This is a genomic window from Pseudomonas marvdashtae, assembly GCF_014268655.2.
GTDB classification, from domain to species: Bacteria; Pseudomonadota; Gammaproteobacteria; order Pseudomonadales; family Pseudomonadaceae; genus Aquipseudomonas; species Aquipseudomonas marvdashtae.
Map to the genome: position 1 here is coordinate 2,878,761 of NZ_JABWQX020000001.1, position 115,343 is coordinate 2,994,103.

The 115,343-nt window shown below is 61.3% G+C and carries 90 protein-coding genes and 1 pseudogene (1 of these 91 only partly in view); 43 read left to right on the plus strand and 48 right to left on the minus strand.

All coding sequences use genetic code 11. The features are described from left to right. Positions 1 to 142 precede the first annotated feature (142 nt). From HU742_RS12920 to HU742_RS12940, 5 genes are all read left to right on the plus strand, one after another. Complete coding sequence (locus HU742_RS12920; RefSeq protein WP_225923568.1) at positions 143 to 952, plus strand: MipA/OmpV family protein; 810 nt, start codon at positions 143 to 145, stop codon at positions 950 to 952. Next, positions 952 to 1,638, plus strand: coding sequence for a response regulator transcription factor (locus tag HU742_RS12925; RefSeq protein ID WP_186632538.1), 687 nt, complete (start codon positions 952 to 954; stop codon positions 1,636 to 1,638). Before HU742_RS12920 ends, HU742_RS12925 begins: the two co-directional genes overlap by 1 nt. Next, on the plus strand, positions 1,607 to 2,992 hold the full coding sequence (locus HU742_RS12930; protein ID WP_186632541.1) for a sensor histidine kinase: 1,386 nt from the start codon (positions 1,607 to 1,609) through the stop codon (positions 2,990 to 2,992). Before HU742_RS12925 ends, HU742_RS12930 begins: the two co-directional genes overlap by 32 nt. Positions 2,993 to 3,139: 147 nt before the next feature. After that, complete coding sequence (locus HU742_RS12935) at positions 3,140 to 3,613, plus strand: (2Fe-2S)-binding protein (protein ID WP_186610296.1); 474 nt, start codon at positions 3,140 to 3,142, stop codon at positions 3,611 to 3,613. Positions 3,614 to 3,626: 13 nt separating this feature from the next. Next, the gene (locus tag HU742_RS12940) at positions 3,627 to 5,867 is read left to right on the plus strand and encodes a xanthine dehydrogenase family protein molybdopterin-binding subunit (protein ID WP_186642740.1); all 2,241 of its coding nucleotides are present in this window, start codon (positions 3,627 to 3,629) and stop codon (positions 5,865 to 5,867) included. Positions 5,868 to 6,028: 161 nt separating this feature from the next. Here HU742_RS12940 and HU742_RS27105 read toward each other — a convergent pair. Beyond that, positions 6,029 to 6,550: pseudogene (locus HU742_RS27105) on the minus strand (methyl-accepting chemotaxis protein); the annotation flags it as partial. 1,166 nt (positions 6,551 to 7,716) lie between these two features. On the opposite strand from HU742_RS27105, the gene HU742_RS12950 reads away from it, so the two are divergent. Next, positions 7,717 to 8,865 (plus strand): MalY/PatB family protein, encoded by a 1,149-nt coding sequence (locus tag HU742_RS12950; protein ID WP_186642741.1) that lies wholly within the window; start codon positions 7,717 to 7,719, stop codon positions 8,863 to 8,865. Positions 8,866 to 9,006: 141 nt separating this feature from the next. Here the strand turns inward: HU742_RS12950 and HU742_RS12955 are convergent, their stop codons facing one another. Continuing rightward, entirely contained in the window at positions 9,007 to 9,411 is a 405-nt protein-coding gene (locus HU742_RS12955; RefSeq protein ID WP_186632552.1) for a VOC family protein, read from the minus strand. 185 nt (positions 9,412 to 9,596) lie between these two features. Here HU742_RS12955 and HU742_RS12960 point away from each other — a divergent pair, with 185 nt between their 5' ends. Then, positions 9,597 to 10,454 (plus strand): SDR family oxidoreductase, encoded by an 858-nt coding sequence (locus tag HU742_RS12960; protein WP_186632555.1) that lies wholly within the window; start codon positions 9,597 to 9,599, stop codon positions 10,452 to 10,454. A 142-nt stretch (positions 10,455 to 10,596) separates the two neighbouring features. Here HU742_RS12960 and HU742_RS12965 read toward each other — a convergent pair whose 3' ends face one another. Genes HU742_RS12965 through HU742_RS12975 form a run of 3 tightly spaced genes read right to left on the minus strand, consistent with a single transcriptional unit; the run spans position 10,597 to position 12,079 of the window. Further along, the gene (locus tag HU742_RS12965) at positions 10,597 to 11,040 is read right to left on the minus strand and encodes a DUF421 domain-containing protein (RefSeq protein ID WP_186642742.1); all 444 of its coding nucleotides are present in this window, start codon (positions 11,038 to 11,040) and stop codon (positions 10,597 to 10,599) included. 7 nt (positions 11,041 to 11,047) lie between these two features. Continuing rightward, on the minus strand, positions 11,048 to 11,566 hold the full coding sequence (locus tag HU742_RS12970) for a hypothetical protein (protein WP_186642743.1): 519 nt from the start codon (positions 11,564 to 11,566) through the stop codon (positions 11,048 to 11,050). Positions 11,567 to 11,578: 12 nt separating this feature from the next. Then, positions 11,579 to 12,079 carry a CinA family protein gene (locus HU742_RS12975; RefSeq protein WP_186642744.1) on the minus strand — a complete coding sequence of 167 codons (501 nt, stop codon included), beginning with the start codon at positions 12,077 to 12,079 and terminating at the stop codon, positions 11,579 to 11,581. Between the two features lie 169 nt (positions 12,080 to 12,248). Here HU742_RS12975 and HU742_RS12980 point away from each other — a divergent pair, with 169 nt between their 5' ends. Both HU742_RS12980 and HU742_RS12985 read left to right on the plus strand, forming a co-directional pair. Then, positions 12,249 to 12,860 (plus strand): Yip1 family protein, encoded by a 612-nt coding sequence (locus tag HU742_RS12980; RefSeq protein WP_186632567.1) that lies wholly within the window; start codon positions 12,249 to 12,251, stop codon positions 12,858 to 12,860. A gap of 154 nt (positions 12,861 to 13,014) precedes the next feature. Beyond that, entirely contained in the window at positions 13,015 to 17,160 is a 4,146-nt protein-coding gene (locus tag HU742_RS12985; RefSeq protein WP_186632570.1) for a CheR family methyltransferase, read from the plus strand. Positions 17,161 to 17,484: 324 nt separating this feature from the next. Here the strand turns inward: HU742_RS12985 and ligD (HU742_RS12990) are convergent, their stop codons facing one another. Genes ligD (HU742_RS12990) through HU742_RS13005 form a run of 4 tightly spaced genes read right to left on the minus strand, consistent with a single transcriptional unit; the run spans position 17,485 to position 23,646 of the window. After that, entirely contained in the window at positions 17,485 to 20,118 is a 2,634-nt protein-coding gene (ligD, locus tag HU742_RS12990; protein ID WP_186642745.1) for a DNA ligase D, read from the minus strand. Further along, a complete protein-coding gene (locus HU742_RS12995; protein ID WP_186642746.1) occupies positions 20,115 to 21,278 on the minus strand; it encodes a carboxylate-amine ligase in 1,164 nt (387 codons plus the stop codon). The genes ligD (HU742_RS12990) and HU742_RS12995 overlap by 4 nt, the downstream gene beginning before the upstream one ends. Continuing rightward, a complete protein-coding gene (locus tag HU742_RS13000; protein WP_186642747.1) occupies positions 21,250 to 22,251 on the minus strand; it encodes a methyltransferase in 1,002 nt (333 codons plus the stop codon). The genes HU742_RS12995 and HU742_RS13000 overlap by 29 nt, the downstream gene beginning before the upstream one ends. A 9-nt stretch (positions 22,252 to 22,260) precedes the next feature. Next, the gene (locus HU742_RS13005; RefSeq protein WP_186642748.1) at positions 22,261 to 23,646 is read right to left on the minus strand and encodes an iron-containing redox enzyme family protein; all 1,386 of its coding nucleotides are present in this window, start codon (positions 23,644 to 23,646) and stop codon (positions 22,261 to 22,263) included. A 264-nt stretch (positions 23,647 to 23,910) separates the two neighbouring features. Here HU742_RS13005 and HU742_RS13010 point away from each other — a divergent pair, with 264 nt between their 5' ends. After that, complete coding sequence (locus HU742_RS13010) at positions 23,911 to 25,254, plus strand: cation:proton antiporter (protein ID WP_186632584.1); 1,344 nt, start codon at positions 23,911 to 23,913, stop codon at positions 25,252 to 25,254. On the opposite strand, the gene HU742_RS13015 is transcribed toward HU742_RS13010, so the two are convergent. After that, positions 25,251 to 25,787, minus strand: a complete 537-nt coding sequence (locus tag HU742_RS13015) for a hypothetical protein (RefSeq protein WP_186632587.1) — start codon at positions 25,785 to 25,787, stop codon at positions 25,251 to 25,253. The two genes, HU742_RS13010 and HU742_RS13015, sit on opposite strands and share 4 nt — an antisense overlap. A gap of 143 nt (positions 25,788 to 25,930) precedes the next feature. Between HU742_RS13015 and HU742_RS13020 the strand changes: the two genes are divergently transcribed. Beyond that, a complete protein-coding gene (locus tag HU742_RS13020) occupies positions 25,931 to 26,161 on the plus strand; it encodes a hypothetical protein (protein ID WP_186632590.1) in 231 nt (76 codons plus the stop codon). A gap of 91 nt (positions 26,162 to 26,252) precedes the next feature. Here HU742_RS13020 and HU742_RS13025 read toward each other — a convergent pair whose 3' ends face one another. From HU742_RS13025 to HU742_RS13035, 3 genes are all read right to left on the minus strand, one after another. Continuing rightward, positions 26,253 to 28,190 (minus strand): hybrid sensor histidine kinase/response regulator, encoded by a 1,938-nt coding sequence (locus HU742_RS13025; protein ID WP_186642749.1) that lies wholly within the window; start codon positions 28,188 to 28,190, stop codon positions 26,253 to 26,255. Positions 28,191 to 28,258: 68 nt separating this feature from the next. Beyond that, entirely contained in the window at positions 28,259 to 30,571 is a 2,313-nt protein-coding gene (locus tag HU742_RS13030) for an ATP-dependent DNA helicase (protein WP_186632595.1), read from the minus strand. Then, the gene (locus HU742_RS13035; protein WP_186632598.1) at positions 30,568 to 32,220 is read right to left on the minus strand and encodes a VRR-NUC domain-containing protein; all 1,653 of its coding nucleotides are present in this window, start codon (positions 32,218 to 32,220) and stop codon (positions 30,568 to 30,570) included. Before HU742_RS13035 ends, HU742_RS13030 begins: the two co-directional genes overlap by 4 nt. Before the next feature lie 222 nt (positions 32,221 to 32,442). Here HU742_RS13035 and HU742_RS13040 point away from each other — a divergent pair, with 222 nt between their 5' ends. Then, entirely contained in the window at positions 32,443 to 32,667 is a 225-nt protein-coding gene (locus HU742_RS13040) for a YgdI/YgdR family lipoprotein (protein WP_186610275.1), read from the plus strand. Positions 32,668 to 32,738: 71 nt separating this feature from the next. Here the strand turns inward: HU742_RS13040 and HU742_RS13045 are convergent, their stop codons facing one another. After that, positions 32,739 to 33,626 (minus strand): LysR family transcriptional regulator, encoded by an 888-nt coding sequence (locus HU742_RS13045; RefSeq protein ID WP_186632601.1) that lies wholly within the window; start codon positions 33,624 to 33,626, stop codon positions 32,739 to 32,741. A 131-nt stretch (positions 33,627 to 33,757) separates the two neighbouring features. Between HU742_RS13045 and HU742_RS13050 the strand changes: the two genes are divergently transcribed. Together HU742_RS13050 and HU742_RS13055 are read left to right on the plus strand one after the other, a co-directional pair. Then, a complete protein-coding gene (locus tag HU742_RS13050; protein WP_186642961.1) occupies positions 33,758 to 35,221 on the plus strand; it encodes an MFS transporter in 1,464 nt (487 codons plus the stop codon). Positions 35,222 to 35,413: 192 nt separating this feature from the next. Then, complete coding sequence (locus HU742_RS13055) at positions 35,414 to 35,692, plus strand: DUF1652 domain-containing protein (protein WP_186610273.1); 279 nt, start codon at positions 35,414 to 35,416, stop codon at positions 35,690 to 35,692. Positions 35,693 to 35,756: 64 nt separating this feature from the next. On the opposite strand, the gene HU742_RS13060 is transcribed toward HU742_RS13055, so the two are convergent. From HU742_RS13060 to HU742_RS13080, 5 genes are all read right to left on the minus strand, one after another. Then, entirely contained in the window at positions 35,757 to 38,225 is a 2,469-nt protein-coding gene (locus HU742_RS13060; protein ID WP_186642750.1) for a UvrD-helicase domain-containing protein, read from the minus strand. Between the two features lie 211 nt (positions 38,226 to 38,436). Next, a complete protein-coding gene (pgm, locus tag HU742_RS13065) occupies positions 38,437 to 40,083 on the minus strand; it encodes a phosphoglucomutase (alpha-D-glucose-1,6-bisphosphate-dependent) (protein WP_186642751.1) in 1,647 nt (548 codons plus the stop codon). A 91-nt stretch (positions 40,084 to 40,174) separates the two neighbouring features. Then, complete coding sequence (locus HU742_RS13070; protein ID WP_186642752.1) at positions 40,175 to 41,572, minus strand: aminotransferase-like domain-containing protein; 1,398 nt, start codon at positions 41,570 to 41,572, stop codon at positions 40,175 to 40,177. Between the two features lie 75 nt (positions 41,573 to 41,647). After that, positions 41,648 to 43,135 carry a hypothetical protein gene (locus tag HU742_RS13075; protein ID WP_186642753.1) on the minus strand — a complete coding sequence of 496 codons (1,488 nt, stop codon included), beginning with the start codon at positions 43,133 to 43,135 and terminating at the stop codon, positions 41,648 to 41,650. 683 nt (positions 43,136 to 43,818) lie between these two features. Continuing rightward, the gene (locus HU742_RS13080) at positions 43,819 to 44,844 is read right to left on the minus strand and encodes a zinc-dependent alcohol dehydrogenase family protein (RefSeq protein WP_186642754.1); all 1,026 of its coding nucleotides are present in this window, start codon (positions 44,842 to 44,844) and stop codon (positions 43,819 to 43,821) included. A gap of 256 nt (positions 44,845 to 45,100) precedes the next feature. Here HU742_RS13080 and HU742_RS13085 point away from each other — a divergent pair, with 256 nt between their 5' ends. Further along, complete coding sequence (locus HU742_RS13085) at positions 45,101 to 46,015, plus strand: LysR family transcriptional regulator (RefSeq protein WP_225923569.1); 915 nt, start codon at positions 45,101 to 45,103, stop codon at positions 46,013 to 46,015. A gap of 121 nt (positions 46,016 to 46,136) precedes the next feature. On the opposite strand, the gene acuI is transcribed toward HU742_RS13085, so the two are convergent. The 3 genes from acuI to HU742_RS13100 all read right to left on the minus strand — a co-directional run bounded on the left by acuI (position 46,137) and on the right by HU742_RS13100 (position 49,093). Further along, positions 46,137 to 47,123 (minus strand): acrylyl-CoA reductase (NADPH), encoded by a 987-nt coding sequence (acuI, locus tag HU742_RS13090; RefSeq protein ID WP_186642755.1) that lies wholly within the window; start codon positions 47,121 to 47,123, stop codon positions 46,137 to 46,139. A gap of 73 nt (positions 47,124 to 47,196) precedes the next feature. Then, positions 47,197 to 48,009 (minus strand): oxidoreductase, encoded by an 813-nt coding sequence (locus HU742_RS13095; RefSeq protein WP_186642756.1) that lies wholly within the window; start codon positions 48,007 to 48,009, stop codon positions 47,197 to 47,199. Between the two features lie 199 nt (positions 48,010 to 48,208). Then, entirely contained in the window at positions 48,209 to 49,093 is an 885-nt protein-coding gene (locus HU742_RS13100; RefSeq protein WP_186632627.1) for a LysR family transcriptional regulator, read from the minus strand. A 149-nt stretch (positions 49,094 to 49,242) separates the two neighbouring features. On the opposite strand from HU742_RS13100, the gene HU742_RS13105 reads away from it, so the two are divergent. Beyond that, a complete protein-coding gene (locus HU742_RS13105) occupies positions 49,243 to 50,475 on the plus strand; it encodes an MFS transporter (protein ID WP_186642757.1) in 1,233 nt (410 codons plus the stop codon). A 67-nt stretch (positions 50,476 to 50,542) separates the two neighbouring features. Here the strand turns inward: HU742_RS13105 and HU742_RS13110 are convergent, their stop codons facing one another. The 4 genes from HU742_RS13110 to HU742_RS13125 all read right to left on the minus strand — a co-directional run bounded on the left by HU742_RS13110 (position 50,543) and on the right by HU742_RS13125 (position 59,422). Further along, positions 50,543 to 54,931, minus strand: a complete 4,389-nt coding sequence (locus tag HU742_RS13110; protein ID WP_186642758.1) for a M10 family metallopeptidase — start codon at positions 54,929 to 54,931, stop codon at positions 50,543 to 50,545. Positions 54,932 to 55,022: 91 nt separating this feature from the next. Beyond that, on the minus strand, positions 55,023 to 56,366 hold the full coding sequence (locus HU742_RS13115) for a TolC family protein (protein WP_186642759.1): 1,344 nt from the start codon (positions 56,364 to 56,366) through the stop codon (positions 55,023 to 55,025). Position 56,367: 1 nt separating this feature from the next. Then, positions 56,368 to 57,687, minus strand: coding sequence for an HlyD family type I secretion periplasmic adaptor subunit (locus HU742_RS13120; RefSeq protein WP_186632638.1), 1,320 nt, complete (start codon positions 57,685 to 57,687; stop codon positions 56,368 to 56,370). Beyond that, positions 57,674 to 59,422 carry a type I secretion system permease/ATPase gene (locus HU742_RS13125; RefSeq protein WP_186642760.1) on the minus strand — a complete coding sequence of 583 codons (1,749 nt, stop codon included), beginning with the start codon at positions 59,420 to 59,422 and terminating at the stop codon, positions 57,674 to 57,676. Before HU742_RS13125 ends, HU742_RS13120 begins: the two co-directional genes overlap by 14 nt. Positions 59,423 to 59,833: 411 nt before the next feature. On the opposite strand from HU742_RS13125, the gene HU742_RS13130 reads away from it, so the two are divergent. The 8 genes from HU742_RS13130 (at position 59,834) to HU742_RS13165 (ending at position 72,249) form a co-directional block, all read left to right on the plus strand. Further along, a complete protein-coding gene (locus HU742_RS13130) occupies positions 59,834 to 60,589 on the plus strand; it encodes a substrate-binding periplasmic protein (RefSeq protein ID WP_186632644.1) in 756 nt (251 codons plus the stop codon). Between the two features lie 176 nt (positions 60,590 to 60,765). Further along, the gene (gene mexE / locus HU742_RS13135) at positions 60,766 to 62,019 is read left to right on the plus strand and encodes a multidrug efflux RND transporter periplasmic adaptor subunit MexE (protein WP_186642761.1); all 1,254 of its coding nucleotides are present in this window, start codon (positions 60,766 to 60,768) and stop codon (positions 62,017 to 62,019) included. A 15-nt stretch (positions 62,020 to 62,034) separates the two neighbouring features. Next, complete coding sequence (locus HU742_RS13140; protein ID WP_186642762.1) at positions 62,035 to 65,214, plus strand: efflux RND transporter permease subunit; 3,180 nt, start codon at positions 62,035 to 62,037, stop codon at positions 65,212 to 65,214. Beyond that, positions 65,211 to 66,635: an efflux transporter outer membrane subunit gene (locus tag HU742_RS13145; protein ID WP_186642763.1), complete on the plus strand. Its 1,425-nt coding sequence runs from the start codon at positions 65,211 to 65,213 to the stop codon at positions 66,633 to 66,635. Before HU742_RS13140 ends, HU742_RS13145 begins: the two co-directional genes overlap by 4 nt. Before the next feature lie 192 nt (positions 66,636 to 66,827). After that, a complete protein-coding gene (locus HU742_RS13150) occupies positions 66,828 to 67,883 on the plus strand; it encodes a tetratricopeptide repeat protein (protein WP_186632656.1) in 1,056 nt (351 codons plus the stop codon). A 152-nt stretch (positions 67,884 to 68,035) separates the two neighbouring features. Beyond that, a complete protein-coding gene (locus HU742_RS13155) occupies positions 68,036 to 69,538 on the plus strand; it encodes an ATPase domain-containing protein (protein ID WP_186642764.1) in 1,503 nt (500 codons plus the stop codon). Continuing rightward, entirely contained in the window at positions 69,535 to 71,205 is a 1,671-nt protein-coding gene (locus HU742_RS13160; protein ID WP_186632662.1) for an ATP-binding protein, read from the plus strand. Before HU742_RS13155 ends, HU742_RS13160 begins: the two co-directional genes overlap by 4 nt. A 144-nt stretch (positions 71,206 to 71,349) precedes the next feature. Beyond that, positions 71,350 to 72,249, plus strand: coding sequence for a halovibrin HvnA (locus tag HU742_RS13165; protein WP_186642765.1), 900 nt, complete (start codon positions 71,350 to 71,352; stop codon positions 72,247 to 72,249). An 11-nt stretch (positions 72,250 to 72,260) separates the two neighbouring features. Here the strand turns inward: HU742_RS13165 and HU742_RS13170 are convergent, their stop codons facing one another. Genes HU742_RS13170 through HU742_RS13190 form a run of 5 tightly spaced genes read right to left on the minus strand, consistent with a single transcriptional unit; the run spans position 72,261 to position 78,780 of the window. After that, the gene (locus HU742_RS13170; RefSeq protein WP_186632668.1) at positions 72,261 to 72,638 is read right to left on the minus strand and encodes a response regulator; all 378 of its coding nucleotides are present in this window, start codon (positions 72,636 to 72,638) and stop codon (positions 72,261 to 72,263) included. Continuing rightward, positions 72,631 to 73,896 carry a hybrid sensor histidine kinase/response regulator gene (locus tag HU742_RS13175; RefSeq protein WP_186632671.1) on the minus strand — a complete coding sequence of 422 codons (1,266 nt, stop codon included), beginning with the start codon at positions 73,894 to 73,896 and terminating at the stop codon, positions 72,631 to 72,633. Before HU742_RS13175 ends, HU742_RS13170 begins: the two co-directional genes overlap by 8 nt. Positions 73,897 to 73,901: 5 nt before the next feature. Continuing rightward, on the minus strand, positions 73,902 to 74,489 hold the full coding sequence (locus tag HU742_RS13180; protein ID WP_186632674.1) for a chemotaxis protein CheB: 588 nt from the start codon (positions 74,487 to 74,489) through the stop codon (positions 73,902 to 73,904). Beyond that, a complete protein-coding gene (locus HU742_RS13185; protein ID WP_186632677.1) occupies positions 74,486 to 75,301 on the minus strand; it encodes a CheR family methyltransferase in 816 nt (271 codons plus the stop codon). Before HU742_RS13185 ends, HU742_RS13180 begins: the two co-directional genes overlap by 4 nt. Continuing rightward, positions 75,301 to 78,780, minus strand: coding sequence for a response regulator (locus tag HU742_RS13190; protein WP_186642766.1), 3,480 nt, complete (start codon positions 78,778 to 78,780; stop codon positions 75,301 to 75,303). The genes HU742_RS13185 and HU742_RS13190 overlap by 1 nt, the downstream gene beginning before the upstream one ends. A gap of 258 nt (positions 78,781 to 79,038) precedes the next feature. Here HU742_RS13190 and HU742_RS13195 point away from each other — a divergent pair, with 258 nt between their 5' ends. The 10 genes from HU742_RS13195 to HU742_RS13240 all read left to right on the plus strand — a co-directional run bounded on the left by HU742_RS13195 (position 79,039) and on the right by HU742_RS13240 (position 90,524). Then, positions 79,039 to 79,410, plus strand: coding sequence for a response regulator (locus tag HU742_RS13195; protein ID WP_186642767.1), 372 nt, complete (start codon positions 79,039 to 79,041; stop codon positions 79,408 to 79,410). Between the two features lie 74 nt (positions 79,411 to 79,484). Then, entirely contained in the window at positions 79,485 to 80,777 is a 1,293-nt protein-coding gene (locus HU742_RS13200; RefSeq protein WP_186642768.1) for a glycosyltransferase, read from the plus strand. 93 nt (positions 80,778 to 80,870) lie between these two features. After that, the gene (locus HU742_RS13205; protein ID WP_186610243.1) at positions 80,871 to 81,776 is read left to right on the plus strand and encodes an AraC family transcriptional regulator; all 906 of its coding nucleotides are present in this window, start codon (positions 80,871 to 80,873) and stop codon (positions 81,774 to 81,776) included. Between the two features lie 305 nt (positions 81,777 to 82,081). Then, a complete protein-coding gene (locus HU742_RS13210; protein ID WP_186632688.1) occupies positions 82,082 to 83,392 on the plus strand; it encodes an ABC transporter substrate-binding protein in 1,311 nt (436 codons plus the stop codon). Positions 83,393 to 83,470: 78 nt separating this feature from the next. Next, positions 83,471 to 84,403: a carbohydrate ABC transporter permease gene (locus tag HU742_RS13215; protein WP_186632692.1), complete on the plus strand. Its 933-nt coding sequence runs from the start codon at positions 83,471 to 83,473 to the stop codon at positions 84,401 to 84,403. 10 nt (positions 84,404 to 84,413) lie between these two features. Beyond that, positions 84,414 to 85,244, plus strand: a complete 831-nt coding sequence (locus tag HU742_RS13220) for a carbohydrate ABC transporter permease (RefSeq protein ID WP_186610240.1) — start codon at positions 84,414 to 84,416, stop codon at positions 85,242 to 85,244. Between the two features lie 39 nt (positions 85,245 to 85,283). Then, the gene (locus HU742_RS13225) at positions 85,284 to 86,387 is read left to right on the plus strand and encodes an ABC transporter ATP-binding protein (protein ID WP_186632695.1); all 1,104 of its coding nucleotides are present in this window, start codon (positions 85,284 to 85,286) and stop codon (positions 86,385 to 86,387) included. Positions 86,388 to 86,403: 16 nt separating this feature from the next. After that, a complete protein-coding gene (locus HU742_RS13230) occupies positions 86,404 to 87,885 on the plus strand; it encodes a mannitol dehydrogenase family protein (protein WP_186642769.1) in 1,482 nt (493 codons plus the stop codon). A 200-nt stretch (positions 87,886 to 88,085) separates the two neighbouring features. Then, positions 88,086 to 89,573 (plus strand): xylulokinase, encoded by a 1,488-nt coding sequence (gene xylB / locus HU742_RS13235; protein ID WP_186642770.1) that lies wholly within the window; start codon positions 88,086 to 88,088, stop codon positions 89,571 to 89,573. 12 nt (positions 89,574 to 89,585) lie between these two features. After that, a complete protein-coding gene (locus HU742_RS13240; RefSeq protein WP_186632704.1) occupies positions 89,586 to 90,524 on the plus strand; it encodes a carbohydrate kinase family protein in 939 nt (312 codons plus the stop codon). A 73-nt stretch (positions 90,525 to 90,597) separates the two neighbouring features. Here HU742_RS13240 and HU742_RS13245 read toward each other — a convergent pair whose 3' ends face one another. The 4 genes from HU742_RS13245 to HU742_RS13260 all read right to left on the minus strand — a co-directional run bounded on the left by HU742_RS13245 (position 90,598) and on the right by HU742_RS13260 (position 94,029). After that, positions 90,598 to 90,891 carry a DUF1652 domain-containing protein gene (locus tag HU742_RS13245; RefSeq protein ID WP_186632707.1) on the minus strand — a complete coding sequence of 98 codons (294 nt, stop codon included), beginning with the start codon at positions 90,889 to 90,891 and terminating at the stop codon, positions 90,598 to 90,600. 383 nt (positions 90,892 to 91,274) lie between these two features. After that, positions 91,275 to 92,279, minus strand: a complete 1,005-nt coding sequence (gene ilvA / locus HU742_RS13250) for a threonine ammonia-lyase, biosynthetic (RefSeq protein WP_186642771.1) — start codon at positions 92,277 to 92,279, stop codon at positions 91,275 to 91,277. 224 nt (positions 92,280 to 92,503) lie between these two features. Continuing rightward, positions 92,504 to 93,652 (minus strand): PQQ-dependent sugar dehydrogenase, encoded by a 1,149-nt coding sequence (locus HU742_RS13255; protein WP_186642772.1) that lies wholly within the window; start codon positions 93,650 to 93,652, stop codon positions 92,504 to 92,506. A 35-nt stretch (positions 93,653 to 93,687) separates the two neighbouring features. Next, positions 93,688 to 94,029, minus strand: coding sequence for a hypothetical protein (locus HU742_RS13260; RefSeq protein ID WP_186642773.1), 342 nt, complete (start codon positions 94,027 to 94,029; stop codon positions 93,688 to 93,690). 213 nt (positions 94,030 to 94,242) lie between these two features. Here HU742_RS13260 and ku point away from each other — a divergent pair, with 213 nt between their 5' ends. Together ku and ligD (HU742_RS13270) are read left to right on the plus strand one after the other, a co-directional pair. Continuing rightward, positions 94,243 to 95,133, plus strand: coding sequence for a non-homologous end joining protein Ku (gene ku, locus HU742_RS13265; RefSeq protein ID WP_186632719.1), 891 nt, complete (start codon positions 94,243 to 94,245; stop codon positions 95,131 to 95,133). A gap of 33 nt (positions 95,134 to 95,166) precedes the next feature. Then, positions 95,167 to 97,137: a DNA ligase D gene (ligD, locus tag HU742_RS13270; RefSeq protein WP_186642774.1), complete on the plus strand. Its 1,971-nt coding sequence runs from the start codon at positions 95,167 to 95,169 to the stop codon at positions 97,135 to 97,137. Between the two features lie 4 nt (positions 97,138 to 97,141). On the opposite strand, the gene lpxO is transcribed toward ligD (HU742_RS13270), so the two are convergent. Then, complete coding sequence (lpxO, locus tag HU742_RS13275) at positions 97,142 to 98,044, minus strand: lipid A hydroxylase LpxO (protein ID WP_186642775.1); 903 nt, start codon at positions 98,042 to 98,044, stop codon at positions 97,142 to 97,144. 401 nt (positions 98,045 to 98,445) lie between these two features. Between lpxO and HU742_RS13280 the strand changes: the two genes are divergently transcribed. Together HU742_RS13280 and HU742_RS13285 are read left to right on the plus strand one after the other, a co-directional pair. Next, a complete protein-coding gene (locus tag HU742_RS13280; protein WP_186610222.1) occupies positions 98,446 to 100,035 on the plus strand; it encodes an ABC-F family ATPase in 1,590 nt (529 codons plus the stop codon). A 192-nt stretch (positions 100,036 to 100,227) separates the two neighbouring features. Further along, positions 100,228 to 101,421: an MFS transporter gene (locus tag HU742_RS13285; RefSeq protein ID WP_186642776.1), complete on the plus strand. Its 1,194-nt coding sequence runs from the start codon at positions 100,228 to 100,230 to the stop codon at positions 101,419 to 101,421. On the opposite strand, the gene HU742_RS13290 is transcribed toward HU742_RS13285, so the two are convergent. After that, the gene (locus tag HU742_RS13290) at positions 101,415 to 102,452 is read right to left on the minus strand and encodes an alpha/beta hydrolase family protein (protein WP_186642777.1); all 1,038 of its coding nucleotides are present in this window, start codon (positions 102,450 to 102,452) and stop codon (positions 101,415 to 101,417) included. The genes HU742_RS13285 and HU742_RS13290 overlap by 7 nt on opposite strands. A 184-nt stretch (positions 102,453 to 102,636) precedes the next feature. Then, positions 102,637 to 103,245, minus strand: coding sequence for an FMN-dependent NADH-azoreductase (locus tag HU742_RS13295; protein WP_186642778.1), 609 nt, complete (start codon positions 103,243 to 103,245; stop codon positions 102,637 to 102,639). Between the two features lie 130 nt (positions 103,246 to 103,375). Between HU742_RS13295 and HU742_RS13300 the strand changes: the two genes are divergently transcribed. Next, the gene (locus HU742_RS13300) at positions 103,376 to 104,284 is read left to right on the plus strand and encodes a LysR substrate-binding domain-containing protein (RefSeq protein WP_186632736.1); all 909 of its coding nucleotides are present in this window, start codon (positions 103,376 to 103,378) and stop codon (positions 104,282 to 104,284) included. Then, positions 104,281 to 104,631, plus strand: a complete 351-nt coding sequence (locus HU742_RS13305) for an MmcQ/YjbR family DNA-binding protein (protein WP_186642779.1) — start codon at positions 104,281 to 104,283, stop codon at positions 104,629 to 104,631. Before HU742_RS13300 ends, HU742_RS13305 begins: the two co-directional genes overlap by 4 nt. A 16-nt stretch (positions 104,632 to 104,647) precedes the next feature. On the opposite strand, the gene ubiT is transcribed toward HU742_RS13305, so the two are convergent. The 7 genes from ubiT to norR all read right to left on the minus strand — a co-directional run bounded on the left by ubiT (position 104,648) and on the right by norR (position 111,248). Continuing rightward, positions 104,648 to 105,118: a ubiquinone anaerobic biosynthesis accessory factor UbiT gene (gene ubiT, locus HU742_RS13310; protein WP_186642780.1), complete on the minus strand. Its 471-nt coding sequence runs from the start codon at positions 105,116 to 105,118 to the stop codon at positions 104,648 to 104,650. Next, on the minus strand, positions 105,112 to 106,002 hold the full coding sequence (locus tag HU742_RS13315) for a U32 family peptidase (RefSeq protein ID WP_186632744.1): 891 nt from the start codon (positions 106,000 to 106,002) through the stop codon (positions 105,112 to 105,114). The genes ubiT and HU742_RS13315 overlap by 7 nt, the downstream gene beginning before the upstream one ends. A 10-nt stretch (positions 106,003 to 106,012) precedes the next feature. Beyond that, positions 106,013 to 107,008, minus strand: coding sequence for a ubiquinone anaerobic biosynthesis protein UbiU (ubiU, locus tag HU742_RS13320; protein WP_186642781.1), 996 nt, complete (start codon positions 107,006 to 107,008; stop codon positions 106,013 to 106,015). Between the two features lie 80 nt (positions 107,009 to 107,088). Then, positions 107,089 to 108,324, minus strand: coding sequence for a molybdopterin molybdotransferase MoeA (locus HU742_RS13325; protein WP_186642782.1), 1,236 nt, complete (start codon positions 108,322 to 108,324; stop codon positions 107,089 to 107,091). Then, on the minus strand, positions 108,321 to 108,875 hold the full coding sequence (gene moaB / locus HU742_RS13330; RefSeq protein WP_186642783.1) for a molybdenum cofactor biosynthesis protein B: 555 nt from the start codon (positions 108,873 to 108,875) through the stop codon (positions 108,321 to 108,323). The genes HU742_RS13325 and moaB overlap by 4 nt, the downstream gene beginning before the upstream one ends. A 90-nt stretch (positions 108,876 to 108,965) precedes the next feature. Beyond that, positions 108,966 to 109,613 carry a pyridoxamine 5'-phosphate oxidase gene (gene pdxH, locus HU742_RS13335; RefSeq protein WP_186642784.1) on the minus strand — a complete coding sequence of 216 codons (648 nt, stop codon included), beginning with the start codon at positions 109,611 to 109,613 and terminating at the stop codon, positions 108,966 to 108,968. A gap of 114 nt (positions 109,614 to 109,727) precedes the next feature. Then, complete coding sequence (gene norR / locus HU742_RS13340) at positions 109,728 to 111,248, minus strand: nitric oxide reductase transcriptional regulator NorR (protein ID WP_186632759.1); 1,521 nt, start codon at positions 111,246 to 111,248, stop codon at positions 109,728 to 109,730. Positions 111,249 to 111,408: 160 nt separating this feature from the next. Here norR and ytfE point away from each other — a divergent pair, with 160 nt between their 5' ends. After that, positions 111,409 to 112,083 (plus strand): iron-sulfur cluster repair protein YtfE, encoded by a 675-nt coding sequence (gene ytfE / locus HU742_RS13345; protein WP_186610178.1) that lies wholly within the window; start codon positions 111,409 to 111,411, stop codon positions 112,081 to 112,083. 47 nt (positions 112,084 to 112,130) lie between these two features. Here the strand turns inward: ytfE and HU742_RS13350 are convergent, their stop codons facing one another. Together HU742_RS13350 and HU742_RS13355 are read right to left on the minus strand one after the other, a co-directional pair. Further along, on the minus strand, positions 112,131 to 112,568 hold the full coding sequence (locus tag HU742_RS13350) for a CopD family copper resistance protein (protein WP_186632762.1): 438 nt from the start codon (positions 112,566 to 112,568) through the stop codon (positions 112,131 to 112,133). Positions 112,569 to 112,593: 25 nt separating this feature from the next. Further along, entirely contained in the window at positions 112,594 to 113,784 is a 1,191-nt protein-coding gene (locus tag HU742_RS13355; RefSeq protein WP_186642785.1) for an NnrS family protein, read from the minus strand. A 586-nt stretch (positions 113,785 to 114,370) separates the two neighbouring features. On the opposite strand from HU742_RS13355, the gene HU742_RS13360 reads away from it, so the two are divergent. Further along, on the plus strand, positions 114,371 to 115,054 hold the full coding sequence (locus tag HU742_RS13360; protein WP_186632768.1) for a Crp/Fnr family transcriptional regulator: 684 nt from the start codon (positions 114,371 to 114,373) through the stop codon (positions 115,052 to 115,054). Then, a complete protein-coding gene (locus HU742_RS13365) occupies positions 115,051 to 115,239 on the plus strand; it encodes a protein DnrP (RefSeq protein WP_186632771.1) in 189 nt (62 codons plus the stop codon). The genes HU742_RS13360 and HU742_RS13365 overlap by 4 nt, the downstream gene beginning before the upstream one ends. Before the next feature lie 4 nt (positions 115,240 to 115,243). On the opposite strand, the gene HU742_RS13370 is transcribed toward HU742_RS13365, so the two are convergent. Then, positions 115,244 to 115,343: the end of a nitric oxide reductase activation protein NorD gene (locus HU742_RS13370; RefSeq protein WP_186642786.1), read on the minus strand. It continues 1,739 nt past the right edge of the window; 100 of the gene's 1,839 nt are visible here — the last part of the coding sequence; the start codon falls outside the window, past its right edge; it ends in the stop codon at positions 115,244 to 115,246.

A 115,343-nucleotide genomic window follows, 5' to 3' on the forward strand; every position in this document is an offset into this window, starting at 1 on the left:
TTGAGGCGGCCACTATCCGACAGGGAACCTTTCGGAACTCTTACCAGCGAAAAGGTTGTTATCCAGACCCAACGGTAAGTGTCCAGTAAGAAGAAGTTTTCAACGATAGGGACGCTTTCATCCTATTGATCTGGAGACCGTCATGCGTTCCATGCCCTTGCCCACCTCGAAAAATTCAATTGCGACACGGCTGACTACGGCCACCTCTGTGTTTGTGCTGGGCTTGTGCGCGTCAATGGCGGCCAGCGCCGACGAGCCGGAAGGTTCCCAATGGGGGCTTGGCGTGGGTGCGGTCAGCAGCCAGCAGCCGTACAAGGGCATCGACCGGGACAGTGAAGCCCTGCCGCTGATCTACTTTGAGAATGAATATGTGCGGGTATTCGGCCCTACCGCCGAGATCAAGTTGCCGGGCCTGGACCTCAGCGAGACCCAACAGCTCGAATTCAGCATCGTCGGCGAGTACGACTTCAGCGGCTACGACGACGATGACGCGCGGATTCTCGATGGCATGAGCGATCGCGACGGTGGTTTCTGGGCAGGCGCCAAGGTGAAATGGCTCAACGAGGTGGCCGATGTCAGCGCCGAGTGGCTGGCCGACGTTTCAGGCAACAGCAAGGGCCAGCGCTTTGCCCTGGGACTGGAGAGGTCGTGGACATTTGGCGAGCACATCATGCTGACGCCACGCCTGGCGGCCCTATGGCAGGACGATAAATACGTCGACTACTACTTCGGCGTTCGCGAAAGTGAAGCTCGCGCCGACCGGGCGGCCTATGATGCGAAGTCCGGTATCAATACCGAATTCGGCGTTCGTGGAAATTATATGTTCGATGATCATCACTCCGTATTCCTGGACCTCAAGGCGACGCGCCTGTCCGATGAAATCAAGGACAGCCCGCTGGTGGATCGATCAACCGAGAACAGCGTGCTGTTCGGCTACCTGTACCGTTTCTGATGAGCCGCATTCTGCTGGTCGAGGACCATGAACGCCTGGCGCACCTGGTGAGCAAAGGCTTGTCGAGCGCCGGGATCGCCGTCGACGTCATCAGCCGCATCGATGCCGCCTGGGCGGCCATCCAGCAGGTGCCTTACCAGGCGCTGATCCTCGATCGGGGCTTGCCGGACGGCGATGGGCTGGTCCTGCTGCAGCGTTTGCGCACTGCCGGGCTGGGCCTGCCGTGCCTGGTCCTGACAGCGCGGGACGCGCTGCATGATCGGGTCGAAGGCCTCGACGCCGGGGCGGATGATTATTTGCCCAAGCCGTTCGCCATGGACGAAATGGTTGCCCGCGTACGGGCATTGCTGCGTCGCCCGGCGGAACACCGGCCATTGGCGCCTGCCCACGGCGACCTCAGCGTGCAACCCGACACGGGCATCATGTGCAGCACCGAAGGCAGCGTGCCGCTGGCGCCTGCGGAAATGCAGATCATGCTGTTGCTGCTGCGCAAACCCGGTGAAATCGTCCGCCGCAGCGCCATAGAGGCGGCTGCGTGGGGCCTGAGCGAAGCCGTGACGCCGAACGCCCTGGACGTGGCCCTGCATCGTATCCGCCGAAAGCTGCTGGCGATCGGCTCCCATCAACGGATAGTCAATTTGAGAGGCCTGGGTTATGCCCTTCGTCAGGACGACTTGGCGCAATAGCATCAGCTTCAAGGTGCTGCTCGCCTACGTCGCGGGCGTGGGATTGAGCATTTTGCTGATTGCACTCGGCGTGTTCGCACTGGTCACTTCCAGGAGCGACATCCTGCTGAGTACGGACGTCGCCGAGCGCACCCATGAACTGTCCGGCAAGCTGCTGTTCGACGCTACCGGCCGGCCCACCGGGTTCGACAACAGCGAGGGTGACCGGATCTGGACCTTCAAGAGCCTGGGGGCAGAAATCGGCTACCGCGTGCTGGATTCGGAGGCAAACGTCGTCCAGACGTCCACTGACGCGGCGTTCTGGTCGTCCGTTGCAACGGAGCATCCGACGAAGCAGTCGCGCTTCAAATTCGAGCGAGAAGGCATCCTGATGTACGCCGCCACCGCCCCGCTGGAACATGACGGCAAGGTCTGGTATCTGCAATTCGCCGCCAGCGAACGGCTCATGGAACTGCTGCATGAGGGGTTCGCCTGGCCGTTCATGGGCGCCGGAATCGTCCTGTTCAGCCTGGTGCTGCTTTTCGTCTTCGGCGCCTGCGCCTACTTTACCTTGGGCTATGCGCTCAAGCCCTTGCGGGAGGTCTCGGAATCAGCGGCGGCCATTTCCCCGCGCTCCTTGCACTCGCGGCTGGAGGTCAAGGCCGTGCCGTCCGAGGTGGCGCCGCTGGTGACCAGTTTCAACAGTGCGCTTGAGCGCCTGGCGCATGGCTACCGCGTCCAGCAGGAATTCCTGGCGACCGCGGCGCACGAGCTCAAGACGCCCCTGGCGTTGATCCGCGCCCAGATCGAATTGATGGAACCCAGCAAGGGCCGCGACTCGCTGCTCGACGATGCCCGGCACATGACCCGCCAGGTCCAGCAACTGTTGCTGCTGGCCGAGACGAGCGAAGCGCACAACTACAGCCTCGCCGCCGTGGATGTCATGGAGGTCGCCCAGGAAGCCGCCAGTTATCTTCAACGCATGGCCGATGCGGCCAATGTGCGCGTCGTCCTGGCGGGCCATGTAGATGCGCAAGCGCCTTGGCAGGCCGACCGCAGCGCCCTCTTCACCCTGCTGAAAAACCTTCTGGAAAACGCCATCCAGCACGCCCCAGCCGAAACCGAGATACGCGTTGAGCTGAGCGCAGATACGTTGACCCTGCGCGATTGGGGCCCCGGGGTTGAACAAGGCCAACTCGCTCAGATATTCACCCGTTTCTGGCGCGGCGCTCATCGACGCGACCACGGCGCGGGACTGGGCCTGACGATCTGCCAGGAGATCGCCCAGGCCCACGGATGGACGCTCGTCGCGCGCAGGGCCGAGCCGGGGTTGTTGTTTTGTCTGTCCCGGCCCGCCCCTGAGCAACCCGCCTGAGCGCATGCGCTCAGGCGTGCTCACTGCCAACCAAACCTACAGGGTATTTCTGCAAGATTGGGCAATCATCGGACCGGATCGTGCAAGCTATCCCAGCCGATGCTTTCTATATTAATCGGTGCCAAACCTTCTGGAGCTGGTCCGACAATGAGCGCCCTCAATATCAATGGCCGTGAGCACACGGTAGACGTAGACCCCGGTACCCCGATTCTTTGGGCCTTGCGCGACACGCTGGGCATGACCGGTACCAAATTCGGCTGCGGTGCGGCCTTGTGTGGCGCCTGTACCGTTCACTTGGATGGCCAGGCCATCCGGTCCTGCGTGACGCCGATCGCCGCGGCGGTTGGCAAGAAGATCACCACCATTGAAGCGGCGACCGATGGCAGCGACCCGGTGGGCAGCGCCGTGCATGAGGCCTGGGTCAAGCACGATGTGGCGCAATGCGGTTACTGCCAGAGCGGCCAGATCATGAGCGCCACGGCGTTCCTCAAGGCCCAGCCCAAGGGCAAGCAACCTACGCCGGCCGAGATCGATTCGGCCATGGCCGGCAATATCTGCCGCTGCGGCACTTACGCCCGCATCCGCGCCGCAGTGGCCGATGCCGCCAAAGCCCTCGCCTGACAGGAGCTAGCCCATGCTGAACGAGATTTTTCCAAATGAGCTGCCGCGCGCGCTGCAACACCTGCTGGATCGCGACGGGACTGAAGGCCCAGCCACCCTGCCCCGGCGCAGCTTTCTCAAGATCGTCGGCATCGGCGGCCTGGCCTTGGGCGCGTTCCCTCACCTCGCCTTGGCGCAACAGGCCAATGGCGCGAGCGAAGGACCGCTCAAGCCCACTCAGCAACCTTTGGCCTTCGTACAGATCGCGCCCAACGGCGAAGTTACCGTGACGATCAATCGCCTGGAGTTCGGCCAGGGTGTGCAGACTGGCTTGCCAATGATCCTCGCCGAAGAACTCGACGCCGACTGGACCCTGGTGCGCACGCGCAACGGCAGCAACGATGCGGCCTACATGGACCCGGCGTTTGGCATCCATCTCACCGGCGGCTCCAATTCGATCAAGAACAGCTACACCCAGTACCGCGAACTGGGCGCCCGCGCCCGCGCCATGTTGCTCGCCGCCGCAGCCGCGCGCTGGAACGTCGACGCCGCGAGCCTGACCACGCAAAACGGCAAAGTGCTGGGCCCGGGTGGCCGCAAGGCGACTTACGGCGAGCTGGCCGAAGCCGCCATGGCGATGCCCGTGCCGGAGAAAGTCACGCTCAAGGATCCCAAGGATTTCCGCATCATCGGCCAGGCCACGACCCGCCTCGATGCCAAGGTCAAGAGCAGCGGCCAGCAGGATTTCGGCATCGACATGCGTCTGCCGGGACAACTGACCGCCGTGGTCGCTCGCCCGCCGGTGTTCGGTGCCAGGATCGCGTCTCTGGACGACAGCGCGGCGCGCGCAACCAAAGGCGTGAAAGCCGTGCTGCGCGTGCCGCTGGATGGCGGTGCCGAAGGCGTTGCCGTGGTCGCCGACGGTTACTGGCAGGCAAAACTTGCGCGTGATGCGCTGAAGGTCGAATGGGACGTGGCTAAAGTCGAAAAGGTCGACACGGAAAAACAACTGGCCCAGTACCGGGAGCTGGCCGGCCAACCCGGCGCGCTCCATTTCGATGCCGACATGACACCCCTCGCCTCGGCCCCGCACCGGTTGGAGGCTGAGTTTGTGTTCCCCTATCTGGCCCACGCCCCAATGGAGCCGTTGAACTGCACTGTTCAGCTATCCGAAGGCCGCGCCCAGTTGTGGGTCGGCACCCAGTTCCCAGGCGGCGACGCCGCGGCAGCGGCGAAGGTGCTGAACCTCAAGCCCGAGCAAGTCCAGGTAAATGTACAGACGGCGGGCGGCGGTTTCGGTCGTCGTGGCGTGCCGACCAATGATTTTGCAGTGCAGGCTTGTGAAGTGGCCAAGGCCGCGCGCGCTGCGGGGCTTGATGCGCCAATCCGCACCCTGTGGAGTCGCGAGGACGATATCAAGGGCGGCTACTACCGTCCGCTGAATCTGCACCGCGCGCGCATCGGCTTTGATGACAGCGGCAAGGTGTTGGCGTGGGATCACGCCCTGGTCGGGCAGTCCATCCTCGTCGGCACCCCGTTCGCGGGGCAGATAAAGAACGGCATCGACCCCACCGCGACGGAAGGCATGCGTGATCCCTATCCCTTGCCGATGCGACTGACCGTGCATCACCCCAAGCTCAACGTGCCTGTGCTGTGGTGGCGCAGCGTGGGTTCTACTCATACCGCGTTCGTGATGGAGACGCTGATCGACGAAATCGCCCGTACGACGAAACAGGACCCGGTGGCATACCGGATGAAGCTGTTCGGCGACCAGAACCCCCGCCATCGCGCCGCGCTGCAACTGGCGGTGGACAAGAGCGAGTACGGCAAACGCCAGCTGCCGGCGGGCCAGGCCTGGGGCGTGGCGGTGCACGAGTCGTTCAGTTCGGTGGTGGCCTATGTGGTGCAAGCCTCGGTGCAGGATGGTCGTCCCGTGCTGCACAACGTGACGGCGGGCGTGCACTGTAATCTGGTGGTCAACCCGCGCAGTGTCGAGGCCCAGGTACAAGGCGCAGCCCTGATGGGCCTGTCGATGTGCTTGCCCGGTGGCGCGATCACGCTCAAGGATGGCGTCGTGCAACAGAGCAATTTCGCCGACTTCAGCGTGCCGCGCATTACCGACATGCCGCAGATCGCCGTCCACATCGTCCCCAGCGCAGAGCCGCCGACCGGAATGGGCGAGCCCGGCCTGCCCGCCTTGGCCCCGGCATTTGCCAACGCCATTGCGAGCCTGACCGGGAAACCGCTGCGGCAGTTGCCGTTCAACCTGGCGTAGTCGCAAGCAAGTGACAACCCGTCGATCGTCGATCGTTCCCACGCTCCTGCGTGGGAACGCCGCCAGGGACGCTCCGCGTTCCGCTTCTGGGGGGTGACGCGGAGCGTCACGGGATGCATTTCCACGCAGAGCGTGGGAACGATCATCAGTTCGTATCGACGCTATTTTCGCCCAAGCTGCCGGTCTGTCCCATGAAACGCCTGCCCCAGCGCCGCCAGCCGCTCCGCCAAAGGCGGCAGGCATTGGCTGCTGCGGGTCAGCACGGCGATGTTGTCGGCGTTGCGCTCGGCCACGGCCTGCACGGTTTGCAGCCGCTCATTGATGCCCATTGACGCCGCGGACTGTTGCTGGGTCGTGCTGGCGATCAGATCGTTGAAATGGTTGATCACCGCGATGTCCTCCACGACGGCATGCAGCAGCTGCGAGGCCTGCTGGCTGGCGGACACGCAACGCTCGACCCCTTCGCGGCTGTCTTGCATGGCGATGGCGGCCTGGCGGCTGCCCTGTTGCAGCTTGGCGATGATCTGCTGGATTTCCGTGGTGGATGTCGAGGTCCGTTGTGACAGCGTCCGGACCTCGTCGGCCACCACGGCGAACCCGCGCCCCTGCTCACCGGCGCGGGCCGCCTCGATGGCGGCGTTGAGGGCCAGCAGGTTGGTTTGCTCGGCGATGCTGTTGATCACGTCCAGCACCTGGCCGATCTGCTGCGCCTGCTCGGCGAGCAGTTGCACGGTTTCATTGGTCAGGTTGATGCGCCCCGCCAATTCGAGAATATCTTCCCGGGTCTGGTCAACGGTGGTGCGCCCCCGGTTGACTTGCTCGTTGGCCTGTCCGGCGCGTTGCAGCGTCTGGCCGACATGGCCGGTAATATTTTCCATGGCCTGCATCAACTGGCCGATCGCGCCGCTCATCTGCGCCACTTCGTCCAACTGGTGCCGGGCACCGTTTTCCAGGGTCTGGCCGACCTGGGACAAATCCTGGCCGAGGTCCGACAGCTGGCGGGTGTCGCGTACCACGCCGTCCACCAGGCGGGTCACTTGCGCGAGGAAATGGTCGAAACGCTCGCCGGACGAGACTTTCACGCCCTGGCTGCGTTGTGTACCGGGGTCACGGCTCAACTGCGCAGCGGCGGCCAGCACCTTGTCGAGCACGTCCTGGTTGTCCGTTGCATCGGCCAGGCTCTGGTTCGCCAGGTAGATCAGAATCACGCTTTCGACAACGACATAAAAGGCATGGACGAAAATCATCGTCCATCCACCGTGGGCATCCATCACAAATACCGGGTATCCCAGATGCTGGAGCCAATGAAAACCGACGTGGTGAACGGCAATGGTGGCGGCGGCCACGACGATCGGCAGCCAATCGCGATAGAACGTCAACACCGCCAGCAGCACGAAGATGCCGAAGTGGAACTCGATCACGCCGCGAGTCTGGTTGATGTGCAGCGCCGCCATGACCATCAGCGCCATGGCGATGATGCAGCGCATGGCACGGGTGCCGCCAAGGCCGCGGTAGAGCAGCGTGGCCAGCAGGCACGTCGGTGCACCGATCAGCAATGCCTGGGTGAAGGTCGAATGAAGAAATGCCAGGCCCAGCGAATACAAGAGCGTGAGCCAGAGCAGCCCGAGCATGATGCGATCGGCTTTGCGGTAGTGATCGTTAAAGCGCAGGGGCGATGTCATCGGGGCTGTCCTTGTCATGAACGGGTGTCCGTCGTCGGCGTATCGACGTCTCGGGACGAAACTGTAGCGCATTGCGGCCAATTAATGGCAATTAGCTACCAACCTTTTTGTTCAGCTTCTTTGCTTTATGATGGCGCGATTCCGACTCCCTGACTGATGGAACCACGATGACTTTCGATTTCGACCTGGTGTTCGAACGCCACGGCACCGGCAGCACCAAATGGAGCCGCTATCCAGCCGAGGTATTGCCGATGTGGGTGGCCGATATGGATTTCGCCGCACCGCCAGTGGTCATCGATGCGCTGCGCAAGCGCCTGGAGCACCCGATGCTCGGCTACAGCGTGGCCCAGGACAACCTGCGCGCCGCCATCGTGGCGGATCTGTGGAGCAAATACGCCTGGCGCGTCGAGGCGCAGCAGATCCTGTTCCTGCCGGGGGTCGAGCCGGGGTTCAACATGGCGTTGCATTCCTTGGTCGAGCCGCAGCAAAACGTCGTGGTGCAGGTCCCGAACTACCCTCCTCTACGGCAGGCGCCGGGCCATTGGCACCTGAACAAGGTGGAGCTGGCGTTCACTCCGGTCGATGGCGAGTTCCATACCCCCCTGGCCGAACTGCGCGACGCCTTGCGCGGCGGCGGCGCGCTGTTGCTGAGCAACCCGCACAACCCGCTGGGCAAGGTGTTTGGGCGCGAAGAACTCAAGGCCGTGGCGGACATCTGCCTGGAGCAGGACGCCTGGATCATCTCCGATGAAATCCATGCCGAGCTGTGCTTCGATGGCCGCGTGCACATCCCCACCGCGTCCCTCAGCCCGGAGATTGCCGACCGGACCATCACGCTGATGTCGGCCAGCAAGGCCTACAACATCGCAGGGCTGAAGACTTCGTTCGCGATCATCCAGAATGCCAAGCTGCGCGAGCGCGTCAACGGCGCCAGGGCCGGCATGGTCGACAGCGTCAACGCCCTGGGCCTCGAAGCGACCCGTGCCGCCTACAGCGAAGCGGGCCCGTGGCTCGACGCGTTGAAAGGCTACTTGCAGGCCAACCGCGATTATCTGGTCGAGGCGGTCAAGACTCGCCTTCCCGGCATCACCATGACCGTGCCCCAGGGTACTTACCTGGCGTGGCTGGACTGCTCGGCGCTGGGGCTGGACGATCCGCAAGGGTTTTTCCTGAAGGATGCCAAGGTCGGACTGAGCGCCGGGCTGGATTTTGCTGACGACGCAGGACAATTCGTGCGCCTGAACTTCGGTTGCCCGCGGGCGTTGCTGGAAGAAGGAATCGCGCGGATGGAACGCAGCCTCAAGGCCAGGAGCTGATCAGGCCGACAATGAGCCCTTTTGTGGCGAGGGGATTTATCCCCGCTGGGTCGCGCAGCGGCCCCGTTTTCCTTACGGTCGCTGCGCAACCGAGCGGGGATAAATCCCCTCGCCACAGGAGCGGATCACTTCAGACGGGGGTCAGTCATGCATATCCGGCGTATGCACGAAGCACAGCTTGTTTCCCTCCGGATCCCGGCAATAGGCGCCGTAGTAATCCTTTGAATATTGCGGCCTCGGGCCCGGGGCGCCTTCGTCGAAGCCGCCCATGTCGATCGCCGTCTCCCAGGCGTCGCGTACGGCCTGCTGCGAGTCGGCGGCGAAGCTGACTTGCATGCCGTTGCCCCACGTGGCCGGCAGGCCGTTGATGGGCACCTGGACGAACACCTGCGGCCAATGTTTGCCGGGCTGATGCCAGCCTTCCCCGGGCGGGCCCGAATCGTCTTCGCTGGGCATGCGCTCCAATCCCAGGCAACCGAGGACGGCATCATAAAACGCGACCATTCTAGTCAGGTCACGTGCACCGATTTGTATGTGACTGAACATGCCCTTCTCCTTTTCAAGCCGTATCCCGTTTGGAGAATACGGCGTCGCCTGCGTTCACCGATAGCCCCTGGGCAGTCGACGAAACGCCTCTGCCACGCTCATCGATTGTTGGGGAAATCCGACCGAACTCTGGCCAAAAAACCGCAGTCCACCCTCCATCGCAACCACTTGGATGGAGAACGACAATGGCCAACTACCCAACCCCACCTTTCCCGAAACAAAGCCAACCCGTGCCCGGCAGCCAACAGAAGATGGACCCGTACCCGGACTGCGGCGAACAGAGCTACAAAGGTTCCGGGCGCCTGGCGAACAAGATCGCCCTGATCACCGGCGCCGACAGCGGCATCGGGCGCGCCGTGGCGATTGCCTTCGCCCGAGAAGGCGCGGACGTAGCGATTTCCTACTTGAATGAACATGAGGACGCCAAGGAGACCGCACGCTGGGTCGAAGAGGCCGGTCGCCAATGCCTGTTGCTACCCGGTGACCTGGCGGACAAGGGGCAATGCCGCAAGGTCGTCGATGAGACCGTGGCGCGCTTCGGGCGCATCGACGTCCTCGTCAACAATGCCGCGTTCCAGATGACCCATGAGACCCTGGAAGAGATCCCGGACGAAGAATGGGTGCGCACGTTCGATATCAACATCACGGCGATGTTCAGGATCTGCCAGGCCGCCGTGCCACACATGAAGGCCGGGGGTTCGATCATCAATACCACCTCGGTCAACTCCGACATGCCCAAGCCGACGCTGCTGGCCTACGCCACCACCAAGGGCGCCATCGCCAACTTCACCGGTGGCCTGGCGCAAATGCTCGGGTCCAAGGGCATCAGGGTCAACAGCGTCGCGCCAGGACCGATCTGGACGCCGCTGATTGTCGCCACCATGCCCGAAGAAGAGGTGCAGAATTTCGGTTCCCAGACACCGCTCGGCCGTCCTGGCCAGCCGGTGGAAGTGGCGCCAATTTTCGTGCTGCTGGCGTCGGATGAGTCCAGCTACATCTCCGGCTCGCGGTACGCGGTGACGGGCGGCAAGCCGATCCTCTAAGGTAAGGAAGCGCACGTTCCACCGTGGCGAGGGAGCTTGCTCCCGCTGGGCTGCGAAGCGGCCCCAAGATTTTGCGGCCGCTGCGCGCCCGAGCGGGAGCAAGCTCCCTCGCCACAAAAGCACTGCGCGCCAAGGCTTAGGCTCACTCCTTGGCAATCACCGAAATCTTGCCGTTGCGCTCGATAATCGCAAACTTGATCTGCTCCAGGGTCTCGATGCCCTGGCTCGAGCGTGCCGCCTCCATGATGTCCGCTTCCGCCAGCCGGGCGTGGCGCATGCGCCCCTGAAGGATGCGGCCGTCCTCGACGATGATCGTCGGCCCGCCGTCGATCAGCCGCGACACCCAATTGGAACGCAGCTTGAGCAACGAAAATCCGACATCGATGGCGATCAGTGTGACGATGACCATGAACGCGTTGGTCAGCGAGAAATCGTCCCCCAGCAACGCCTGCTGGGTAGCCTCGCCAATGATCATCAACAGGACGAAATCGAAGGTGGTGATCTCCGCCAGCGAACGTCGGCCGGCGATCTTGAACAACACCATCAATACCGCATACATAACGGCGGCTCGCAGTACCGAATCCATACGTCACCTAAGGGAAGATGAATTGATTGAAGCTCACTGTCGCCCCGCCAGGAATAACGATGCGGCTGTGATAAGTCCCGACGCCTTCGCTGAGCAATGACAGGTGCAGGTTGGCCTGCCCCTGGCTATCCGCCTGGATCCAGAGCTTTACACCCTGCCCGGCGGCAGCTGAGCGTATGGGCTGCGGTTGCACGCTCTGGACATCGAACGCCTCCAGCCAATCGCCCCCGAGCTCGACTTCCAGCACCGCGTTGGGCGCGCCTTTGAGACGCAGGACCATCGGATTGGTCGAGCCGTTGCGATGGAACGCCTCGTATTCGACGCCAATGTTGCCGTCAGCGCTTTGCAGTTCGCGGCTGCTCAACGGCCCGCGGGAAAACAGCCCGAGCAAAGTCAGGATGACCAACAGCACCAATACGTACCAGCCCACCCGCTCGAACCGCCAGACCTTATGTTGGTACACCATGTCTTCGCGCACCGGAAATTCGCGGCTACGGTGGTCGTCTTGCTCCCATTGATCGGTCATGGGCGCACTCTCCTAGCGGCGTTCACCCGCCACGGCACGTTGGTGATACCGGGGCAACTGCTGCAAGACGTACTCGCTGGCCTGCAGTTGCACCTGGTGACGGTCGCCAAAAAAGCGTTCCTGGCGGCTGAACAGCGCGCGCTGGCCGTTCACTTGGAACGCCCAGGCAAAGCAGATCGTGCCGGCGGGTATGCCGTCCTTATCGTCCGGCCCGAGCAGGCCAGTGGTAGCGACGGCGACGTTGGCGTTGGCGTCGTGCAGCGCGCCAAGGGCCATTTCCTCGGCGACTTCGCGACTGGTGAGATTGAAGGTGTCGATGGTGCGCGGCTTAACGCCGAGCAAGCGCTGCTTGGCTTCCGGGGAATACACCACATAGCCGCTTTCGATCAGCGAACCGCTGCCCGGCACTTCGGCCAGGAGCGTGACGATCAGCCCGGCAGTGCAGGACTCAGCGGTGGTCAGGCGCAAGTCATGCTCGCGCATGTAATCAACCAGGGATTGGGCAACAGTCATGGCATACAGTCCTTCATGGATGCTGATGGGTTGACCCCTGCCGTTTTGAATCATTCCCTTTATCGCGCCGTCGCGCCGCCCGGCCAAATAAATGAAACCCCCGGCCGATCCCGTACCTCATAACGGTATGAGCCTCATTGCGGAGGCTGTCCCTGATCAGGAGGTCGTCATGTCTGTACTTTTCGTCAAACTGTTCACCCATCCCGAATTCGCCTGGGTGGACATTCGCGAGCAGGAACAGGCTCATCCACACCACTACCTGGCCCATTTGTTGTTGCTCGCACTGATTCCGGCGGTGTGCCTGTTCATCGGCACCACCTGGACCGGTTGGAGCCTGGCCGAGAACGAAACGGTGAGGCTGAGTCGCGCCAGCGCATTGCAGTTGTGCGCGCTGCTGTACCTGACCATTGTCATTGGCGTCACGTTGATGGGGCTGTTCATCCGCTGGATGTCGCGCACGTTCGAAGCTCGCCCCTCGATCAACCAGTGCATCGGATTCGCGGCCTACACCGCTACACCGTATTTCCTCGCCGGGATCTGCGGCCTCTATCCCAGCCGATGGCTGGCCGTAGCGGTGCTGCTGGCGGCGTCGGCCTATTCGACGTTCTTGCTGTTCGTCGGGCTGCCGAAATTCATGAACCTGAAGAAGGAACAAGGCCTTTTGTACTCGGCCAGCGTCTGGGGTGTCGGCTTGCTGGTGCTGGTGACGATCATGGTGGAAATGATCCTGCTGTGGTTCAACTACTTGCAGCCGGAGTACCTTCGCGTGCCGGTAGGCTGATTCGCCTTGAAGGCGCACAATGCCTGAAGGGGCGGCGTTGCAGGCGTCCGTTTTCGCAATCTTCGCGCAACCCGACTATCCTGCGAGTTTTTGTATCAATGAAATCGAGTCGGCAGCGCCGGACCGCCCCGCCGCCCTTTAAGGCCAAACTTATATGTCATCTCCTAGCAAACGCTCTCCCAACGTGCCGCAACGACGAGAGCTGAGCCCCAGCGAATTGGACTTCCCCGTAGTGGGAATCGGTGCCTCCGCGGGTGGATTGCAGGCCATCAAGCAATTTTTCGAACACATGCCCAAGGACAATGGCATGGCGTTTGTCGTCGTCTTGCACCTGGCACCGGATCATCAAAGCGTCGCGGATAAAATCATCCAGGAATCGACCAAGATGACCGTGCTGCAAGTCACCGAGACGGTGCCTATCGAGAAAAATCACGTCTACGTGATCTCCCCGGCCCATCAACTGTTGATGAATGACGGTTACTTGAAGATTTCCCCGGCCGAACCACGCCAGGGCGGACACGTGGCCATCGACCTGTTCTTTCGTGACCTGGCCGACGTGCACAAGGAACGGTCCTTCTGCCTGGTGCTGTCGGGTACCGGCTCGGACGGCGCGGTGGGGCTGTCGCGAATCAAGGAACAAGGCGGCGTGACCCTCGCGCAATCCCCGGAAGACGCGGAATTCGATGGCATGCCGCAAGCGGCCATCGACACTCAGATGGTCGACCTGGTGTTGCCCGTTGCGGAGATGCCGCAGAAACTCCTGGAGATCTGGCGCAACTCCCAGGCCATCCGCCTGCCGACCGCCAATGACCCGGAGATCCATACCCAGCCTCCTACGTCGGAACGTGAGGCCGCCGTCGCCGAACAGTTGCTGCATGACATCCTGGTCCAGCTGCGGTCCGGCACCGGGCACGACTTCAAACACTACAAGCGGGCCACCGTGCTGCGCCGCATAGAACGGCGCATGCAGGTTACCGCCCAGCCGGACCTGAGCGCCTATTACGCATATTTGCAGGGCCATCCGGAAGAAACCAAGGCGCTGTTGGGCGACCTGCTGATTGGCGTGACCAATTTCTTTCGCGACCGCGATGCGTTCGAGGCCCTGGAACGGGACGTCTTGCCCCTGCTGCTGCAACCGCTCGAGCCGGCCAGTGCGCCGCCCGAGGAAATACGCGTCTGGTCGGCCGGCTGCTCCACCGGTGAAGAAGCCTATACCTTGGCAATGTTGGTCAGCGATCAGCTGCAACACGAGAACAGCTCGGCCAAACTGCAGATCTTCGCCACCGACATTGATGAACGCGCCATAGCCGTCGGGCGTAACGGCGCCTACCCGGAAGCGATCATTACCGACGTGCCGCCGACGCGCTTGCGTCAGTACTTCATGAAGGACGGCGCGTCTTATCGGGTGCGCAAGGAAATCCGCGAGCGCGTGCTGTTCGCCAAGCACAGCCTGCTGTCTGACCCGCCCTTCTCCCAGATCGACCTGATCGTCTGCCGGAACCTGCTGATCTATCTTGATCGCGAGGTGCAACGCGAAATCCTGCAAATGTTCCACTTCGCCTTGCGACCGGGCGGCTACCTGTTCCTCGGCTCCTCGGAATCGGCCGATGCCTGCCACGAACTGTTCGCCCCGGTGGACAAGCGCAACCGGATTTTCCGCGCCAAGTACGGCACCGCCAGCAGCCGCCGCACGCCAACCATGCCCCGTGGCGGTTACGTGCGCAGCAGCGCCTCGCCGGCCGCGCCGCTGGCACCGGTGGTGCGCAAAGTGTCATTTTCCGATATCCACCTGCGCGCCATCGAGCACGCCGCCCCGCCCAGCATGATTGTCGATGCCAACGCTGACATCATGCACATGTCCGAAAGCGCCGGTCGTTTCCTGCGCCATGTAGGCGGCGAGCTGTCGCGTAACTTGCTGACCTTGGTCAACCCGCAACTGCGCCTGGAGATCCGCACCGCGCTGTTCCAGGTCCAACAGAACGGCCAGCCGGTCAAATCCCGCCAGGTCAATCTGGAACGGGACGGACGACGCTACCTGGTGGATTTGCTGGTGCAGCCTTATCGCGACGACCAGTCCGACGGCGAGTTCGTACTGGTACTGTTCGAGGAGGAGGAAGCCGATCCCATCCTGCAGGCCGACGCCATCACCAGCCAGACTGAAAACCAGGTGTTGGCGACCCTAGAGCGCGAGCTGCAGCGGACCAAAGTGCACCTGCAGGACACGATCGAGCAGGCTGAGGTATCCAGCGAAGAACTGAAGGCCTCCAACGAGGAAATGCAGGCCATCAACGAGGAACTGCGCTCGGCCACCGAAGAGCTGGAAACCAGCAAGGAAGAGCTGCAGTCGATCAATGAAGAACTGCTGACGGTCAACTACGAGCTCAAGACCAAGGTCGAAGAAACCGACAAGATCAACGATTACCTCACCAACCTGATCGCCTCCACGGACATCGCCACGGTGTTTGTCGATCGCAGCATGCGCATCAAATGGTTTACACCGAGGGCCACGGATATTTTCAGCATGCTGCCGGTGGACACCGGCCGCTCGCTGCTGGACATCACCCATCGCCTGGACTACCCGGGCATGGCCGCGGACGCAACCCAAGTGTTCGAGTCGCTGAACATGATCGAGCGCGAGGTCAGCAGCAACGACAGTCGCTGGTACATCGCCCGACTGTTGCCATACCGCTCCAGCGAGGACCATATCGACGGCACTGTGCTGACCTTCATCGATATCACCAAGCGCAGGTTAGCCGAGGACGAGCTGCGCATAGGAGAGGAGCGCATGCGCCTGGTAGCCGAAAGCACCCGGGACTACGCCATCATCCTGCTGGATGAGCATGGTGTGATCACCAGTTGGAACACCGGGGCCGAGTTGATCTTCGGCCACACCAAGGCTGAAGCCGAAGGGGCCTATTACGATTTTCTCTTCACCCCTGACGACCGCGCGCTTGGCGCTCCGGAAACCGAACTGAGCACCGCCCGCGTCAACGGCCGCTGCGAAGATGAGCGCTGGCACCAACGCAAGGACGGCAGCCGTTTTTATTGCAGTGGCGAAGTGACGCTACTCAAAGGCGACCACTTGCAGGGCTACGTGAAAATCGCCCGTGACCTCACCGGCCATAAGCGCATGCACGAAGAACAGACCCAGCGGCTGATGGAAACCCAGAACACCAGCCACCTGAAAGATGAATTCTTCGCGGTGATGTCCCACGAACTCAAGCACCCGCTGAACCTGATCCAGCTCAACGCCGAATTGCTTCGGCGCCTGCCCGTGACCAAGTCGGTCAGCGCGGCGGCCAAGGCGGTCAACACCATTTGCGACGCGGTCACCAGCCAGGCGCGGATCATCGACGACCTGCTGGACGTGGCGCGGGTGCGCACCGGCAAACTCAAGCTCAAGCGCCAGGCAGTCAACCTTGCCCGCGTGCTGCAAGACATCTACACCGTGGTGATCAACGACAACCACCCGAACAAGGTCACCCTGGAATTACCCGAAGGGCCCGGCACCGAGCTGATCATCAACGCCGACCCGACCCGGTTGGAGCAGATCATCTGGAACCTGGTGAACAACGCACTGAAATTCACCCCCAGCGGTGGCCGCGTGCAACTCGTCGCCAGCCACGACGGCCGCATGGCGCGCCTGGACGTGAAGGATTCCGGCGTCGGCATCGCGGCGGAGCATCTGAGCGAGGTGTTCGACCTGTTTGGCCAGGCCGAGACCCAGCACGCCACGCATCAACGCGAAGGGCTCGGTATCGGTCTGTCCCTGGTACGGCAGTTGACCGAAGCCCATGGCGGTAGTGTCGAAGTCAAATCCGAAGGGCTGGGCAAAGGCTGCACGTTCACCATTCGCCTGCCGTTGAGCAACGCCGAGATGGTCCCCGCGCCGCAAGCCTGCGAGGAGCAATCCGGACGCCTGAGCGGCTTGACGGTGCTGCTGGTGGATGACTCCCCCGAGGTGCTCGATACCCTGAAGTTGCTGTTGGAGATGGAAGACGCCCATGTCCTCGCTTTTGACCAGCCGCAGGAAGCCTTGAAAGCAGCCAGGGACGCCCGTTTCGACGTAGTGATTTCGGACTTGGGCATGCCAGTGATGAACGGCCATGAATTGATGGAGGCGTTGCGGCAGTTGCCCCACGTCAAACATATCCCCGCCATTGCCCTGACCGGGTACGGCGCGTCCAACGACCTGAAAAAATCCAAGCAATCGGGCTTCGACCAGCACATCGGCAAGCCGGTGTCCTATGACGAACTGATCGACGCGATCGAGCAGTTGCGGCGTTCGCAGGTTTATTAAAGGGTCGCTGGAGGCTAAAGGTGCTTGGTGGCTGGAACGGCTCTTGTGGCGAGGGGATTTAGCGAAACGTCGCACCGCCCCGCTACTGATCGTTCCCACGCTCCTGCGTGGGAATGCCGCCAGGGACGCTCCGCGTTCCGCTTCTGGGGGGGTGACGCAGAGCGTCACGGGATGCATTCCCACGCAGAGCGTGGGAACGATCAAACGATCAAAAAACCGACATCTCGTAGACGGCGCTCCAGTTTCCTGCGCGACAGCGCAGCGTCGCAGACGCGGCGGCCACTCCCTCGCCACAAAAGCAAACCGACCGCGAACATATAGGGGCTATTTAGCGGTTTTCTTCATGCCGATCCGCCGGCGCATCTCGGCGGTGATGCCCTGGCGGGTCTTCTTCAGATCCGCCCACGGCTCATGCCCGACCTCTGCCAGCCGCTCATGCACGTTGTGCACGTTCCACAAGTTGGCGCCCTTGAGTTCGGCCATTTCTTCGCGGTAAATCGGCACCGACACCGGCAGCCCCTCGCGGGTCCGAGCCGCGTAAGCGCAGATGGTCGTAGCGCCGAGGCCGTTGCGCAGGTAATCGATGAAGATCCGCCCTACCCGGTTTTTCGGCCCTGACACCGCCGAGAAGCGATCAGGCAACAGCTTGGCCATGTGACTGACGATGGCGTGACTGAAACCCTTGACCTCGTCCCAGCCAAGTTTACGCGTGAGAGGCACCACCACGTGGATGCCCTTGCCGCCGCTGGTCTTGAGAAACGCCTTCAGGCCCAGCTCATCGAGCACCGACAAGGTCAACTGCGTGGCTTCCACCATGCTTTTCCACGGCAATGCTGGGTCTGGGTCGAGGTCGAGGACAAAGCGATCTGGCTTGTCCAGGTCGATGGACGTTGCGTTCCAGGTGTGCAATTCCACGGTGCTCATCTGTACCGCGCCAATCAGCGCTTCGGCGTTATTGATGATCATCACCGGTTGCCCGGTCAGGTCCTTGTCCAGGCTGGTGATGCCGGGAATGCCCAGCCGCTCGGGGTTTTTCTGGAAGAATAGCTCGCCGGCGATGCCATCCGGCGCCCGTACCAACGCCACTGGACGGTCGGCCAGCTCCGGCAGGATGAAGTCGGCGACGCTGGCGTAATACTCGGCCAGCTGCATTTTTGTCGTGCCGCTGGTCGCATCGATGATCCGGTCCGGATGGGTAATGCGCACCTTGCCCTCCAAGGCCGGCGCCTGGGTGGTCTTGGGTTTGGCTTTGGCTTTTGCCTTGGGTTTGGCGGGTGCTGGTTCCGCTTCGTCCTTGGCTGCGGCTTTTTTCCTAGCGGCTTTTTCGACCGGTTTCGGCAGTTCCTGGGTAATTGCCTTCGCCGGCTTGTCGTTGCGCAAACCGTGGAACACCGCGTGGCGCACCGAACCTTCCTTGGTCATTTCGGCAAACGCCACTTCGGCCAGCAACTGGGGCTTGAGCCAGTGAACGCCCTTGGCGTCGTAGCCGGTGGGCGGGTTGACCACGGCGGCTTTTTTCGTTTCCAGTGGCAATAACTGCTGGTAGATGCTTTTTAGCGTGGTTTCGTTGAAGCCGGTGCCGACCTTGCCGGCGTAGCGCAGCTCACCGCTGTCGACGTCATGCAGGCCCAGCAACAGCGCGCCAAACGCGCTGCGGGCGCCCTTGGGGTCGCTGAAACCGACCACGACGAATTCCTGGCGATTCTTGCATTTGAGCTTGATCCAGTCGTTGCTGCGGCGCGACACATACGCACTGCCCTGACGCTTGCCGATCAACCCTTCCATCTGCATTTGGCAGGCACTGTTGAGCAGCGCCTCGGGAGTTTCCTCGAAGGCATCGGAGAAGCGCAGCAGCGGATCTTCGTTGGGCTCAAGCACGGCGGCCAGCGCGGCCCGGCGCTCTTCCACCGGGACGTTGCGCAAATCCATGCCGTTGAGGTACGGCAAGTCGAACAGGTAATAAGCGATCTTGCCGCTGCTGCCGGCGTCGAAGGCGTTTTGCAGGGCCTGGAAGTCCGGCACGCCTTGCTCATTGGCGACGACCATTTCGCCGTCGAGCCAGGCCGATTCCAATCCCAGCCCGGCCAAGGCCTCGGCCTGTTTCGGCAGTTTGTGGGTCCAGTCGTGGCCGTTGCGCGTGATCAAGCGCACATCGCCGTTGTCGATGCGCGCCATGACCCGGTAGCCGTCAAACTTGATCTCATAGAGCCAGTCACCACTGGGTGCGCTTTCCACCAAGGTCGCCAGTTCCGGCTTGAGGGTCTCGGGGATCGGGCCGGCCACCGCGCCGCTGAGGGTGGTCTTCGCGCTTTTTTTCGGTGGCTTCGGTTTGGCGGCTTTTTCCGGCTGTTTCACGGCTTTGGCGGCGGCAGCCTTGCCCCGACGCTTAGGCACGATGGTGCGGTCGCTGAGCACGCTGTCCGGCTCGGCCTCGACCACGTCGTACTCGCTTTCCGGACGAGCTGCGTCGTCCTGGTGCTTGATCAGGAACCATTGCTCCTGCTTCCCTGGCATGTGGGTGCGCACCAGGTTCCACAAGCCGGCGAGTTTTTCCCCGCGCAGTTCGAACTTGAGCCGGCCCTTTTCGTAGGCTTCGTGCACATCGCCCTGTGGGATCCACACGCCACGGTCCCAGACGATCACCTCGCCAGCGCCGTAGTGCCCCTCCGGGATACTGCCCTCGAATGTGGCGTAATCGAGCGGATGGTCTTCGACGTGCACGGCCAGGCGCTTGACCTTCGGGTCCAGGGACGGTCCCTTGGGCACCGCCCAGCTCTTGAGCGCGCCGTCCAGCTCCAGGCGGAAGTCGTAATGCAGTCGCGTGGCGTCGTGTTTCTGGATGCAGTACTGCAGGGCGTGGGCGGTTTTCGCCGACTTGCGCGAACGCTTCGCCGCCGGCTCCGAGGTGGCGGCGAAATCGCGCATGCGGTTGTAATCATCAAGGGTTTTGCTGGTCATGGGCCACCTGCAACTTGCGCAAGGGTGGGATCGGCCACGGGCATGCCCGCGGTTTCCGACAGCAGTTGATCGACCACTCGACTCAAGGCCTGCTCGATGGTATCGCCCAACAACAGGCCCTGTTCATACAGGACCACTTGGCGATCGGCGCTGGTGCCTTCCTGGATGATCCGGCGGGCTTGCTTGAAAACGTCCTGCACGCCCAGCGCCGTCGCGGTGTCGGCAAAGGTCTGCTCGGCGAGGTTCAGCCATTCGCCGATAAGCATGGGTTGATCCTGCCCTTCAACGATGAACTCCGCGAGGATGCCGTGGCGCTTGGCCCGGTAGCGGTTTTCCTTGAGGATCCAGTGGGACATCAGGCTGTAGTCGGCCCCCGGTTTGGGCTGAGCGACGGCATGGGCCACCATCAGGCGAAACAGCGATACGAGACACAGGACATCGTCGATTCGCGGGCAGGCATCGCAGATGCGCAGCTCGAGGGTCGGGTACCGCGACGAAGGCCTGAGCACCCACCAGCAGTCGCTGGGCTGGCGAATGGAACCGGTGCGCGTGAGCATGTCGACGTAGCCATTGAATGCCGGCTCGCCGTCGAAAAACTCCGGTATACCCATGCGCGGCCATTCATCGCAGGCCACTTGGCGATAACTGCTGAAGCCGCTGTAGGCGCCATTCCAGAACGGCGAAGAGGCACTCAATGCCAACAGCATCGGCAGCCAGGGCAGCACTTCGTTCATGATCCGGACCCGGTCTTGGCCGGTCGGCACCTCTACGTGCACGTGCAGGCCCGACAACACACTGCGTCGCGCCACCCGCTGGTAATCGTCGAATAGTTGCTGGAAATGCAACTCGTCGGTGGGCTGCAAGCCAACGGTGGTCATCGGATGTGAGCCGGCGCTCAACAATCCCAGGCCATGGGGTGCGAGGCGTCGCGTCAGGCCGCTACGCACCTGGGCCAGGTAATCGGCCGCCTCGGCCAGGCTCTGGAAGATCGGCGAAGCCATCTCTACCTGGCTCAGGAACATCTCGTGGGCAAAATGTTCGCCCAGCTCCTCCCGGCATGCCGCAACCGCCGCCGCGGGAGGCTGGTCGGGCATGCGCCGGGATTGCAGGTCGGTGATGAAATATTCTTCTTCAATGCCGAACTTCAGACGCCTGTTCATCGATGTTCCCTCCGATACCCGCACCCGTGCGGGTGACAACCAACGCCACCACGGCGATCCTTTCCACGTCCTGGTAACCCGGGGTCAGCAATTCCTCGCCGAAGACGTCCGGGTCCAACTCCCTGTAGGTCCAGCCGAACTCGGCCGAGTCGCGCCACGCGCCCAGGGCTTCGAGGAACGGATCGCGGCCATCGACCATCGCCACACCGGTATAGAGCACCAGCGAACCGCCAGGCGTAAGCCGGGGCAACGCCTGCTCGACGATGCGCAGCGACAACCCGGCGCCCAGTGTCCCGCCGCCATGGCGGTAGGCACGCTCGGCCGGGTCGGCCATGTAAGGCGGATTGGCGACGATCAGGTCGAAGCTGCCGTCCACGTCTTGCAGCACATCACTGTGGGCAATCTCGACGTTGGCAACCTCAGCCAGCGCCGCGTTGACCGCGCACAGGCGCAAGGCCAGGGGATTGATGTCCACCGCCAGGACCTGAGCCTCGCGCCGGGCGCGGGCAATCACCATCGCCCCGACGCCGGCACCGCAGCCAATGTCCACGGCCCGATGCACCGCGCTGAAGTTCTGTTGCAGATGAGTGTGGATCAGTTGGGCAAAACGGTAGCTGTCCGGACCAAAAAAAACCGCATCGGTAGCCTGCGTAGGAAACGGCGAATGAGCGAACAACATGCCGTCCAGGCTCGACCAGCGTACGCGGCTGTAGAGCAGGCCATCGCGCGCTTCGAGCACTTGGGCGTCCTGCAATTGGCGCTGTTCGTCGGCGGAGACCAGCCCCGGCGCAAACGGCCGCGACCAACCGAACACGTCTCGCAGGGTCTTCGAGCGCTCGTTACCGGGCCGTTGGTTGACGCGTTCGTGGGTCAACGGTGTCGGGGTGATAAAACGGTAGCCGTCGGCGTGCAGGCGACGACCCAGTTGCAACAGCGCCAGGTCAGGTTCGGACAGGCGATCTTCCTGATTCATGCAAGGCTCCTAACGAAGGGCGGATTTGAGTTCGATGAAGCGGCGGGTCGCCAGCAACCCGGCCGGATGGCTGTGGCAGCGGGCCGAAAGCCAGGGCGTCAGGATCTGCATCTGCTCGTCGGGCGCCTTGCCCCGCAGCGTTTGTTGCAAGTTCTGCACGTCCGGGTCCTGCGCTGGTGTCGGCGGCTCATGGGCCACGCCATGACTGCGACGGGCTCCGGGGCGGCCACGCTCGTCCAGCCAGTCACCGGCGATCCAATCGTGCAGCAGCTGTTTCTCATAGGGGCTGAACACCCCGAACATCGCGGCGCCGGCGCCTTCGATGAGGGTCCAGAACCGACTGTTTTGCGGGTCTTCGTGACGCCGGATCCAGCCTTTGCCCTGCATGGCCTTCAGGAAGCCCTCCAGTTGCCCGGGTTCCGCCAGCCATTGATTGACGGTCCGGCCTTCGAATTTGCAGTAGTCGGAATGCATGTGCTGGCCGAACGGGCGCTTGCGCTCGAGCATGTCAAGCAGTTCGCGATCCAGGTCAAACGACTCGATGACCGCACGACTGCCCTGCCCCAGATCATTGAGGCGATAGCCCCGGGTGACCCGGCGCCAGAACGATTCGCGGTCCGCCTCCATCGGCATCAACTGCATCAGCGACTGCACGGCTTTGTGGGCGTGGCCGGTGCTGGCGTTATCGATGGTCACGTGCAGGGTGAAATAATACGGGTCAATGTCGAGTTCGCTCAGCTCGTAGGCGCTGATCAACAGGTGCAGGGGCAGTTGTTCGTAGCCCAGGTTATAACCAATGACTTCGGGCAGGTAATCATCGCCGGCGTAGCCGAGGGCCAGTTGCACCGCGCCTTGCAGGTAGCGATCGTCATCGATGTCGGGCATGTCCGGCAGGCCGTGTTCGGCGAGCAATTTGCGGTAGAGCACCACATGGTTCTGCGCGGGCACGCCGTCACCGAGTTCTTCCAGATAGGTGCACAACAGCCCCTCGAAACGGTGGTCATGCCAGTGTTTGAGCACGCCGTACAACCAGGCGCCGTCCACCAGTTTGGTCGGCGCCACGGACTGGAGGAAATACAAGGCGTGGGCCTTGCTGGTGAAGAACTCCCGACGGCCGCCGTTTTTCCGACGTTCCAGGTAGTCGGCATATTGCAAGGCCACGTCAGCGCTGTGCTGCTCGACCCAGGCAAGCAACGCCGCGGGATCGTCGGGCATTTCCTGCGGCAGTGCGCCGGCCTGTTCGAGGCAGGGTTGCAGGAAGGCCTGGGCGACCGCTTGTTTATCAGCATCGTCGGGGCCTTGCAGCAACCGCTCGTAGCATTGGCGCACGTTACCGACCGTGGAGAATGGCTGCGCGTCGGCAGGCCGGGATTGAAGGGGTGTCAGCGCAGTCATAAGGGCCTCTTGGAATTCTCGGCAGGACGCTGGATCAGTACGTCTCTTCCTTTGCAGAGCCCTGCGCGGGGGAAAAAATTCCCCACAATCGAAAAGCGGCCGGATAAACGGAACCGCCTTCAGAAACGCGGAACCCTCGCTTCGCTCCGGCCCTCGAACCCTAGGCAACGACGACTCCTCCATGTAGCGAGGCAGCCTTTTGTGGTGAGCCACAGGGAATCGTGGTCATTGCCACCCGACACAGGCGTTATTCAAGGAGCAACCATGATCTTCACCGTGTGGGTGGCCGTGCTCGGAGCCGTGTTGCTGACCCTGGCCCTGACGTCTTCCTACCTTCGCTGGATGCCGGTCACGACTTCGGCGGTGTGCCTGGCCTTGGGCGTCGCCATCGGGCCGGCGGGGCTCGGACTGCTGAGACTCGAAGTCGATGATTCTTCCGTATGGATGGAGCACCTGACCGAAGTCGCGGTGGTGTTCTCGCTGTTTGTCAGCGGCCTCAAGCTGCGCCTATCGCTCAAGAACCGCAGTTGGCGCGTGGCCTATGGCCTCGCCGGCCCAGTGATGATCCTGACCATCGCCGGCTTGTGCCTGGTCCTGCATTATCTGTTTGGCCTGGGCTGGGGAGTCTCGCTATTGATCGGCGCAATGCTGGCGCCCACCGATCCGGTGCTGGCGGCCCTGGTACAGGTGAACGATGCCCGCGACGATGACCGCGTGCGTTTCGGCCTGTCCGGGGAAGCCGGATTGAACGACGGCACTGCATTTCCCTTTGTCATCCTTGGCCTGCTCATGCTGCGCGAACCCGACGGCGGTTTTCTCGGTGAGTGGGCTTTACGCAATGTCTTGTGGGCCGTGCCGGCGGGCTTGCTGATTGGCTATTGGCTGGGGCGCGGCATCGGTCGACTGACCTTGTCGATGCGCATCAAGAACGCCGACAGCACCTTGTCGCCCAATGACTACCTGGCCCTGGCCTTGATTGCCCTTGCCTACGTCGCGGCGGAAGCCGTCCAGGGCTACGGCTTTCTCTCCGTTTTCGCCGCCGGCCTGGGGCTGCGTCAGGCCGAGGTCGACTCCGGCGATGAAGACGCGCCACCGGCCGAGCATCTGGTGCAAGCGGTGGTCGGACACGAAACGGTGGATCCCGAGCAGGCGGTGGTGGGCGACGCGCAGGGGTTGGACGACGGCCAGGTGGCGGCCGGTGTGATGATGAGCGACATGCTGGCGTTCGGCAGTTTGGTGGAGCGGTCCATGGAGGTCTTCCTGGTAACGCTCTTGGGGGTCGTGCTCGCCAGTCACTGGGATTGGCGCGCCTTGATCGTCGGCGGACTGCTGTTCGTGGTGATACGCCCGCTGAGCGTGCTGGCGATGCCTTGGGGGCGCTTGTTGAAAGGACCGCAACGGATGTTGATCGGCTGGTTCGGCATCCGTGGCATCGGCAGTCTGTTCTACCTGTTCTATGCCTTGAACCATGATTTGCAGCCAGAAGTCGCGGCGCTGTGCATCGACCTCACGTTGTCGGTGGTAGCGCTGAGCATCCTGGTGCACGGGGTAAGCACCCAGCCCGCGCTGGCCTGGTATGAGCGCCATAAAGCGAAGCCCGACGATTAGCCGCCCGGATCGGTGACTTGGATGAACACTGAGTACACCCCCAGCAGCACCCAGAACGCGGCAAAAATCCACGGCGTGCGCAACGAAAACAGCAGCGACTTGCGATAGCCCTTGTGCGTGGACTCGCGCTCGCTGAACAGCGGCGATTCATCGTAGGCCAGACCCATCAGCGGTTCACTGCGCAGCAGTTCGCTTTGCTTGAAATGCCAATGATCGATGATCTCGTAGGCGGCGCGGATGCCCGGCCAGGCATTGAGCGAACTGAGGAAACCCAGCAGCGCCAGGAATGGCGGCACGATCAGCGTAAACAGCTTGCCCCACTCCGGATTGAGGTTGGCCATGCAGGAGGCGAAGGCGATCACCAGGAAAGACTGGGCGGTCAGGTAGGCATCGGTTCGATTGGCCAAAATGCTGGTTTCGTACTGGATTTCCCGACGGTAAAAGTCCAGCCGTTCCTTGGGCGAGCCGAACAGCTTGGCGTTGTGCTCGGTGAGTTCTTCTTCCGGGGTCTGGCGGGTAAGGATTCTGGGCATTGCGTAAGTTGTCCCTCGGCGTGGTAGAGGGCCATTAGAAGGGAGCGCCGCGAGGCAAGTTCAAGCGGATGGACCAAAGGTCCGAGGAAACGCTACGGCGCCGTTGGGGTCTCTAAAGACAACGAGGGCAAGAGGAAAACCGCGTGGATTATCTGGGATGGGTCCAATGGCCCGCGATGGGGGTAACGGTGCTGGCCGCTTGGCTGATCGGCTCACGCCAGCCGCGCCGGCGGGTGGCGGGATTCAGCTGTTTTATCGTCAGCAATATCTTGTGGGTGGTGTGGGGCCTGCATACCAGCGCTTATGCGCTGATCGTCTTGCAGTTCTGCCTGTGTGCGATGAATTTGCGCGGGTTCAAGAAAAACACACAGTAGTTCAAGTGCGTGGCGCCCACGGATTTTGGGGGTCGCTACGCAACCCAGCGGGAGCAAGCTCCCTCGCCACATTGGATCTACGCCGGGTGTTTTATTTCATTGTCTGCCCAATGATCTGCACCAGGTCGATCTGTTTGAACGGCTTGGTCAGCCGTGGCAGCTCGGTGGCGAAGCCTTCCAGGCGTTCGGCATAACCGGTCGCGAGGATGATCGGCAGGTTCGGCTGGCGCATACGCAGCAACTTTGCCAGCTGCGCGCCATCCATTTGTGGCATGGCCATGTCGGTGATCACCAGATCGATGTCCTGGTTGCGCTCATACAACTCCAGCGCCTGGGCGCCCGACGGTGCGCAGAGAACCCGATGGCCCAGGTCTTCGATCATCAGGCGGGTGCTGGTCAGCACCAGGCTGTCATCGTCCACCACCAGCACGCGCAACTCCTCGACCGGGGGCGCCTGCGCCGGCGTCGCAGGCGGCGTCTGCGCTACCGAATCATCCGCCACCGGCAGCCAAAGCTCGGCGGTGGTGCCGACACTTTTTTCGCTCCTGAGTATCAGCCTTCCGCCCAACTGCTCGGCGAGACCATGCACCATGGACAAGCCCAGGCCGGTGCCCTTGCCCACGCCCTTGGTGGTGAAAAACGGATCAACCGCCGAGGCCAGCGTCAGCTCATCCATGCCCTCGCCCTCGTCCGTGATCGCCAGGCAAATGTACCGCCCGGGGGCCAAGGGCTTGTCCAGTCCCGTTACCTCGGTCGCCAACCGTTCCTGCGCCTGGATGAGTATCCTGCCGCCGTGTGGCATGGCGTCCCGGGCGTTGGTCGCCAGGTTGAGGATCGCCAGTTCGAGTTGATTGACATCGGCCAGCACCGGCGCCAACGCCTCGGCGAACTGGGTCTGGATATGAATCGAAGGCCCCATGGAGCTTTGCAGCAGACCGCTGATGCCCTGCACCAACGCCGACAGCTCCACCGATTCGGAGGTGAGCTTCTGCCGGCGGGCAAACGCGAGCATGCGCTGGGTCAGCGACACGCCGCGAAGCGCGCCTTGGGTCGCGTTATCCAACAGCTGGCTGAGCTTCGGCTCGCTGGGCATGCGCTTGCGCACGATCTCCAGGTTGCCGAGGATCACCGTCAACAGATTGTTGAAATCATGGGCGATGCCGCCGGTAAGCTGCCCGATGGCTTGCAGTTTCTGGGACTGGAACAGCGCCTCGCGGGCCTGTTCAAGGGCCTGCTGAGCCTGGGTGGCATCGGTGATGTCGCGGGTGATCTTGGCAAAGCCCAGCAGCGTTCCGGTATCGCTGCGAATCGCATCGATGACCACATGCGCCATGAATCGCGTGCCATCCATGCGCACGCGCCAGCCCTTCTTTTCGAACCGGCCCTCACTGGCGGCGATGCTCAGGGCACGCTGCGGCTCACCGGCTTCGCGGTCTTCGGGCGTATAGAACATTGAAAAATGCTGGCCGATGGCTTGCGCCGGCAAGTACCCCTTGATCCGCTGCGCGCCCTGGTTCCAGTTGGTCACCTGGCCATCCGGGTCGAGCATGTAGATGGCGTAGTCGGTGACGCTCTGCACCAACAGACGAAACTGTTGCTCGCTTTGCTTGAGGGTTTCTTCGGCCATCTTGCGATCGGTCAGGTCGCGGGTGATCTTGGCGAAACCGAGCAGTTCTGCGCTCTGGCTGTCGATGATCGGATCAATGACCACATGGGACCAGAACAGCGTGCCGTCCTTGCGCACCCGCCAACCCTCGCCTTCGAAGCGCCCCTCGCTCACGGCCGTATCCAGCGCCCGCTGCGGCAGGCCGGCGGCACGGTCCTGGTCGGTGTAGAAACGGGAAAAATGCTCGCCCAAGATCTCGGACTCTTCGTAGCCCTTGAAACGTCGGGCGCCGGAGTTCCAACTGGTGATGATGCCCGAAGGGTCAGTCATGTAGATCGCATAGTCGACCACCGCGTCGATGAGCAGTCGAAAGCGCTGGTCTTCACTGATGACGGGGGCGGTCTTTGGGTCGTTCTCAAGCATGGTGGCCGAGGAATCCTTGGGGATTTTCGTGGAGTATGAAACAAGTCCCGCGCCAGGAAAAACCTGCTTTATGTGGGGTTATGGTGATATTTGTCGGGGGATGGGGCTTGTTCCGGCCTGACCGACCACCATTGCGGTAGCAGCCGTTGCACCTTGGCCTCGCCAAACCGGTCGTCGATGAGCATGACGACGCCTTGATCCTGCTGGGTGCGGATGACGCGACCCGCCGCTTGCACGACCTTTTGCAGGCCGGGGTACAAATAGGTGTAATCGTAGCCATCGCCAAAAATGACCGCCATGCGTTGCTTGATCTGTTCGTTGACCGGGTTGAACTGCGCCAATCCCAAGGTGGCGATGAAGGCGCCGATCAGTCGCGAACCCGGCAGATCGATCCCCTCCCCGAACGCACCGCCCAGCACCGCGAAGCCGACGCCCTGGCTGTGTTCCATGAATCGGTCGAGGAACGCCTGGCGAGGCGCCTCGCCCATGCCGCGCGATTGCGTCCAGGTGACAATGTGCGGGTGCCGTTCGGCGAACAGTTCGGCCACTTGCTGCAAATAATCGAAGCTGCTGAAGAACGCGAGGTAGTTGCCAGGACGTTCTTCGAACTGGCGCGCCATCAGCGCGACGATAGGCTCCAGGGATGCCTGGCGATGGGCAAACCGAGTGGAAATCCGGCTGATCACCTGCACATCCAGCTGTTGCGCCTGGAACGGCGACTCGACGTCGATCCATACAGTGTCGGCCGGTGTTCCCAGCAGGTCCGCGTAATACTGGCGCGGGCCCAGGGTCGCGGAAAACAGCACGCTGCTGCGCGACGCCGTGAACCTGGGCCGCAGGAAACCGGCCGGCACGACGTTGCGCAGGCATAACGTGGAGAGGCTGCGCTGGCGACCGGACTCGCGCTTGTGGATGTCGAACAGGAAATGCTCGTCGAACGACTCCGCCACGCGGCCGAATTGCAACGCGTCGAAGTAGAACGCTTGCAGCCCGCTGTCGAGTCCCTGGGGATGGTCGTTGAGGTAATCACCGAAGGCCGTGACGCAGGATCCCAGCGCCTGGAGCAGCTTTTCCGGGGGTTTTCCATAGGCTTGGTAAGCGGCGATTTGCGGTTCATGCAAGGCGTTCCACTGCCGATTGACTTTCTGCAGCGCCTTCTTCAAGGGCGCGGGCGCGGTTTTCAGCACCGCCGTCAGCGCCGGCTGGTCAAGGGTCGCGCTGTACATCTGGCGGCCTCGCTCCACCAGGTTGTGCGCTTCGTCCACCAAGGTCGCGACCGTCCAGGCATTGGCCTGGGCAAGGCCGAAGAGCAAGGCGCTGAAGTCGAAGTAATAGTTGTAGTCGGCCACCACCACATCCGCCCATCGGGCCATTTCCTGGCTCAAGTAGTACGGACAGACCTCATGAGCCAGCGCGATGTCACGCAACGCCGCCTGATCGAGCAGCGTGATCTGGCTCGCCGCCTCGCGGGCCTGCGGCAGCCGATCGTAAAACCCGCGGGCCAGGGGACACGACTCGCCATGGCAGGCTTTGTCCGGATGCTCGCAAGCTTTGTCCCGGGCGATCATTTCCAATACCCGCAGCGGCAGCGCGGGGTCGCTTTGGGTGATCAGCCGAGCCGCGTCCAGCGCCAGCTTGCGTCCCGGGGTTTTCGCGGTGAGGAAAAATACCTTGTCCAGGCGCTGCGGCGCGAGAGCCTTGAGCATCGGAAACAGGGTGCCAACGGTCTTGCCGATCCCCGTGGGCGCCTGGGCCATCAGGCAACGACCGGTGCTCACGGCCTTGAACACCGACTCGGCCAGGTGCCGTTGCCCGGGCCTGAAACCGGCGTGGGGAAATGCCAGGGCCTGGGCCCCCAGGTTACGTGCCAGGCGATGGCCCATTTCCTGTTCGGCCCAGGCCAGGAATAGCGCGCACTGCTGCTCGAAAAACGCCTGGAGTTGCGGCGCGTCGAAGCTTTGCGCCAGGCAGGTCTCCTTTTCACTGACAATGTCGAAATACACCAAGGCCACGTCGATGCGCGGCAGTTGCAGCTTCTGGCACATCAGCCAGCCATAGATCTTCGCCTGGGCCCAATGCAACTGGCGATGGTTGTCGGGTTGTTTGCCCAGGTCGCCCCGGTACGTCTTCACCTCTTCGAGGCAGTTGCGGACCGGGTCGTAGCCGTCCGCCCTGCCCTTGACTTTCAGCGCGTGATAGACGCCCTCCAGGCTCACTTCGGCCTGATAGCCCTCACTGCGCCGCGATGCCACGGTGCGGTGGCCGACAATGCCTTCCAGCGCCGTGGGCGACGGGGTGAAACGCAGGTCCAGATCGCCGACCTTGGCAGTGAATTCACACAACGCCCGGACCGCGATGCTGTAGCTCGGCGCCTCGGTCATGCGCCCTGCTCCGCCCATTGCACGTAACAGACTGCAACGGGCATCCGGTGCTCATGGCAGAAGTCCAACCAGCGCAATTGGTTGTCCTGCAGGCGATCACCCGGGCCTTTGACTTCAATCATGCGGTAGGTCTTGTGCTGCGGCCAGAACTGGATCAGGTCGGGCATGCCGGCGCGGTTGGCCTTGATATCCAACAGCAGGCGGTTGAACCAGTGCCTGAGGTGTTCAGCCGGCAAGCAATCGAGCGCTTGGTCCAGCAGTTCCTCGGACAGCGCGCCCCAGAATACGAAAGGCGATTGCACGCCCGATTTTTCTGCGTAGCGGCGGCGGATGGTGTGCCGATAGCGACCGTCCTCCAGCTCGGCGAAACACGCCGCGAACAGCTCGGCGCGGCGGTCATGGAAATCTTCATGGAGCAGGTCCACCGGGCCGCGCTGGAACGGGTGGAAAAAGGCGCCCGGCAGCGGCGCGAAGATCGCCGGCCAGCACAACAGGCCGAACAGCGAGTTGACCAGACTGTTCTCGACGTAATGTACCGGCGCGGCCTCATCATGCAGATGCGCCTGGACGCAATACTCCACCGACAGGGCCGGGTCGACGCGGGGCAAATGCAGGTCCAGCCGCTCCACCGCCCGAGCCATCGCCCGTGGCACCGGTGGCCCACCCAGTTTGCGTCGCAATCGAGGCACTATCCTCAGCACGGCCTGATGTTCGGCGCCATTTTGCGGCGACTGGGCTGCCGCTTCGCCCAGCTCGAGGGCCAACGCATATTCGCCGATCCGCTCCAGCACGCGGATCATCCGCAGCCGCGCGCCGGGGTACGTGCAATCGCGATAAATGCGCAGGGCCAAGGCAAAATCGCCGATACGCTCGCCGTGCTGGCCGATCTGGAACAACAATTTGCCCCGGCGGCGCTCCAGCCAAGGGTTGTCCAGAACCAGGCTGTCGACCTGGGTGACGATCGATTCGAGCGGCTCGCCAGCCTCGAAAGCTTGCTGGCATTGATGCAGGAAAAAACACGCATTGATGTCCTGTCGGCTGCGCAATCCCCGCGATTCGACGCTGAACTCGACCGTTTCATAAGTAAAGATGCCCAGGTCCGCCAGCACGAACTCCGACCAGTCCTGGTAAAGATTACCGAAAAACATCAGTCGCAAGCGGTCGCATAGCGCCATGACCGTGACGCTGAACAGTCGATCCTCGAGCTGAGGGCACCAATCGCGAAACGGCTGGGGTTGGCTGCAATGATCGCTCAATGCTTGCAGCCATTGGGTCTTCTTCGCCTTGGGGTGCTCGATCAAATGACCCAGGCAAAGGAGGACTTCCTGCTTGAGCAACACGTCAAACAGCTCGACCAGAGTAAGATCGGCGTGCTCCTCGACCCAGCCCAGCGCCAACAACGGCGCCACGGCGAGGTCGATTTCGCCGATTTCGCCGTAGTGCAGTTTGTTGCGGCGAAAGTGCAGCCCCTTGCGCATCACCAACCGTACCAACAACCCCTGGGACGAGCGCGGCAATGCCGAGAAATCCTCGATGAAGCGCAGTTCTTCGCTGCCGAGCACATCGGCGTAACGTTGCGTCAGCCATGCGAGTACTCGCTGGAAGTTGTTCAGATAGTAAAAGGGATCGTCGAGGGGGTTGGCTGTCACGGAAAAGCGCCACGCATGCGGGAAGTACTGGTTATGCGTACAGATATCAGCTACTCGCGGCCCAAGCAACTGCAAAAGATGAGCGGTCTTCTATATTTAAAGGTGAAATCCTTCAATCGGCGATGAACTTTCCTACGGCAAGCGAGACCAATGGCGGTTAACTCAGTGATGGCCTGGTCGAATCAGCCAGGCTCGCGTCTTTTTGACTAGAGGTTATGGACTATGAACATCAGGTTTCTCGGGCTGCCCTTGGTCGCCGTGACATTCCTGGCGCTGGCCGGCTGTTCGACACCGACCGTAGTGACCTTGCAGAACGGTACCCAGTATTTGACCGAGGACACCCCCAATACCCGTACCGCCGACGGCTTCTACGAGTTCGAAGACATTTCGGGCAAGAAAGTCCGGGTGCGCGCCGATGAGGTGGCGACGATACGCAAGGAAGACTGACTGTAATCGAGCCCTCTCCGTGAGGGCTGGCCTCTTCTGGCCCGGGGCAAACCGGCCCGAGCCTGTCAGCATCACGCACACACCTCCCGCAGACAGCCCCTTAGCCAACGGTGCACGGGGTCGGCATCCATCCGCGGGTGCCAAAGCATGGCAATGGTGAATTCGGGCACCGCCACTGGCAGCACGAAACTGTGCATGCCAATTCGCAAACGGGCGGTGTAGCGTTCCGGCACGCTGGCGATCAGGTCGCTTGAACGGGCGAGGCCCAGCGCGGTGGAAAAGCCCGGTACGGTGGTAATGATTTGGCGAGTCAAATCCATCGAGCCCAGGGCCTTGTCGATCAGGCCATGCTCAAGGCCACGCATGGAAACTCCGATGTGCTGGCCCGCCGCATAGTCGGTAACGTTCACCTCGCCCCGACTCAGGGGATGCCCCGCCCGCACCACACCCATCAGGCGGTCGGTGAACAGCGCTTGCGTGCGCAGCTCCGGGCGGGTGTCCTCGCCCACCACGGCGGTCTCCAGATCCACGCTGCCTTCGCGTAGCGCCGTGCTGTCGCGGTCCGCCTTGTCGACAAAACGCAGCCTAATTCCAGGGGCTTGCCCACCAATGTGGGCAAGCAGCTCAACCGCGAAGTTTTCCACGAACCCTTGGCGGGTGCGCAGCGTGAAGGTGCGGTTGATTCGTCGAAGATCCGGGGCCTGCACCGGGCGCAGCGCCGCCTGGACGTCCTGTAGCAGTTGACCGACCTGCTCGCGCAACTCCTGCGCCCGTGGCGTCGGAACCAGCCCACGCCCCGCCCGTACCAACAATGGATCACCGGTCGCCTGCCGTAGACGCGCCAGCGCTCGGCTCATGGCCGAGGGGCTCAATCGCAGCCGTCGGGCCGCACCGGCCACGCTGCCTTCGGACAGCAAGGCGTCAAGGGTAACGAGCAGGTTGAGGTCAGGTGTGGACATGGTCGGCCCCGGATCTGATAGATGGCGTTTGACGCAGCTATAACATGCAACTCGTGCGTCTTCCGTCATGTTATGCCTCGGCGTACTGTTCCGACAGCTCCAATGCGAGAGCAGCAAACAGAGGGAACATGATGAAGCCAGCCGATACAGAGCAACGCGTGCTATCGGACGCATTTCGCCATCAGGGTGTTTCTACACGCTGGGCCCTGGCCAGCCTGGCACTTTCCACACTGCTCGCCGCCTTGGGCGCCAGCGTAGCCACCGTGGCCTTGCCGGTGCTGGCCCAGGCATTCGATGCATCTTTCGCGCAGGTGCAATGGGTGGTGCTGGCTTACCTGCTGGCGATCACAACGCTGATCGTCAGCATGGGACGCCTGGGAGACCTGATGGGCCGCCGCACGCTTTTGCTGATGGGCATTGCGTTGTTTACGCTAGCGTCAGCCCTGTGTGGCTTGGCGCCCTCGTTGTGGTTGCTGATTGCCGCCCGGGCGCTGCAAGGCCTGGGGGCGGCCATCATGATGACCCTGACGATGGCGCTGCTTGGCGAAACGGTCGAGAAGTCCAAGACCGGTGCCGCGATGGGACTGCTGGCCACGCTATCGGCGGTGGGCACCGCCCTGGGCCCGTCGGTAGGTGGCCTGTTGATCAGCGGGTTCGGTTGGCATGCGGTGTTCCTGATCAACGTGCCACTCGGGCTGCTGACGCTGCTGCTGGCTTGGCGATCCCTTCCGGCCGGACCCACGGCAACAAAGGCCGGGCATGTGCGCTTCGATGGCCTGGGCACATTGCTCCTGGCAACGACGCTGGGCGCTTATGCCTTGGCGATGACGCTTGGGCGCGGGAGCTTTGGTGGGTTGAATGCCGGATTGCTGCTGACGGCAATCCTCAGCGGTGGGCTATTCGTCCGGGTGCAGCGTCGGCTGGGGTCGCCACTGATCCCCTTGGCGATGCTTGGCGACCGTTTGCTGGTGTCGGGCCTGGCGACGAATGCGCTGGTCGCAACGGTGATGATGGCGACCTTGCTCGTCGGGCCGTTCTATTTGTCCATCACGCTCGGCCTGCCTTCGGCCATCGTCGGGCTGGTATTGGCAGCGGGACCGTGCGTCGCGGCCCTTTCCGGGGTTCCCGCCGGGCGCCTGGCTGACCGATTCGGTGCGCGCCCCATGCGGCTGGCCGGGTTGGCGACAATGGTCCTTGGCACCTCGCTGTTGTCATTGCTCTCCCCGGCGCTTGGCATCGGTGGCTATGTCGCTGCGATCGTGGTGACGACCCTTGGCTACGCGATGTTCCAGACGGCCAACAATACGGCGGTGATGGCACCCGTCGCCGATAACCAGCGCGGCGTCGTCTCGGGTCTGCTGAACTTGTCCCGCAACCTCGGCTTTTTTACCGGTGCCTCGGTGCTCGGCGCGGTTTTCGCGGCCACGCTTCCGACCAACGGTATCTCTACAGCCAGCCCCGACGACGTTGCAAACGGCTTGCACATGACCTTCGGCGTAGCGCTGGCATTGACGGCCCTGGGATGGCTTATCGCGTTTAAACACCGCGTCCCAGAGCCATCGCAGGCCTATCAGGAAAGCACAGGCGAACGATGATGGCACTCTGAACATTTGCCTTTAGGTCATGACGCAGATCAAAAAAACTGAACCAATCGCCAAACGGACTGAAAAAATCCACGTGACGTTCATTTTCAGGTGCTATTTTTAGTTCTCATTGGTAGAGCCATGATGGCTCTTCCTTCCTGACATGAGCAAAAGGAAGCGCTTGATGAAGAAGGCGGGCCGCAAATGAATAAAGGATCTTTCAGCAAGGTGACGTTCCCCAATGCCTGCCAATTGATGCGCTGGCATTTCCATCCTATGGGCTTCGAAGCCAGCATGGACGCGCCAGGCAGCATGGTTGCCCGGTTGTTCGACCGCGCCAGCGGCGAAACCATGATCGCGATTGCAGGCATTCCCTGCGCAACCGTAATGAACGCTCCCGACGTCGAGCGAATCATCGAAGCGGTGGAAGCCGAGCTTGAAGCCTTCGTGCCGCCAGTTGGCTTGCAACGATTCGCCTCCTGACGCGTCCTGGCAAACCAAAGCCCACAATTGATGTGGGCTTTTTTATGGGCGATTCAATCTGATCTCAACCTCGGGCACGGCGATGGTCGAGGAAGAACGGCTTGCCCGCGCCGATCCGGTCCGAAGCCTTCGGTGCATTGACCGCCTGGCCTTCCTGGGAGTCGACATACCAGTAGCAATGCTGGATCGCACGGGTGATGCCCACATAGGCCAGGCGCAGGACCTCATCTTTCTGCGCCGTGTCGTACGGTTCGATGTCACCTTTTTGGCCCAACCCGGCCATCCGGTAAACCTGATTCTTGTAGGGCGAACGGGTGAGGTGCTGGCAATCCCCTAAGAGGAACACCGCATCGGCTTGAAGACCTTTGGCGCTGTGATAGGTCATCTGCCTGAGCCGCCGCTGCGGGTACGGCAGGCTAGAATCCACATTAACTATTTGGCTAATGTTCTTTTCCATCAAGGATTTATCGCTGCTTTTTCGATACAACATCAAGATCGAATCACCGTTGCGGTAATGTTCTTCGAGTCGCCGCGCCAACCCTTCGTCGTCCCGGTCCAGCACCGTGACCGGATTGGGTACACGGGGCTTGCCGCTTGCCTTGGCTTTTTTACCGGGGATGGATTGCGCCGAGCGAACGATGTGCTCGGCCGCATCAATGATGTATTGGTGGCTACGGTAGTTTTCAGTGAGCATCACCCGAGTTGTGGCCGGTGACGGGAACTGCTTGTCGAAGCCCATGAAGAAACTCGGCGAACTGCCGCGCCAACCGTAGATTGACTGCCAGTCATCGCCCACGCACAGCAAGGATGAACGTTGCGCACCGCGCCCCACGTGCATGGCGGGTCCGCGCCTGCGCACCTCGTCCAGACTCGCCCGTATCCAAGAGACGATTTGTGGAGAAACGTCCTGGAACTCGTCGATCATCAGATGCGAAAGCGGCCTCAGTAATGTGTCGTCGAGCAGCTTGAAGTTTTCTGGCGAATGCTCGCTGAACAGCGCAAACATTCTGTTGTAAGTCATCACTGGTGGCGACTGGTCGAGCAAATGGTCTTCAAACGCCCGCCAGAATCGACTCAAGGCTTCAAAAAAATACCGATCGGGATCGTCTTGGGCGAAACACATTTTGCCAACCGCATCCGGGACGTCCAGGCCGAGGTTTTCGATAAAGCCTGCCGCCGAGACGAAACAATCCAGCAACGGTGCTGAACTCAATTCACCCTTGACCCGGTAATCGAACCCGGGCCCCGAGCTGGCGTTCCCCGCCAGCGAGGTCATGACGCGTTTGGAATCTTCATAGCTGTCTAACCAAATCAATGGTTTACGCGAAAAAGCTTGAAACAAGGTTCGCTTTACAGCCCATTCGGCGCGCAGGCTCAGCTTGGCACCGGGTCGGCTCAGTTGGGAATTTTCACGGGGATCGAATCCCAACATCACCCATGCATCGAGCGACTGACTATAGCCATGGCAATAGAACCGTGATCCGTTGATCTCGAACACCTGGCGCTTGGGCTCAATGCCCTTGATCGGCCAGGCACCCGCGCGAAACCATAGGTCTTCAATCGCATCGCACAACGCTTCATCGCGCTGAGCCGCCAACTCAGTCACTGCCACACGCTTTTGCACATCCGGGTGGTCACGTTCCAGCGCCTTGAGTTGCAGCGCGTGGAGGGAAAGCGGCTTGATCAGCTCGCGGAAGCGCTCGTCGCGCTGGTAGAGTTTGTGATAACAGGCATTGAGTTGCTGGCGCTGGGCATCGTTGATACGTAAATCGAACGGATTGCCCTGGGTGTCGTCGTCATCCGCCCCGGTGCGGTGGCTCAGCGTCTCGAACGCCTGCAGCCGCTCAAACCCCGGCAGGCTACGGACCATGGGCAGGAGACGGGAATGGAAGGTGCGCACTAGGTCGCGCGCCTCCTTGAGGCTGATGGTGCGCCCCCAAAGCGCAAACACCGCGACCAGTTTTTCGATGAAGTCCTTGCGCGACTCCCGGGTAAACGTCACCACGGTCATCGAATCCAGCTCGAAACCCAAGTACTGGGAGAGCAGCACAACCCGCAGCACCAACGTCGTGGACTTGCCCGCACCCGCGCCGGCTATGACCGAAGTCGTGGGCGTGTCGCTGAAAATCATTTTCCATTGCGCACTGCTGGGCTGCTCATCCGTCGGTAAACGTCGCGCAACGTCGGCCTTGACGCGCTTCTTCAGCTCAGCGGTGACGGGCAGGCGCCAATCGTCGAATAACAGATCATCGACCTTGGGAGGCGGGTGCTCGGTACTTCGTGAGTCACGGATCAACAGGACCTGACGGCCCTCCTCCAGTCCTTCGGCTTTGCCTTCGCCGAAACCGTAGTCGAATCCGGCGGCATGACCGCTGCGAAAACCATCAGCCTGGCCGTGCAGCCAGGATGCGCGATGCTGGGCGCGCAGACGGGTCAGGCCGTGGCCGAAAAATCGCGCGGCCAGGCGTTTTAACCAGGGCATCTGAGCCAGGGGCAAAAGTTCGGGAGGAAGATCGGGGCTGTGTTGCGACACGCTGGAAACTCCGGTGTTCAGAACCATGGCGACCATGGTGTCTGGATTTGCCAGCGGATTCCAGCCAAAAGCTTTTAACTCAGGGATTTAGGCGATGAAATGAAAGTGTCGTATCAGGATGCCCATTGCCAATTACAAGCAGCCTCGCCCCCATAAAACGATTTGCATCGTTGCAAATCGTATCGTGTGGGTGAGGCTGCTTAGCTGTTTATTACCGTCCGGAAATAGCCCCGTCCACCAGTGCCTGGGCCTCGACCACCAATTGTTTCAGGTGCTCGTCGCCGATGAAGCTTTCGGCGTAGATCTTGTAGATGTCTTCGGTACCGGATGGACGCGCCGCGAACCAGCCGTTTTCGGTCATGACCTTCAAGCCGCCGATGGCCTGGTCGTTGCCTGGCGCATGGCTGAGGATGCTCTGGATCGCCTCCCCGGCCAGCTCGGTGGATTGGACCTGATCCGGCGACAGCTTGCTCAGCAGTGCTTTCTGTTGCGGGCTGGCCTTGGCGTCGACGCGCACCGAGAACGGTTCGCCCAGCTCATCCGTCAGGGCACGGTAGGCCTGGCTTGGGTCACGACCGGTACGAGCGGTCATTTCAGCAGCCAGCAGCGCCGGGATCAGGCCGTCCTTGTCAGTACTCCAGACGCCGCCGTCCTTGCGCAGGAACGAAGCACCAGCACTTTCCTCGCCACCAAAACCCAGGGAGCCATCGAACAGACCGTCGGCAAACCACTTGAAGCCCACCGGCACCTCATAGAGGCGTCGCCCCAGGCGCTTGGCCACGCGATCGATCAGGCCGCTGCTGACCACGGTCTTGCCGATGGCGGCATCGGCCCGCCATTGCGGACGATTCTGGAACAGGTAATCGATGGACACCGCCAGGTAGTTGTTCGGGGCAAGCAGGCCACCACTCGGCGTCACGATACCGTGGCGGTCGTGATCCGGATCGCAGGCAAAAGCCACGTCGAAGCGTTCTTTAAGGCCAATCAGGCCTTGCATGGCGTGACTCGAAGAAGGGTCCATGCGGATTTGCCCATCCCAGTCGACCGTCATGAAGCGGAAGGTCGAATCCACATGGGTGTTGACCACTTCAAGATCCAGCCGGTAGTGCTCGGCAATGGCTGGCCAGTAGCATACGCCCGCGCCGCCCAGCGGGTCGACGCCCAGGCGCAACCCGGCACCACGGATGGCATCGAAATCGATGACGTTGACCAGGTCAGCCACGTAGGTATTGAGGAAATCGTGGCGGTGGGTGGTCTCGGCCTTGAGCGCCTGTTCATAGCTGATGCGCTTGACGCCAGCCAGCTGATTGGCCAGCAGCTCATTGGCCTTGGCTTCGATCCATTTGGTGATGTGGGTATCTGCCGGACCGCCATTGGTGGGGTTGTATTTATAGCCACCACTCTGCGGCGGATTGTGGGACGGTGTGATGACGATGCCGTCAGCCAGGCCGGTGGTACGGCCACGGTTGTAGCAAAGGATGGCGTGGGAAATCGCCGGCGTGGGCGTGTACTCGTCTCCTTCGGCGATCATGACGGTCACGCCGTTGGCGGCCAGCACTTCCAACGCGCTGGCGCCCGCCGGGGTCGACAACGCATGGGTGTCGATACCGACGAACAACGGCCCATTGATGCCCTGGGCTTCACGGTACAGGCAGATCGCCTGGCTGATGGCCAATACGTGCCATTCATTGAAGCCCAGGTCGAAGGAGCTTCCCCGGTGGCCCGAAGTGCCAAAAGCCACGCGTTGGGTCGAAACCGAAGCATCGGGCCGGCCAGTGTAATAGGCCGTCACCAGTCGCGGGATATCGATCAACAACTCTGCCGGTGCCGGCTTGCCCGCAAATGGACTGACTGTCATGCAAAACCTCGGAATGGAGTGGCTCGAGAAATGAACGCAGTTTACTGACAGTTCGACCATCAAGCGATGGGTTCGATCCATCGCCCTGTCATCATGATTGTTCGGCCCTCAACGCATCGGCCAACGCGCAGAAGGCTGCGTCTGGATCCTCGGTCCCGCTGACCACGTGAGCCAAACGCAAATGCTGATCGTATAGTCCCTGTATGCTGAACAACTCCCCCGGCGCGATAACGATTCGCTGGGCAAGAAGGCGCTGGAAAACGCGCCGCAGATCAGCTTGGCGCGATGACCGCACCCAGATCGTCGCGCCACCTTCAGGCTCCACCCATTGCAGGCAGTCCCCTAGCCGCTCGCCTATCCACTGCGTCGTCGAAACGGCACTTTCACGCAGCAAGCGCCGCAGCACCTGCAAGTGCTGGTCGATCCGACCATTGCTGTACAGGCGAGCAATCGCCTTCTGGCGAATTGGCGACAGACGAAACGCGCGCAACAGAAAATGCCGCTGCAGCGACAGCGTCAATTGCCGCGACAGCAGATAACCGTAGGGCGCTTCGGCACCGATGGTTTTTTCGAAAGTGGAGTAGACAATCAGCCGATCCGGGTCAAGCAAGTCTCGGTAAGGCGTTCCTCCTGGCTCGAATATCAGGTCGGTATAGCTGTCGTTTTCCAGCACCCATGTGCCGTACGAATCCAACAGCCGCGCCACCGCGTGGCGATTGCCTTCACTTGCCTGCGTACCCATGGGCATGCTCAGGACCGAGGACAGCACCACCAACCTTACCGTTTCGCTCGCCAGTAAACGGGCCAGTTGATCAACATCGATTTCGCCCCCTTCCTGCAACGACAGTTCGATGACCTGGACGTCGGCCGCTTGCAACAAGCGCAGGATCGTCCAGTCGCAGGGCGATTCGATCAACACCGTTGCGCCCTTGAGGGCCAGCACGGCAATCAGGATTTCCAGGACCCCTCTCAGGTCGGCCCCGATATACACGTCGTCGGCATTCCAGCATCTAGCCGGCGACGAGGTGTAGCGCGCCGCCAGCGCCATGCGCAGCTCCTGCTCGCCCCAAGGCTGCGAAGGCAGCTGCGAAGCGCGTGGATACTGGCGTAGCAACTCGCGCTCAAGCAACAGGAGCGGACTGTCCAGCGGCTGCAAGGACGCCGGTTCGTCGTCGCTCAGCGCCAGCATGCCTGGCCGGCGTGCATTGACATACAAGGTCTCAAGCAAATCGTCGCTACCGCCGAGTGTAGCAACGCAGGGCACCGGCAACGCGTAATAACCGGACTTGGCGATCGAATACACACGCCCTTCTTTCTCCAGCAAGGAATAAGCGTACTGGATGGTCGAAATGGATACGTTCAAGCGCTCGGATAATTGCCGCAACGACGGCAGGCGCACCCGGGCGTCGGTGCCCAACTCATTGATCAGGCTCGTCAGGTATCGATAGACCGCCTGGTAAGCAAAATCGGTTTCACGGCCACCCTTCATGAAGAAAGGCCAACAAAATGTGCCATGACCGGACATGGCCGGATGATGGAGCAGAAATCGTTCAAGCAGTGCTCCTCAACGCCAAGCCGATCGTCCACACAGGCCGTCGCCCTCCTGCTCGTCGTCCTCCGTAGCAACGCTTCCGACAGCCGATTGCAGGTCGCTCGTCAAGACGCTTTCCGCTTCCGCCGGGCTAATACGCGTCCGGTACAACTTGCCCAGCATGGGAATGGGCAGGCCGCTGACATCAACCATCCATTGCGCAACCTGATCGGCCACGGCTCCGCCCCGCATGGCCTTGTGCAAATCTGGCATCGCCACCAGCATGCCGGGATGGCAACAGCGCAGGAAATGCTCCAGGCCGGCGCCGTTTTCCACGAAGGGTGCGAACAGCATGCAAACCAGTTGCGTTTCGTTGAGGCCCAGCGAGTTTTGCGCTTCGACAGCCGCCTGGGCGCGGCGCTCAGGAATGGCCGCCGGCGTGCCGAACAATTCCTGGACCTGCTGGCAGACGTGCATGGGCAGTTGCTTGCGATGCATGATCATGATGGTTCGCTGCACATAGTCGCTGTAGCCCGTTTCATAACTGCGCCCTTGCAGGTAACAAGCCTGCAAGCCGTACAAGTGGGCGGATAGATACGGACTGAGGTACTCATGTTCAAGCGTTGGCACGATCAGTCCGTGGGAGCGCACCCCCAGGAACTCGCTGAACAATGGCCAGTTGTTTTCTTCCGACCGGTCGACAATCAGGTCTTCGATGCTGATATGCCCTATCCGCCGACGGGCCTCGAACTGCCCCTCGGGCTGCCACGGCCCCAGGCATTCCTGCCCGTAGAAACCCCGGAAGACCTCGCCGCCCAAGGTCTCGAGATGGGAGAAAAGGCCGTCATAGCCACAACCTGGGTCAATGGCCCGGCCGATCTTGTGCATCGAGCGTTGGAGGCCCGTCATGAATTGCTTTTGCTGGCGTGGCGTGTCACAGGTGACCCATGAGTCCACGCCCGACTCCCAGCGCGCCATGTGCCTGTAGAACTCCGCCATCGCCAGGTAGCCGTCGTCGCCCATGCCCAAGAGGCTGTCATTCGACCGCAGGTGCCCGAAGACCAGCATATCCAAGCGATTGGCCTCGTGCCCCGCCGTCGACAACGCTTTGTTGTGGTTGAACGGCACCACTTCACGATTGTCCGCCATCAGCAGCTCCACACGCGGATCATCGTAGACAAACAGAGCGCTATAGCAGCGATGGATATTTTCCAGGCTGGCCTGCGTGGTCTCGCCCAGGCGAGGCGTGGCGACGCGCAGATCGAACGTCGTCGGATGCCGGCCAGCAATGCTCAACTGCGCGGCGCGCAAGGCCGTGAGAACATAGAATCCTTCCCGGCTTCCGTTCTGGACGGTCAACACGCGGTATTCGCCTATGCGGTCGATGCCTCCGGCTGCGACGATCAAGCGCTGAATCAAAAGCTGCAATGCAGTCCGTTCCGCACGAGAATAAAAATCCAGCAAGCGCTGCAATACTTGCTGATATACGTAAGTCATCGCCTGCTCATGAATTGCACTCATAACCATTTACCTGGAAATTCGATTATCGGCGTCGCGCCCGCTTGATTTACACGACGTGTTGGTCTGGAGGATTGTTTTGCTATTGCCCGAAGTATTGGCGACAGGCTTGAATACTGTCCTGCGTAATTATTTGACACATACGAGCAGTGCCACCCCTTCTCCGCCACTGGCGCTGGCAATCCCCCCGGAAACATGGGGCATCGCCAAACGTTTAAAGTGTCCTAGGAGATTTCTTACAACTTCCCACAGACAGGGGATACAACAAATAAGGAAGATGCCGAGCGGCGACCTGCCTGCTGCCCCAGCCACTCTTCCCCTTTGTCGACGCACAGCCATGAAGGAAATAACGCGGAAGTCACTTGGAACATGCGCAGAAGATTCGAAATCAGTACAAAGTCTGTATCGCGCCACGACTTCTTCCTTGAGTTGGAAACAAGCGCTCAATTATCAGGACTTAAATAATGATTAGAAGATACAGATTAACGGCAAAAACCAGTTCAGTTGCCGTTCTCGCGGGGTGAGCCTTCAACGCGCCGTAGTGAAACGGCCTTGCGTCACGCGTGCCAGGCGCAGGTGCGCACTTTCCGGCGGACACGATGGATTACGAACGAGGAAGAAAATGGTCGGTACGACCAGGGCAGCGCAAGAGTCGAAGCCCGTGACTCTTGCGCAAGGGGGGATAATCAGGCGGGATCGACTACCTGAAGGGCAACACGTTCACGGCAAGGGCATTCGCCCATGTAACGGTGAGCTTCGACAAACTCGGAGAACGGAAACACCCGAGTCTTGAGCGGCAGCAGCACGCGATCAGCAGTCAGCTGATTGATATCGCGCAACGCCCGCTGCAACGCCACCTGGTCCTGGACAATGCCCAGCTCCGGCTTACCGGTGAAATTGCCGATGCAGTGCACAAAGAACTGAATGTTCTTCTGGAACGCCGCGCAGGCTGGAAAGGGTGTCTGGTTACCGCCCTGCAAGCCATATAGCACCAGGCTGCCACGGGGTGCCAGCACGTCGCCGAGAAGCGACATCTGCGGCCCGCCGAGACCATCGAACACGACATCGACGCCACGACCATCAGTGAGCTTGTTGATTTGCATCAGCAAGTCCTGTTCTTCGGTGACGATGACCTTTTCAGCGCCAAGCGACAGAAGATAGTCGCGTTCGTCGGAAGTCTTGGTCGCCGCAATCACCCGTACGCCCAAGGCCTTGCCCAATTGCACAAAGGATGGGCCGGCGCAATGGCTGGCGTCGGTCACCAAGGCAAATTGCCCGGGTTTCACCCGCGCCAGATCCATATAGGCAAAGTAGGCGATCAGCAGCGGCGTGTAGTGCACTGCGGCTTCGATCGGGCTGAGCACGTCGGGGTAACGAGTCAACGCCGTACGGGGCAGCACGATGATTTCACCGTACACCGGGTAATCGTTCGGGCTCTCGGCGGGGAAGCTGGCGACCTTGTCGCCCACGGCCAGGTCATCGACACCCCCGCCAACCGCCGTCACCACCCCAGCCATCTCATGACCCAGCCCGGAAGGCAGGCGGGCCTGGGACGACGCCAGGTTCTGGCGCCACAGGGTGTCATACCAACTGATGCCGATCGCTTCGACGCGGACCTGCACTTCTCCTGGCGCAGGAAGAGCCGCCGCATGCTCTTCGCATTTGAGCACCTCGGCACCACCAAACTTGTGAAAACGGATCGTGCGGGACATCGCAAACCTCGTCAAAGTTACCTCTAATGCCATGAACTCTATCCGGGCTTTGTACCCAAGACCATCAGTGGCTATTAATAGTCGACATGCCTGTCATTGATTCCGCGTAGGAAAACCGAACCAGTCCGGTAAGACTTATCCCTAAAAAATGCAATTAGCCGATGCAGAGTACCAGCCTTTCCCCGTAAGATTCACGCCGGTCATTGTTCTCATATGGCCGCCCACGTCAAGCTTGCCGAATCTGCCAGGACCCCAGATGAATCGTAATGACCTGCGTCGTGTCGACCTGAACCTGTTGATCGTGTTCGAAACATTGATGCATGAACGCAGTGTGACCCGCGCCGCCGAGAAGCTGTTTCTCGGCCAGCCGGCCATCAGTGCCGCGCTGTCGCGCCTGCGCAGCCTGTTCGATGACCCGTTGTTCGTGCGCACCGGGCGCAGCATGGAGCCCACGGCCCGGGCGATCGAGATCTTCGCCCTGCTGTCCCCGGCCCTGGATTCGATTTCCACGGCCGTCAGCCGGGCGGCGGAGTTCGATCCGGCCACCAGCACGTCGGTGTTTCGTATCGGTCTGTCAGATGACGCCGAGTTCGCCCTGCTGCCCATGCTGCTCAAGCGCCTGCGAGCGGAAGCGCCAGGCATTGTGCTGGTGGTGCGGCGAGTCAACTACATCTTGATGCCAGGTCTGCTCGCCTCAGGTGAAATTTCCATTGGTGTCAGCTACACCGACGACCTCCCGGCGAACGCCAAGCGCAAGGTATTGCGCCGCAGCTTACCCAAAGTGTTGCGCGCCGACACCGCGCCGGGACGATTGACCCTGGACGAATTTTGCGCCCGCCCCCATGCATTGGTTTCCTTTGCCGGCGACTTGAGCGGCTTCATCGACGAAGAGTTGGAAAAACTCGACCGCAAGCGCCATGTGGTGCTGGCCGTGCCGCAGTTCAACGGCTTGAGCACGTTGCTGGCGGGCACCGACATCGTCGCTACGGTGCCCGACTACACCGCCGACGCATTGACCGCCGCTGGCGGCGTACGCGCCGAAGACCCACCGATCCCGGTGCGCAGCTTCGAGCTGCACATGGCCTGGCGCGGATCCCAGGACAACGACCCGGGCGAACGCTGGTTGAGATCGCGGATTCAGATGTTTTTTGGCGACCCTGAGAGTCTCTAACTGCGGGCAGCTTCAGCGACGTCCACGCAGTTGGTGCGCAAGAATTGCCGGCGCGTATCGCTCGCGCCGTGAAAGCGTCATGGATGACTCCTCAGTTCCAAATGGCCGCGAGAAGCGTAGGTCACGCGTTCACATCGACGACCGTGCGCCCCCGGACCTTGCCTTCCAGCACCTGACTGGCGACCGCTGGAACCTGTGCCAAACCCACCACCTGAGTGGTTCGGGCGAGCTTGCTCAAGTCGAGGTCCCGCGCCAGTCGTGACCATGCCTGCAACCGGACGTCTTGCGGCGCATTGACAGAATCGATACCGGCCAGGGTCACGTTACGCAAGATGAAGGGCAACACCGATCCGGGCAGGTCCGCCCCCTGGGCCAGGCCGAAAGCAGCGACAACGCCACGGTATTGAGTCTGCGCCAAGGCGTTGGCCAAGGTATGGCTGCCGACCGAGTCGATGACGCCCGCCCAGCGCTCCTTGGCAATGGGTGCGCCCGGCTCTGACAAGGTGTGGCGATCGATGACTTGTGTCGCACCCAGATCGCTCAGGTAGCCGGCTTCCTCTTGACGCCCGGTCGAGGCCACCACCCGATAGCCAAGGCCCGAGAGCAGCGCGATCGCCACCGAGCCGGCGCCGCCGCTGGCGCCCGTGACCAGGATATCGCCGCGCTCCGGGGTCAGTCCGCCATGCTCCAGCGCCAAGACGCTGAGCATCGCCGTATAACCTGCCGTGCCGATCGCCATCGCTTCCCGGGTCGAAAATACCTCGGGGACTTTTACCAGCCAATCGCCGCTCACCCGTGCCTTCTGGGCAAAACCGCCGTGATGGGTCTGGCTCAGCCCCCAACCGTTGACCAGCACCCGGTCGCCAGCCTGGAAACCGGCGTGGCTGGAGCTTTCGACGATGCCGGCGAAGTCGATGCCTGGGATCAATGGAAACTGGCGGATCACCGGCGTGCGGCCACTGAGGGCCATGGCGTCCTTGTAGTTCACGGTGGAATATTCGATCGCGACAGTGACGTCTCCGGGCATCAAGTCCTCGTCGTTGAAGTCGACAAGGTTGGTGGAGATGACATCGCCAGTTTTATTGGAAAGCAGCGCTTTGAAGGTCATTGTTGTTTTCCTGTCCGTTTGAGCGAATTCGGGCCAGCGCTTGTGCTCCAGAGCGCTGGACAGCGTAGGCGATTCAGGCCAATTGCATGGCTTTGCGAATGCCCGAGTCCAGCAGGCCTGCCGGAGCGAAGCGGCGCATGAATTGCAACTGGGCGGCGGCCTTGCCAGCGGTATAGCGCAATTTCGGCCGATCGGCACGAGCAGCCTTGAGCACCACGTCGGCGACCACATCGGGCCCCTCGGCAGACGCCATTGCCTGATTGACGACTTTGGTTACCTTTACCCGAATATCCTCATACAGGTCCAGCTTGGCGTCGGCCTGGAAGCTGTTGCTCTCGAATGCGGTTTTCGTATAGCCGGGCTCGATGACCACAACCCGGATGCCATGGGTACGCAGTTCGTGATCCAGCGCCTGGGAATAGCCATCCACCGCATGTTTACTGGCCACATAGAGCGCGACATAAGGCACGGGGACAACACCGAGTATCGAACCGATGTTGATGATTCGACCGACACCTAGGCGTCGCATGTGAGGCACGACGGCGCGGGTCATTCGCACGACACCGAGGAAATTGGTATCGAGGAGCGCCTTGGCTTGCTCGATCGAGCTCTCTTCGGCTGCGGCCGGGGCGAGTCCGAAGCCCGCGTTGTTGATCAACAAATCGATGCGCCCTTCCAACCGCAACAGCTCTGCGACGGCGGCTTCGACGCTGGCATCGTCAGTCACGTCCAGGGCCAGCATCGCAAACGCCTGACGTTCCGCCCGAGCTCCTCGTCGACTGGTGCCGTACACACGGTAGCCAGCGGCCACGAGTTTGTTGGCAATGGCTTCTCCGATGCCAGACGAAGCGCCTGTCACCAACGCTACGGGTTTAGGGATTGTCATAGGAACTCCTCGGGCTGGGTCGGCCCGGCATCGAAGCGTGTCGGGCGAAGCTATGATGATGGTCATAATCTTCGCCGTCAATATTTTGATTTCGATCAACATCTAACTGATGACTCGAATACCCGCTCTACCGGGCGCCACCCCGTTGTCAGGCCGCTCTTACTAGCTGTTCCGGTTGTTTTGATCCGCTGTGCTGCGCTTATCGCTTGAATAACTCAGTGCACATGAAATCAATGAACACCCGCAACTTGGGCGCCAGATGTTTGCTGGAAGGCCAAAGCATGCGGAACGTGTTCTGGTGCTGATTGAAGTCATCCAGAACGGTGACCAATTCCCCAGCGGCGAGCGCATCGCGTACGGTGAAGTCCGGCACACAGGCAATCCCCAGTGCATCGCGTACAACGTGTAGCAACGCTTCGGTGGTGTTGCAGATCAGAGCCGCCGGCAGAGCGAGATCCGCCTCCCCTTCCCCGGCGACCGGCCAAACCTGCAATCTGCCGGAGCTCGGAAATCTGTACAGCAGGCAGGCATGCTGCAACAAATCCGCCGGGACCTGCGGCCGGCCATGTTCGACGAAGTACCGGGGTGAACCGACCACCAACAGTTTAAATGTGCCCAACGGCCTGGACATCAGCCGGGAATCGTTCGGTTCGCCGGTACGAATAACCGCGTCAAAACCTTCCTCGACGATGTCCACCAATCGATCAGAAAAATCCAGGTCCAGCTCAATACTCGGATAGCGGCGCATAAACGCAATCAGCGTCGGCATGACCAGCCCCGCCACCAAAGGCAGGCTCACCCGCAATCGCCCGCGCGGCGCTTTTCGGGTTTCGGACAACTCGAACTCCGCCGCTTCGATTTCGCACAGGATGCGCCGGCAGCGTTCCAGGAAAAGCGCGCCCTCCGCCGTCAGCGTGATACTTCGCGTGCTGCGATGGAACAGACGCACGCCCAATCTTTCTTCAAGGCGAGCCACGCTTTTGCCCACCGCCGACGAGGAGACCCCGAGTACCCGGCCCGCCTCTGAAAAGCTTCGAGCCTCGGCGGCCCGAACAAAAAAATCTATCCCGCTTAACGATTCCATGGCAGATCCATTAGAGACAATTTGTCCGTTGTGTTCCGAACCTTAGCATTATTGTCTTCACTCTGAAGCGCACTTACCGTAGCCGCCAGATAGTCATCCTTGAGGGACGGAATCATCCAGTCCACCAGCGGCTTACAGGAAGGTGAAACATGACGATTGCCAATACCCGGATCGGCGCAGATCGAAACGACGGCGAAGATGCCGCACCACTCCCCCTCGGATCGCTGTTTGCCTTGGCACTGGCAGCGTTCGTCACTATCCTCACCGAAGCACTTCCCGCTGGCCTGTTGCCGCAGATCAGCGAAGGGCTGGCGGTCTCGCAAGCTCTCGCAGGCCAACTCGTTACTGTCTATGCGCTCGGTTCGTTGCTCGCAGCCATCCCGTTGACGGCAGCCACCCAAGGCATGCGCAGAAGGCCCTTGTTGTTATTGGCCATCGCCGGCTTCGCCATCGCCAATACCGTCACGACACTGTCCACCAGCTACGGTTTGACGATCATCGCTCGGTTGCTCGGTGGTGTTTCAGCCGGGCTGCTCTGGGCATTGCTGGCCGGTTATGCCGCCCGCCTGGTGCCAGAACGCCAAAAAGGTCGGGCAATCGCGATTGCGATGGTTGGAGCGCCGCTGGCACTGTCCCTGGGCGTGCCGGCAGGCACTCTGCTTGGCAACCTGATTGGCTGGCGGATGAGCTTCGCCATCATGAGCGTGTTTGCGATTGCCTTGATGGTCTGGGTACGTCTCAAGGTGCCTGACTTTACTGGGCAACCCCGGGCGACGCGGCTTGAATTAGGTCGGGTGTTTGCTATGCCCGGTGTCCGCAGCGTGTTGTTCGTGGTGCTGACCTTCGTATTGGCGCACAACATCTTGTACACCTACATCGCTCCCTTCCTGGCAGCGTCCGGGTTGGCCGAACGAACGGATCTTGTATTACTGGTGTTTGGCGTCGCCTCGCTACTCGGCATCTGGATCGTCGGCGTATTGATTGATCGACACCTTCGGGCCCTGACGCTCGCCAGCACAGTCCTGTTTGCCATCGCCGCGTTGATGCTAGGGATGATGCGCGACATGCCGGTCGCGATCTATGTCGCGATGGCAGCGTGGGGAATCGCTTTCGGTGGGGCCGGCACGCTGTTCCAGACAGCCATTGTCAAGACGGCGGCACAAGCAGCTGATCTCGCCCAGTCCATGCTGGTCACCGCATGGAACGTTGCGATTGCCGGCGGTGGAATCATCGGAGGCGCCATGTTGAATCATCTGGGGGTCGTTGCGTTTGCGCCTGCGCTGACGGTCCTGCTGCTTTTGGCACTGGCGGTGGCGTGGTCGTCGCAACATGGCTTTGCGGCACACGCCAAGCGTGACGCCGCTGCCGCTGCGGTGACCTGATATCCGCCCAAGGCAAAGCCTTCAAATCGCTCAGCCGCCCCTCATCGAAGGCAGGCTGAGCGATTGATCAAGCAACCAGATCGTTGGCACTGAACGTGTTGACACCGAGCAACTGAATCTCGAAATCAGCGTTCAGGTCGCCGTTGACGTTGCCATACAGCACATGGTCAATGAAGCGCAGTTGCCCTGCTCCGGTGAAATCGTTCGCGTCGATAAAGCTGAACTTACTGAATAACGGTGTCAGGGCATTGGCATCCAATTTCGACAGATCGATCTTGTCGCCCTGCAGGCGGCTGAAATCGAGAATGACGTCACCGGTACCGTCCTTGCCCAGCTCACTCAACGTGCTGAAGACGAAACGGTCGGCTCCGGCGCCACCGATCAAGGTGTCGGTGCCAACACCGCCCATCAGCGTGTCATTGCCGGCTCCGCCATCGAGGCGATCATTGCCTGCGCCGCCGTTGAACACGTTGTTGCCAGCATTGCCGGTCATGACGTTATCCAGCGCATTGCCGCTGCCGTTGATGTGAGCGACGCCCGTCAGCGTCAGGTTTTCCAGATTGGCGCCCAAGCTCCAGCTCACCGAGGAACGCACGGTATCGATCTCGCCGTCCAACGTACTGGTTTCGCTGACGATGTCCTTGAGGTTGTCGACCACGTAAGTGTCGTTGCCGGTGCCACCGATTAAGGTGTCGATGCCGGCGCCGCCGTCCAGGAAGTCCGCGCCATCCAGGCCATTGAGCACGTTGGCCGCGGCGTTGCCGACCAAGCTGTTGTTCGAGGCGTTGCCGGTTAAATTGAGCGCGGCAACGCCGAGCAGCTGGCCGTCCTCGACGTTGGCCGACAAGACATGGCTGACCGAAGTGCGGACCACGTCGCGGCCTTCATCGGCGAGTTCGACAACACTGTCGCCAACGTTATCGAGCATATAGGTGTCGTTGCCCGCACCGCCGATCAACGTGTCGCGTCCGGCCAGGCCATTGAGTAGGTTGTTGCCGGCATTGCCGGTCAGCACGTTGTTCAAGGCGTTGCCGCTGCCGTTGATAGGGGCAATGCCAGTCAGCGTGAGGTTTTCCAGATTGGCGCCCAGCGTCCAGCTCAGGGAGGAACGAACCGTGTCGATTTCGCTGGCCAGGACACTGGTTTCGCTGATGACGTCCCGGAGGTTATCGACCACATAAATGTCGTTGCCGGTGCCGCCAACCAACGTGTCGATACCGACTCCGCCGTCCAGCAGGTTCGCCCCGGTGTTGCCGGTGATGCGGTTGTTCAGGGCGTTACCGGTGCCGTTGAGGCTGGCGGCGCCGAGCAGCGTCAGGTTCTCGAAGTTGGTGCCCAGGTTGTAGCTGATGCTTGAAAAGACACTGTCAATTTCAATCAGCGACGCACCCCGCTCAATCACTGTGTCGCCAAGATTATCGATGTAATACGTGTCGTTGCCCGCACCACCGTCCAGTTGGTCGACGCCTGCGCCACCATTCAACACGTTATTGCCGGCATTGCCGGTCATGACGTTATCCAGCGCATTGCCGCTGCCGTTGATGTGGGCGACGCCCGTCAGCGTGAGGTTTTCCAGGTTCGCGCCCAAGCTCCAGCTCACCGAGGAGCGCACGGTGTCGATCTCGCCGTCCAGCGTACTGGTTTCGCTGACGATGTCCTTGAGGTTGTCGACCACGTAAGTGTCGTTGCCGGTGCCACCGATTAAGGTGTCGATGCCGGCGCCGCCGTCCAGGAAGTCCGCGCCATCCAGGCCATTGAGCACGTTGGCCGCGGCGTTGCCGACCAAGCTGTTGTTCGAGGCGTTGCCGGTTAAATTGAGCGCGGCAACGCCGAGCAGCTGGCCGTCCTCGACGTTGGCCGACAAGACATGGCTGACCGAAGTGCGGACCACGTCGCGGCCTTCATCGGCGAGTTCGACAATGCTGTCGCCAACATTATCGAGCATATAGGTGTCGTTGCCCGCACCGCCGATCAACGTATCGCGTCCGGCCAGGCCATTGAGTAGGTTGTTGCCGGCATTGCCGGTCAGCACGTTGTTCAAGGCGTTGCCGCTGCCGTTGATAGGGGCAATGCCAGTCAGGGTGAGGTTTTCCAGATTGGCGCCAAGGGTCCAGCTCAGGGAGGAACGAACCGTGTCGATTTCGCTGGCCAGGACACTGGTTTCGCTGATGACGTCCCGGAGATTATCGACCACATAAATGTCGTTGCCGGTGCCGCCAACCAACGTGTCGATACCGATGCCGCCGTCCAGCATATTCGCCCCGGTGTTGCCGGTGATGCGGTTGTTCAGGGCGTTGCCGATGCCGTTGATATTGCCGGAACCGCTTAACGTCAGGTTTTCGAGATTGGCGCCCAGGGCGTAGTTGACGGACGAAATAACGCTGTCGATTTCAACCAGCGAAGCGCCTCGCTCGGTGACCGTATCGCCGAGATTATCCACGTAGTAGGTATCGTTGCCGGCACCGCCGTCCAGTTGGTCGACGCCTGCGCCACCATTCAACACGTTATTGCCGGCATTGCCGACCAGCACGTTGGCGAGCGCATTGCCGCTGCCGTTGATGTGAGCGACGCCCGTCAGCGTCAGGTTTTCCAGATTGGCGCCAAGGCTCCAGCTCACCGAGGAGCGCACGGTGTCGATCTCGCCGTCCACAGTGCTGGTTTCGCTGACGACGTCCTTGAGGTTGTCGACCACGTAAGTGTCGTTGCCGGTGCCACCGATCAAGGTGTCGATGCCGGCGCCACCGTCCAGGAAGTCCGCGCCATCCAGGCCATTGAGCACGTTGGCCGCGGCGTTGCCGATCAAGCTGTTGTTCGAGGCGTTGCCGGTTAAATTGAGCGCGGCAACGCCGAGCAGCTGGCCGTCCTCGACGTTGGCCGACAAGACATGACTGACCGAAGTGCGGACCACGTCGCGGCCTTCATCGGCGAGTTCGACAATGCTGTCGCCAACATTATCGAGCATATAGGTGTCGTTGCCCGCACCGCCGATCAACGTATCGCGTCCGGTCAGGCCATCCAAAACGTTGTTGCCGGCATTGCCGGTCAGCACGTTGTTCGAAGCGTTGCCAAGGCCGTTGAGGTTGGCGAGCCCGGTCAGGGTGAGGTTCTCCAGGTTGGCGCCCAGCGTCCAATTCAAAGAGGAACGTACGGTATCGATTTCGCTGGCCAGGGTGCTGGTTTCGCTGATCACGTCCTTGAGGTTGTCGACCACGTAGGTGTCGTTGCCGGTACCACCAACGAGCGTGTCGATACCGATGCCGCCGTCCAGCACATTCGCCGCGGTGTTGCCGGTGATGCGGTTGTTCAGGGCGTTGCCGGTGCCGTTGATATTGCCGACACCACTGAGCGTCAGGGTCTCGATGTTGGCGCTCAAGACATAATTGCTGGAGGCCAGGACTGTATCGACTCCGCTATTGAGCGCACTGCTTTCCTGAATAACATCGTCGATATTGTCGACGACGTAGGTATCGTTACCTGCCCCGCCAATCATCACGTCCTTGCCAGCGCGACCGTTCAGCACGTTGGCCAGCGCGTTGCCAATCAGCGTGTCGTCATTGGCCGAGCCGACTGCGTTTTCGATTTTGGTGCCATAGGCGATCGCCAGGCCTTCATTGAAATCAGTGTCGGTACTGAGGTTCACGAATGCCTGGCCGATCTTGCTGAACTGCCCTTCGTTCAAGTTGATACGCACAGCTTGCGCCTGGCTGCTCGCATCAATGGTATCGATGCCGCCCGCGTCCCAGATCGTCTCGAACACAGACTGGTTGGCAGTCCAGCTATAGGTGTTATTACCGATTTGCCACTGGTTGTTCGCGCCGTAAAGACTCTGGATCGCGGCGATATCCAGCAACATCGGTGTCGTGGGCTGATACGAGTAATTGTTGTTGTAGCTCATGATCGTATAACGAACGTCATCGAACTGAGCGGACAGGACTGTGGCGTTTGAATCGCTTGGCGAAAACGGATGCTTGAGGCCTAGCCCGTGGCCGATCTCATGCATGAACGTCATGTAGTCGTAGGTGCCTTTGACAGGACTCGGGTCATTGGTGACTGGACCGATCCACACATCACCCCCGCTAGGGCTATTGGCCGGGTAATAGCCCCAGGCAGCGAAGCTATCGGGCATATCCATGTAGCCGCCGAATCGCAAGTCTCCAGTGTTGGCGAGTGTATCGGAGACCTGTTTGAACTTGAGGTTGGAGACCGAGCTCCACGCACCTAGCGCGCTGGTGATGCTGTTTTGCTGTGCCGAGGTGAGGGAGTAGCTGGCTCGATATTCGTCGAAATCACTGTAGTTCCTGGCGAAATAGGAATTCGTACCCAAGAAGCTGTACGTCAACGACGTACCCGTGGTCGCGCTGCCAGCCCAATAAGTGCCGTATAGCAAACTGTTGACCTGCACATTGCTAGTCAGCTTTGCATACGAAATCGAGGAATAACCAAGTGGACTGGGCATACGAGCTTCCTATGGGCGATCTGCGGCCTTTCCCGGGTGCGGCCGCGACAAGTGGTTCATTTTGCCCGAAAAATGGCGTCAATAATATTACTTAGCCATCATTTTTTGACCGTATATCCGACGAGGCGGGGGCAACGAGCCATTCGTTGGCTTTGCGGATATCCCCCTCCCCCAACCTTCCGCTCCAGCGGTGCAGGACCAGCAGGCTGGTGACGAAGCGGTATTGGGACTGAAGGAAATCACGCCGCGCGCGAAACTCCTCCTTGATGCTATCGAGTACATCCACGGCATTCTTGACGCCGTAGGTGAAGGCTTTTTCGGTGGCGACCCGGGACTTTTCAGCGGAATCCAAAGCGCGGCGCGTCGCCTTGATACGACTCAGCTCGGCGCTCATGCCCAGGTAGGCCGTACGGGTTTCCTTGATGACCTGGCGTCGCAAGGCTTCCAGTTCCTGCTGGGCGACTTCCTTGTCGCTTTCGGAACTTGAGACTCGGGCACGGGTGGCGCCGCCACTGTAAAGCGGAACTTGCAAATCGAGGGACGCGACGAGGTTGTCCGAGCGAGGCGCCAACGCGCCTTCATAGCCGATGTCGCTGCGTTGCGCCATCAGGTTGAGGCCCAGTCGGGGCAGATGCCCGGCCCTGGCTTCACCGATAGCCGCCTCGGCGGCGCGGATACTGTGTTCGCGCGCATGCAGCGCCGGGTTGCTGTCCAGCGCGGTCTGCACCCAATAATCCTGCGCTTGTGCCGGCAAGCTGAACGCCGGATTATCGGCGATGCGCTTGAACGGCTCGGTGACGGCGCGCCCCACCAGTTCGGACACTGCTTCGCGGCTGACCTCGACCTTGTTGCTGGCCTCGATCTCATCAGCCTTGAGCGCATCCACGCGCGCCTCGAGGTCCAACGTATCGGTCACCATCGCCATCTGGCGCGCATAGAGGGCGTTGAGACGCTTGAGGTTGCGCTCGGTCGCGCCGAGCTCGCTGCGCACCAGAGCCAGTTCGTCTTCCGCTGCGAGCACCGCAAAATACCGCTCGGACAGGTCAATGCTGGCCTGCACCTGGGTATCGTCGGATTCGTACTCGCTTTGCCGGGCCAGCTCCACGTACCGCTGATAACTGCGCCAGACCTGCGGGTCGTAGATCACCTGATTGAGCATCACCGCCATGCGCTTGCCGTTGTACTGGATACGGCTCAGATCATCGTCGCGCCGACTGCGGTTGACGCTACCGCTGGCGTTGAGCTGCGGCAACAACTGACCGAAGGCCGCTCGCTCGTTGCCCTCTCCGCTGCGAATCAGGGCTTGTGCCCGAAGGATGCGCGGATCCGCCCCCTGCGCCTCTTGATGCAATTGCCAGAGGTCCAGGTAAGCGTCGTTGTCAGCTAGAGCGCCAAACGGCATGAGCGCCAGGCACAGCAGGACCAGAGGCTTCATATCAATCCTCGATCAGCGAGCGGGCGAATGCATTGCTCGCAGGCTGCATCAAATACTCCAGCAGCGTCCGCGCGCCGGTATTGATCAGCACCTCCACCGGCATACCCGGCACCAAAGCGAGGTCGCCCAGCGCCAAGCGCCCGTTGTCGGTCAACGCCACCCGCGCCAGGTAATAAGGCGCGCCGGTGTCTTTGTTGACCAGGCGATCGGCGGATACCTGCACCAGCTGCCCTTCCATGACGGGCGTGGTGCCGCTTTTGAACGCGCTGAAGCGAATACCCGCCAGTTTGCCGACCTTGATCCGGTCAATGTCCATTGGCGAAACCTGCGCCTCGACGATCAATTCCTCATTGGCCGGGACAATGTCCAGCAGCGCGGTGCCAGGGCTGACCACGGCGCCCAGGGTGTGCACCGTCATGCCCATGATCCGGCCTGATTCTGGCGCAAGGATATCGGTGCGCTGGTCGCGATCCTGCAAGGTGGCCAGTCGTTCACGCAGCTCGTAGACCTTGGTCCGCGCATCGCCGAGCAAACCCGCGACTTCGGTAGCGAAGGTTTTTTTCAGCTGAAGTATCTTCAGCCGCGCTTCGTCGACATGAACCCCCGCTCGCGCGCTTTCGGACTGGCTTTCGGCAATTTCGGCGTGCAGGCGCGCAAGGCTGCGCTCCTGCTCGCGAAGGCGTTGCTTGTCGACGTAGCCTTCAGCCAACAACGCACGCAAATCGGAAATTTCTTCCTGATAGGACACCGCGAGCAATTGTTTGCTGGCGACGATGGCCTTGTAGCCACGAATCTGTTCTTCGATCTGCCCGATGGACTTCTCCAGCAAGGCGATCTCGCCGAGCAACGAAGTGCGGCGGGTCTGGAAAATCCGCGCCTCGCTGTCGCGGGCCTCGCGTACGCGCAGGTCGGCAGGATCCAGGGTCGGGACGGCCAACGGCTCGGGCAATGCATCACGTTCAGCCACCAGCCGGGCTTCGAGTTCGAGGGCGGCAATCAGCTGGCTGCGCATCGCCTCCATCTCCGAACGTGCCTGGGTGTTGTCGAGCACCAGCAGCACATCGCCCAACTTCACCAAGTCGCCGTCATGCACGCGCAGTTCACGGACGATGCCGCCTTCCAGATGCTGCACGGTCTTGCGATAGCTTTTGACCGTGACCACGCCCGGCGCAAGCGCCGCGCTGTTGAGCGGCGCCAGGGTCGCCCAGCCGCCGAACAGGCCGAAGGTCACCAGCAGCATCAGATAACCCACTCGGCGCACCGGTTTGTCGTCGATAGGCAAGCCGACCCTGTCGACGGATGAGGGACTACTGTTTTGCATAAAGCTGTTCACCCGTTTTCTGCGCTTCAACCGCGGCGACCTGCTGGGTGGCTGGGGCTGCGCCCTGCAACCGCGCCAGCACCTTGTCCCGTGGACCGAACAGGCTCAGCTCGCCTTGATTGAGGACCAACAGTTTGTCGACCTGCGCCAGCACCCCGGAACGATGGGTGATGACGAACACCGTGGCCCCACTCTGCTTGAGCTTTTTCAGCGCCTCGGTGAGCATCTTCTCTCCGGCGTCGTCCAGGTTGGAGTTCGGTTCATCCAGCACCACCAGGCGGGGCTCGCCGTAAAGCGCGCGGGCCAAACCGATGCGCTGGCGCTGGCCACCGGACAATCCACCACCATTGGCGCCGATCACGGTGTCGTAGCCATCGGGCAGTTGCAGCACCAGCTCGTGGACCCCGGCCATGCGTGCGGCAGCGACCACCGCGGGCGCGTCCACCGGGCCGAAGCGTGAGATGTTCTGGCTGATCGTGCCCTCGAACAACTCGATGTCTTGCGGCAGATAACCAATGTACGGGCCCAATTCGTCCCGGCGCCATTGGCTGATGTCCGCGCCGTCCAGGCGCACCGTGCCGGACTGGCCAGGCCAGATCCCGAGCAGCGCTCTGGCGAGGGTCGACTTACCGGCGCCGCTGGGACCAATGATGCCCACCACCTCTCCCGCCGGCACTTCGAAACTCAGGCCACGAATGATCGCCTGGCGGCTGTTCGGCGATCCGACACAAAGCCCTTCGACGCGGATCGCTCCTTCGGGTGCCGGCAACGACATGCGTTCCGGTTCGGCGGCGATCTTGAGCAGTAGTTCATGCAGCCTGGCGTATTGCCCCCGCGCACTCAAAAAGCCTTTCCAGACGCCGATCAACTGATCGATGGGGGCCAGGGCGCGGCCGAGCAAAATCGAACCGGCGATCATCAGTCCCGGCGAAATCTCCTGATTGATCGTCAGGTATGCGCCAAGGCCCAGCACCAGCGATTGGACAATCTGGCGGAACGTCCTGGACACCGCGGCAACGCTCGTGGCGCGGTCACTGGCCAGACTTTGCAAAGACAGGATGTTGTAGGTTTGTCCATCCCAGCGCTGGCGCAGACTGCCCAGCATGCCCATGGATTCAACCACTTCGGCGTTGCGCAGGCTTTTGTTGGTAAACGCGGTGGCCGCCATCTGTTCACGGTTGGCGGCTTGCAACGGCGCGTGGGTCAGCTTCTCGTTGACGAAGGCCAGCGCCCCCAGCAATAACGCGCTCAGCAGCCCCATCCAGCCGTACCAGGGATGGAAAATGAACATGACGGTGAGGTAAATCGGAATCCACGGCGTGTCGAAAAACGCGAACAGACCATTGCCAGTCAGGAACTGGCGCAACGCATTCAAGTCACTCAGCGGTTGGGCCGTGGCGTTCATGCCACAGGAGTTGAGTGCCTGCTTGAAGCTCGCATCGAACAGACGCCGCCCAAGCAGCGTGTCCAGGCGCGTGCTGATCCGCACCATGATCCGAGAGCGAACCCATTCCAGGCCGCCCATGGTAGTCATCATCAGCAGCATGATCAGCGTCAACATCAATAACGTCGACAGGCTGGTGCTGGCGACTGCGCGGTCGTAGACCTGCAGCATATAGAACGAGGGGACCAGCATCAGCAAGTTGACGAAAAAGCTGAAAAAGGCAACGGAAAGAAAACTGCCTTTGCACGCGGCAAGGGCGCCTTCCAATTCGGTCCGGGGATGGGCTGACATGGTTCTTTCCCTGAGGTCCGCTTATGTTCATACCTGCGAAAATCGTAGGGAGTACAAGTACACGAACGCCTTGATTTTCCTGGCTGGGGCGCTCGAAAGCGACCGCGCAATAGAAGTTATGTGCGCTGTATCGGCATGGGCGCGCGGTTCTGAAGGGGCGCTGCTTTACAAGGTTCGATGGAGTGCACCCGCCTGACATCAAATCCCGCGCACCCGGGTTTTTATCGTCGGGATGATCTATACCTTCAGGAACACGCAATCAGGCCGGATGACAAACGCGGACATGTCCACACAAGAACGCGCCGTGTATGCAAGCGCGTCCCCATGACACAGCGGCCTGCAAGACGATGTGACTGGCGCCCGGCATGCGTAGAATGGCGCCCCGCCCTTTCAATGCCTGAAGTATCGATCATGAGCCGGATCAACCGCGTTTTGAATGGCCGTACCCAAGCATTGTGCCTGCTCTGCCTGTTGCTGCTGGTAGTCGATCACGCCCGCAGCGAGTCCCAGGTGCTTGAACTGCACATCCTCGACGCGCCCCCGCTGACCTTCGTCGACGACCCCAGGGGGCACGGGATTATCGGCGATGTCGCGGTGCAAGCCATGACCCGGGCCGGGTACACCGCGAAGATCCATCTGCTTCCCTGGGCCAGGGCACAGAAACACGTGAGCGAAGAACACGATTACTTGATAACGCCCCTGTCGCGCATTCCGGGGCGAGAGGATCGCTTCACCTGGATCGCCCGGATCATGCCCATGGAGCGAGCCTTCTTCAGCCTCGACCGGCAGGTGGACAGCTTCGCCCAAGCGAAAGAAACCTTCCGCAAGATAGGCGTCGGCCTGGGCAGCGCGCAAGAGGAGATCCTGCGCACCGAGGGCTTCCGGGACGACCAGATCTACCCCCTGGCCATCGGCGACAACCCTGCCCAGATGCTACTGATGGGGCGTATCGATGCCTGGTTCAACGGTGTCCCGGAGAGTCGCTACATCTGGCCGAAAGTGTCCAAGCGCAAACTGCTGATGAGTTCGGTCGGCAGCAGCGCCGACCTTTACCTGGCCTGCTCGCGGCGCTGCTCGGCGAAGATTGTCGACGACTTGCGTGAGGCGGTGGAAGCGTTGCGCAAGGAGGGTGCGATCAAGCGTATTCATGATGTTTACCTGCCATAAGACGTGCCCGAAACATCATTGCAAATGATAGCCACCTAACGAAAGCCCCGCTCCAGAGGGCTCGCCAATGGCTTATATCATTCCGAATGATAGTTACCTTTGCTTCATTCGATTCGTTCCTCTGCGCCTCGCCACGCATCATCCGGCCATCTCAATACACTTGGCGGATGCTATCCATGGAACATTCACTTTCTAAACTGCGCTTTCCCCTCGCACTGTTGGCAGTGCTGGTGATCAGCGCTTGCGGCAAGACTCCCGACACGGCAGCTTCCATGCCGGCGGCCAAAGTCAGCGTGGCCAAGGTGCTGGAGCAGCCCGTCAACGAATGGGATGAATTCACCGGACGCCTCGAAGCGCCGGAAACCGTCGAGATTCGCCCGCGTGTTTCCGGGCAGATCGATGAAGTGGCCTTCACCGAAGGTGCGCTGGTCAAGAAAGGCGACCTGCTGTTCCAGATCGACCCGCGCCCCTTCCAGGCAGAAGTGCGTCGTCTCGAAGCCCAGTTGGCCCAGGCCCGCGCCACTGCAACCCGCAGCGAGAACGAAGCCCAGCGTGGCGAACGCCTGCGCTTGAGCAATGCCATCTCCGCCGAACTGGCGGATTCGCGCACCACCGCGGCCCAGGAAGCTCGCGCCGCCGTAGCGGGCATCCAGGCGCAGTTGGACCTGGCGAAACTGAACCTGAGCTTCACCCGAGTCACCTCGCCCATCAGCGGCCGCGTCAGCCGTGCGGAGATCACCGCTGGCAACCTGGTGACCGCCGACGTCACGCCGCTGACCAGCGTCGTGTCCACCGACAAGGTCTACGCCTACTTCGACGCCGACGAGCGCGTCTTCCTCAAGTACACCCAACTCGCCCGCCAGGGCCAGCGCGGCCAGGCCACGCCGGTCTACATGGGCCTGTCCAACGAAGACGGCAACCCGCACCTGGGCCAGATGAACTTCGTCGACAACCAGGTCAACCCGCAGACCGGCACCATCCGCGGTCGCGCGGTATTCGACAACAAGGACGGCGCCTTCACGCCAGGCCTCTACACTCGCCTGAAGCTGGTGGGCAGCGGCACCTACTCCGCCGTGCTGATCAACGACGAAGCCGTCGGCACCGACCTTGGCAAGAAATTCGTGCTGGTGATGGACGCCGAGAACAAGCCTGCGTACCGCGCCGTCGAGCTGGGGCCGAAGATCGAAGGCCTGCGCATCGTGCGCAACGGCTTGAGCAAGGACGACACCATCATCGTCAAGGGCCTGCAACGCGCCCGTCCAGGTTCGCCGGTTACGCCTGAAACGGTGCCGATGGCCAGCGAAGCCACCCTCGCCGCCCTGGCACAACAACGCAAAGCGCTCGAAGCCAGCAACTTGCCTCAGGTCGCGCCCGCCAAGGCGCCGTCCGGATCGGCAGGCAAACTGGCCTCTGCGTCCCCACGCGGTTAAGGGACTGAACTCAAGATGAAATTTTCCCAGTTCTTCATTTCACGGCCGATCTTTGCCGCGGTGCTCTCGCTGCTGATCCTGATCGCCGGCGCCATCTCGCTATTCCAGCTACCGATCAGCGAATACCCGGAAGTCGTGCCACCGACCGTGGTCGTGCGCGCCAACTTCCCAGGCGCCAACCCCAAAGTGATCGGCGAAACCGTTGCCGCGCCCTTGGAGCAAGCCATCACCGGTGTCGAGAACATGCTGTACATGTCCTCGCAGTCCACCGCCGACGGCAAGATCACCCTGACCATCACCTTTGCCCTGGGCACCGACCTGGACAACGCCCAGGTGCAGGTGCAGAACCGCGTCACCCGAACCGAGCCCAAGTTGCCGGAGGAAGTGACCCGCATCGGTATCACGGTGGACAAGGCATCGCCCGACCTGACGATGGTCGTGCACTTGACCTCGCCGGACCAACGCTACGACATGCTCTACCTGTCCAACTACGCCTTGCTCAACATCAAGGATGAGCTGGCGCGCCTCGGCGGCGTGGGTGATGTGCAGCTGTTCGGCATGGGCGATTACTCCTTGCGGGTCTGGCTGGATCCGAACAAGACCGCTTCGCGCAACCTGACCGCCACCGACGTGGTCACGGCGATCCGTGAACAGAACCGCCAGGTTGCCGCCGGTGCCCTGGGCGCCCCGCCAGCGCCGAATGCACAGGCGTTTCAACTCTCGGTCAACACCCAGGGTCGCCTAGTGAGCGAAGAAGAGTTCGAGAACATCATCATCCGTTCTGGCGCCAACGGTGAAATCACTCGCCTGAAAGACATCGCACGGATTGAGCTGGGTTCCAGCCAATACGCCCTGCGCTCGTTGCTCGACAACCAGCCGGCGGTAGCGATCCCGATCTTCCAGCGCCCAGGCTCCAACGCCATCCAGATTTCCAACGATGTGCGCGAGAAAATGGACGAGTTGAAGAAAGGCTTCCCGGCCGGCATGGACTACAGCATCGTCTATGACCCGACGATTTTCGTGCGCGGCTCCATCGAAGCGGTGGTCCACACCCTGTTCGAAGCGCTGATTCTCGTGGTGCTGGTCGTCATCCTGTTCCTACAGACCTGGCGCGCCTCGATCATCCCGTTGGTGGCCGTTCCGGTGTCGCTGATCGGTACCTTCGCGGTCATGCACCTGTTCGGCTTCTCCCTTAACGCGCTGTCGCTATTCGGCCTGGTATTGGCCATCGGGATCGTCGTGGACGACGCCATCGTGGTGGTGGAGAACGTCGAACGGAACATCGGCCTCGGGCTCACGCCGGTGGAAGCGACCAAGCGCGCCATGGGCGAAGTGACGGGGCCGATCATTGCCACGGCACTGGTGCTGTGCGCGGTGTTCGTGCCAGCGGCCTTCATCAGTGGCTTGACCGGACAGTTCTATAAGCAGTTTGCCTTGACCATTGCCATCTCGACGGTGATCTCGGCGTTCAACTCGCTGACCCTGTCGCCAGCGCTGGCCGCGGTATTGCTCAAGAGCCATGACGCGCCCAAGGACCGTTTCTCGCGGTTCCTCGACAAGATCTTCGGCGGCTGGCTGTTCCGACCGTTCAACCGTTTCTTCGACCGCGCCAGCCACAGCTATGTGGGCGCCGTCGGCCGCGTAATCCGCAGCAGCGGCATTGCCCTCGTCCTGTACGCAGGCCTGATGGTGCTGACGTTCTTCGGCTTCTCGAGCACACCGACCGGTTTCGTGCCTGGCCAGGACAAGCAATACCTGGTGGCCTTCGCCCAATTGCCGGACGCCGCGAGCCTGGACCGCACCGAAGACGTGATCAAACGCATGTCCGACATGGCCCTCAAACAGCCAGGCGTTGAAAGCGCGGTGGCCTTCCCGGGCCTGTCGATCAACGGTTTCACCAACAGCCCGAACTCCGGCATCGTGTTCGTCACCCTCAAGCCTTTTAACGAGCGCAAGGACCCGAGCATGTCGGCCGGTGCGATCGCCGGTGCGTTGAACGGCCAGTACTCGGAAATCCAGGAAGCCTACATGGCGATCTTCCCGCCGCCGCCAGTACAAGGCCTGGGCACTATCGGTGGTTTCCGCCTGCAAATCGAAGACCGGGGCAACCTGGGCTACGACGAGCTGTACAAAGAAACCATGAACATCATCACCAAGAGCCACAACGTGCCGGAACTGGCCGGTCTGTTCACCAGCTACACCGTGAACGTGCCCCAGGTCGATGCCGCCATCGACCGTGAAAAAGCCAAGACCCACGGCGTGGCTGTCAGCGATATCTTCGACACCCTGCAGATTTACCTGGGTTCGCTGTATGCCAACGACTTCAACCGCTTCGGCCGCACCTATCAGGTCAACGTCCAGGCCGAGCAGCAGTTCCGCCTCGAGTCGGACCAGATCGGCCAGCTCAAGGTACGTAACAACCGTGGCGAGATGATCCCGCTGGCGACCTTCATCAAGGTCAGCGACACCTCGGGGCCGGACCGCGTGATGCACTACAACGGTTTCATTACCGCTGAAATCAACGGTGCCGCCGCCCCGGGCTACAGCTCCGGCCAGGCTGAAAAAGCCATCGAGAAACTGCTCAAGGACGAACTGCCCAACGGCATGACCTACGAGTGGACCGACCTGACGTACCAGCAGATCCTCTCGGGCAACACCGCGCTGTTCGTGTTCCCGCTCTGCGTCCTGCTGGCGTTCCTGGTACTCGCGGCACAGTACGAAAGCTGGAGCCTGCCGTTGGCGGTCATCCTGATCGTTCCGATGACCCTGCTGTCGGCCATCACCGGTGTGATTCTGTCGGGCGGTGACAACAACATCTTCACGCAGATCGGCTTGATCGTACTGGTGGGGCTTGCCTGTAAGAACGCGATTCTGATCGTCGAGTTCGCCAAGGATAAACAGCTCGAAGGCATGACCCCGCTGGCCGCCGTGCTCGAAGCCTGCCGCCTGCGTCTGCGGCCGATCCTGATGACCTCGTTCGCCTTCATCATGGGTGTGGTGCCCCTGGTGTTCTCCAGCGGCGCCGGTGCGGAAATGCGCCATGCCATGGGTGTCGCGGTGTTCTCGGGGATGCTCGGCGTGACGTTCTTTGGTCTGCTGCTGACGCCCGTGTTCTATGTATTGATCCGCAACTTTGTCGAGCGCAGCGAGGCCCGCAAAGCGGCCCGGGCCTTGAAACTGGAGGCGCAACAATGAGTTTGAAAGTGTTCATTCCGAGCTTGCTGGTCCTGGCACTGAGTGCCTGCGCCGTGGGCCCGGACTACAAGGAGCCAGAAACGGAGGCGGCGAATATCACCACCGCCACCGACGGCGCCGCCGGCCAGAAAAACTTCGACCGCGCGCGCTTCGAAGGCATCTGGTGGCAGCAGTTCGACGACCCGACCCTCAACGCGTTGGTGACCCGCTCCCTGGAAGGCAACCGCGAGTTGCGCGTGGCCTTCGCCCGTCTGCGGGCCGCCCGTGCGATTCGCGATGACGCCAGCAATGACGCCATGCCGACCATCACCAGCCGTGCCAGCAGCGAGTTGGGCAAGGGGCAGAACCCGATGGGCCAGACCGATGATCGGGTCAACAGCGAGCGCTACGACCTGGGCCTGGATATGGCCTGGGAGCTGGACTTGTTCGGTCGCATCCGGCGTAACCTGGAGGCCACCGACGCCGACCAGCAGGCCACCGAAGCCGACCTCTACCAGTTGCAGGTGACGATGATCGCCGAACTGGTGGATGCCTACGGCCAACTGCGCGGCGCCCAGCTTCGGGAGAAGATTGCCCTGGCGAACCTGGACAACCAGCAGGCGTCACGCAAGATCACCGAAAGCCTGCGCGATGCCGGCGTCGGCGATCAACTCGATGTGGTCCGTGCCGATGCTCGGCTGGCCGCAGTGGAAGCCAGCGTGCCGCAACTGCAAGCCGAACAGGCCCGCCAGCGCAACCGCATCGCGACATTGCTGGGCGAGCGGCCGGACAAGCTGAGCGTGGACCTGAGCCCCAAACAGTTGCCGGCCATTGCCAAGGCCCTGCCGATTGGCGACCCCGGTCAACTGCTGCAACGCCGCCCGGACGTGCTCAGCGCCGAGCGTCAGTTGGCAGCCGCCACGGCACGCATCGGCGTGGCCAAGGCCGACCTGTTCCCACGGGTCAGCCTCAGCGGCTTCCTCGGCTTTACCGCTGGACGCGGTTCGCAGATCGGCTCTTCGGCGGCCAATGCCTGGGCACTGGGTCCGAGCATTACCTGGGCAGCTTTCGACTTGGGCAGCGTGCGGGCTCGCCTGCGCGGTGCCAGCGCCGAGGCGGATGGCGCCCTGGCGAACTACGAGCAACAAGTGCTGCTGGCCTTGGAAGAATCGGAAAATGCTTTCAGCGACTACGGCAAGCGCCAGCAACGGCTGATCTCGCTGATCCGCCAGAGCGAATCGAGCCGCGCGGCCGCCAACCTCGCCGAAATTCGCTACCGCGAAGGCACGGAGGATTTCCTCGTGCTCCTCGACGCCCAACGTGAGCGCCTGGCTGCGGAAGATAGCCAGGCCCAGGCCGAAGTCGACCTGTATCGCGGCATCGTCGCGATCTACAAGGCCCTCGGCGGCGGCTGGCAACCGGAAACCGTCGCCCGCAACTGACCAGCCGGCTCAACCGAGCTCCTTTGGTTGGCCGCAACCAGCCAAATTTTTGCCCCGCCTCCCATCTGGACGCGGGGCTTTTTTTGGTCGATCGCCGATACGTTTCGTGCGCGGATAGCCACAAGGTTTGACTAAGGTCGCGGCCTGACCGAAGCTTGCGACATTTCACGCTCCTGGTTATGGATTACCTGCATGCCCTCGCCTCGCCGCTACCTGCTCCTCAGTCTTGCCGTTGTGTTGGCGATCGGTCTTGTCGCGATATGGCAGCGCGGTACGACGCCGCAGATTCCCGAGGCTATCAAGCGCGGTTACAGCGAAGCCCTGGAACAAGCACGCAATGGCCAGCCCGGCGCCGCGCGGATGTTGTATCAGCAATTGGGACGTCCGGACCTGTCGCCCAAGCGTCGGGTATGGCTGCACGCGGAACTGCCCAACTACCCCAGCCCCCAAGCCCTGAAACTGGCACAGGCGGACCTGCAAAGCGAAGCGCCAGAAGTGCGGCGAGCGGCCATCGGCAGTATCGTCGGGCTGGTGCCGAACGCCCATCGCAGCCTGTTGCTCGGCCCGCTGCTGGATGACAACGAGCCAAGCGTCCGATTCGCTGCGGTGGATGCGCTGCTGGGGTCTTCGCCGGATGAACTGGGCCTGTATTTCGCAGCGATGCAGATCGCTGTCGATACCTGGAAACAGGTGTTGAACGACGGGCCACCGACTACCGAATCGCTTTATCAACTCGCCCGCCTGTATTTGCACAACGCCGAGCTGAAAAAAGCCCAGCAGGCACTTGAACAGGCGCTGCGCCTGCAACCGGACAACCTGCCGGCGCTGGTCATGCAGGTCGACGTGCTGGACAAGCAAGGCCAGGCTGAAGCCGCACGACAATTGCTCGCCCGCCAGTTGCAAACCCAGCCGGCATCCGCCTATCTGCAACATGCGCTGGGCATGTGGCTACTGCAACACGGCCAGAGCGAATACGCGGTGCTCGGCCTGGCAAAAGCCGTGGAGCTGGAGCCTGAGAACAGGCATTACCGTTATGACCTGGCAACCACGTTGCACGCCGAGCAGGAAGTGGAAGCCGCGCAGAAACAGCTGCAGGAAATCGTCCAGCGCTACCCCGCCGACCGCAAGGCACGTGTGCTGCTGATCAACTATTGGAAAGAGACTGGACAGTTGCAGAATGTCCAAATCCTGCTGGCCCAATTGGAACAACTGAACCCCGACGACCCGGCGCTGCAGCAAGGGCTCTAGGCCAATCGACGCGAGCCGAAAGTTGCGCAGCAGTGCGCGTTTTGTCAAAGAAAGCGGAACCGCCATCACTGCCAAAGGTCAAGTGTTCAGGCAGTTCATTTCAGGCGATACCCCGCCTACTGCCCACTCCCCTAGTCATGAGAGGGTTATTTTTGATTACATCTAACGAGTCGATCAGCGCAAAAGCCGCCACCGGTATCGAGGGACTGGACGACATCCTTTCCGGTGGTTTGTCTCGGGGTCATGTGTTCCTCCTGGAGGGCGAACCGGGTACCGGTAAAACCACGGTTGCGTTGCACTTCCTGATGGCCGGCGCCCAGGCCGGCGAGCGCTCGTTGTACATCACGCTATCGGAAACCGAGCGTGAACTGCGCCAGGGCGCAGCCTCCCACGGGTGGACACTGGATGAAAACATCCATATTTTCGAACTGACCCCGCCCGAGAGCCTGCTCAATGCCGAGCACCAGCAAAGCCTGCTGTATTCCTCGGACCTGGAGTTGGGCGAAGCTACCCGGCAGATCTTCGAAGTGGTCGAGCGATTCAAGCCGACCCGAGTCGTGCTCGACAGCCTCTCCGAGATCCGCCTGCTGGCGCAAAGCTCCCTGCGCTATCGCCGCCAGATCCTTGCGATCAAACACTATTTCGTGCGTTACGACGCCACGGTATTACTGCTGGACGATCTCACCACCGAATCCTTGGACAAAACCGTGCACAGCGTGGCCCACGGCGTTATCCGCCTTGAGGAATTGACCCCCAGCTACGGCGCAGAGCGGCGCCGGCTTCGGGTGGTCAAGTATCGCGGGCAGAAATACCGAGGCGGTTACCACGACTTCACCATCATGAGCGACGGCTTGCATGTCTTCCCTCGCCTGGTGGCTGCCGAGCACCGTGGCCAGTACCTGCGCCAGCAACTGTCCAGCGGCATCGCGGAAATGGACGCCCTGCTGGGCGGTGGCATCGAGACCGGCTCCAGCACGCTGATCCTTGGCCCGGCCGGTACCGGTAAATCCCTGATTGCGTTGATCTTCGCGGCAGCCGCCGTGCGACGTGGCGAAAAAGCTGCGCTGTTCATCTTCGATGAAGAAATGGGCTTGCTGTTCGAACGCATGAGACACATCGGGATTGATTTGAGTGCGCTGCAAGAAACCGGGAACCTGCTGATCGAACAGGTGGACGCTGCGGAACTGTCGCCCGGCGAGTTCTCCCACCGCGTGCGTCGCTGCGTCGACGAGGGCGACATCAAGACGGTCGTGATCGATAGCATCAACGGCTACCAGGCCGCCATGCCGGAAGAAAACGCCCTGGTCCTGCACATGCATGAACTGTTGCTCTACCTCAATCGCAAGGGCGCGGCAACGTTCATGACCGTTGCGCAGCACGGTCTGGTGGGCGACATGCAGGCGCCGGTGGACATTACCTACCTGGCCGACACCGTTATCCTGCTGCGTTATTTCGAGGCGCTGGGCAAGGTTCGCCGAGCGATATCCATTATCAAGAAACGCACCGGCAGCCATGAATCCACTATCCGTGAGTACCGCATCAGCAAGAAGAGCATGACCATTGGCCAACCATTGGAGGCTTTCCAGGGCGTGTTGCGTGGCGTACCGACTTATATGGGGTCGGACAACCCGCTGCTCGAGGATGCCCCCCAGTGACTTCGGCGACGCCACTGTCCGAGCGGGCGCTGATTCTCGCGCCGCTGGGACGGGACAGCCAGATTGCCCTGATGATTCTCAACGAAGCCGGTTTCGGCGGAGTCGTTTGCAGCCATTTGGGTCGTTTGTGCGAAGAACTGGAGCATGGGGCGGGCGTGCTGGTAGTGTCCTCCGAAGCCCTGGTGGGGCCAGATATGGAAACGCTGTTCCAGCACATCGAACAGCAACCGGCCTGGTCCGACCTGCCCATCGTCCTGCTGACTCACCACGGTGGCCCCGAGCACAACCCGGTCGCTCGCATCGGCGCACAATTGGGCAACGTGACGTTCCTGGAACGGCCCTTCCACCCGGTAACGCTCGTCAGCCTGGTGACCACCGCGCTGCGTGGACGCCGAAGGCAATATGAAGCACGGGACCGCCTGATCGACCTCAGCAACAGCGAACTGCGCCTGCAAAATACCCTCGAAACCCTTGAACTACAGGTCGAGGAGCGCACCGCCCAACTGCGTCATAACGAAGAAGCCCTGCGCCAATCACAGAAAATGGAAGCGGTCGGACAGCTCACCGGCGGCATCGCCCATGACTTCAACAACATGCTCACCGGCATCATCGGCAGCCTCGAACTGCTGCGCCGACGCCTGGCCCGCGGCCGTACCGAAGACCTCGACAGTCTGATCGACCTGGGGGTGACGTCGGCCAATCGGGCGGCAGGCCTGACGCATCGGTTGCTGGCCTTCTCACGCCGGCAATCGCTGGACTCCAAGGCCGTGCAAATGAACACCCTGGTGTTGTCCATGGGCGAGTTGCTGCAACGCAGCCTCAACGAGAGTATCCGCCTGGACATGCAGCTGGACGATCAGCTCTGGATCGCCGAAGCCGACCCCAACCAACTGGAAAGCGCCCTGCTCAATCTGGTGCTCAACGCCCGGGACGCCATGCCCGATGGCGGGAAACTGGTGGTGCAGACCTTCAATCAATACCTGGACACCGGTTTCACCGACGCCTACACCAACCTGGAGCCCGGTGACTACGTGGTGCTGAGCGTGCAAGACAGTGGTTGCGGGATGCCTGAAGCGGTGATCAACCGAGCGTTCGACCCCTTCTTCACCACCAAACCCATCGGCCAGGGCACCGGCCTGGGTCTTTCGATGATCTATGGTTTCAGTAAGCAGTCGCGGGGCCATGTGACCATCGACAGCGAGGTCGGCAAAGGCACCACGGTGAACCTTTACCTGCCGCGCTTCGTGGGCGAAGAAATACACGAACCGTCGGCCGTTGCCCAACAGGCCCCTTATGCACAGGATGGCGAAACCGTGCTGATCGTCGAAGATGATCCAGCGGTGCGGGTATTGGTCTGTGCGGTGCTGAGCGAGTTGGGCTATGCCTTCGTCGAGGCCGGCGACGCCAACGGCGCGATGCCGATCCTGCAATCGAGCCAGCGCATCGACCTGTTGATCAGCGACGTGGGCCTTCCTGGGATGAACGGGCGGCAACTGGCGGAAATCGGCCGGCAGATCCGCCCGGATCTCAAGGTACTGTTCATCACCGGGTACGCCGAACACGCAGCCGTGCGCGGTGGCTTCCTGGACCCTGGCATGCAAATGATCACCAAGCCGTTCACGTTTGATCTATTGACGGCGAAGGTGCGGGAAATGATCAAGGTTTAGAAGACGCAATATCTTGAATGCAGATCGCACTGATGGATAGCTGTAAGAGTTGACAGTTATCCGGACGGTTTTTTCCTGATTAGATCTTTAACGCACAGCCCTGGAGAACCCTCCAAGGCATGAATAATGCGTTTGAGGTGGATCATGAAAAAAAAAATTGGCATATGGGCGTTGCTGATCGCATTGACAGGTGGTGCCGTAGAGTTTGCTTCCGCATCGGATTGGCGCCGCTCGGGTGGCCAAGTGGCAGTCGAACTGAATCAACGATACAACGATCTTCGGGATGATTGCGGCTCCGCTACAAGGCCGAGCTTTCTTTGCTCTGGTGTAATGTTGCGTGCGGCAAAAGGCGGATCCAATTACTTCGCTTGGAATCCAAGTCCATACTCGCAAGGTAGCGGCGGGGTTTCGTTTTCCTTCCTGAGAAAGGATGTGAAATTCCAGGGGTTGGTTTATGGGCAACGCAGCGGTTACATTTTTTATCCGGACTTGATCAGGGATCCCGACACTCTCCACGTAAAGGTCCTATGCGCCTTCCCTATGGACGGAGCAACCAACAATCGGGAGAAGCCCGGCTGTGGCGCTTACCCTTTCACTGATGCTACCCAACGCCATCAAAGTCAACGTTGCCAGACACTGGGCATCACTACCGCAGAGCAATGGGTACAGAACCGGGATGCCCACGGTGCATGGTGCGGTTTTGACGTCGATAACCGAACGAACAATGCCAGCGCGAGATCCTTTGCAGAGACCATTCGAGCCCACAACCTCGCCGGTTTTTTCGAGGGAAACTATGCCTATATCGAGCTCATCCTCGCCACGTGGCCACAGTTGAACAACCCCGCTTCGGTTCCCATTGAGGCTTTTTTTTATACCGAAGGCGGACTGGAAGACGCCCAGCGAGACCAATGGGCCCATTACATTCAATCCGGAGGAATGGTGGTGGTGCCGATTATCAGGCTGACACTACCGGCGACACCTTCTGACGATGCAGTGTTCAGTTACATAGGCATCGAGCAGAGAATATTGAGTGGGTACCCCTGAAGTGTTTGAAGTCAGGACAACATTTTTTGCATGATTTTCTGCAGCACATCCAAGTCAAACGGCTTGTCCAGGATCGGCGCCTTGCGGGTGATCGGGCTGTCGGTCTCGCGCACTTCCTGGGCGTAACCGCTGATGAAGATGACCTTCAGGTCAGGACGCAACCTCACCGCCGGCTCGGCGATCTGCACGCCGGAAATGCCGCCGGGCAGGCGGAAGTCGGTAATCATCATGTCCAGATGGGGCTTGCTCGCGAGGATCTCGAACGCCTGCTCACCGTTTTCGGCCTGCAGCACGCGATAGCCTTCGCCGGACAGGTAAGCCGACAGCACCATCAGGATCGAGGGGTCATCCTCGACGATCAGAACAACGTCTTGCGCATCTTCACTCATGAGAAGCCTTTGTTGGATCAATAGCTGCTGATACGACCCTGGGGTCACTCAGAGGTTGCGTCCGTTCGCCAGTTTTCTGAAAAGGCAGACAAACGCGAAACAACGCCCCTTCGTTGAGGCGGCTATCGACCGTGATGCTGCCGCCATGGGCGGTAACGATCTGTTCGGAGATGAACAAGCCCAACCCAAGGCCCGCCGTGGCGGCCTTGGAGGAAACCCGCTCGAATTGCTGGAAGACGCGCCTCTGATTCTCTTCGCTGATACCGATGCCCTGGTCCTGGACTTCGACGCAAGCATGGTCGGGCGTCTTGTAGACCCGCACGTCAATTGGACTCTTGCTGCCATAGCGCAGCGCATTCGTCAGCAGATTCGACACCACCTGCTCGATGCGGAACTCATCCCAGTGCCCTTCTACCAACGGTTCGGCCGTGCAGCTCAGCGTGCATTCGGCGGCAGCGATCTGCGGCTGGAAGTTGCGCAGCAGGTTCTGCACCAGCGCCGTCAGGTTGAAGCGGGTCGGACGAATGGACAGCTTGCCGGTTCGAATGCGAGAGACGTCCAGCATGTCCTCGATCAAGCGGATCAGGCTTTTGATCTGGCGTTCATCGCGCTCCACCATCGCCTTCACCTTATCCAAGGTGAACGCCGCTGCGTTGTCCCGCGCCAGGTGCATCTTGCGCAGCTGCGTTTCGAGGATCAAGCCATTGAGCGGCGTACGCACCTCATGGGCGACGATCGACATGAAGTCGTCACGCATGCGCACCGCCTGCTCGAGCTCGCTGCGGGTGGCTTGCAACTCCTTGAGCAACTGCTCCTGCTCCCGACGGCTTTGCTCGAGGGCAATCACTTGTTCCTTCATTGCCTTGCGCTGGCGATAGAGCTCGACGAACACGTTGACCTTGCTTTTGACCGCGTGGGTGTCCAGCGGCTTGTGCAAGAAATCCACCGCGCCATTTTCATAACCGGTGAACGCGTAATTGCGCTCGCGGCCGGCGGCACTGACGAAAATAATGGGAATGCTGCGGGTCTTTTCCGTGCCGCGCATCAGCTCGGCCAGTTCGAACCCGTTCATGCCCGGCATCTGCACATCGATGATTGCCAAGGCAAAGTCATGCTGCAAGAGCAGGGACAGCGCTTCATCGGCCGATAACGCCTTGAAGACTTGGCGGTCGTCGCGCTTGATCAGCGCTTCCAGGGCCAACAGATTCTCAGGCAGATCGTCGACGATCAGCAGTTTGGCTTGAATATCTCTTGGCATGTGGTTCATTCCAGCCCGGCCAGCAACTGGCCGATGCCCTGCAAAGTTAGGATGTGGTCGGGCTCATGCAAGCTGAGCGCCGCTTCGGGCATGGTGCAAACCTGCGCCTCTTCCGGGTCCTGGACAATCGTAAGGCCGCCCTGTGCCTTGACCTTCGCCAGGCCGCGGGCCCCGTCGCTGTTCGCGCCGGTCAGCACCACCGCCAGCAGGTCGGGGCCGTAGACATCGGCCGCCGACTCGAACAACACATCGATTGACGGTCGCGAATGGTGCACCGGGTCCTCCAGGCTCAATGACAGGCTGCGGTCAGCTTCGACCGACAAGTGATAACCAGGCGTCGCGACATACAAGGTTCCCGGGCTGATGTCCTGCTTGTCCTGGGCTTCCTCCACCGGTACCGCTAGGCGATGACGGAATACCTGGGCCAGCTGGCTATTGCGCTCGTCGGGCAAATGCAACACCACCAGGATGGGCACGCGAAAGCCCCTGCGCAGCGGGCTGAAAATTTTAAGCAGCGCTTCGACGCCCCCGGCGGATGCGCCGACGACGATGGCCTCGATCAGGGGCCTGGATCTGTCCGTCACTGGATTCATAGCTTGCGATAGATCCGTTCCTGTTTGACCAACGGTTCGAACTGCTTGCCAAATGCCGAAAAGTCGAGTGTTTCCTTGCTCCCCAGTACCAGGAAGCCACGATGGCAGAGGGACTCGTGAAAAAGGCCAAAGGCGCGATCTTGCAACTTCTTATTGAAATAAATCAATACGTTACGACATGAAATCAACTGCGTTTCGGAAAAAACACTGTCGGTCGCAAGGCTGTGATCGGCGAAGGTCACGTTCTGGCACAGGGTTTTATCGAACATGGCGTAATCGTAGGCGGCGGTGTAGTAATCGGCAAACGAACGTCGCCCCCCGGCAAGCTGGTAATTCTGGGTGTAGGCCCTGACGTTTTCCAGGGAAAAAATGCCCTGCTTGGCTTTTTCCAAAGAGCGCGGATTGATGTCCGTGGCGTAAATGAGCGTGCGGTCCAGCAGGCCCTCTTCGCGCAGCAGGATCGCCATGGAATAGACCTCTTCGCCGGTGCTGCAACCGGCGATCCAGATCTTGATCGACGGGTAGGTCTTGAGCAACGGCACGACTTCTTCGCGTATCGCCAGGAAATGTCCGGGATCGCGAAACATCTCGCTGACGGGAATCGTCAGCAGTTGCAGCAACTGCATGAACGCGCCCGGATCGTGCAGCACCCGCTCTTGCAAGGCAGAGATGGTCTTGCAATCGAACTGGCTCAACGCATGCAAGACCCGGCGCTTGATCGAAGCGCCAGAGTAATCGCGAAAATCATAGCTGTACTTCAGGTAGATCGCTTCGATCAATAAACGAAGTTCAATGTCGGTGTTACGTTCCACTAAATTCTTTCCATATTGGGTAACCACACGCGAATCAGTGAAAACAGGCGATCCAGGTCGATCGGCTTGGCCAGGTAGTCGTTGGAGCCCGCCGCCAGGCAGCGTTCCTGGTCATCCTTCATGGCCTTGGCCGTCACGGCGATGATCGGCAGTTTGCGCCAGCGTGGATCCTTGCGGATCAGCGCGGTAGCTTCAAAGCCATCCATCTCGGGCATCATCACATCCATCAGTACCAAATCGATGTCTTCTACCTCGTTCAGGCGCTCGATCGCCTCGTATCCGTTACGGCCAATGACCACGACCGCTCCTTTTGCCTCGAGGGCGCTGGTCAGGGCAAAAATGTTGCGCACGTCGTCGTCCACCAGCAGCACTTTGCGGCCTTCGAACACCTTGTCCCGGCTGCGGGCTGTCTGGAGCATGCGCTGTCTTTCATGGGACAACCGGGATTCGACTTTGTGCAGAAAGAGTGTCACCTCGTCCAGCAGGCGCTCCGGCGAGCGAGCGCCCTTGATGATGATCGAGCGCGAATATTTGCGCAGCTCGGCTTCTTCATCGCGGGTCAAGTTGCGCCCGGTGTAGACAATCACTGGCGGGAACGAACAGATCTCCTCGCTGGACATGCGCTTGAGCAGGTCGTTGCCGAGCATGTCCGGCAACTTGAGGTCGATGATCATGCAGTCGTAGACGTTGGTGCGCAGCAGTTCCAGGGCTTGCTGCGCCAGGCCGACGGCGGTGATTTCGATGTCATCGTCGCCGATCAGGCGGGTAATGCTGTCGCGCTGCAGGTCATCGTCTTCCACCAGCAGCACCCGCTTGACCTTCTGGGTCAGCTTGGCTTCCAGGCGGGCGAAGACATCCTTGAGCTCTTCCCGGGTCGTCGGCTTGACGGCATAACCGATGGCCCCCATGTGCATGGCCGCTTCGACGCGGTCTTCGACGGAGATGATGTGCACCGGAATGTGCCGGGTCTGGGCTTGTTCCTTGAGGCGCTGCAACACGGTCAACCCGGAGTGATCCGGCAGGCGCATGTCCAACAGGATCGCGTCGGGACTCAGTTGCAGGGCCAGGTCAAAGCCCTCGTCGGCGCCATGGGCCACCAGGCATTGGTAACCGAGTTCGTGGGCGAGGTCGAACAGGATCCGGGCGAACTTGGGTTCGTCTTCAATGACCAGGATGCAGCGGGTCTCGAAAGGCGCCTTGTCGCGGTCGTCCGCGAATTGCGGGACTGGCGGGTCCACCTCAGCGACCAAGGATACCGGTTTCGGCACATGGGCTGGCGCTGGCGCGGTCGTCGCTGGGGCGAACATCCTTGGCTCAACGGGGTTCTCGCCGGGCTCGATATAACGCCCGGGCAATACCAGGGTGAATACGCTGCCCTGCCCCGGCTCGCTGACAACCGAGATCGAACCACCAAGCAAGGCTGCTAGGTCCCGGGAAATCGACAGGCCCAACCCGGTGCCGCCATAGCGGCGATTGGTGGTGCCATCAGCCTGGCGGAACGCCTCGAAAATACTCTGCTGCTGGTCGGCCGCAATGCCAATTCCCGAATCACGCACCATGAACGCGATACCCGAACCCGGCTGGCCGGTCACCGAAAGCATGACAGAACCCTGCTCGGTGAACTTCACCGCGTTGGACAGCAAGTTCTTGAGCACTTGCTCAAGACGCTGGCGATCGGTGTACAGCATCGGCGGCGCGTCCGGCATTATCTGCACGTCAAACGCCAGGCCCTTTTCAGCCGTCAGCGGCTTGAACATATCCTGGAGCCCTTCCACCAGGCGCGGCACACTGGTGTTTTCCGGGCGCACTTCGAGTTTCCCGGCCTCCACCTTGGAAATGTCGAGGATGTCGTTGATCAGGTTCAGCAGGTCATTGCCAGCGGAATAAATCGATTCGGCGAACTTGACCTGTTCCTCACTGAGGTTGTTGTGCGGGTTCTCCGCCAGCAGTTTGGAGAGGATCAGCGAACTGTTGAGCGGCGTGCGCAGCTCATGGGACATGTTGGCCAGAAATTCGGATTTGTACTTGCTTGAACGCTGCAGCTCTTCGGCGCGCTCCTGCAACTGGATCTGCGCCAGGTTCAGCTCGCTGTTTTTCTGGTCCATGGCGTCGCGCTGCTCGGCCAATTGCTCGTTGGTCTGCTCCAGCTCCTGTTGCTGGGCTTCCAGGTGAGCCTGGGATTCCTTGAGGATGCGTGACTGCTCCTCAAGCTCCTCGTTGGCGGTCTTGAGCTCTTCCTGCTGCACTTGCAGCTCTTCGTTCAATTGCTGTGTCTCGGCCAGCACTTCCTGTAGACGCTGGCGATAACGGGCCGCTTCGATGGACGTGCCGATGTTGCCGGCAATCAGTTCCAGCAGTTCAAGATCGCGCTCGGTCAGTGGCCGCAGGAAACCCAGCTCAATGACCCCATTGATCCGATCGTCGTCACGGGTGGGCACCACCAACACGCTGTTGGGCAGACCTTGGCCGAGCCCGGAGCTGACCTTGAGATAGTCGTTCGGCACATCATCCAGGCGAATCAGACGGCCTTGCCGCACGGCCTGTCCAACGATGCCTTCGCCGTCGATGATCACTTGCTCCTGTTCGTCGTCCTCCCGGGACATGCCGTAGGTGGCAACGCGCCTGAGAGTGGCGTTTTCTTCCCGGGCATAAAGCACGGCAACCACCGTGCCCATATATTGGGCGCAGAACTGCAGGATGTTGCGCCCCAACAGATTCAGGCTCAGCTGGCCAAGGACCTGTTCGGCCAACTGCGTCTGGCCATTGCGCAACCAGGCCTGTTTCTCCAGGCGCAAGGCACTTTGCTGCTGCACTTTCAGGCTGGCGCTGTAATTCCCGGACAAGGTCAGCAGGTCGCGGCGACCGACGTAAGCCAGCAATCCACTTATCGCGGCGACGAGCAGCAAATAAAGGGCAATGCTCCAGATCGTGGTGGTGCGCACCTGGTCGTTGCGCTCAGCGCGCAATTGCTGCTCGGTTTCGACGACGTCCTCGAACGTCTTGCGTATCTCATCCGTCAGCCGCTTGCCACGCCCGGCCTTGAGCGCGCCCCGGTAATCGCCACTGCTGCGCTGCAGGTCGATCATGCTCTGAGCGTAATTGGCCCACTCCACTTGCAGCGCTTGGATCCTGTGCAAACGATCGGTCTGCACCGGGTTGTCAGCTGTCAGTTCCAACAATGTGTCCAGCGCCACGGCGATCCTGGGCTTGGCAACTTCATAAGGGTCGAGAAAATGCTCGTCGCCGCTCAACAGATAGCCGCGCATGCCGGTTTCCAGGTCGACACTCAGCTTGAGCGCTTCATTGGCGTTATTGATCACCCGGTCGGTGTGGCCGACCCACTGGATCACCGACAGCAGGTAAGTGATCAGCACTATGAAAAACACGGCGCTGAGGGCGCCCATGCCTAAAGGCAGACTGATGTTGCGGGCCAGGAGCTTGCGAAAACTTTGCTCGTCAACCGAAGACGAAGGAGTCATGGAAAAAGGCCTTGGTGGACAGTTGAAAGTCATGGAGTGTGCCCAAAAACCTGGGCTGGATCCACATTTCTGACAATTCAAGGACGCAAATCCCATGGCGACAGACCAGGGTTGTAAGGATGCGACTATCCTTGTCAGCTCTTGTACTATAGATCCTTTCTTGTACAGGTTCGGGAACTTGTGGCGTCTCGAAACTTACTCATGCATACGGCTACTTTTGCCGCGGCCCTACCGATTCCATCTTTCGAGAAGTCTATTATGTCCGTCCCCGCTCCTGACACCCCCTCCACCATCTTGGTAGTCGAAGACGACGACATCGTGCGCATGTTGATTGTCGATGTACTGGAAGAGCTGGAGTACAAGGTGCTGGAGGCGGATGGCTGCGAACAGGCATTGGCTTTTCTGCGCAACGACACACAGTCCATCGCCCTGATGATGACGGACGTCGGCCTGCCGGTCATGGACGGTCGTGAATTGGCGAAACAGGCCCGCATCCTACGCCCCGAGCTACCGATCCTGTTCGCCAGCGGTTACGCCGAGAGCATCGATGTGCCTGAAGGCATGTCGGTGATCGGCAAGCCCTTCTCCATTGACCAGTTGCGCGACAAGGTCAAAAGCATTCTTTCTTGAGCCTGGGCCCGTTCTTGGTCACTATCGGCGCCCCGCGCGCCGACTGCGCCTGATCGCACCAAGGAATGCCCGTCATGTCTCACCCCATCGCCACCAAGGTCCTGGTTATCGGCTATGTCTGGCCCGAGCCACGCTCATCGGCGGCCGGCGGGCATGTCATGCAGCTACTGGAAGCGTTTCTCGACGAAGGCTGGGAGATTACCTTCAGCAGCCCGGCCAAGCCCGGCGAAAACCGCGCCGACCTGCTCGCCTTGGGCATACGCGAAGTGCCGATCGAGCTCAATAACAGCAGCTTTGATACCTTCATAACCGAGTGTGCGCCGGACATCGTCCTGTTCGACCAGTTCATGATGGAAGAACAGTTCGGCTGGAGGGTCGAAAAACACTGCCCCGACGCCCTGCGTGTCTTGGAAACGTCCGACCTGCAAAGCCTGCGTCACGCCCGGCATCAACGCCTGAAGGATCGCTTGAAGGCCGACGAGTCGTCCCAGGATTTCAGCGACCTTTTCGCTCCGGCGCTGCGCGAGGAATTCGAGCTGATGGCCGACACCGACCTGGCCAAGCGGGAAATCGCCGCCCTGTACCGTTGCGACCTGAACCTGATGGTGTCTGAGGTCGAGATCGAACTGCTGGTGGAACACTTCAAGGTGCCCCGCGAATTGTTGCTCTGGTGCCCATTGATGCTGGATCTGCCCGACAAACCCGGCGCGCCCTTCGAAGACCGGGCGCATTTTCTCAGCATTGGCAACTTCCGTCATGCACCGAACTGGGACGCCGTGCTCTGGATGAAGAATGCCGTCTGGCCACTGATTCGCCAGCGAATGCCCGGCGCGCAACTGCATCTCTATGGCGCCTACACCCCGCCCAAGGCGGCGGCGCTGCATAATCCGGCGCAGGGATTCCACATCATGAACTGGGCGGAAGATGCCTTGCAGGTCATGTCGGCGGCACGCATCTGCCTGGCGCCATTGCGTTTCGGCGCAGGCATCAAGGGCAAACTGATCGAAGCCATGCTGTGCGGAACGCCCAGCGTCACCACCCCCATTGGCGCCGAGGCCATGCACGGCGGCATGCCTTGGCCCGGGGCAATTGCGCAGAGTGCTGAAGACATCGCCGATGCCGCGGTGCAGTTGTACAGCGACTCGACGCGTTGGGCCGCTGCCCAGGATGCGGGGCTGGCTTTGCTCGCGGAGCGTTTTCGCAGAAAGGTCCACGGCCCGGCGTTGATTGACAGCATCAAGGCCTGCCGCGCCGATCTTGTGCGGCGACGCCGGGACAACTTCACCGGCAGCATGCTCCGTCATCATCAACACAAGAGCACCCAGTACATGGCCCAGTGGATCGAGGAAAAAAATCGCAGCAGTTGATGGCCGGCGGCTTCAAGCAACCGGCGACGGGGCTGGAACCTGCCGGGCTTAGGGGGCATTATCAGCGGCGATAACAACAAAAGCGCCAGGCACATGACCCGAACAGCGAGAGTCACCGACCCCTCCTACGAGTTGATGGACGACCACAACGGGCTGTCCATCATCTATCGCCAGCACGGTTTCCCCTGCCCGCTGGTGCGCTGGCATTTCCACAAGGAATACGAGCTGCACCTGATCGTCGCCAGTTCGGGCAAGGTCTTCATCGGCGACTACATCGGCAATTTTTCCCCGCAGTCCCTGTTCCTCACCGGCCCCAATCTGCCCCATAACTGGATCAGCCAGGTGGCCGAGGACGAAGTGGTGCCCAAGCGCGACATGCTGGTGAACTTCACCGATGAGCTGTTCGAAAGCGGCAATCAGGTGTTTGCCGAGCTGAAGACCCTCGCCCCGCTGCTCGAACGCGCCCAACACGGCATCGAGTTTCGTTGCAAGCGCACCATCCGCCAGGCCATGACCTTGATGCAACGCATCGCCGACGCCCACGGCATGAGCCGACTGGGCTATTTTTTCATCCTGATGGAGTTGCTGGCGGCCTGCGATGATTACCAATTGCTGTCCGGCGCCACCACTCCACAAGCGGCGGACGAACACAGCATCGACCGCACCAACCGCGCGGTGGATTACATCTTCGCCCACTACGCCCGGGAATTGCCCCTGGAAGAAGTCGCCGAGCACCTGGGCATGAAACCCACCTATTTCAGCCGCGTCTTCAAGCAAGCCACCGGCCGTTGCTTCATCGAATTCGTCAATCGACTGCGCATCAGCAAATCCTGCGAACTGCTGGCCGACGGTGACAAACCGGTGACCGATGTGTGTTTCGAGTCGGGCTTCAACAATATTTCCAACTTCAACCGACGCTTCCAGCAACTCAAGGGCATGACCCCCTCACACTACCGGCGGCTGGCGGTGCAGCGGCTGACCGAGCAGAACCAGGGTTGACCTGTGGCGAGGGGATTTATCCCCGCTGGGCTGCGCAGCAGCCCCATATATGTCTGCTACTGGTTTGTATCAGACAGGACTCGGGGGCCGCTTCGCGCCCCAGCGGGGATAAATCCCCTCGCCACAAATGAATTCCCCGCCAGAAATTTTCTTCAGTGCAAAAAAGTATCAGTAAAAGTGCGACGGATGATTTGTCACGCCGTCCATAGAGGGCTGTAATCAGCGCACATTCTTCCCCTCATCCGGAAGACACAAAAACAATAACTGTCCTTCTGCAGCCCGTGGGCGCGGAAAAGGAGTGCGCGATGAAACCTTCGGTAAAAGCTCTGCTTGTCTCCACCTGCATGACCCTCAGCAGCGTCAGTTTCGGCGCGCAAACCCTCACCATTGCCACCGTCAACAACAGCGACATGATCCGCATGCAAAAGCTCTCGAAAACCTTCGAGGCCGAGCACCCGGACATCACGCTGAACTGGGTGGTGCTTGAAGAAAACGTGCTGCGTCAACGCCTGACCACCGACATCGCCACCCAAGGCGGGCAGTTCGACGTGCTGACCATCGGCATGTACGAAGCTGCACTCTGGGGCGCCAAGGGCTGGCTGGAACCGATGAAGGATTTGCCGGCCTCCTACGACCTGGAAGACGTTTTCCCTTCGGTGCGCGATGGATTGTCGGTCAAGGGTTCGCTGTACGCCCTGCCGTTCTACGCTGAAAGCTCGATCACCTATTACCGCACCGACCTGTTCAAGAACGCCGGGCTGACCATGCCCGAACACCCAACCTGGACCCAGATCGGTGAGTTCGCAGGAAAGCTCACCGACAAATCCAAGGAACAATATGGCCTTTGCCTGCGGGGCAAAGCCGGTTGGGGCGAGAACATGGCGCTCATTACCACCCTGGCCAACGGTTATGGCGCGCGCTGGTTCGATGAGAAGTGGCAGCCCGAATTCAATGGCCCCGAGTGGAAAGACGCGCTGAACTTCTACGTCGACAACATGAAGAAATCCGGCCCGCCGGGCGCTTCCAGCAACGGTTTCAATGAAAACCTGGCGCTGTTCAACAGCGGCAAATGCGCGATCTGGGTCGATGCCAGCGTCGCCGGTTCGTTCGTCACCGACAAGACCCAGAGCAAGGTTGCCGACAACGTTGGATTCACCTTCGCCCCCCACGAAAAAACCGACAAGGGCAGCTCGTGGATGTACTCCTGGTCGCTGGCCATCCCGACCAGCTCCAAAGCCAAGGAAGCGGCCAAGGTCTTTACCACTTGGGCGACGTCCAAGGAGTACGGCCAATTGGTCGCCAAGACCGACGGCATCGCCAACGTACCGCCAGGAACCCGCGCCTCGACCTACAGCGACGAGTACATGAAGGCCGCGCCGTTTGCCAAGGTGACGCTGGAGTCGTTGAAGGTCGCCGATCCGAAGGCGCCAACGCTCAAGCCCGTGCCCTACATCGGCATTCAGTTGGTGACCATTCCCGAATTCCAAGCCATCGGCACCCAGGTAGGCAAGTTTTTCTCGGGCGCACTGACCGGGCAGCAGACCGTGGACCAGGCGTTGACCGCAGCGCAGTCCACCACCGAGCGGGAAATGAAGCGCGCCGGGTATCCCAAATAAAAAGCTTGTAGACATCCATTTGTGGCGAGAGAGCTTGCTCCCTCGCCACAGGGAATGCGTGCATAACGAGTGATCGACATGAATACCTCGACAACGACAGTCAAAGCCCCCCTCGAAATAGCCCCGCCGGCACGCAAGGCCCGTGTGGCAAACCCCGGCTGGTTCCTGGTCAGCCCTTCGGTCGCCTTGTTGCTGCTGTGGATGATCGTGCCGCTGGGCATGACCGTCTACTTCTCGATGATCCGCTACAACCTGCTCTACCCCGGCGAAAACCAATTCGTCGGGCTGGAGAACTTCACTTACTTCCTGACCGACTCGGGCTTCATGCCCGGCGCCACCAACACCCTGCTGCTGGTGGGCAGCGTGTTGTTGATCAGTATCGTGCTGGGTGTGTTGATCAGCGCGCTGCTGGAAGCCAGCGAGTTTTTCGGCCGTGGGATCGTGCGGGTATTGCTGATCTCGCCGTTCTTTATCATGCCGACCGTGGGCGCGTTGATCTGGAAGAACCTGATTTTCCACCCGGTCTCCGGAATCCTCGCCTCGGTCTGGAAACTGTTCGGCGCGCAGCCGGTGGACTGGCTGGCGCATTACCCGCTGCTGTCGATCATCATCATCGTGTCGTGGCAATGGCTGCCCTTCGCGATCCTGATCCTGATGACCGCCATGCAGTCCCTCGACCAGGAACAGAAGGAAGCCGCCCGCCTGGACGGTGCCGGCCCGATCGCGATCTTCTGGCACCTGACCCTGCCGCACCTGGCGCGTCCTATCGCCGTGGTGCTGATGATCGAGACGATTTTCCTGCTGTCGGTGTTCGCCGAGATCTTCACCACCACCAACGGTGGCCCCGGCTACGCATCGACCAACCTCGCCTACCTGATCTACAACCAGGCGTTGGTGCAGTTCGACGTCGGCATGGCGTCGGCCGGTGGTTTGATCGCCGTGGTGATCGCCAACATCGCCGCCATCATCCTCGTGCGGATGATCGGCAAAAACCTCACCGACAAAAACTGAGGCCGTCGCCATGACTCTTCAACAATCCCGTCGCCTGCAGAGCCTGCTGCTGGGCACGCTGGCCTGGGCCATCGCGATCCTGATCTTCTTTCCGATCTTCTGGATGGTGCTGACCAGCTTCAAGACCGAAATCGATGCGTTTGCCACGCCGCCGCAATTCATCTTCATGCCGACGCTGGAGAACTACCTGCACATCAACGAGCGCAGCAACTACTTCAGCTTCGCCTGGAACTCGGTGGTGATTTCCTTCAGCGCCACTGCCCTTTGCCTGTTGATCGCGGTGCCGGCGGCCTACTCCATGGCGTTCTACGAAACCCAGCGCACCAAGGGCACGCTGCTGTGGATGCTCTCCACCAAAATGCTGCCACCGGTGGGCGTGCTGATGCCGATCTATTTGCTGGCCAAGAGCTTTGGCCTGCTGGACACGCGCATTGCGCTGATCATCATCTACACGCTGATCAACCTGCCGATCGTGGTCTGGATGATTTACACCTACTTCAAGGACATTCCCCGCGACATCCTCGAAGCCGCGCGCCTGGATGGCGCCACGCTCTGGCAGGAGATGGTCCGCGTGCTGCTGCCGATCGCCAAGGGCGGCCTGGCGTCCACCGTGCTGTTGTCGCTGATTCTGTGCTGGAACGAGGCGTTCTGGTCACTGAACCTCACCTCATCCAAAGCCGCGCCGCTGACAGCGCTGATTGCCTCTTACTCCAGTCCGGAAGGTTTGTTCTGGGCCAAATTGTCGGCCGTCTCGACCCTGGCCTGCGCGCCGATCCTGATCTTCGGCTGGATCAGCCAGAAACAGCTGGTGCGCGGTTTGTCCTTCGGCGCGGTGAAGTAACGCGCCCTACACAGTCATCAGAAGCGGAGGCCCATCATCATGGCCAACCTGAAAATCAAGAATCTGCAAAAAGGCTTCGAAGGCTTCTCCATCATCAAGGGCATCGACCTTGAAGTGAACGACCGCGAGTTCGTGGTCTTTGTCGGCCCGTCCGGCTGTGGCAAATCCACCTTGCTGCGCCTGATTGCCGGCCTCGAAGAAGTCAGCGACGGCACCATCGAACTGGACGGCCGGGACATCACCGAAGTCAGCCCGGCCAAGCGCGACCTGGCGATGGTGTTCCAGACCTATGCCCTGTACCCGCACATGAGCGTGCGCAAGAACATGTCCTTCGCGCTGGACCTGGCCGGCGTGCCCAAGGCCGAGGTCGAGAAGAAGGTCAACGAAGCGGCGCGCATCCTCGAACTGGGGCCGATGCTGGAGCGCAAGCCCAAGCAATTGTCCGGCGGCCAGCGCCAACGCGTGGCGATTGGCCGAGCCATCGTGCGCAACCCGAAAATTTTTCTGTTCGACGAACCGCTGTCCAACCTCGACGCCGCCCTGCGCGTGCAAATGCGCCTGGAACTGGCCCGCCTGCACAAAGAGCTGCAGGCGACGATGATCTACGTGACCCACGACCAGGTTGAAGCCATGACCCTGGCCGACAAAGTGGTGGTGCTCAACGGCGGACGCATCGAGCAGGTCGGCTCGCCGCTGGACCTGTATCACCAGCCAGCCAACCTCTTCGTGGCCGGGTTCCTCGGCACGCCAAAAATGGGTTTCCTCAAGGGCAAGGTCACCGCACTGGACGGCCGGGGTTGCGAAGTCCTGCTGGACGCCGGGACGCGGATCAGCCTGCCGTTGAGTGGTGCCAACCTGAGCGTTGGCGGCGCAGTAACTTTGGGCATTCGCCCGGAACACCTGAACCTGGCGCAACCGGGCGATTGCACGCTGCGAGTCACCGCCGATGTCAGCGAGCGGCTGGGCAGCGACACCTTCTGCCACGTCGTCACCGCGTCCGGCGAAGCCTTGACGATGCGAGTGCGCGGCGACTTGGCGAGCCGCTTTGGCGAGCAACTGGATCTGCACCTGGACGCCGAACACTGCCATTTATTCGATGCCGAAGGCGTAGCGGTCACCCGCGCGCTACGCGCTGCCGCCTGATTGCCGAGATTTTGTGATGAAACTCAACCGACAGAACCTGCACAACCTCAAGCCCGAGGTCGCCCTGCCCGCCTATAACCTGAGCGACCGTCGCCAGGGCATCGCCCACATCGGCGTCGGCGGTTTCCACCGTGCGCACCAGGCCTATTACACCGATGCGCTGATGAACACCGGCGAAGGCCTTGACTGGGCTATTTGTGGCGTGGGCCTGCGGGCCGAAGACCGCCGCGCCCGGGACGACCTGGCCGGCCAGGATTACCTGTTCACCCTCTACGAACTGGGCGACACCGATGACACCGAAGTGCGCGTGATCGGCGCAATCGCCGACATGCTGCTGGCCGAAGACGGTGCACGTGCGCTGATCGACAAACTGGCCGACCCGCAGATCCGCATTGTCTCGTTGACCATCACCGAGGGCGGTTACTGCATCGACGACAGCAACGGCGAGTTCATGGCCCACCTGCCGCAGATCCAGCACGACCTGGCCCATCCGAACCAGCCGACCACGGTGTTCGGCTTCCTCTGCGCGGCCCTGGCCAAGCGCCGCGCCTTGGGGACGCCGGCGTTCACGCTGATGTCCTGCGACAACCTGCCCCACAACGGCGCGGTTACCCGCAAGGCGCTGCTGGCCTTCGCCGCCCTGCGTGACCCTGAGCTGGGACGGTGGATCGACCAGAACGTAAGCTTCCCCAACGCCATGGTTGATCGGATCACGCCGATGACCAGCAGCGCCCATCGTTTGCAGCTGCATGACGAACATGGCATCGATGACGCCTGGCCGGTGGTCTGCGAACCCTTTGTGCAGTGGGTGCTGGAAGACAAATTCGTCAGCGGTCGCCCGGCCTGGGAGAAGGTCGGGGTGCAGTTCACCGATGACGTTTCGCCCTATGAAGAGATGAAGATCAAGCTGCTCAACGGTAGCCACCTCGCCTTGACCTACCTGGGATTTCTCAAGGGCTATCGCTTCGTCCATGAAACCATGAACGACCCGCTGTTCGTGCGCTACATGCGCGCCTACATGGACCTGGATGTGACACCGCAACTGGCGCCGGTACCGGGCATCGACCTGGACGAATACAAGAATACCCTGGTGGAGCGCTTCTCCAACCAAGCCATCGCCGACCAGTTGGAGCGGGTCTGTTCGGACGGCTCCTCGAAGTTTCCGAAATTCACCGTGCCGACCATCAACCGCTTGATCGCCGACGGCGCCGAAACCCGCCGCGCCGCGCTGGTGGTGGCGGCCTGGGCGGTGTATCTGAAGGGCGTGGACGAGAACGGCGTGAGCTATTCGATTCCCGACCCACGAGCGGCGTTCTGCCAGGCGCTGGTCGCCGACGACGTGCTGGTGACCCAGCGGGTGCTGCAAGTTGAAGAAATTTTTGGCACGGCGATTCCCCGTTCGCCTGAATTCGTGGCAGCCTTCGAATGGTGCTGCAACAGCTTGCGCGAGCATGGGGTGACGCGAACACTTGAGCGAATCCTCGCTGACGCGGACTGACTCGACGCAGTCCGCCTTTTGTGGCGAGGGGATTTATCCCCGCAGGGGCGCGAAGCGGCCCCCAACGTACTGTCTGATACACCGCAGTAGCAGATGCACCTGGGGGCCGCTTCGCGCCCCTGCGGGGATAAATCCCCTCGCCACAGGTAATTCCCTCGCCACGCAGGTTTTGTGTTTTGTTCTTTGATCCGAGGATTTCCATGGCAAACCAACAACTGTTCCTGGGCATCGATTGCGGCACCCAAGGCACCAAGGCGCTGATCCTCGATGCGATCAGCGGCCAGGTACTCGGCCAGGGCGCCGCAGCCCACAGCATGATCAGCGGCGCCAACGGCCGTCGCGAACAAGACACCCAGCAATGGCTCGACGCGTTCACCCAGGCCACTCGGCAGGCATTGTCGGCCGCCGGCGTGGATGGCCAGGCGATCCTCGGCATCGGCGTATCCGGCCAGCAACACGGCTTGGTCCTACTTGACGACCAGGGCCAGGTCCTGCGCCCGGCCAAGCTGTGGTGCGACACCGAGACGACCGCGGAAAACGATCGACTCCTGGCGCACCTCGGCGGTGAAAGTGGCTCCCTGGAGCGTCTCGGCGTGGTGATCGCTCCGGGATATACGGTTTCCAAATTGCTTTGGACCCAAGAACAGCACCCGCAAGTTTTCGAGCGGATCGCCAGCGTCCTGCTGCCCCACGACTTTCTCAATTACTGGCTGACCGGCCGCCATTGCAGCGAATATGGCGATGCCTCGGGCACCGGCTATTTCAACGTGCGCAGCCGCCAATGGGACACGGAGCTGCTGCGACATATCGACCCCAGCGGAGGCCTGCAGTCGGCCTTGCCGGAATTGATCGAGGCCCATCAGCCGGTCGGCAGGATCCTGCCGCAGATTGCCGCACACCTTGGCTTGAACCCCGAGGCCGTGGTGGCCAGCGGTGGCGGAGACAATATGATGGGCGCGATCGGCACGGGCAATATCCAGCCCGGCGTGATCACCATGAGCCTCGGCTCCTCCGGCACGGTGTATGCCTATGCGGCGGAGCCCGTGGTCAGCCCGCAGGCGTCGGTGGCAACTTTCTGTTCTTCCAGCGGCGGCTGGCTACCGCTGATCTGCACCATGAACCTGACCAACGCCACCGGGGCGCTGCGTGAGCTGCTGGACTTGGACATCGACACGTTCAATACCTTGGTCACCCAAGCGCCAATCGGTGCCGAAGGCGCCTGCATGCTGCCGTTCCTCAACGGCGAACGAGTCCCCGCCCTGCCGAACGCCACCGGCAGTCTGCTGGGCCTGACAACCACCAACCTGACCCGGGCCAATCTGTGCCGCGCCGTGGTCGAAGGCACGACCTTCGGCCTGCGGTACGGCCTTGACCTACTCAGGGCCAATGGACTCGAGGCGCAGAGCATTCGCCTGATCGGCGGCGGTTCGAAGAGCCCGGTCTGGCGGCAGATCGTCGCCGACATCATGGACACCACGGTCATCTGCACCGAACAGAGCGAAGCGGCTGCCCTGGGCGGGGCGATCCAGGCGGCCTGGTGCCATGGCGGCGCGCAAGAACAGTTGGCTGAACTGTGCCAGCGTTGCGTCAAGCTCGACCCGGCCAGCGAAACCCGGCCCGTCGCCGAACAGGTCGCGGCGTCCCAACAAGCTTATGAACTTTATCGGCAACACGTCGCAACCCTTTGAGAGCAGGCAACTATGTATCTGGTGTGTGGTGAAGCGCTGTTTGATCTGTTCAGCGCAAACGAAGCGGGAGCTCCGGCGTCCCAAGTGAATTTCAAGGCAATTGCCGGCGGCTCGCCGTTCAACGTGGCGGTAGGGTTACGCCGCCTGGGTGTTGAATCGGCGTTGTTTGCCGGGCTGTCCACGGACTACCTCGGCCAACGCTTGCGACAGGTATTGACCGACGAAGGCGTCAGCACGCAATTCACCCATGACTTCGACGCCCCCACTACCCTGGCGATGGTCGCCGTAGGGGCCAACGGCTCGCCGCACTACAGCTTTCGCGGTGAGGGTTGCGCGGATCGGCAGTTGAGCATGGCGCATCTGCCGACGCTGAGCCCGCAGGTGCGTGGCTTGCATGTCGGCTCATTTTCCCTGGTGGTGCAGCCAGTCGCCGACACGCTGCTGGCGCTGGTGCAACGCGAAAGCGGCAAGCGCCTGATCAGCCTGGACCCGAATGTACGGCTCAATCCGCAACCGGACATCGAGTTGTGGCGTTCGCGAATCGCCACGTTGGTGCAGTATGCCGACCTGATCAAAGTCAGTGATGAAGACCTTGGCCTGCTCTACCCCGACCGAGACCCGCATGAAGTGATCAGCGGTTGGCTGGAACATCGTTGCCAACTGGCATTTCTGACCCGTGGCGGTGACGGCGCGACGGTGTTCAGCCGTCATCATGGCATCTGGTCGCTTGCTGCCTGTCCGGTCAAGATCGCCGATACCGTAGGCGCGGGCGATACATTCCAGGCGGCACTGATCGCCTGGCTGACTGAGCAGCAGTTGGATTGTGTGGAGGGCTTGAATTCGCTGACCGCGAAACAGATCAGCCAGATGCTCGATTTCGCCATGCGCGCCGCTGCGCTGACCTGCGGCAAAACCGGCCCCGACCTGCCTTACCGGCGGCAACTGGACTAGCAACCAGCAAAAGCTGCACGCCGGGTTCGAACGATGTCGGACCCGGTCGTCAGGCTGGTAGGACGAGGAGTGATTAGCGGCCGCTCATCCGATGTTGCTGATGGAAATAGTTACCTGACGCGTGATTTGCAGAAGCGCGCCCGTGGTCTAGCTCGGTGCGCAGTTCGGCGATCAGATCATTGATGGCGCGGCAGCCGGTGAGCTTGGTGGCATCGATGTCGGTCTTGACCAGTGCTACACGATCGGTTTCATGGTCGTCGTAAATCTTCACCGTCATCGACAAATCCTGTGACAAGGTGCATTGCGAGCGTTTCGGCAGCAGGCTGCTTTCAATGATGTTTCGCATTTCGAGGGCAGATAAAAACATGGCAACTCTCTCCTGTTGAGGCAGCCAACTTATGTTCACGACGGCGGTATTTTCGTCCGATTGTTCCCTTCGGACTGGACTTCAAATGCCTTACCGTTCGTTCATTTTGGCGTTTTCTGGTGTTGGAGCCCATTCAATCGGACTCGGGTATCAACCCGCAAAAAACATGCCTGTACCTGGGTACATCCAGCCTGTTACAAATCAATCACTTAGCGAGAAAATCAAGCGAAACGGTCATGCAGAATGCAAGGAAGCGGTGTTTCTCTCATGCAAACTGCAATTACCCGTTCGGCTTGCCAAGCTCAGAGTAGCCACTATTTCGACTTCATGGGCGGGCATCCGTCGGTTGCTCAAAAAAACTGGGACGCGCCGGGCAATCTCTATCAGACGGCCACGGCCGCGCGTTCAGCGACGTGGCGCAAGCTGTCGAAGTTGATATTGGCGCCCGAGTCGATGGCCACCAGCGTCTGGCCTTGCGCGCCGCTGTCAGTCACGTACTGCTTGATACCCGCCACCGCCAAGGCGCCCGATGGCTCGGTGATCGAGCGCGTGTCGTCGTAGATGTCCCGGATCGCCGCGCAGAGCTGGTCGTTGGTGACGGTTATCACTTCATCGACACAGAATCGGCAGATATCGAAGCCATGGGCACCGATCTGTGCCACGGCCACGCCATCGGCAAAGGTGCCCACGCTGGGCAGCGTCACGCGTTCACCAGCAGCCAACGCCGCTTTAAGGCAGGCGGAGTGTTCGGACTCGACGCCGATGATGCGTATTTCCGGGCGCAGGTATTTGACGTACGCCGCGATTCCGGCGATCAGCCCGCCGCCGCCGACCGGAACGAAAATGGCGTCCAGCGGACCTGGATGCTCGCGCAGGATCTCCATCGCGACCGTCCCCTGCCCAGCGATGACTTGCGGGTCGTCAAACGGCGAGACGAACTCTCGTCCGGTTTCCTGGGCCAGCTTCAAGGCGAATTCCAGAGCGAACGGAAAACTCTCACCGTGCAACAACGCCTCGGCACCCCGGCTGCGCACGCCCAGTACCTTGAGCTGCGGCGTGGTGCTGGGCATGACAATGCAAGCGGAAATTCCCAACTCCCGAGCAGCCAGCGCTACGCCTTGGGCATGATTACCTGCCGAAGCCGTGATCACGCCACGGCTGCGTTGCTCCGGGGTCAGTTGTGCCAATTTGTTGTAGGCGCCGCGAATCTTGAAGGAAAAGGTCGGCTGCAAGTCCTCGCGCTTGAGCAGGATCCGGTTTCCCAGGGCCTGCGACAGCGCTGGAGCCGCTTGCAACGGCGTGGCCACCGCCAGTTCATACACCGGCGCGGCCAGAATCTTCTTGACGTAGTGCTCCAGCAGGGCTTGCTCGGCGCGGGTCGGGGTCATGGCGGTCTCCTGGTTCGAATGAAGCCCTGGAGACAGAAAGAAAAAACCCGCCTCTAGGGCGGGTTGGGTGCAGCCGTCAGCTAGCCCGCCAAATAAGGAATGGCGGTAATAATGCTTGGCTGGCTGCGCAGTACGGTGGAATTCATGGCTGGACGTTAGCCGCGCGCGCAGGGCAAGTCAATGGAAATCCCGGCCCGGCTACCCGAACCTCATTGGATTCACCGTCATTTAAGCCCGACCTTGTACAACGCACCGTCGCCCTCATCCGTCAGCACATACAGGAAGCCATCCGGGCCCTGGCGAACGTCACGGATTCGTTCGCCAAGATCACCCAGCAAGCGTTCCTCATGGACGACCTTGTCGCCTTCGAACTCCAGACGGATCAAGTCCTTGGAAACCAGCCCGCCGATAAAGACGTTACGTTGCCAAGCCTTGAATCGGTCGCTGTCATAGAACGCCATCCCGCTGAGACCTGGCGACAGCTGCCAGACGTGGTGCGGGCCCTCGGTGCCTTCGGCAGTCTTGCCCTGGGCTTCGGGAATTGGCGCGCCGGAGTAATTGTCGCCATGGGTCGCCAGGGGCCAGCCATAGTTCTTGCCACGTTCGATGATATTCAACTCATCGCCGCCCTTGGGCCCGTGCTCGTTCTCCCACAGCGTACCGTGCCAAGGGTTCAACGCCGCGCCCTGGGGATTGCGAATGCCGTAGGACCAGATTTCGGGCCGGACATTTTTCTGGCCAACGAAAGGATTGTCGTCCGGCACCTTGCCGTCGGGGTAGATACGCACGATCTTGCCTTGCAGCTTGTCCAGGTCCTGGGCGGTCGGGCGGTCGTTGTTTTCCCCCAGGGTGATGAACAGGTAGCCGTCCCGGTCGAACACCAGGCGCGAGCCGAAATGGTTGCCCGTGGAAAGCTTGGGTTGCTGGCGGAAGATCACATTGAAGTCTTCCAGACTCTTGAAGTCTTCGGACAATTGCCCGCGCCCGACGGCGGTGCCGGCCTTGCCGTCCTTACCCGCCTCGGCATAGGAAAGGTAAACCGTGCGGTCCCGCTTGAAGTCCGGCGACAGCACAACGTCCAGCAAGCCGCCCTGGCTCCGAGCCCAAACATCCGGCACGCCGCTCAGCGGTGCTGAAAGCTTGCCGTCCGGGCTGACCCGCCGCAGGTTGCCCGATCGCTCCGTCACCAGCATTCCCTGCTGATCCGGCAGGAACGCCACGGACCAGGGGTGCTCGAGTCCGCGGGTCACCGTTGTCACTTCGACCGTGCCCTCCTCGCTTTTCATTTGCTGGGGCTGCGCGGCAGAGACCGGCGTGGCAAGGATTAGAACAGCGCTGGCGCAAAAGGCCGCCAGGAGTGTTTTACGGATCATGCACACTTCCTTCTGTGGTATGAAAAAAGACCGATCTAGCGATTCCCGTTATTGCTGTTTCTGGGCGGCGTGGGCGCCTCGATCGTCGGCCGCGCAGAACCCGATGGCTGCCCGGAGCGCGGGTAGCCGTTACCGATGCCGCCGTTTTCCAGGGTCGGTGGCCGGGGAACGGGCACGGTCGGGTTGTTGCCAATGCCCGGCACGTTGGGCTGGGTGCCCTGCATGCTGTTGGGATTGGCCCGGCGTGTCGGGCTGTTATAGGGATTGTTATTGCCCGGCAGATTCTGCGCCACGATCACCGAGCCCTGGTCGAAGGACGTGGCCTGGGCAGTAGCCGTCAGCAATAGCGCAATGGTGGCAATCATCAGCCTGTTCATTGGAATACCTCTTGGATTCAGGCATATCGAAAACACGCTACGCCGCAGGTTCGCGGTTGTTAAGCGAAATGTCCGCGCGAAGATGTAACCAGGCATCTCTGGAACGCCCGTTCCGCTGGCGCGATGGCCGCGGCCAGCCGGCGCGCGGGGGAAACTTTTGCTGGCGCCCGGAGGTCACCAGAGAGACTCATTTACCGGCAAGGAAAATCCACCATGGCACGGGCAATCTGGAAAGGCGCAATCAGTTTCGGGCTGGTCCACATTCCCGTGGCGCTGGTATCGGCCACCGCGTCCCAAGGCGTGGATTTCGACTGGCTGGACAAGCGCAGCATGGACCCGGTGGGCTACAAGCGCGTCAATAAGGTCACCGGCAAGGAAGTGACCAAGGACGACATCGTCAAAGGTGTGCAATACCAGAAAGGTCAATACGTGCTGATCAGCGAAGATGAAATCCGCGCCGCCCACCCAAAATCCACCCAGACCATCGACATCTTTTCCTTCGTCGACAGCGAAAAAATCCCCCTGCAGAACATCGACAAGCCCTATTTCCTGGCGCCTGACAAGCGCGGCGGCAAGGTCTATGCCTTGTTGCGCGAAACCCTGATCAAGACCAACAAAGTGGCGCTGGCCCATGTGGTGTTGCATACCCGCCAGCACTTGGCGGCCCTCATGCCTTTGGAGTCGGCTCTGGTGCTGGTGATGCTGCGCTGGCCCGCCGAGGTGCGCGAGCTCGACGTGCTGGAGCTGGGCGACGAAGTGACGAGCCCGACGCTGGCCAAGGGCGAGCTGGAGATGGCCAAGCGCCTCGTGGAAGACATGAGTGGCGACTGGGAACCCCAGGAGTACCGCGACAGTTTCGAGGACAAGATCATGGAACTGGTGGAGAAGAAGGCCAACGAGGGCCGGCTCGAAGCGGTGGAAACCGACCCTGGCGAGGAACAGCGCAAGACCGCCGATGTCATCGACCTTACCGAACTGCTCAAGCGCAGCCTGGGCGGCAAGGGCAAGGCGCCGGACAAACCCGCCGAGAAGCCCGCGGCCAAATCCACCAAGACCCGCAAGCCCGCTCCCGCTAAAAAAGCCACCAAGGCCTCCCGGGGCTAACCCCGAGGCGCCAGCAACACAAGGGAATCTGTCATGGCCAAGGCCGAGAGTGAATATGCCCGTCTGTCCGATGCCGCGCTGGACCCAGCATCAGCTCCCCAGCCCCCCGGGAAAACCGCGCTGCCCGATCGACTGTTGCCGCAGCTGGCGACACCGGTCGAGCAACCGCCGGCCGGCGAATGGCGCTACGAAGTCAAGTTCGACGGTTATCGGCTGCTGGCCCGCATCGAAGGTGGCGAAGTTCGTTTGTTCAACCGTAATCAGCTGGACTGGACCGACCGGCTGAAACTGCATGCCGATGCGCTGGCCGAATTAAATCTGGATAACAGCTGGCTCGACGGCGAGCTGGTGCTGCTCGATGACACCGGTCACTCCGATTTCGCGGCGCTGCGTCAAGCCTTCGAAATCGGCCGCACGGTAGACATGGTCTATTTCCTCTTCGACGCGCCTTTTCTCAACGGCGCGGACCTGCGCCAGGCGCCTGTCGAAGAACGCCGCGCCGCCTTGAAAAAAGCCCTCAGCAATAATGGGAACAAGCGCGTGCGCTTCTCCGAGGCGTTCTCCGCCAGCCAGGGCGATATATTTGAAAGTGCCAACGCGCTCGCGCTCGACGGCGTGGTCGGCAAGCGCCTGGGCAGCCCGTATGAATCGCGACGCAGCCCCGACTGGGTGAAACTCAAGTGCCGATTGCGCCAGGCCTTCGTCATCGTCGGTTTCACCCGCCCCCAAGGCAAGCGTCACGGCTTTGGCGCGCTGTTGCTGGCGGTCAATGGGCCATCGGGTTTGGTTTACGCCGGTCGAGTCAGCAGCGGGTTCAGCCAATCGCACATCAAGCAGTTACATGAGCAACTGTGCACGTTGGAGCGTGACGCTTCGCCGCTGGCGGAACCGCTCAACGGCACGCGTAGCCGCAGCGTGAAATGGGTCGAGCCGACCCAGGTCTGTGACGTCGAGTTCACCGAATGGACTCGGGACGGCTTGGTCAACCAGGCGGTCTTCCTTGGATTGCCCCACGACAGGCCCTCGGGCACGATCATCCGCGAGCAACCGATGCCGATAAAAGCCGAGCCGACGAAACCCAAGTACCGCGGTAAAACCCGCACCGTGGAAGTCGCCGGGGTAAAGATCACCCATCCCGAACGCGTCATCGACAGCGTCAGCGGTGTGCACAAAGACGAGCTGGCCCGATATTACGCGGACATCGCTCCGTGGATCCTGCCGCACCTCAAGCAGCGGCCAGTGGCCCTGCTGCGCGCGCCGGACGGGATTGGCGAAGAGCAGTTCTTCCAGAAACACGCCGATCGCCTGGAGATTCCCCACATCAAACAGCTCGACCCAGCGCTGGATCCTGGCCATGCCGCGCTGATGGAAATCGACGACGTCCCATCCCTGGTCAGCGCGGCGCAGATGGGTACGGTGGAATTGCACACCTGGACCGCGACCCATGACCGGATCGAGTCGCCGGACCTGTTCGTCCTCGACCTTGACCCCGACCCGTCGCTGCCCTGGAGCGCCATGATCGAAGCCACCCGCATGACCCTGTCATTGCTCGACGAGCTGGGTTTGCAGGCGTTCCTCAAGACCAGCGGCGGCAAGGGCATGCACATCATCGTGCCGTTGGCGCGCAATGAAGGCTGGGACGTGACCAAGGCGTTCGCCAAGGCCATCTCGCAATTCATGACCCGGCAGATGCCCAAGCAGATCACCGCAACCATGGGACCAAAGAACAGGGTCGGCAAGATCTTCCTCGACTACCTGCGCAACTCGCGCGGCGCCAGTACGGTGGTCGCTTACTCAGTGCGCGCGCGGCCAGGGCTGCCGGTGTCGGTGCCCATAGCGCGGGCGGAGCTGGACGGCTTGCGTAACGCCCAGCAATGGGACATCTACACCGCCCTGGAGCGGGCCAAGGGCTTGGGCGCCGATCCGTGGGAAGGCTACAGCCATCGCCAACGAATCACGGCGAGGATGTGGGAACAGCTGGACGCGCAGAAACCCGGGGACTGAACCATCAGATCCAGATGAACAGCGCCAGCAAACCACCGAAGAACGCCCATTTCTGCAGGTAATAGAGCGTGCGGTTGCGCTTCTTCAGGGCTTTGCCTTGCAGGCGAATCTTGTAGAGCCTGGAAAACGCTCGATTCAGCGCACCGGTCTTGTCGCTGGCCGCATCGTTGGGCGCGCCGGCAGCCGCCATCACGGTACGGCTGAACCAGCGGTTGAAGGCAGTGGCCCAACGAAATTTCATCGGCCGCTCCACGTCGCAGAACAAGATGATGCGATTGTGTGGCGTAGTGTTCTCGGCGTAATGAATGAACGTTTCGTCGAACATCACCGCCTCGCCGTCGCGCCAATGGTAATGCTCGCCGTCGACGTTGATGTAGCAGCCGGCCTCGTTGGGCGTTTCCAGGCCCAGGTGATAACGATAGGACCCGGCATACGGATCGCGATGACGCACCAGCTTCGAGCCTGGCGGAAGTTCGGCGAACATCGCCGCCTTGATCGAGCCGATGCTCTGCACCAGTTCAGTGGTGCGCGGGCAGAGCTTCATCGCCGAGGGATGGCTGTCGCCGTACCATTTCAGGTAGAAGCGCTTCCAGCCGGTCTTGAAGAAAGAGTTGAAGCCCACATCGTCATACTGATTGGAACGCTTGATCTCCCCCGCCCGCAGCAGGTTCTGGCCTTCGGCGCGGATTTCTTCCCAATGGGCTTGCAATGGACTCAGGTCGGGGAACTGCTCCGGGCTCAGGAATGGCTTGTTGGGCAGCTTCGAGCACAGGTACAGCAGGCAGTTGATCGGCGCGAGAAAGGACGAGTGATCGCTCAACTGGCGCCCGAGCTTGTGCCGTACGCGCCCACGCAGGTGCACATAGCCAATGGAAAGGAGGTAGATCGCGACAATGATGAGCTTCACGGGATCGGTCTGGTCCAGGAGTGAACAGGCTGCTGCTCCTGGCCAGCCAAGCGGCAATGGAGAGCGTCGAGTGTGATGGCGATTTAGCCACAATTTGTAACTGAAGGTTATCCCTCAGTTGTGAAAAACTGTCTTGCCTGGGTAACACCCTATCGTTAATGCGGCCAGATCAGTACAATCGCCGCCAAATATCACGCGCCCCCTTGGCCGATACCGGAAAACCCGACTTCGGCGCAACTCCACTCGGTCCAGGCGCTCCGTATGCAGCTGTCCTCTTATGCCGGATGGACCCTTGCGCTTGCGACCGCGAAGCCTCTAGCGCGGTGCGGATCGGCGCAAACAGGTACTGAACAGGTACTGCCGCACCCTTAGCTACTCTGAATGTTCCGCAGGATAAACCTTTGATCTCTACAGCTAACATCACGATGCAGTTCGGCGCCAAGCCGCTGTTCGAAAACGTCTCTGTCAAATTCGGCGCGGGCAACCGCTACGGCCTGATCGGCGCCAACGGTTGCGGCAAGTCGACCTTCATGAAAATCCTCGGCGGCGACCTCGAGCCGTCCGGCGGCCAGGTCATGCTCGAGCCGAACGTGCGCCTGGGTAAACTTCGCCAGGATCAGTTCGCCTACGAAGAATTCACCGTGATCGATACCGTGATCATGGGCCACGAGGAACTGTGGAAGGTCAAGGCCGAGCGCGACCGCATCTACTCGCTGCCGGAAATGACCGAAGAAGACGGCATGGCCGTGGCCGAGCTGGAAACCGAGTTCGCCGAAATGGACGGCTACACCGCCGAATCCCGTGCTGGCGAATTGCTGCTGGGCCTGGGTATCGGCATCGAACAGCATTTCGGCCCGATGAGCGAAGTCTCGCCGGGCTGGAAGCTGCGCGTGCTGCTGGCCCAGGCGCTGTTCTCCGATCCGGAAGTGCTGTTGCTGGACGAACCGACCAACCACCTGGATATCAACACCATCCGCTGGCTGGAAAACGTGCTGACCCAGCGTTCGAGCCTGATGATCATCATCTCCCACGACCGTCACTTCCTGAACAGCGTCTGCACCCACATGGCGGACCTGGATTACGGCGAGCTGCGCCTGTTCCCGGGCAACTACGACGAGTACATGACCGTGGCGACCCAGTCCCGCGAGCAATTGCTGTCGGACAACGCCAAGAAGAAAGCGCAGATTTCCGAACTCCAGTCGTTCGTCAGCCGCTTCTCGGCCAACGCCTCGAAAGCCAAGCAGGCCACCTCCCGCGCCAAGCAGATCGACAAGATCCAACTGGCCGAGGTCAAGCCTTCGAGCCGTGTCAGCCCGTTCATTCGCTTCGAGCAAACCAAGAAACTGCACCGCCAGGCGGTCATCGTCGAGCGCATGGCCAAGGGCTTTGACGGCAAGCCGCTGTTCAAGGACTTCAGCTTCACCGTCGAAGCCGGCGAGCGCGTGGCGATCATCGGCCCGAACGGTATCGGCAAGACCACGTTGCTGCGCACCCTGGTCAATGAACTGAAACCCGATGCCGGTACCGTGAAGTGGACCGACGCCGCCGAACTGGGCTACTACGCCCAGGACCATGCCCACGACTTCGAAGATGACGTCAATCTGTTCGACTGGATGGGCCAGTGGACTCAGGGTGGCGAACAACTGGTTCGCGGCACCCTCGGCCGGATGCTGTTTTCCAACGACGAGATCCTCAAGTCGGTCAAGGTCATCTCCGGTGGTGAACAGGGCCGCATGCTGTTTGGCAAGCTGATCCTGCAGAAGCCGAACGTGCTCATCATGGACGAACCGACCAACCACTTGGACATGGAATCCATCGAAGCGCTGAACCTGGCGCTGGAGAACTATCCGGGTACGCTGATCTTCGTCAGCCACGACCGAGAGTTCGTCTCGTCCCTGGCCACGCGGATCATCGAGCTGAGCGCCGACGGCGTGGTCGACTTCAGCGGCACCTATGACGATTACCTGCGCAGCCAGGGTGTGCTGTTCTAAGGGCAGCTTCGAGCTGTAAGCTTCAAGCGGCAAGTGAAAGGCCCTGTCCATGTGACAGGGCTTTTTGTATTGCTAGGGTAAGAAACTGTTGTGTGCTCCATTGCGTTCGCGAGGCTATTAGTTAGCCTGCTTTCTTTTCTCCCCTCCTCGCGCCATGATGAAGCTCTCCTGCCGCTGCCCGCGAACGAGCCCATGCCCACGCCCCCATCAGCTCCCAGTTCCCTGTCGATCACCCTGCAGATCGTCTCCATCGTTTTCTATACCTTCATTGCCTTTCTCTGCATCGGCCTGCCGATTGCCGTGTTGCCTGGCTATGTCCATGACCAACTGGGCTTCAGCGCGGTGGTGGCCGGGCTGACCATCGGTTCCCAATACCTGGCGACGCTGCTCAGTCGCCCCATGGCTGGACGGCTGTCGGACAGCATTGGCACGAAGCGGGCAATCGTCTACGGTTTGCTGGGAATTTTGCTCAGCGGCGTGCTGACGCTGATCTCAACGGTGCTGCAGGACTTTCCTCTGCCAAGCCTGTTGATCCTGATTGCCGGCCGGTTATTGCTAGGTGTCGCCCAAGGGCTGATCGGCGTCGGTACGATCAGTTGGTGCATGGGCCAAGTCGGTGTGGAACACACGGCCCGTTCGATTTCCTGGAACGGCATCGCTTCCTACGGCGCAATCGCTATCGGCGCCCCGCTGGGGGTGGTGATGGTCGATGGGTTGGGTTTCGCCAGCCTGGGCATCGCCTTGTCACTGCTTGCTGGCATGGCGTTGTTGCTGATTCGTAACAAGCCGTCGGTACCGGTCGTTCGTGGCGAGCGCCTGCCCTTCTGGGCGGTGTTCGGGCGCATTTCACCGTTTGGCGCCAGCCTGTGCCTGGCTTCGATCGGCTACGGCACACTCACCACCTTCATCACCCTCTTCTATCTCAGCCGCGGCTGGACCGGCGCGGCGTGGTGCCTGACGGTGTTTGGCGTGTGCTTCATCCTGGCACGGTTGTTGTTCATTTCCAGCATCGCCCGCTTCGGTGGCTTCAGTTCGGCCATTGTCTGCATGAGCATCGAAACCCTGGGGCTGGTGTTGCTTTGGCTGGCGCCGTCGACTGCGTTTGCCTTGGTCGGCGCGGGACTCGCCGGCTTCGGACTGTCGCTGGTGTACCCGGCGCTGGGCGTGGAGGCGATCAAGCAGGTGCCCAACAGCAGCCGGGGCGCCGGACTGAGCGCCTACGCGGTGTTCTTTGACTTGGCGCTGGCAATCGCCGGTCCGTTGATGGGCGCGGTGGCGTTGAACCTGGGCTACTCGTCGATCTTCTTCTTTGCAGCCTTGCTGTCAATCTTCGGGCTGGGGCTGGCGTTGCTGCTGCGACGGCGAGCGGAAAGAGTCGATCACTGATCGGCGGTCCTCAGGCCGGCCCGGGTCGGCTTGCCCAGTGCCTGGCTGAAAAAGCGGCTGGCCTCGGAGATCATCGTGCGGTGGATGTCCTTGCGGTCGACGCCATCGGCATCGGTGCACAGCGCCGGCATCGCCGCGATCTGCTCGTCCGTGCAAGGCGCCATGAAGACAAAGTGCCCTGCCCCGGCCAACGTCTTGAAATCCGGCGCGGTGGGCAGCTTGCGAGCCAGCGCCGCGGCATTCTTGTCGAAGGCCACCAGCTTGTCGCCGTCACCGCTATAAAGCAGCACCGGCACATGGACGTCGGCCAGCGTGTGCCGACCGAACTTCAAACTCAACGGCGCCATCAGCAATAACGCACGGACCCTCGGGTCGGCCACCGGCGACAAGTCGTCGCGGTCGACGATCAATTCGCCCTGGGTGTTGCAGGCGTCACGGTCATCCGGGCGTTCCTGGCAGTAGCGGCGCAAGCGATTGAGATCCGGGGTGGCGCCGGAAAGGATCAAGGCGGTTTCGCCACCGGCGGAATAACCGATGACACCGACCTGCCCCGCGTTGACGTAAGGCGAGAGCATCGGATCGTTCAATGTCGCGGTGATCGCTTCGGAGATCTGGATCGGCCGCCCATACAGATTGCTCAAGGTGCCGAGCCGACTGTGGTCCTGGGCGTTGTCGCCGGGATGAATCACCGCCACCACGACAAACCCCTTGCGCGCCAGCGACGTGGCCAGGTCATGCAGTGCCAGCGGCGTGCCGGTATTGCCGTGGGACAGCATCAGCAGCGGGAAACGGCCGATGGCGATCTGCGCGTTGGGCGCGGCGTCGATCTGGTAGCCGCCCAACGCGCTGGATTGTTCCCCGGCAATCGACGGATAGAACGCGATGGCATGCATCGGCTGGTGATCCAGCGGATCGAGAAAACTCAGCTCGTGAAAACCGGCGCTCCAATGCGGATGTGGCGCCGGCGCGGCCTGCACCGAACCGAACCCGCTCAACCCACAAAGCAACAGCGCTGCACCAAGACGTATCATCGAATTTTCCACCTTCACCCACCGATCGGGAGCCCATTGGCTCACGGTTCCGGTCGTGCATGATCTACGCCATGAATCCCGGCGCCGAATGCAGGAAAAACCCCGCATCCCAGCCATCCATTGACGACGAGAATACAGGGTTTTGCGAAGGTTGCCCGCAGAGCTTGGTGGCTTTACGCAAGCCTTACGCGGCGGCGAATTGCTGGCTGATCTGCAGCGTGGCTTGGCTCATGCCCTTGGCGCGCATGTCGTCGCCTTTGGCCAGGCCTTCAGCACGGACGAATTCAATGTCGGTAATGCCAAGAAAGCCGAACATGTGCTTGAGATAGTCTTCGTGGCCCACGCCACTCGGCTGTCCGGCATGCAGGCCGCCGGCGGTGGAAACGATCACCAGTTTCTTGCCGCCGCATAGACCTTCAAAGCCTGCATCGCCGTAGCGGAACGTTTGGCCAGCCACTGCGATACGGTCGATCCACGCCTTAAGCTGGGTCGGGATGGTGAAGTTGTACATGGGTGCGGCGATGACCAGCGCGTCTGCTGCCTGGAACTCGGCCATCGTTTCTGCGCTGAGCTCAGCCTCGTACTTGAGCGCGGCATCGCGCAGTTCGGCGCTGGTGCCGGCGGCGACCAGGGTTTGCGCGGAGAAGTGGCTGATGGCATCGGTGGCGAGGTCACGGTAGCTGACCGTCATGCCCGGCTCGGCGGCTTTCCAGGCCTGCACCAGTTCACGGCTCAATTGGCGCGAAGCCGAGTTGTCGCCAAGGATGCTCGAATCGATATGCAACAGTTTCATGTGAATGCTCTCCTGAGTGAGGATCGCAACCAGGCGATCAAGTGCGAACAATCCTATCGGTGAAACCAATAGCCGATAAGACCGCAAGAATGCGATAGTTCGTCCCACACACAGGACAATCGAAGTCAATATGCAAGACCTCAACGATCTGTACTACTTCGCCAAGGTGGTCGAAGCCGGTGGCTTCGCGGCCGCCGGACGCTTGCTGGGCATCCCCAAGTCGCGCCTGTCACGGCGTATCGCCGAGTTGGAAGAGCGCCTCGGCGCCCGCCTGCTGCAACGCACCACTCGCCAGTTGAAGCTGACGGCAGTGGGCGAACGCTACCTGAGCCATTGCCAGGCCATGTTGCTCGAAGCCGAGATGGCCGACGAGGCGGTGGCGAGCATGTCCAGCGAACCCCGTGGGCGATTGCGAGTGTCGAGCCCGGTGGGGCTGGCTCATCAATTCCTGCCCGTGATCATCGAAACCTTCCTGGCGAAATTTCCCTTGGTCCAGCTGGAAATGACCCTGCTCAATCGGCGCGTGGACCTGATCGGCGAAGGCATCGACGTGGCGTTGCGCGTGCGCGACGTAGGCGACGAAGACCCGCTGCTGATGACCCGCCGCCTGCGCCAGGCCCGACTGACGCTGGTCGCCAGCCCGGCATTCGTCGAAGGACGGCGAATCGAAACCCCGGACGACCTCAAGCAACTGCCGGTGCTAGGGGCACTGGACGCCGATCGACTGGTTCATCTGCGCCTGCTCGACCGCAGTGGGCAAAGTACCGAACTGGCCCTGGAAGCCCGCCTGGGCATCGATGATTTCATCGTGCGCCGCGCCTGCGCCCTCGCCGGCCTGGGCATTACTTTGCTGCCGAGCATGTATTGCGAGCAGGAGTTGCTTGACGGCAGGTTAGTGGAGTTGCTGCCTGGATGGTCATCGCCCGATGGCTGGCTCCTGGCAGTCTATCCTCACCGGCGCGGTATGCTGCCGGCGGTGCGCGCCTGGATCGATCATCTGGTGGCGGCTTTTGAACAATGCGGGGACAAAACGATATGAGTTTGAGCGAAGAGGACGTCGCACGATTTTGCCTGGGCTTGCCAGGCGCCAGGGAAGATTACAAATGGGGCGGCGTGCGAGTGTTCTCCGTGGCCGCAAACAAAATGTTCGCCCTGCAAAACCTGCGGGGCGACTCATTGGCGTTCAAGGTCGACAAGGACCTGTTCCTCGGTCATTGCGACCGCCCGGGCATTCGCCCGGCGCCTTATCTGGCGCGTGCGCAATGGGTCATCATGCAGGTCCCCTACCCGCTGGGGGCCGACGAGTTGCGTGATTTGTTGCAACGCTCTCATCAACTGGTGGTCAGCAAGTTGCCCAAGCGCACGCAGGTTGGGTTGCTGATGTAGACGCTCGCGGCGGTCATCACACCGTCGCCAGCCCCTTTCCGGCCCGCTCCAGATTGCGCCAGAGCCACGGTGGCAAGACGTCCGGGTCGAGGCTGTCGATCAGGTTCTTCAGCGCCAGGCCCAGTTCGGTGTCGCCTTCGATGACCAGTCGCCTGCGGAAGAACAAGGTGTCGGGATCTTCCTGACGGCTGGCCAATAGCAGGAATTCGCGCCAATTGCCGCTGATGCTGACCTGGGCGTCGGCCCGCTCGGCGATGCGCAGCCCATCGTGGGCCAGTGTCAGGTACCAGCACAACTTCAGGTCCGATACCCGCAGGCACAGCCAGCGCCCGTGCAGCACGTCGAAACCGCCATCGCGCAGCGGTTCGGCCAAGCAACGGTTGAGCGCCTGCTGCAAGGCCAGGCGTTGGACCAGGAACGGCACCTTGCCCGCCAGCGGCAACAAGCGGTCGGCGCCCTTGAGAAGCCATTTTTTCGGACTCAACACAGGCCCGCCTCCTCGACTTTCATCATGCCAGCGTGGCCGTGCCAGTATCCGTTGCAACCATCGACGAACAGCGGTGGCGCTTCGCCCTGACGGACCTTGTCGAAGGCTCTGACCACCTCGTCCATGCCCTGTGCCCTCGGACTCAGGCGCAGCACATCGGCGCCACTTGCCAGCAGCGCGTTGTAATCGGCCAACAGGTTCGTCACCTCGCCGGACATCGTCTGAATGCCGTTCAAGGTGAACAACAATTGTCCTTCCTGGCTGCTCAGCGCCAGTCCGTCGGGGTAGTTGATGCAACAGAACTGGCAGTCGTCCTTGGGCCGGTTTTCGGCCCGGGCGGTAAAGCAGCGCGCCGAATAGGCCAAGGGCAGATGGCCGTAGGCGAAGATTTCCACCTCGGGCACATTCCGATCCATCTCACGCACCTGTTCCAGCACATCGCCGATCAGCGCCGCCGAACATTCCACCGGCGGCACCCAGCGGATCATGCCGCAGTCGAGCAACTGCGCCAGGGCGTGGCCGTTGTACAGATTCAACGCCGGCCCGCCGACAAAGGGCAGCTTGCGCTCGGCCATGAACTGCACCGCGCCCATGTCGTTGGCTTCCACCAGCAACTCGCCGTTGTCACACAGGCGCCGCAGCGAGGACAGTTCCGAGGCCGCTTCGATCAGCGTCAAACTCGACAACACAATCTGCGCCTGGCTGCACTGTTGCAGCTCACGGCCCAAGCCCAGCCATTGGTCCAGGGAGAATGCCCGACGCTTCGAACAGACGGTTTCCCCCAGGTAAATCACATCCAGCGGCAAGGCCGACATCTCGGCGTAGAAATTTCCCAGTTGCGCTTTGTCCCAATAGAACAGGACCGGTCCCAGGCTGAGTTTCATCTGGCCTCCCTCATTGCCATGAACGGTGGTAGGCACCCAATGTGGTCTGGCTGCCCTCGGACAGACCGGCCAACACCTGGCGCCATTCTTCGCGAACCCGGAACCGCTGGGGCGCGGCCTGGTGCGCATCCAGCGCGGCGCGCCAGACCCGGGTCACTTGCTCGACGTAGGCCGGGCTGCGCTGGCGACCTTCGATCTTCACCGCCTCGACGCCGATGGCCGCCAGTTCCGGCAGCAGGTCCAGCGTGTCGAGGCTGGTGGGTTCTTCCAGCGCATGGAAGCGCTTGCCGCCCACCAGGAAACGACCCTTGCACAGGGTCGGGTAGCCGGCCGGTTCTTCGGGGGTGTAGCGGTCGATCAGCACCTCGCTCAAGCGCGCGCTCAGCCCTTGGGCGTCCTCGCTCCAGCGCACCGCTTTGGCCGGCGAGCAGACGCCACAGAGGTTCGGCGATTCGCCGGTCACGTAGGAAGACAAGTGGCAGCGACCTTCGGCCATGATGCACAGGCTGCCAAAACCGAAGACTTCGATCGGCACCGGACTGCCCGCCGCCACTTGCCGCACCTGGGCCAGGGACAGCACCCGTGGCAGCACGGCGCGGCGGATGCCGTAGCGCTGGGCGTAAAACGCCAGGGCCGCCGCGTGGGTCGCCGAGCCTTGTACCGAGAGGTGCAGCGCCAGCCGTGGGTGTCGTTGGCTGGCGTAGCCGAGCACGCCGGGGTCCGCGGCGATGAGCGCATCCACGCCGAAATCGGCGGCGCGATCCACCGCGCGCTGCCAGCGCTCCCAGCCCTTGGGTTGCGGATATGTATTGACCGCCACGTAGAGTTTGCGTTGACGCTGGCGGATGTGCGCGACCGCCGCGTCGAACTGTTTGTCATCCATGTTCAACCCGGCGAAATGCCGGGCATTGGTGTCATCGCGAAAGCCGACATAGACGGCATCGGCGCCTTGGCGCACCGCCGCTTTGAGGGCTGGCAGATTCCCTGCCGGGCAAACCAGTTGCATGGGGCATCCTCATCAGAAAACGCAAGCGCCGCCAGTCTAGCCAGCCCGGCGGCGGTGACCTTGACGGCGGTCAATTGCCGTCAATGCATCAGGCTCGCGAACGGCAAGTACATCACCTGGTCGTGCTTGTGCACTTGCGCCTCACGCTCCACCACCGCCAGCCCATCGGCCCAGCACGCGGCCGTCAGCATCGCCGAGCTTTGCTGGGGATGCAGTTCGACGCACAGGTGTCCGTCCGCACCGGGGACCAACCTGGCCCGCAGGTACTGCCGACGACGGTTGCGCTTGAGCCAGTCAAATCCGGCGGGCACCTGCAACGGCACGGGCAACACGTCGCTCATGCCCTGGGCGCGGAACAGGAACGGGCGCAGGACGATCAACGCGGTGATCAGCGCCGCCGAGGGGTTGCCCGGCAGGCCGATCCACGGCTTGCCTTCAACGTCACCGAACGCCAGGGGTTTGCCCGGCTGGATTGCCAGGCGCCAGAGGTCGATACGGCCCAAGGCCTCGATGGCGCGCTTGAGATGGTCTTCCTCGCCCACCGATACGCCGCCCGAGGTGATCAGCACGTCGCATTCGGCTGCGGCCAGGCGCAACGCTTGTTGACTGGCCAACAGCTGGTCAGGCATGACACCAAGGTCGTGAACCTCAAAGCCCCACCCGCGCAACAACGCCGCCAGGCTATGACGGTTGCTGTTGTAGATCTGCCCCGGCGCCAGTGGCTCGCCCGGTTCACGCAACTCGTCACCGCTGCTGAGCAAGCCCACCTGCAACGGACGAAAAATTTCCACCCGGGCGATGCCAGCGCCGGCCAACAGCCCCAGCTCCTGGGCACGCAAGCGAGTGCCGGCGCCGAGCAGGCGATCGCCCCGGCGCAGCTCTTCGCCTTCCTCGCGAACATGGTCGCCGCGATTGGCCGCCGGCAGCCAGATACGGCCGTCATCGACCCGGCAGCTTTCCTGCGGCACGACCGTGTCGGCGCCCGGCGGCAACGGCGCACCGGTAAAGATACGCACGGCCTGCCCCGCCTGGAGTGGCTCGCCCGGCCCATCGCCTGCGGCGATCCTTCCGGCCAACGCCAGGTATCCACCGCCAGCAGGCAGGTCAGCGGCCCGCACGGCGTAGCCGTCCATCGCACTGTTGTCCCAAGCCGGCAGGTTCATGGGACACAAGACATCGCTGGCTAGCACCCGCGCCAAGGCCTGATCCAAAAGCACCCGTTGCACCGGCGGTGGCGGCGGCGCCTGGTCAAGCAGATGCCGGATCGCTTCGTCCACCGGCGTCAACACGCCGCTGTCACACACACCGCCGCTCATGCGCGTGTCTCGCAGGCTGTCGGAGCTACACCGTCCTGCGGCTTGAGGTGCGGGGTGAAATTGCATGGCCCGGTGCGGCTGTCCAATTGCCCGGCCAGGATCTGCTCCCAACCGGTCCGGCACGCGCCCGGCGAGCCCGGCAGGCAACACACCAGCACACCGTTGCTCACGCCCGCCATGGCACGGGACTGCAGGGTGGACATGCCGATCTCGGCCAACGACACCTGGCGGAACAGTTCGCCGAAGCCATCGACATGCTTGTCGAGCAATGGCGCCACCGCTTGTGGCGTGTTGTCGCGCGGGGTGAAGCCGGTGCCGCCAGTCATCAGCACCACCTGCACCTTGGGGTCGGCGATCCACTGCGAAACCCGCGCGCGGATCTGATAGATGTCGTCCTTCACCAGCCCTCGGTCGATCAGCACATGGCCGGCGGTTTGCAGCAGATCCGCCAGGGTCTGGCCCGAGGTGTCGGTGTCGAAGGTTCGAGTATCGCTGATGGTCAGCACCGCAATGTTCAGCGGTTGGAAAAGGCGTTGCGTCAGATGGGCCATGATCAGCCGTCCTGTCAGAAAAAAGATGGCCCAGCCTGAACCGCAATCGGTGCCGGGCCTATTCCTCCATGGAGGTACCTCCCTCGGCGCTCAGGGCGCCAGGCGGCTGCGCTGCCAAAGGCCGTCGTGCAGCCGATAGTCGAGACGGTCATGCAGGCGGTCAGCGCGGCCCTGCCAGAATTCAAGTCGCTCAGGCCGCAGGCAATAGCCGCCCCAATGTTCGGGACGCGGAACCGGTTGCCCGGCGAAACGCTGCCCGACTTGCGCCAGCAAAGCCTCCAGCGCGGCGCGATTGTCCAGCGCACGGCTTTGCGGCGAAGCCCAGGCCCCCAGGCGACTGGCGACGGAGCGGGAATGGAAGTAGGCGTCCGACAGCGTCGGGTCAAGCTTATGGACCTGCCCTTCGACGCGCACCTGTCGCTCAAGGCCCGGCCAGAAAAACGTCATGGCGGCCCAAGGATGGGTCGCCAGATCCTGCCCCTTGCCGCTGTCGTAGTTGCCGAAGAACGAGAAGCCTTCTTCGCCAAACCCCTTGAGCAACAGGATCCGGCAATGCGGTCGCCCCTGCTCGTCCACCGTCGCCAGGGCCATGCTGTTGGCTTCCACCGGAGGGCTTTCGGTCTCGCGGGCCTGTTGCATCCAGAGACTGAACAGGGTCAGCGGATTCTCCGGAGCCTGGGCTTCGTCCAGCCCGTCACGGGTGTACTGGCGGCGCATGTTGGCCAGGGAAAGGGGCATGACCGATGTCTCCACTGTGGGTTTGGCCCCAGTGTGGTATCGACAGCGTTGGCTCGCCTTGATCGTTGTCAATGCCGGTTGTTGCATCGAGGCCGCAACACGGTTTCGCTGGCGCTACTTGAGCCCCAACCGCCGCGCCAGTTTATGCAGGTTGCTTGGGTCGATTTCCAACAGCCGCGCGGCCCCCGCCCAGTTCTGGCCGCAGCGCTCCAAGGCCTTGAAGATGGCTTGCCGCTGGCAGTCGTCGACCGTCGCACTCAAGGGCCGCAACGGGACCTCAAGCGATTCCTGCGGCGCGCAGACCGTGGCCGTGCTGGCATTGACGTCCAAGTCGAGCACTTGCGGCTCCAGGGTCATGATCAGGCTGCGACTGGCGCCACGGCTCAGTTGTTTCAACGCCGCTCGGCTGATCACGTGCTCCAGCTCCCGCACGTTACCGGGCCAGGTGTAGGCCAGCAGCGCCTGCTCGGCGGCCGGCGACAGGCGTAGCCCGCGCAAGCCCAATCGCGTGCGGTTAAGTTCGAGAAAGTGACCGGCCAATATCAACACATCGTGGCCGCGCTCGCGCAGCGGCGGGATTGGCACTGGATAGACCGATAATCGGTGGTACAGATCGGCCCGAAACAGCCCGTCGCGAATGCTGTCGGGCAGGTGCCGGTTGGTCGCGGCGATGATCCGTACGTCAACGTGCAACGGCTTGTCCGCCCCCAGGCGCTGGATCTCTCCGTTCTGCAAGGTACGGAGCAACTTGGCTTGCACGGTCAACGGCAACTCGCCGACTTCATCGAGAAACAGCGTGCCACCGTTGGCCGCGTCGAAGCGCCCGGCGCGGTCGGTCGTCGCTCCGGAAAACGCGCCTTTGACGTGGCCGAACAATTCACTTTCGGCCAGGGACTCGGGTAACGCCGCGCAATTGACCTGCACCAAAGGCTTGTGCCCGCGTCGGGAAAGACGATGCAAGCGTCGGGCAAACAACTCTTTGCCAACGCCGGTCTCGCCCAGCAACAGCACCGGCAGTTCGGAATCAGCCAAGACGTCCAGTTCGTTGAGCAACTGCTGCAAGCCCTCGCTGCGCCCGAGGATTTCGCCCTCCACGGCCGGCAGGCGCAGGTCCGTCTGGTCGCTGCGCGACGCCCGCAGGCTGCGGTTCTCCTGCTCCAGCCGGGTGACCCGCACCGCCGCCTCGATCTGCAAGGTACAGCGCTTGAGTTCCTCCCGGGCGCGGCTGTCGAAGGTGCCGGCGTGCAATGCATCCAGGGTGATCGCGCCCCACAGGCTTCCTTCCACATAGAGGCTCACACCCATGCAATCGTGCACCGGCAACGGCTCGCCGACGTGGTGATCGAGCAGGCCGTCGTAAGGGTCCGGCAGGCGGCTGTCGGGTTCGAACCAGGTCGGCTCACGCGATGCCATGATCGCCGCCAGACGCGGATGCTGGGCGATCACGAACCGACGGCCCAGCGCTTCGTGCACCAGGCCCACGGTCGCCACGGGCCGGAGGCTGTCGTCGTCGAGACGCAGCAAACCGACGGCGCCACTGTTGAAATATTCGCGCAGGGTCTGCACCAGGCGCTGCAATCGCACGGCATTGGGCAGCTCGACAATCAGGTCGGCGGCCAGGCTTTCACGCAGCATGGTAGTGATGACCCTCCAGGGTTCGTTTGACCCCTCGCAGCCAAGGTGAAAATCACCTTGTCATGAATTTATCTATTTACTTTCAAGCAGTTGAACCCTGGCACGGCGACTGCAATGCCCGTTCATCTGTCCCTTCCGGGATTCAACCCAAGGAAACATGATGAGCCTCGACCTGCTTGAACAAAGCCTCGGCCAACTGGCCTGCGACATTCCGGGCGCTACCCGGACTTTTCATCACTACAACCTCGACTTCTGTTGCGGCGGACAAAAGACCCTGCGCGAAGCCGCGCTGGGCAAAGGTCTGAACCCCCTGCTGATCGCCGACGCCCTGCGCACCCTGCAAGCGGCTGGCGAGCTGGGCCACGACTGGCGCAACGAGCCTCAGTCGCGGTTGATCGCCCACATCCTCGAACGCTACCACGCCCGCCACCGCGAACAACTGCCAGAACTGATCCGCCTGGCCCGGCGTGTCGAGCGGGTGCATGGCGCACGGCCCAGTTGCCCCAACGGTTTGGCCGACCATTTGGCAGACCTGTACCAGGAGCTTGAAGGCCACATGCTCAAGGAAGAACAAGTGCTGTTCCCGATGTTGCAACAGGGCCTGGGCGAGCGAGCCTCGGCGCCGATCCAGGTGCTGCGCTACGAACACGACCAGCACGGTGAAGCCTTGGAAACCATGCTCGCCCTCACCGACCAGATCACCCCACCGGCCGACGCCTGCAACACCTGGCGCGCGCTGTATCGCGGGCTGGTGGAGCTGCGGGATGACCTGATGCAGCATATTCATCTGGAAAACAATGTGCTGTTTGTCAATGCGATGAAGCCGGTGCATTGATTGAAAACTCCGCAGCCGTACCGGTTGCGGTGTTCAAGACCAGGTGTTCAAAACTGCCAGTAGAACATCCCCTTCGCCAACACCACGATCAGTAGCATGTGCCCGAGGATACTACGCCGCAGCCAACAGGCCCGGTTCGGCGTCAACCGTCCGCGCTTGAGCCAATAGGCCAGCCAGACGTAATGCCCGACGATGCTCAGGGCCAACAGGATCTTGAAACTCAGTAGCAGGCCGAAACTGCTGTCCAGCGGCTGCGCCAAGGCGCCGCGATGGTGCCAGGCCAGGCCGATGCCGGCGCTGTACAGCACGAGCACGACGCCATGCAGTACGTGCCGTGAACGCTTGGCGATCGCTTGGTCGGCAGCCTCGCGGGTGCCCTGCGCCAGCGGCCGGCGAGCGGCCTGCCAGATGATCACCTCGAAGAACAGCGTGCCAATGAAGGCGATGGCCGCCAATAGATGCGCGACCAGCAAAACCCCGTACATTATCGATCATCTCCGTGCGGCCGATTCATCCAGGATGCCCATCCACCCGCGCCTGCAGCAACATCGGGCCATAGCGCCAGGCGTACAGGCCAAACGCCAATAACCAGCAAAGGCCCGCCAGCCAAAGCGCGGGCATCGGCAAGAGCAACACCAGTAGCACTCGACTGAAACACGCCAGGTTCAACAAGATGAAGGCCAGCGTCATGCCCGTCGGCGGTTCGAGTGGACGCCCGGTATGGCCGAGACTGACGCGGGCGATCATCGCCAGGATCAGCCCGGCCATGGCGCCGATGGTCAAGGCATGCACCGCCAGGCTCGGGTTCAGCGGCGCGCCGAAGTGCCACAGCGCCATACCCAGGCACGCCACGGCCAGCCAAGCGTAGGCCAGGTGCAACGACCACAACAGCGGCACCCGCCACAGCCCGCGATCATGCCAGCGCACCAGTCGAATCCCGTGCCCCACCGCCAACGCGGTGAACAACAGGCCGACCCAGACGCTGACCGACAATGCCGGACCGAAGGCATACAACAACGCCACCAGCGCCGAACCCGCCAGCAACAGGCGGTCGAGCCACGGCCAAGGGGCCACGCCTTCGACCCGACCGAGGCCACGCTGGGTAAAGAACGGAATCACCCGCCCGCCAATCAACCCCATCATCGCCGCTACCAGCCACAGGCCGGTGAGCACGCTTTGACGCTGCAGGCCTTCGTCGTGTTGTACCAGGCCGTACACCGACAAGCCATCGGCGGCGGCCAACAGCAGCAATACCAGCACGATCGGGTAATTGCGTTTCTGCCGCACGCGCCACAACGTCAGGCCCATCAGTGCTGCCACAGCCAAGGCAAAACCCATTTCCAACGCCATCAGCAAAGGCCAGGGCGCATCGGTCAGCCAGGCCAGCCGCGCGCCCATCCACAGCAACGCCAATGCGGCCAAGCGCTTGCCGCTGAGCCCGGGGCTGCCCGTCCAGGTCTGCACCGCCGTCAGCAGGAATCCGGCGATGATCGCCAGGCCGAAACCGAACAACAATTCATGACGGTGCCAGGCCAGCCAGCCGCCGGCCGGTTGCCAATTGCCCAACCGTCCGCTGAACGCCGCCAGCCAAAAGGGAACCGCCAGCAACGCGAGCACGCAGCCGCCGAGAAAGAACGGCCGAAACGCCAGGCGCCACAACGGCGCGATGGCCATGGCCTTGCGACGATCAAGCACTTGCATACACAACTCCTCTGTCCCCGCTGGACCTCTGCGAGGTACGACAAATCAGGATTCCAATGATGGGCTATCGACGCAAGCGGGCCTTGTCTCAGATCAAGCCAGCTCGTTAGCGACGCTCACCTCGAACAGGCACTTGCAAGGGGCTTGCCGTTGTGGGAGCAGAGCTTGCTCGCGATGAACGATAACGCGGTCCGATCGTTCCCACGCTCTGCGTGGGAATGCCGCTTCGGACGCTCCGCGTTCGGCTGCGGAATGGACGCAGAGCGTCCCTGGCTGCATCCCCACGCGGAGCGTGGGAACGATCAAATAGGGTGCTTATAACCCTTTCGTGGTTGTTTTTACCCTAAAACATTCGGGTCATTTTTACCCTTCCAGTCTCAACGCCCCACAAATCAAAGCTCCCAGGCCTGGCCCGGCTCTTGCTCAGGCACGGCATTACCTTCAATTGTCGGGGTCCCCATGAAATCCGCCGTGTTGCCGTTTACCTGGTTCGTCCTGCTCTCTTGCGTCGTGGCAATTGCCAGCGGCTTGTCCCTGAGCCTGGTCTGATCCCGATCACTTCTTCGTTAAAACAAGGATTCACGCCATGGTGCTCCACCGTGTCCATCACCAGATTCTGCGCAGCCATCATCTGTTCGAGCCGCTGAACGAAGAGCAGCTTGACGAGCTGATGAGCCACAGCCAACTGTTGAGTATCGACAAGGGCGACCCACTGTTTCGCCAGGGCGAGCCGGCCCAGGCGTTTTACTTCGTGATTTCCGGCGCGGTGAAAATCTACCGCTTGACCCCGGACGGCCAGGAAAAAGTCTTCGAGGTGATTGGCGAGCGCCAGACCTTCGCCGAAGCCATGATGCTGATGGACACGCCCAATTACGTCGCGTCCGCCGAAGCCGTCGGCCCGACCCAGCTGTACCGCTTGTCCAACGCCACGTACATGCGCCTGTTGCAAAGCAACAGCCGACTGACCTTCGCGCTACTCGGCAAGCTATGCGTTCGCCTGCATCAACGGGTCAACGAGATTGAAACCCTGTCGCTGAAGAACGCCACCCACCGGGTGGTGCGCTATCTGCTGACGCAATTGGTGCGCCTGCAAACCGTCGACAGCCAGTTCGAATTGCCGATGGCCAAGCAATTGATCGCCGGGCACCTGTCCATCCAGCCGGAAACCTTCTCGCGGATCATCCGACGCCTGATCGATGAGAAAATCATCACCCAGGACGGTCGCCAGATCGCCATTCTCGATCGCCTGCGACTGGAACAGTTCGAATGAGCTGCCTGTATTGCCAACATGCCAACCCCGTCGATGCAAGCGAGTGCAGCCAATGCGGCATGCCCCTGCCGTTCGAGGCCGCAATGGCCGGCGAACGCCGGCTGCGGCGTTTCACCTGGTTCTGCGTCGGGCTGACGCTCTTCTGCATCGTCATGTTCTTCTGGTTGCCTCGCAGCATCGCCTGATTCCTCAATCCTGAGTCAACTGTCGGTACAACTGCGGCAAGCGCAGCGGCAGTTGCTCGGGCTGGCGAATCAGGGTGTAGCCGTTGGCGCCGAACATGTACGGC

Bases quoted from the DNA above. Each gene is read 5' to 3' on its own strand.
- HU742_RS12920 (WP_225923568.1), top strand. From the start codon at position 143: ATGCGTTCCATGCCCTTGCCCACCTCGAAAAATTCAATTGCGACACGG.
- HU742_RS12925 (WP_186632538.1), top strand. From the start codon at position 952: ATGAGCCGCATTCTGCTGGTCGAGGACCATGAACGCCTGGCGCACCTG.
- HU742_RS12930 (WP_186632541.1), top strand. From the start codon at position 1,607: ATGCCCTTCGTCAGGACGACTTGGCGCAATAGCATCAGCTTCAAGGTG.
- HU742_RS12935 (WP_186610296.1), top strand. From the start codon at position 3,140: ATGAGCGCCCTCAATATCAATGGCCGTGAGCACACGGTAGACGTAGAC.
- HU742_RS12940 (WP_186642740.1), top strand. From the start codon at position 3,627: ATGCTGAACGAGATTTTTCCAAATGAGCTGCCGCGCGCGCTGCAACAC.
- HU742_RS12950 (WP_186642741.1), top strand. From the start codon at position 7,717: ATGACTTTCGATTTCGACCTGGTGTTCGAACGCCACGGCACCGGCAGC.
- HU742_RS12955 (WP_186632552.1), bottom strand. From the start codon at position 9,411: ATGTTCAGTCACATACAAATCGGTGCACGTGACCTGACTAGAATGGTC.
- HU742_RS12960 (WP_186632555.1), top strand. From the start codon at position 9,597: ATGGCCAACTACCCAACCCCACCTTTCCCGAAACAAAGCCAACCCGTG.
- HU742_RS12965 (WP_186642742.1), bottom strand. From the start codon at position 11,040: ATGGATTCGGTACTGCGAGCCGCCGTTATGTATGCGGTATTGATGGTG.
- HU742_RS12970 (WP_186642743.1), bottom strand. From the start codon at position 11,566: ATGACCGATCAATGGGAGCAAGACGACCACCGTAGCCGCGAATTTCCG.
- HU742_RS12975 (WP_186642744.1), bottom strand. From the start codon at position 12,079: ATGACTGTTGCCCAATCCCTGGTTGATTACATGCGCGAGCATGACTTG.
- HU742_RS12980 (WP_186632567.1), top strand. From the start codon at position 12,249: ATGTCTGTACTTTTCGTCAAACTGTTCACCCATCCCGAATTCGCCTGG.
- HU742_RS12985 (WP_186632570.1), top strand. From the start codon at position 13,015: ATGTCATCTCCTAGCAAACGCTCTCCCAACGTGCCGCAACGACGAGAG.
- ligD (WP_186642745.1), bottom strand. From the start codon at position 20,118: ATGACCAGCAAAACCCTTGATGATTACAACCGCATGCGCGATTTCGCC.
- HU742_RS12995 (WP_186642746.1), bottom strand. From the start codon at position 21,278: ATGAACAGGCGTCTGAAGTTCGGCATTGAAGAAGAATATTTCATCACC.
- HU742_RS13000 (WP_186642747.1), bottom strand. From the start codon at position 22,251: ATGAATCAGGAAGATCGCCTGTCCGAACCTGACCTGGCGCTGTTGCAA.
- HU742_RS13005 (WP_186642748.1), bottom strand. From the start codon at position 23,646: ATGACTGCGCTGACACCCCTTCAATCCCGGCCTGCCGACGCGCAGCCA.
- HU742_RS13010 (WP_186632584.1), top strand. From the start codon at position 23,911: ATGATCTTCACCGTGTGGGTGGCCGTGCTCGGAGCCGTGTTGCTGACC.
- HU742_RS13015 (WP_186632587.1), bottom strand. From the start codon at position 25,787: ATGCCCAGAATCCTTACCCGCCAGACCCCGGAAGAAGAACTCACCGAG.
- HU742_RS13025 (WP_186642749.1), bottom strand. From the start codon at position 28,190: ATGCTTGAGAACGACCCAAAGACCGCCCCCGTCATCAGTGAAGACCAG.
- HU742_RS13030 (WP_186632595.1), bottom strand. From the start codon at position 30,571: ATGACCGAGGCGCCGAGCTACAGCATCGCGGTCCGGGCGTTGTGTGAA.
- HU742_RS13040 (WP_186610275.1), top strand. From the start codon at position 32,443: ATGAACATCAGGTTTCTCGGGCTGCCCTTGGTCGCCGTGACATTCCTG.
- HU742_RS13045 (WP_186632601.1), bottom strand. From the start codon at position 33,626: ATGTCCACACCTGACCTCAACCTGCTCGTTACCCTTGACGCCTTGCTG.
- HU742_RS13050 (WP_186642961.1), top strand. From the start codon at position 33,758: ATGAAGCCAGCCGATACAGAGCAACGCGTGCTATCGGACGCATTTCGC.
- HU742_RS13055 (WP_186610273.1), top strand. From the start codon at position 35,414: ATGAATAAAGGATCTTTCAGCAAGGTGACGTTCCCCAATGCCTGCCAA.
- pgm (WP_186642751.1), bottom strand. From the start codon at position 40,083: ATGACAGTCAGTCCATTTGCGGGCAAGCCGGCACCGGCAGAGTTGTTG.
- HU742_RS13070 (WP_186642752.1), bottom strand. From the start codon at position 41,572: ATGAAGGGTGGCCGTGAAACCGATTTTGCTTACCAGGCGGTCTATCGA.
- HU742_RS13075 (WP_186642753.1), bottom strand. From the start codon at position 43,135: ATGAGTGCAATTCATGAGCAGGCGATGACTTACGTATATCAGCAAGTA.
- HU742_RS13080 (WP_186642754.1), bottom strand. From the start codon at position 44,844: ATGTCCCGCACGATCCGTTTTCACAAGTTTGGTGGTGCCGAGGTGCTC.
- HU742_RS13085 (WP_225923569.1), top strand. From the start codon at position 45,101: ATGAATCGTAATGACCTGCGTCGTGTCGACCTGAACCTGTTGATCGTG.
- acuI (WP_186642755.1), bottom strand. From the start codon at position 47,123: ATGACCTTCAAAGCGCTGCTTTCCAATAAAACTGGCGATGTCATCTCC.
- HU742_RS13095 (WP_186642756.1), bottom strand. From the start codon at position 48,009: ATGACAATCCCTAAACCCGTAGCGTTGGTGACAGGCGCTTCGTCTGGC.
- HU742_RS13100 (WP_186632627.1), bottom strand. From the start codon at position 49,093: ATGGAATCGTTAAGCGGGATAGATTTTTTTGTTCGGGCCGCCGAGGCT.
- HU742_RS13105 (WP_186642757.1), top strand. From the start codon at position 49,243: ATGACGATTGCCAATACCCGGATCGGCGCAGATCGAAACGACGGCGAA.
- HU742_RS13110 (WP_186642758.1), bottom strand. From the start codon at position 54,931: ATGCCCAGTCCACTTGGTTATTCCTCGATTTCGTATGCAAAGCTGACT.
- HU742_RS13115 (WP_186642759.1), bottom strand. From the start codon at position 56,366: ATGAAGCCTCTGGTCCTGCTGTGCCTGGCGCTCATGCCGTTTGGCGCT.
- HU742_RS13120 (WP_186632638.1), bottom strand. From the start codon at position 57,687: ATGCAAAACAGTAGTCCCTCATCCGTCGACAGGGTCGGCTTGCCTATC.
- HU742_RS13125 (WP_186642760.1), bottom strand. From the start codon at position 59,422: ATGTCAGCCCATCCCCGGACCGAATTGGAAGGCGCCCTTGCCGCGTGC.
- HU742_RS13130 (WP_186632644.1), top strand. From the start codon at position 59,834: ATGAGCCGGATCAACCGCGTTTTGAATGGCCGTACCCAAGCATTGTGC.
- mexE (WP_186642761.1), top strand. From the start codon at position 60,766: ATGGAACATTCACTTTCTAAACTGCGCTTTCCCCTCGCACTGTTGGCA.
- HU742_RS13140 (WP_186642762.1), top strand. From the start codon at position 62,035: ATGAAATTTTCCCAGTTCTTCATTTCACGGCCGATCTTTGCCGCGGTG.
- HU742_RS13145 (WP_186642763.1), top strand. From the start codon at position 65,211: ATGAGTTTGAAAGTGTTCATTCCGAGCTTGCTGGTCCTGGCACTGAGT.
- HU742_RS13150 (WP_186632656.1), top strand. From the start codon at position 66,828: ATGCCCTCGCCTCGCCGCTACCTGCTCCTCAGTCTTGCCGTTGTGTTG.
- HU742_RS13165 (WP_186642765.1), top strand. From the start codon at position 71,350: ATGAAAAAAAAAATTGGCATATGGGCGTTGCTGATCGCATTGACAGGT.
- HU742_RS13170 (WP_186632668.1), bottom strand. From the start codon at position 72,638: ATGAGTGAAGATGCGCAAGACGTTGTTCTGATCGTCGAGGATGACCCC.
- HU742_RS13175 (WP_186632671.1), bottom strand. From the start codon at position 73,896: ATGCCAAGAGATATTCAAGCCAAACTGCTGATCGTCGACGATCTGCCT.
- HU742_RS13180 (WP_186632674.1), bottom strand. From the start codon at position 74,489: ATGAATCCAGTGACGGACAGATCCAGGCCCCTGATCGAGGCCATCGTC.
- HU742_RS13190 (WP_186642766.1), bottom strand. From the start codon at position 78,780: ATGACTCCTTCGTCTTCGGTTGACGAGCAAAGTTTTCGCAAGCTCCTG.
- HU742_RS13195 (WP_186642767.1), top strand. From the start codon at position 79,039: ATGTCCGTCCCCGCTCCTGACACCCCCTCCACCATCTTGGTAGTCGAA.
- HU742_RS13200 (WP_186642768.1), top strand. From the start codon at position 79,485: ATGTCTCACCCCATCGCCACCAAGGTCCTGGTTATCGGCTATGTCTGG.
- HU742_RS13205 (WP_186610243.1), top strand. From the start codon at position 80,871: ATGACCCGAACAGCGAGAGTCACCGACCCCTCCTACGAGTTGATGGAC.
- HU742_RS13210 (WP_186632688.1), top strand. From the start codon at position 82,082: ATGAAACCTTCGGTAAAAGCTCTGCTTGTCTCCACCTGCATGACCCTC.
- HU742_RS13215 (WP_186632692.1), top strand. From the start codon at position 83,471: ATGAATACCTCGACAACGACAGTCAAAGCCCCCCTCGAAATAGCCCCG.
- HU742_RS13220 (WP_186610240.1), top strand. From the start codon at position 84,414: ATGACTCTTCAACAATCCCGTCGCCTGCAGAGCCTGCTGCTGGGCACG.
- HU742_RS13225 (WP_186632695.1), top strand. From the start codon at position 85,284: ATGGCCAACCTGAAAATCAAGAATCTGCAAAAAGGCTTCGAAGGCTTC.
- HU742_RS13230 (WP_186642769.1), top strand. From the start codon at position 86,404: ATGAAACTCAACCGACAGAACCTGCACAACCTCAAGCCCGAGGTCGCC.
- xylB (WP_186642770.1), top strand. From the start codon at position 88,086: ATGGCAAACCAACAACTGTTCCTGGGCATCGATTGCGGCACCCAAGGC.
- HU742_RS13240 (WP_186632704.1), top strand. From the start codon at position 89,586: ATGTATCTGGTGTGTGGTGAAGCGCTGTTTGATCTGTTCAGCGCAAAC.
- HU742_RS13245 (WP_186632707.1), bottom strand. From the start codon at position 90,891: ATGTTTTTATCTGCCCTCGAAATGCGAAACATCATTGAAAGCAGCCTG.
- ilvA (WP_186642771.1), bottom strand. From the start codon at position 92,279: ATGACCCCGACCCGCGCCGAGCAAGCCCTGCTGGAGCACTACGTCAAG.
- HU742_RS13255 (WP_186642772.1), bottom strand. From the start codon at position 93,652: ATGATCCGTAAAACACTCCTGGCGGCCTTTTGCGCCAGCGCTGTTCTA.
- HU742_RS13260 (WP_186642773.1), bottom strand. From the start codon at position 94,029: ATGAACAGGCTGATGATTGCCACCATTGCGCTATTGCTGACGGCTACT.
- ku (WP_186632719.1), top strand. From the start codon at position 94,243: ATGGCACGGGCAATCTGGAAAGGCGCAATCAGTTTCGGGCTGGTCCAC.
- ligD (WP_186642774.1), top strand. From the start codon at position 95,167: ATGGCCAAGGCCGAGAGTGAATATGCCCGTCTGTCCGATGCCGCGCTG.
- HU742_RS13285 (WP_186642776.1), top strand. From the start codon at position 100,228: ATGCCCACGCCCCCATCAGCTCCCAGTTCCCTGTCGATCACCCTGCAG.
- HU742_RS13290 (WP_186642777.1), bottom strand. From the start codon at position 102,452: ATGATACGTCTTGGTGCAGCGCTGTTGCTTTGTGGGTTGAGCGGGTTC.
- HU742_RS13295 (WP_186642778.1), bottom strand. From the start codon at position 103,245: ATGAAACTGTTGCATATCGATTCGAGCATCCTTGGCGACAACTCGGCT.
- HU742_RS13300 (WP_186632736.1), top strand. From the start codon at position 103,376: ATGCAAGACCTCAACGATCTGTACTACTTCGCCAAGGTGGTCGAAGCC.
- HU742_RS13305 (WP_186642779.1), top strand. From the start codon at position 104,281: ATGAGTTTGAGCGAAGAGGACGTCGCACGATTTTGCCTGGGCTTGCCA.
- HU742_RS13315 (WP_186632744.1), bottom strand. From the start codon at position 106,002: ATGAAACTCAGCCTGGGACCGGTCCTGTTCTATTGGGACAAAGCGCAA.
- ubiU (WP_186642781.1), bottom strand. From the start codon at position 107,008: ATGCAACTGGTTTGCCCGGCAGGGAATCTGCCAGCCCTCAAAGCGGCG.
- HU742_RS13325 (WP_186642782.1), bottom strand. From the start codon at position 108,324: ATGAGCGGCGGTGTGTGTGACAGCGGCGTGTTGACGCCGGTGGACGAA.
- moaB (WP_186642783.1), bottom strand. From the start codon at position 108,875: ATGGCCCATCTGACGCAACGCCTTTTCCAACCGCTGAACATTGCGGTG.
- pdxH (WP_186642784.1), bottom strand. From the start codon at position 109,613: ATGCCCCTTTCCCTGGCCAACATGCGCCGCCAGTACACCCGTGACGGG.
- norR (WP_186632759.1), bottom strand. From the start codon at position 111,248: ATGCTGCGTGAAAGCCTGGCCGCCGACCTGATTGTCGAGCTGCCCAAT.
- ytfE (WP_186610178.1), top strand. From the start codon at position 111,409: ATGAGCCTCGACCTGCTTGAACAAAGCCTCGGCCAACTGGCCTGCGAC.
- HU742_RS13350 (WP_186632762.1), bottom strand. From the start codon at position 112,568: ATGTACGGGGTTTTGCTGGTCGCGCATCTATTGGCGGCCATCGCCTTC.
- HU742_RS13355 (WP_186642785.1), bottom strand. From the start codon at position 113,784: ATGCAAGTGCTTGATCGTCGCAAGGCCATGGCCATCGCGCCGTTGTGG.
- HU742_RS13360 (WP_186632768.1), top strand. From the start codon at position 114,371: ATGGTGCTCCACCGTGTCCATCACCAGATTCTGCGCAGCCATCATCTG.
- HU742_RS13365 (WP_186632771.1), top strand. From the start codon at position 115,051: ATGAGCTGCCTGTATTGCCAACATGCCAACCCCGTCGATGCAAGCGAG.